Source organism: Acinetobacter tibetensis, assembly GCF_023824315.1.
Classification (GTDB): domain Bacteria; phylum Pseudomonadota; class Gammaproteobacteria; order Pseudomonadales; family Moraxellaceae; genus Acinetobacter; species Acinetobacter tibetensis.
In genome coordinates, this window is sequence record NZ_CP098732.1 from 519,044 (window position 1) to 634,386 (window position 115,343).

At 41.2% G+C, this 115,343-nt stretch carries 105 protein-coding genes, 2 tRNA genes, 3 rRNA genes and 2 pseudogenes (2 of these 112 running past the window's edge); 81 read left to right on the forward strand and 31 right to left on the reverse strand.

Translation table 11 applies throughout. The features are described 5' to 3' along the window. A protein-coding gene (locus tag M5E07_RS02500) for an SdrD B-like domain-containing protein (protein ID WP_252221552.1) crosses the window boundary here: on the forward strand, window positions 1–2,682 show its final stretch. 3,336 nt of this gene lie to the left of the window's left edge; the window shows 2,682 of its 6,018 coding nt (coding positions 3,337–6,018); the start codon falls outside the window, past its left edge; its stop codon occupies window positions 2,680–2,682. Next, window positions 2,679–3,341 (forward strand): hypothetical protein, encoded by a 663-nt coding sequence (locus M5E07_RS02505; RefSeq protein ID WP_252221556.1) that lies wholly within the window; start codon window positions 2,679–2,681, stop codon window positions 3,339–3,341. Before M5E07_RS02500 ends, M5E07_RS02505 begins: the two co-directional genes overlap by 4 nt. An 83-nt stretch (window positions 3,342–3,424) precedes the next feature. On the opposite strand, the pseudogene M5E07_RS02510 reads toward M5E07_RS02505, so the two are convergent. Further along, window positions 3,425–3,520: pseudogene (locus M5E07_RS02510) on the reverse strand (L(+)-tartrate dehydratase subunit beta); the annotation flags it as partial. Between M5E07_RS02510 and M5E07_RS02515 the strand changes: the two are divergent. Further along, a complete protein-coding gene (locus tag M5E07_RS02515) occupies window positions 3,490–3,669 on the forward strand; it encodes a hypothetical protein (protein ID WP_252221559.1) in 180 nt (59 codons plus the stop codon). The pseudogene M5E07_RS02510 and the gene M5E07_RS02515 sit on opposite strands and share 31 nt — an antisense overlap. Before the next feature lie 113 nt (window positions 3,670–3,782). Here M5E07_RS02515 and M5E07_RS02520 read toward each other — a convergent pair whose 3' ends face one another. Beyond that, window positions 3,783–4,997, reverse strand: coding sequence for an amino acid aminotransferase (locus M5E07_RS02520; RefSeq protein ID WP_252221563.1), 1,215 nt, complete (start codon window positions 4,995–4,997; stop codon window positions 3,783–3,785). A 166-nt stretch (window positions 4,998–5,163) separates the two neighbouring features. Further along, a complete protein-coding gene (locus M5E07_RS02525; RefSeq protein ID WP_252221566.1) occupies window positions 5,164–6,561 on the reverse strand; it encodes an amino acid permease in 1,398 nt (465 codons plus the stop codon). A gap of 492 nt (window positions 6,562–7,053) precedes the next feature. On the opposite strand from M5E07_RS02525, the gene fahA reads away from it, so the two are divergent. From fahA to M5E07_RS02545, 4 genes are all read left to right on the forward strand, one after another. Beyond that, window positions 7,054–8,361 carry a fumarylacetoacetase gene (gene fahA / locus M5E07_RS02530; protein ID WP_252221569.1) on the forward strand — a complete coding sequence of 436 codons (1,308 nt, stop codon included), beginning with the start codon at window positions 7,054–7,056 and terminating at the stop codon, window positions 8,359–8,361. Then, on the forward strand, window positions 8,348–8,986 hold the full coding sequence (maiA, locus tag M5E07_RS02535) for a maleylacetoacetate isomerase (RefSeq protein ID WP_252221572.1): 639 nt from the start codon (window positions 8,348–8,350) through the stop codon (window positions 8,984–8,986). Before fahA ends, maiA begins: the two co-directional genes overlap by 14 nt. 21 nt (window positions 8,987–9,007) lie before the next feature. Next, window positions 9,008–9,556 carry a VOC family protein gene (locus M5E07_RS02540; protein ID WP_044739012.1) on the forward strand — a complete coding sequence of 183 codons (549 nt, stop codon included), beginning with the start codon at window positions 9,008–9,010 and terminating at the stop codon, window positions 9,554–9,556. A gap of 226 nt (window positions 9,557–9,782) precedes the next feature. Next, window positions 9,783–10,562 carry an IclR family transcriptional regulator gene (locus tag M5E07_RS02545; protein ID WP_116760405.1) on the forward strand — a complete coding sequence of 260 codons (780 nt, stop codon included), beginning with the start codon at window positions 9,783–9,785 and terminating at the stop codon, window positions 10,560–10,562. Window positions 10,563–10,681: 119 nt separating this feature from the next. On the opposite strand, the gene hppD is transcribed toward M5E07_RS02545, so the two are convergent. Next, entirely contained in the window at window positions 10,682–11,734 is a 1,053-nt protein-coding gene (gene hppD, locus M5E07_RS02550) for a 4-hydroxyphenylpyruvate dioxygenase (RefSeq protein WP_116760403.1), read from the reverse strand. 893 nt (window positions 11,735–12,627) lie between these two features. Between hppD and M5E07_RS02555 the strand changes: the two genes are divergently transcribed. The 10 genes from M5E07_RS02555 to M5E07_RS02600 all read left to right on the forward strand — a co-directional run bounded on the left by M5E07_RS02555 (window position 12,628) and on the right by M5E07_RS02600 (window position 24,562). Beyond that, window positions 12,628–13,269 carry a YitT family protein gene (locus tag M5E07_RS02555; protein ID WP_252221575.1) on the forward strand — a complete coding sequence of 214 codons (642 nt, stop codon included), beginning with the start codon at window positions 12,628–12,630 and terminating at the stop codon, window positions 13,267–13,269. Window positions 13,270–13,394: 125 nt separating this feature from the next. Further along, on the forward strand, window positions 13,395–13,886 hold the full coding sequence (locus M5E07_RS02560; protein WP_116760399.1) for an Lrp/AsnC family transcriptional regulator: 492 nt from the start codon (window positions 13,395–13,397) through the stop codon (window positions 13,884–13,886). A 168-nt stretch (window positions 13,887–14,054) separates the two neighbouring features. After that, a complete protein-coding gene (locus tag M5E07_RS02565) occupies window positions 14,055–15,644 on the forward strand; it encodes a peptide chain release factor 3 (protein ID WP_252221578.1) in 1,590 nt (529 codons plus the stop codon). A 96-nt stretch (window positions 15,645–15,740) separates the two neighbouring features. After that, window positions 15,741–16,565 carry a hypothetical protein gene (locus tag M5E07_RS02570; RefSeq protein ID WP_252223657.1) on the forward strand — a complete coding sequence of 275 codons (825 nt, stop codon included), beginning with the start codon at window positions 15,741–15,743 and terminating at the stop codon, window positions 16,563–16,565. Window positions 16,566–16,632: 67 nt separating this feature from the next. Next, on the forward strand, window positions 16,633–17,589 hold the full coding sequence (locus M5E07_RS02575; RefSeq protein WP_252221581.1) for an RsiV family protein: 957 nt from the start codon (window positions 16,633–16,635) through the stop codon (window positions 17,587–17,589). Window positions 17,590–17,600: 11 nt separating this feature from the next. After that, a complete protein-coding gene (locus M5E07_RS02580) occupies window positions 17,601–18,416 on the forward strand; it encodes a TatD family hydrolase (protein WP_252221584.1) in 816 nt (271 codons plus the stop codon). A 118-nt stretch (window positions 18,417–18,534) separates the two neighbouring features. Next, window positions 18,535–21,291, forward strand: a complete 2,757-nt coding sequence (gene acnA, locus M5E07_RS02585) for an aconitate hydratase AcnA (RefSeq protein WP_252221587.1) — start codon at window positions 18,535–18,537, stop codon at window positions 21,289–21,291. A 91-nt stretch (window positions 21,292–21,382) separates the two neighbouring features. Continuing rightward, window positions 21,383–22,186, forward strand: a complete 804-nt coding sequence (locus M5E07_RS02590; protein ID WP_252221592.1) for a hypothetical protein — start codon at window positions 21,383–21,385, stop codon at window positions 22,184–22,186. A 63-nt stretch (window positions 22,187–22,249) separates the two neighbouring features. Beyond that, window positions 22,250–23,026: a tRNA threonylcarbamoyladenosine dehydratase gene (locus M5E07_RS02595; protein WP_252221595.1), complete on the forward strand. Its 777-nt coding sequence runs from the start codon at window positions 22,250–22,252 to the stop codon at window positions 23,024–23,026. 645 nt (window positions 23,027–23,671) lie between these two features. Further along, window positions 23,672–24,562: a LysR substrate-binding domain-containing protein gene (locus M5E07_RS02600; protein WP_252221600.1), complete on the forward strand. Its 891-nt coding sequence runs from the start codon at window positions 23,672–23,674 to the stop codon at window positions 24,560–24,562. A gap of 75 nt (window positions 24,563–24,637) precedes the next feature. Here M5E07_RS02600 and dusA read toward each other — a convergent pair whose 3' ends face one another. After that, window positions 24,638–25,654, reverse strand: a complete 1,017-nt coding sequence (gene dusA, locus M5E07_RS02605) for a tRNA dihydrouridine(20/20a) synthase DusA (protein ID WP_434087792.1) — start codon at window positions 25,652–25,654, stop codon at window positions 24,638–24,640. A 118-nt stretch (window positions 25,655–25,772) separates the two neighbouring features. On the opposite strand from dusA, the pseudogene M5E07_RS16380 reads away from it, so the two are divergent. From M5E07_RS16380 to M5E07_RS02620, 3 genes and pseudogenes are all read left to right on the forward strand, one after another. Continuing rightward, a pseudogene (locus M5E07_RS16380) lies at window positions 25,773–26,451 on the forward strand (integrase); the annotation flags it as partial. Continuing rightward, window positions 26,431–26,619 carry a zf-HC2 domain-containing protein gene (locus M5E07_RS02615; protein WP_252223661.1) on the forward strand — a complete coding sequence of 63 codons (189 nt, stop codon included), beginning with the start codon at window positions 26,431–26,433 and terminating at the stop codon, window positions 26,617–26,619. The pseudogene M5E07_RS16380 and the gene M5E07_RS02615, both read left to right, overlap by 21 nt. Before the next feature lie 217 nt (window positions 26,620–26,836). Further along, window positions 26,837–27,064 (forward strand): hypothetical protein, encoded by a 228-nt coding sequence (locus M5E07_RS02620; protein ID WP_252221606.1) that lies wholly within the window; start codon window positions 26,837–26,839, stop codon window positions 27,062–27,064. Window positions 27,065–27,452: 388 nt separating this feature from the next. Here M5E07_RS02620 and M5E07_RS02625 read toward each other — a convergent pair whose 3' ends face one another. After that, entirely contained in the window at window positions 27,453–28,421 is a 969-nt protein-coding gene (locus M5E07_RS02625; RefSeq protein WP_252221609.1) for a GlxA family transcriptional regulator, read from the reverse strand. A gap of 132 nt (window positions 28,422–28,553) precedes the next feature. Between M5E07_RS02625 and M5E07_RS02630 the strand changes: the two genes are divergently transcribed. The 10 genes from M5E07_RS02630 (at window position 28,554) to M5E07_RS02675 (ending at window position 36,221) form a co-directional block, all read left to right on the forward strand. Continuing rightward, window positions 28,554–29,438, forward strand: coding sequence for an MBL fold metallo-hydrolase (locus tag M5E07_RS02630; RefSeq protein WP_252221612.1), 885 nt, complete (start codon window positions 28,554–28,556; stop codon window positions 29,436–29,438). 105 nt (window positions 29,439–29,543) lie between these two features. After that, entirely contained in the window at window positions 29,544–29,969 is a 426-nt protein-coding gene (locus tag M5E07_RS02635) for an ester cyclase (protein ID WP_252221628.1), read from the forward strand. Between the two features lie 83 nt (window positions 29,970–30,052). Beyond that, window positions 30,053–30,595 (forward strand): cysteine hydrolase family protein, encoded by a 543-nt coding sequence (locus tag M5E07_RS02640; protein WP_252221631.1) that lies wholly within the window; start codon window positions 30,053–30,055, stop codon window positions 30,593–30,595. Between the two features lie 198 nt (window positions 30,596–30,793). After that, window positions 30,794–31,228, forward strand: a complete 435-nt coding sequence (gene arsC, locus M5E07_RS02645; RefSeq protein ID WP_252221634.1) for an arsenate reductase (glutaredoxin) — start codon at window positions 30,794–30,796, stop codon at window positions 31,226–31,228. Between the two features lie 57 nt (window positions 31,229–31,285). Continuing rightward, window positions 31,286–31,606, forward strand: a complete 321-nt coding sequence (locus M5E07_RS02650; protein ID WP_252221639.1) for a metalloregulator ArsR/SmtB family transcription factor — start codon at window positions 31,286–31,288, stop codon at window positions 31,604–31,606. 6 nt (window positions 31,607–31,612) lie between these two features. After that, complete coding sequence (locus M5E07_RS02655) at window positions 31,613–32,086, forward strand: arsenate reductase ArsC (protein WP_047428623.1); 474 nt, start codon at window positions 31,613–31,615, stop codon at window positions 32,084–32,086. 7 nt (window positions 32,087–32,093) lie between these two features. After that, the gene (arsB, locus tag M5E07_RS02660; RefSeq protein WP_116761318.1) at window positions 32,094–33,137 is read left to right on the forward strand and encodes an ACR3 family arsenite efflux transporter; all 1,044 of its coding nucleotides are present in this window, start codon (window positions 32,094–32,096) and stop codon (window positions 33,135–33,137) included. A 5-nt stretch (window positions 33,138–33,142) separates the two neighbouring features. Next, window positions 33,143–33,847 (forward strand): arsenical resistance protein ArsH, encoded by a 705-nt coding sequence (arsH, locus tag M5E07_RS02665; RefSeq protein WP_252221655.1) that lies wholly within the window; start codon window positions 33,143–33,145, stop codon window positions 33,845–33,847. 156 nt (window positions 33,848–34,003) lie between these two features. Beyond that, window positions 34,004–35,071, forward strand: coding sequence for an ArsO family NAD(P)H-dependent flavin-containing monooxygenase (locus M5E07_RS02670; RefSeq protein ID WP_252221658.1), 1,068 nt, complete (start codon window positions 34,004–34,006; stop codon window positions 35,069–35,071). Window positions 35,072–35,576: 505 nt separating this feature from the next. After that, window positions 35,577–36,221 (forward strand): HEPN domain-containing protein, encoded by a 645-nt coding sequence (locus tag M5E07_RS02675; protein WP_116761322.1) that lies wholly within the window; start codon window positions 35,577–35,579, stop codon window positions 36,219–36,221. A 61-nt stretch (window positions 36,222–36,282) separates the two neighbouring features. Here the strand turns inward: M5E07_RS02675 and M5E07_RS02680 are convergent, their stop codons facing one another. Continuing rightward, on the reverse strand, window positions 36,283–37,491 hold the full coding sequence (locus tag M5E07_RS02680; protein WP_116761324.1) for an MFS transporter: 1,209 nt from the start codon (window positions 37,489–37,491) through the stop codon (window positions 36,283–36,285). A gap of 21 nt (window positions 37,492–37,512) precedes the next feature. Continuing rightward, a complete protein-coding gene (locus tag M5E07_RS02685) occupies window positions 37,513–37,935 on the reverse strand; it encodes a RidA family protein (protein ID WP_252221661.1) in 423 nt (140 codons plus the stop codon). Between the two features lie 68 nt (window positions 37,936–38,003). On the opposite strand from M5E07_RS02685, the gene soxR reads away from it, so the two are divergent. Further along, window positions 38,004–38,531, forward strand: coding sequence for a redox-sensitive transcriptional activator SoxR (gene soxR / locus M5E07_RS02690; RefSeq protein WP_228157537.1), 528 nt, complete (start codon window positions 38,004–38,006; stop codon window positions 38,529–38,531). 32 nt (window positions 38,532–38,563) lie between these two features. Here soxR and M5E07_RS02695 read toward each other — a convergent pair whose 3' ends face one another. Continuing rightward, a complete protein-coding gene (locus M5E07_RS02695; RefSeq protein ID WP_252221664.1) occupies window positions 38,564–39,490 on the reverse strand; it encodes a DMT family transporter in 927 nt (308 codons plus the stop codon). 930 nt (window positions 39,491–40,420) lie between these two features. Between M5E07_RS02695 and M5E07_RS02700 the strand changes: the two genes are divergently transcribed. The 6 genes from M5E07_RS02700 (at window position 40,421) to M5E07_RS02725 (ending at window position 46,169) form a co-directional block, all read left to right on the forward strand. Further along, window positions 40,421–41,548, forward strand: coding sequence for a Re/Si-specific NAD(P)(+) transhydrogenase subunit alpha (locus M5E07_RS02700; RefSeq protein ID WP_116761330.1), 1,128 nt, complete (start codon window positions 40,421–40,423; stop codon window positions 41,546–41,548). Between the two features lie 11 nt (window positions 41,549–41,559). Next, window positions 41,560–41,883, forward strand: a complete 324-nt coding sequence (locus M5E07_RS02705) for a proton-translocating transhydrogenase family protein (RefSeq protein WP_116761332.1) — start codon at window positions 41,560–41,562, stop codon at window positions 41,881–41,883. A 3-nt stretch (window positions 41,884–41,886) separates the two neighbouring features. Beyond that, on the forward strand, window positions 41,887–43,341 hold the full coding sequence (locus M5E07_RS02710) for an NAD(P)(+) transhydrogenase (Re/Si-specific) subunit beta (protein ID WP_252221668.1): 1,455 nt from the start codon (window positions 41,887–41,889) through the stop codon (window positions 43,339–43,341). Between the two features lie 306 nt (window positions 43,342–43,647). Next, window positions 43,648–43,941 (forward strand): DUF3303 domain-containing protein, encoded by a 294-nt coding sequence (locus M5E07_RS02715; RefSeq protein ID WP_116761336.1) that lies wholly within the window; start codon window positions 43,648–43,650, stop codon window positions 43,939–43,941. 266 nt (window positions 43,942–44,207) lie between these two features. Continuing rightward, window positions 44,208–45,548 carry an ammonium transporter gene (locus M5E07_RS02720; protein WP_252221672.1) on the forward strand — a complete coding sequence of 447 codons (1,341 nt, stop codon included), beginning with the start codon at window positions 44,208–44,210 and terminating at the stop codon, window positions 45,546–45,548. A 12-nt stretch (window positions 45,549–45,560) separates the two neighbouring features. Beyond that, a complete protein-coding gene (locus tag M5E07_RS02725; protein WP_252221676.1) occupies window positions 45,561–46,169 on the forward strand; it encodes a hypothetical protein in 609 nt (202 codons plus the stop codon). A gap of 83 nt (window positions 46,170–46,252) precedes the next feature. Here M5E07_RS02725 and rsfS read toward each other — a convergent pair whose 3' ends face one another. The 5 genes from rsfS to M5E07_RS02750 form a co-directional block, all read right to left on the reverse strand. Further along, entirely contained in the window at window positions 46,253–46,654 is a 402-nt protein-coding gene (gene rsfS, locus M5E07_RS02730) for a ribosome silencing factor (protein ID WP_116761343.1), read from the reverse strand. A 75-nt stretch (window positions 46,655–46,729) separates the two neighbouring features. After that, on the reverse strand, window positions 46,730–47,524 hold the full coding sequence (locus M5E07_RS02735) for a hydroxypyruvate isomerase family protein (RefSeq protein WP_252221679.1): 795 nt from the start codon (window positions 47,522–47,524) through the stop codon (window positions 46,730–46,732). 18 nt (window positions 47,525–47,542) lie between these two features. After that, window positions 47,543–48,412 (reverse strand): NAD(P)-dependent oxidoreductase, encoded by an 870-nt coding sequence (locus M5E07_RS02740; RefSeq protein WP_252221682.1) that lies wholly within the window; start codon window positions 48,410–48,412, stop codon window positions 47,543–47,545. Between the two features lie 37 nt (window positions 48,413–48,449). Further along, window positions 48,450–49,238 carry a crotonase/enoyl-CoA hydratase family protein gene (locus M5E07_RS02745; protein ID WP_252221685.1) on the reverse strand — a complete coding sequence of 263 codons (789 nt, stop codon included), beginning with the start codon at window positions 49,236–49,238 and terminating at the stop codon, window positions 48,450–48,452. 90 nt (window positions 49,239–49,328) lie between these two features. After that, window positions 49,329–52,139 (reverse strand): GacS-like sensor histidine kinase, encoded by a 2,811-nt coding sequence (locus M5E07_RS02750; RefSeq protein WP_252221689.1) that lies wholly within the window; start codon window positions 52,137–52,139, stop codon window positions 49,329–49,331. Window positions 52,140–52,292: 153 nt separating this feature from the next. Between M5E07_RS02750 and cysM the strand changes: the two genes are divergently transcribed. From cysM to yjgA, 13 genes are all read left to right on the forward strand, one after another. Then, window positions 52,293–53,222 carry a cysteine synthase CysM gene (gene cysM, locus M5E07_RS02755; protein ID WP_252221693.1) on the forward strand — a complete coding sequence of 310 codons (930 nt, stop codon included), beginning with the start codon at window positions 52,293–52,295 and terminating at the stop codon, window positions 53,220–53,222. A gap of 26 nt (window positions 53,223–53,248) precedes the next feature. After that, complete coding sequence (locus M5E07_RS02760; protein ID WP_116761355.1) at window positions 53,249–54,067, forward strand: 3'-5' exonuclease; 819 nt, start codon at window positions 53,249–53,251, stop codon at window positions 54,065–54,067. 6 nt (window positions 54,068–54,073) lie between these two features. Beyond that, complete coding sequence (gene rlmD / locus M5E07_RS02765; RefSeq protein WP_252221708.1) at window positions 54,074–55,465, forward strand: 23S rRNA (uracil(1939)-C(5))-methyltransferase RlmD; 1,392 nt, start codon at window positions 54,074–54,076, stop codon at window positions 55,463–55,465. 29 nt (window positions 55,466–55,494) lie between these two features. After that, entirely contained in the window at window positions 55,495–57,801 is a 2,307-nt protein-coding gene (locus tag M5E07_RS02770) for a RelA/SpoT family protein (RefSeq protein ID WP_252221711.1), read from the forward strand. 76 nt (window positions 57,802–57,877) lie between these two features. Continuing rightward, complete coding sequence (mazG, locus tag M5E07_RS02775) at window positions 57,878–58,633, forward strand: nucleoside triphosphate pyrophosphohydrolase (RefSeq protein WP_252221715.1); 756 nt, start codon at window positions 57,878–57,880, stop codon at window positions 58,631–58,633. A 24-nt stretch (window positions 58,634–58,657) separates the two neighbouring features. Continuing rightward, window positions 58,658–59,062 carry a ComEA family DNA-binding protein gene (locus M5E07_RS02780; RefSeq protein ID WP_116761363.1) on the forward strand — a complete coding sequence of 135 codons (405 nt, stop codon included), beginning with the start codon at window positions 58,658–58,660 and terminating at the stop codon, window positions 59,060–59,062. A gap of 133 nt (window positions 59,063–59,195) precedes the next feature. Then, window positions 59,196–60,644: a polynucleotide adenylyltransferase PcnB gene (gene pcnB, locus M5E07_RS02785; RefSeq protein WP_252221718.1), complete on the forward strand. Its 1,449-nt coding sequence runs from the start codon at window positions 59,196–59,198 to the stop codon at window positions 60,642–60,644. After that, window positions 60,641–61,129, forward strand: a complete 489-nt coding sequence (gene folK, locus M5E07_RS02790) for a 2-amino-4-hydroxy-6-hydroxymethyldihydropteridine diphosphokinase (RefSeq protein WP_252221721.1) — start codon at window positions 60,641–60,643, stop codon at window positions 61,127–61,129. The genes pcnB and folK overlap by 4 nt, the downstream gene beginning before the upstream one ends. A gap of 42 nt (window positions 61,130–61,171) precedes the next feature. Then, window positions 61,172–61,981 (forward strand): 3-methyl-2-oxobutanoate hydroxymethyltransferase, encoded by an 810-nt coding sequence (gene panB / locus M5E07_RS02795; protein ID WP_252221724.1) that lies wholly within the window; start codon window positions 61,172–61,174, stop codon window positions 61,979–61,981. Window position 61,982: 1 nt separating this feature from the next. Continuing rightward, the gene (gene panC, locus M5E07_RS02800) at window positions 61,983–62,831 is read left to right on the forward strand and encodes a pantoate--beta-alanine ligase (protein ID WP_116761371.1); all 849 of its coding nucleotides are present in this window, start codon (window positions 61,983–61,985) and stop codon (window positions 62,829–62,831) included. A gap of 21 nt (window positions 62,832–62,852) precedes the next feature. Further along, window positions 62,853–63,704, forward strand: coding sequence for an RNase adapter RapZ (gene rapZ / locus M5E07_RS02805; RefSeq protein ID WP_116761373.1), 852 nt, complete (start codon window positions 62,853–62,855; stop codon window positions 63,702–63,704). Continuing rightward, complete coding sequence (locus M5E07_RS02810; protein WP_116761375.1) at window positions 63,701–63,970, forward strand: HPr family phosphocarrier protein; 270 nt, start codon at window positions 63,701–63,703, stop codon at window positions 63,968–63,970. Before rapZ ends, M5E07_RS02810 begins: the two co-directional genes overlap by 4 nt. Window positions 63,971–63,972: 2 nt before the next feature. Beyond that, entirely contained in the window at window positions 63,973–64,506 is a 534-nt protein-coding gene (yjgA, locus tag M5E07_RS02815; RefSeq protein ID WP_116761377.1) for a ribosome biogenesis factor YjgA, read from the forward strand. A 78-nt stretch (window positions 64,507–64,584) separates the two neighbouring features. Here yjgA and M5E07_RS02820 read toward each other — a convergent pair whose 3' ends face one another. Continuing rightward, window positions 64,585–66,228: an acyl-CoA synthetase gene (locus tag M5E07_RS02820; RefSeq protein ID WP_252221727.1), complete on the reverse strand. Its 1,644-nt coding sequence runs from the start codon at window positions 66,226–66,228 to the stop codon at window positions 64,585–64,587. A 489-nt stretch (window positions 66,229–66,717) separates the two neighbouring features. Between M5E07_RS02820 and thrS the strand changes: the two genes are divergently transcribed. Both thrS and infC read left to right on the forward strand, forming a co-directional pair. Next, complete coding sequence (gene thrS, locus M5E07_RS02825) at window positions 66,718–68,640, forward strand: threonine--tRNA ligase (RefSeq protein WP_116761381.1); 1,923 nt, start codon at window positions 66,718–66,720, stop codon at window positions 68,638–68,640. Window positions 68,641–68,645: 5 nt separating this feature from the next. After that, window positions 68,646–69,197, forward strand: a complete 552-nt coding sequence (infC, locus tag M5E07_RS02830) for a translation initiation factor IF-3 (protein WP_116761383.1) — start codon at window positions 68,646–68,648, stop codon at window positions 69,195–69,197. Between the two features lie 69 nt (window positions 69,198–69,266). On the opposite strand, the gene M5E07_RS02835 is transcribed toward infC, so the two are convergent. Continuing rightward, window positions 69,267–69,926, reverse strand: a complete 660-nt coding sequence (locus tag M5E07_RS02835) for a class I SAM-dependent methyltransferase (RefSeq protein WP_252221731.1) — start codon at window positions 69,924–69,926, stop codon at window positions 69,267–69,269. 119 nt (window positions 69,927–70,045) lie between these two features. Here M5E07_RS02835 and M5E07_RS02840 point away from each other — a divergent pair, with 119 nt between their 5' ends. The 3 genes from M5E07_RS02840 to M5E07_RS02850 all read left to right on the forward strand — a co-directional run bounded on the left by M5E07_RS02840 (window position 70,046) and on the right by M5E07_RS02850 (window position 72,000). Further along, window positions 70,046–70,663: a glutathione S-transferase N-terminal domain-containing protein gene (locus tag M5E07_RS02840; RefSeq protein WP_016166130.1), complete on the forward strand. Its 618-nt coding sequence runs from the start codon at window positions 70,046–70,048 to the stop codon at window positions 70,661–70,663. A gap of 610 nt (window positions 70,664–71,273) precedes the next feature. Next, window positions 71,274–71,567: a hypothetical protein gene (locus M5E07_RS02845; protein WP_252221734.1), complete on the forward strand. Its 294-nt coding sequence runs from the start codon at window positions 71,274–71,276 to the stop codon at window positions 71,565–71,567. A gap of 4 nt (window positions 71,568–71,571) precedes the next feature. Then, window positions 71,572–72,000, forward strand: a complete 429-nt coding sequence (locus M5E07_RS02850; protein WP_252221737.1) for a YqaA family protein — start codon at window positions 71,572–71,574, stop codon at window positions 71,998–72,000. A 55-nt stretch (window positions 72,001–72,055) separates the two neighbouring features. Here the strand turns inward: M5E07_RS02850 and M5E07_RS02855 are convergent, their stop codons facing one another. Together M5E07_RS02855 and M5E07_RS02860 are read right to left on the reverse strand one after the other, a co-directional pair. Further along, a complete protein-coding gene (locus tag M5E07_RS02855) occupies window positions 72,056–72,793 on the reverse strand; it encodes a TonB family protein (RefSeq protein ID WP_252221740.1) in 738 nt (245 codons plus the stop codon). Between the two features lie 105 nt (window positions 72,794–72,898). Further along, window positions 72,899–74,101 carry an MFS transporter gene (locus M5E07_RS02860; RefSeq protein WP_252223663.1) on the reverse strand — a complete coding sequence of 401 codons (1,203 nt, stop codon included), beginning with the start codon at window positions 74,099–74,101 and terminating at the stop codon, window positions 72,899–72,901. A gap of 221 nt (window positions 74,102–74,322) precedes the next feature. Here M5E07_RS02860 and rpmI point away from each other — a divergent pair, with 221 nt between their 5' ends. The 3 genes from rpmI to M5E07_RS02875 all read left to right on the forward strand — a co-directional run bounded on the left by rpmI (window position 74,323) and on the right by M5E07_RS02875 (window position 75,253). Further along, complete coding sequence (rpmI, locus tag M5E07_RS02865) at window positions 74,323–74,517, forward strand: 50S ribosomal protein L35 (RefSeq protein ID WP_004278281.1); 195 nt, start codon at window positions 74,323–74,325, stop codon at window positions 74,515–74,517. A gap of 11 nt (window positions 74,518–74,528) precedes the next feature. Further along, window positions 74,529–74,888: a 50S ribosomal protein L20 gene (rplT, locus tag M5E07_RS02870; protein WP_004675688.1), complete on the forward strand. Its 360-nt coding sequence runs from the start codon at window positions 74,529–74,531 to the stop codon at window positions 74,886–74,888. Window positions 74,889–75,040: 152 nt separating this feature from the next. Further along, window positions 75,041–75,253 carry a hypothetical protein gene (locus M5E07_RS02875; protein WP_116761395.1) on the forward strand — a complete coding sequence of 71 codons (213 nt, stop codon included), beginning with the start codon at window positions 75,041–75,043 and terminating at the stop codon, window positions 75,251–75,253. Window positions 75,254–75,370: 117 nt separating this feature from the next. Here the strand turns inward: M5E07_RS02875 and M5E07_RS02880 are convergent, their stop codons facing one another. Further along, entirely contained in the window at window positions 75,371–76,393 is a 1,023-nt protein-coding gene (locus tag M5E07_RS02880; protein ID WP_252221743.1) for a hypothetical protein, read from the reverse strand. Between the two features lie 155 nt (window positions 76,394–76,548). Between M5E07_RS02880 and pheS the strand changes: the two genes are divergently transcribed. The 3 genes from pheS to M5E07_RS02895 all read left to right on the forward strand — a co-directional run bounded on the left by pheS (window position 76,549) and on the right by M5E07_RS02895 (window position 80,341). Next, window positions 76,549–77,529, forward strand: coding sequence for a phenylalanine--tRNA ligase subunit alpha (gene pheS / locus M5E07_RS02885; RefSeq protein WP_100242091.1), 981 nt, complete (start codon window positions 76,549–76,551; stop codon window positions 77,527–77,529). Window positions 77,530–77,666: 137 nt separating this feature from the next. Beyond that, window positions 77,667–80,048, forward strand: a complete 2,382-nt coding sequence (gene pheT, locus M5E07_RS02890; protein ID WP_252221746.1) for a phenylalanine--tRNA ligase subunit beta — start codon at window positions 77,667–77,669, stop codon at window positions 80,046–80,048. Next, window positions 80,045–80,341: an integration host factor subunit alpha gene (locus M5E07_RS02895; protein WP_016166119.1), complete on the forward strand. Its 297-nt coding sequence runs from the start codon at window positions 80,045–80,047 to the stop codon at window positions 80,339–80,341. The genes pheT and M5E07_RS02895 overlap by 4 nt, the downstream gene beginning before the upstream one ends. Before the next feature lie 135 nt (window positions 80,342–80,476). On the opposite strand, the gene M5E07_RS02900 is transcribed toward M5E07_RS02895, so the two are convergent. From M5E07_RS02900 to trxA, 3 genes are all read right to left on the reverse strand, one after another. Beyond that, window positions 80,477–80,731, reverse strand: coding sequence for a hypothetical protein (locus tag M5E07_RS02900; protein WP_116761403.1), 255 nt, complete (start codon window positions 80,729–80,731; stop codon window positions 80,477–80,479). Window positions 80,732–81,140: 409 nt separating this feature from the next. Further along, complete coding sequence (rho, locus tag M5E07_RS02905) at window positions 81,141–82,409, reverse strand: transcription termination factor Rho (RefSeq protein WP_116761404.1); 1,269 nt, start codon at window positions 82,407–82,409, stop codon at window positions 81,141–81,143. A gap of 323 nt (window positions 82,410–82,732) precedes the next feature. After that, window positions 82,733–83,059 carry a thioredoxin gene (trxA, locus tag M5E07_RS02910; RefSeq protein WP_016166116.1) on the reverse strand — a complete coding sequence of 109 codons (327 nt, stop codon included), beginning with the start codon at window positions 83,057–83,059 and terminating at the stop codon, window positions 82,733–82,735. Between the two features lie 265 nt (window positions 83,060–83,324). Here trxA and ppx point away from each other — a divergent pair, with 265 nt between their 5' ends. The 5 genes from ppx to M5E07_RS02935 are packed head-to-tail and all read left to right on the forward strand — an operon-like array spanning window position 83,325 to window position 88,448. Beyond that, complete coding sequence (gene ppx / locus M5E07_RS02915) at window positions 83,325–84,845, forward strand: exopolyphosphatase (protein ID WP_116761408.1); 1,521 nt, start codon at window positions 83,325–83,327, stop codon at window positions 84,843–84,845. A gap of 35 nt (window positions 84,846–84,880) precedes the next feature. Further along, complete coding sequence (locus M5E07_RS02920) at window positions 84,881–85,705, forward strand: acetyl-CoA carboxylase carboxyltransferase subunit alpha (RefSeq protein WP_116761410.1); 825 nt, start codon at window positions 84,881–84,883, stop codon at window positions 85,703–85,705. Continuing rightward, a complete protein-coding gene (gene tilS, locus M5E07_RS02925; protein ID WP_252221750.1) occupies window positions 85,642–86,997 on the forward strand; it encodes a tRNA lysidine(34) synthetase TilS in 1,356 nt (451 codons plus the stop codon). Before M5E07_RS02920 ends, tilS begins: the two co-directional genes overlap by 64 nt. Before the next feature lie 24 nt (window positions 86,998–87,021). Further along, the gene (gene proC / locus M5E07_RS02930) at window positions 87,022–87,852 is read left to right on the forward strand and encodes a pyrroline-5-carboxylate reductase (protein ID WP_252221753.1); all 831 of its coding nucleotides are present in this window, start codon (window positions 87,022–87,024) and stop codon (window positions 87,850–87,852) included. A 26-nt stretch (window positions 87,853–87,878) separates the two neighbouring features. Beyond that, window positions 87,879–88,448: a YggT family protein gene (locus M5E07_RS02935; protein WP_116761416.1), complete on the forward strand. Its 570-nt coding sequence runs from the start codon at window positions 87,879–87,881 to the stop codon at window positions 88,446–88,448. Between the two features lie 72 nt (window positions 88,449–88,520). On the opposite strand, the gene polA is transcribed toward M5E07_RS02935, so the two are convergent. Then, entirely contained in the window at window positions 88,521–91,283 is a 2,763-nt protein-coding gene (polA, locus tag M5E07_RS02940) for a DNA polymerase I (protein WP_252221756.1), read from the reverse strand. 202 nt (window positions 91,284–91,485) lie between these two features. On the opposite strand from polA, the gene M5E07_RS02945 reads away from it, so the two are divergent. Next, window positions 91,486–94,323 carry a DUF2339 domain-containing protein gene (locus tag M5E07_RS02945; protein WP_252221759.1) on the forward strand — a complete coding sequence of 946 codons (2,838 nt, stop codon included), beginning with the start codon at window positions 91,486–91,488 and terminating at the stop codon, window positions 94,321–94,323. Window position 94,324: 1 nt separating this feature from the next. Here the strand turns inward: M5E07_RS02945 and M5E07_RS02950 are convergent, their stop codons facing one another. Next, on the reverse strand, window positions 94,325–95,242 hold the full coding sequence (locus tag M5E07_RS02950; protein ID WP_252221762.1) for a mechanosensitive ion channel family protein: 918 nt from the start codon (window positions 95,240–95,242) through the stop codon (window positions 94,325–94,327). 9 nt (window positions 95,243–95,251) lie between these two features. Continuing rightward, entirely contained in the window at window positions 95,252–96,076 is an 825-nt protein-coding gene (locus M5E07_RS02955; protein WP_252221766.1) for a DUF432 domain-containing protein, read from the reverse strand. 101 nt (window positions 96,077–96,177) lie between these two features. Here M5E07_RS02955 and gspE point away from each other — a divergent pair, with 101 nt between their 5' ends. Beyond that, window positions 96,178–97,668 carry a type II secretion system ATPase GspE gene (gene gspE / locus M5E07_RS02960; RefSeq protein ID WP_252221769.1) on the forward strand — a complete coding sequence of 497 codons (1,491 nt, stop codon included), beginning with the start codon at window positions 96,178–96,180 and terminating at the stop codon, window positions 97,666–97,668. 227 nt (window positions 97,669–97,895) lie between these two features. Next, on the forward strand, window positions 97,896–98,468 hold the full coding sequence (locus tag M5E07_RS02965) for a hypothetical protein (protein ID WP_252221773.1): 573 nt from the start codon (window positions 97,896–97,898) through the stop codon (window positions 98,466–98,468). 43 nt (window positions 98,469–98,511) lie between these two features. Here M5E07_RS02965 and M5E07_RS02970 read toward each other — a convergent pair whose 3' ends face one another. The 5 genes from M5E07_RS02970 to M5E07_RS02990 form a co-directional block, all read right to left on the reverse strand. Continuing rightward, window positions 98,512–98,937 (reverse strand): organic hydroperoxide resistance protein, encoded by a 426-nt coding sequence (locus tag M5E07_RS02970; protein ID WP_252221776.1) that lies wholly within the window; start codon window positions 98,935–98,937, stop codon window positions 98,512–98,514. A gap of 278 nt (window positions 98,938–99,215) precedes the next feature. Beyond that, entirely contained in the window at window positions 99,216–100,043 is an 828-nt protein-coding gene (locus M5E07_RS02975) for a carbon-nitrogen hydrolase family protein (RefSeq protein WP_116761429.1), read from the reverse strand. A gap of 24 nt (window positions 100,044–100,067) precedes the next feature. After that, on the reverse strand, window positions 100,068–100,589 hold the full coding sequence (gene gigB / locus M5E07_RS02980) for an anti-anti-sigma factor GigB (RefSeq protein WP_044738938.1): 522 nt from the start codon (window positions 100,587–100,589) through the stop codon (window positions 100,068–100,070). Between the two features lie 113 nt (window positions 100,590–100,702). Continuing rightward, window positions 100,703–101,671 (reverse strand): RsbU family protein phosphatase GigA, encoded by a 969-nt coding sequence (gene gigA / locus M5E07_RS02985; RefSeq protein ID WP_252221779.1) that lies wholly within the window; start codon window positions 101,669–101,671, stop codon window positions 100,703–100,705. Between the two features lie 104 nt (window positions 101,672–101,775). Continuing rightward, the gene (locus tag M5E07_RS02990; protein WP_252221782.1) at window positions 101,776–102,699 is read right to left on the reverse strand and encodes an MlaA family lipoprotein; all 924 of its coding nucleotides are present in this window, start codon (window positions 102,697–102,699) and stop codon (window positions 101,776–101,778) included. Between the two features lie 560 nt (window positions 102,700–103,259). Here M5E07_RS02990 and M5E07_RS02995 point away from each other — a divergent pair. The 5 genes from M5E07_RS02995 to rrf all read left to right on the forward strand — a co-directional run bounded on the left by M5E07_RS02995 (window position 103,260) and on the right by rrf (window position 108,625). Then, window positions 103,260–104,796: ribosomal RNA gene (locus tag M5E07_RS02995) — 16S ribosomal RNA — on the forward strand. Window positions 104,797–104,857: 61 nt separating this feature from the next. Next, window positions 104,858–104,934: transfer RNA gene (locus tag M5E07_RS03000), tRNA-Ile, on the forward strand. 71 nt (window positions 104,935–105,005) lie between these two features. Continuing rightward, window positions 105,006–105,081: transfer RNA gene (locus M5E07_RS03005), tRNA-Ala, on the forward strand. Window positions 105,082–105,445: 364 nt separating this feature from the next. After that, window positions 105,446–108,339, forward strand: a 23S ribosomal RNA gene (locus M5E07_RS03010). Between the two features lie 171 nt (window positions 108,340–108,510). Continuing rightward, a 5S ribosomal RNA gene (rrf, locus tag M5E07_RS03015) occupies window positions 108,511–108,625 on the forward strand. The 16S, 23S and 5S rRNA genes sit together here with 2 tRNA genes alongside, the layout of an rRNA operon. A gap of 646 nt (window positions 108,626–109,271) precedes the next feature. On the opposite strand, the gene M5E07_RS16350 is transcribed toward rrf, so the two are convergent. Next, window positions 109,272–109,655, reverse strand: a complete 384-nt coding sequence (locus tag M5E07_RS16350) for a transposase family protein (protein ID WP_350464059.1) — start codon at window positions 109,653–109,655, stop codon at window positions 109,272–109,274. Window positions 109,656–110,074: 419 nt separating this feature from the next. Between M5E07_RS16350 and M5E07_RS03020 the strand changes: the two genes are divergently transcribed. From M5E07_RS03020 to hisD, 7 genes are all read left to right on the forward strand, one after another. Further along, window positions 110,075–111,526 carry an RNA polymerase factor sigma-54 gene (locus tag M5E07_RS03020; RefSeq protein ID WP_252221785.1) on the forward strand — a complete coding sequence of 484 codons (1,452 nt, stop codon included), beginning with the start codon at window positions 110,075–110,077 and terminating at the stop codon, window positions 111,524–111,526. A 168-nt stretch (window positions 111,527–111,694) separates the two neighbouring features. Further along, entirely contained in the window at window positions 111,695–112,027 is a 333-nt protein-coding gene (gene hpf / locus M5E07_RS03025; RefSeq protein ID WP_252221788.1) for a ribosome hibernation-promoting factor, HPF/YfiA family, read from the forward strand. A gap of 139 nt (window positions 112,028–112,166) precedes the next feature. Beyond that, complete coding sequence (ibaG, locus tag M5E07_RS03030; RefSeq protein WP_016167324.1) at window positions 112,167–112,418, forward strand: BolA family iron metabolism protein IbaG; 252 nt, start codon at window positions 112,167–112,169, stop codon at window positions 112,416–112,418. 6 nt (window positions 112,419–112,424) lie between these two features. After that, complete coding sequence (murA, locus tag M5E07_RS03035; RefSeq protein WP_116762820.1) at window positions 112,425–113,684, forward strand: UDP-N-acetylglucosamine 1-carboxyvinyltransferase; 1,260 nt, start codon at window positions 112,425–112,427, stop codon at window positions 113,682–113,684. Continuing rightward, the gene (hisG, locus tag M5E07_RS03040; protein WP_116762818.1) at window positions 113,681–114,382 is read left to right on the forward strand and encodes an ATP phosphoribosyltransferase; all 702 of its coding nucleotides are present in this window, start codon (window positions 113,681–113,683) and stop codon (window positions 114,380–114,382) included. Before murA ends, hisG begins: the two co-directional genes overlap by 4 nt. A gap of 138 nt (window positions 114,383–114,520) precedes the next feature. Then, on the forward strand, window positions 114,521–115,183 hold the full coding sequence (locus M5E07_RS03045) for a DUF4272 domain-containing protein (RefSeq protein ID WP_252221791.1): 663 nt from the start codon (window positions 114,521–114,523) through the stop codon (window positions 115,181–115,183). 118 nt (window positions 115,184–115,301) lie between these two features. Then, window positions 115,302–115,343, forward strand: partial view of a histidinol dehydrogenase gene (hisD, locus tag M5E07_RS03050; RefSeq protein WP_165495574.1) — the 5' portion only. It continues 1,260 nt past the right edge of the window; the window shows 42 of its 1,302 coding nt (coding positions 1–42); its start codon is at window positions 115,302–115,304; its stop codon lies off the right edge, out of view.

Genomic DNA, 115,343 nt, shown 5'->3' on the forward strand with positions numbered 1-115,343 from the left:
TTTGCAGAAGGTGGGTCCTTGGTGGTGCCCGTATTGGCACCTTTGGAAGCTGGATCGGGTGTATTACGTGTCCGTAGTGGCATATACGAACAGACTGTGCCTGTGCGCTTTTTGGCAGAACTTCGCCCAATGTTGGTTGCGGGGATTATTGAAGGTTCTTTTGCACTAAATAAGTTTGATCCTAAAAATTTATCGCAAAGCTCGACTCAAGATGGTTTTGAAGAAGAACTGAATGATTTGTCCAGTTCAGCCGATGGTGAAACCGCCATTCGTGGTCGTGCGGCTTTATTTTTAAAAGGCAAAGTGCGTGGCGATTATTTACTGACTTTGGCATATGACTCAAGCAAAGAAAATAATCAGCGTCTATTCCGTGATATTCGTCCAGATGAATATTACCCAGTGTATGGCGATGCCTCTGCCAAAGGTTTTGACGCACAGTCCACCAGTAAACTTTATGTACGTGTCGATAAAGGTCGTTCTTATGCCATGTATGGTGACTACGTTACACGCACCGAAAATGATGAAGGACTTTCTTTAGGTCAGTATAGCCGTTCGTTAACGGGTTTAAAATCGGTGGTTGAAGGGGATCGCTTTCAAGTCGCGAGCTTTGCTGCACGCACCAATACCACGCAAGTGGTGAATGAACTCCGTGCAATGGGGGGTTCAGGTCCTTATGCCTTGGGCATGGACAGCAATGACATGCTTCAAAATAGTGAAAAAGTTGAAGTGATTGTGCGTGACCGTAACAACCCTGGTTTAATTATTTCACAACGCACTTTAACTCGGTTTAGCGACTATGAAATTGATACCTATACCAACAGTATTTATTTAACTTCACCGTTAAGTAGCATTGATGAAAATCTAAACCCAGTCTATTTAAGAATCACTATTGAAACCGATCAAGGTGGCAAAGAATATACCGTGGCAGGGGTCAATGGTCGTTATAAATTGAATGATAAAGTAACCGTCGGCGGTTCTTATATTCAAAATGATGATCCGATTGATCAGGAAAAAATTGCCAGTGCCAATACGGTGATTCGCTGGAATGATCAAACCAAACTGATTGCAGAATATGCTTATTCTGATCATGATTTAATGACTTTGGATCAGCTAACCGATGTGAATGCCTCGACGGCTGCAAATACCTCAGGGGATGGTTCCGCAGCACGTGTAGAACTGGACTATAAAAAAGGTGATGTCGATGTGCGTGCTTATCATCAGCAGGCGGATGTTGGCTTCCGCAATGCAGCATCTTCGATCAGTTCAGGCCGTAAAGAAACGGCTGTAAAACTGAATGCACGTTTAGATGAATTGGGTATATTACGTATTGAAGCCGTGCGTACAGAAGATATTGCCAATGCAGGGGTACGTAACGGGATCAGTGCTTCAATTGAAAAAGCCATTAACCGTATTGTGAGCTTGGAACTGGGTGTTCGTTATTATAATGAGTCACTGAATGCTGCCAGTAAATCTACGCAAAGCGTTGAAACACCCTATGATGGCACCACGGTTCGTGCCAAATTGAAAACAGCATTACCATTTGATGGTTCAAGTGCGTTTATTGAATATGAACAAGATGTTGCTGATAGTGATCGCCGTGTCTTTGCAATCGGCGGTGATGCCCAAGTTTATAAAAATATTCATGCTTATGCACGGCATGAATTTATCTCAAGTATTGGCGGTTTATACGAACTGAATGACACGCAAAAACGCAACACCACGGTATTTGGCTTAGACAGTCAATATATGCGCGATGGTTCGGTATTCAGTGAATATCGTGTGCGCGATGGTTTGAGCGCACGTGAAGCAGAAGCGGCGATGGGTGTACGTAATCGTTGGCAATTAAAAGAAGGTTTATTCTTTAATACCAGCTTTGAGAAAGTGAAGGTTTTTGAAGGTGAAAACAAAGATTCATTAGAATCTACCGCAGCGACTTTAGGCTTTGAGCATTTATCTAACCCACGTTGGAAGAATGTAGCGCGTATTGAAGGGCGTTGGTCAAATCAAAGTGATAGCTATTTAAATACGTTAGGAACGGCTTATAAGTATTCTGATGAAGTCACTTTCTTGGCAAAAAACGTTTTAAATTTAACGGATAATAAATCTGCCGATTCAGGCGATCGTTTAATTAACCGATTCCAGATTGGTGCAGCTTATCGTGATTTAGAAACCAACAAATTTGATTCACTCAGTAAAATTGAGTATCGCTACGAAAAGAATGAGACCACTTTAAGTGATCCGTACGAGCGTAATGCTTACATTATGTCGCATCATTTAAATTATCATCCAACGCGCGATGTGCATGTGTCGGGTCAGTATGCTGTGAAATATTTAGAAGAAACCTACGACCTATTGCAAAGCAGTGGTATGACGCAAATGCTGAATACGCGTTTCATGTATGACATTAATGAACGTTGGGATGCTGGGGTAAATGCTGGCGTCATGTGGAACAGCGTTTCAGATGGCACCAAACTGATGGCAGGGGTTGAAGTGGGTTATCTTTTGGCGGCCAACCTTTGGGTTTCTGGTGGATATAACTTTGTTGGTTATGAAGATAAAGATTTAACCGATGGCGATACCACAATGGACGGTGCTTATTTCCGTTTCCGCTTTAAATTTGATGAGAACCTTTTTAATCAAAATAAGGCAAGCGTGAATAAAGCGTTGGAGCCTAAATCATGAAATTTTTAGGATTAAAAGCATTGCTGTTGGCTGGGTTGTTTAGCCCAGTACTTTATGCCAACACAGAGACCCATCAATTCGCATATATCTCATCGCATCAACAGATTCAGTCGAAAATACGTGAGGCACTTGGGCAAAGCACCGATGTAAAAGAAAAATACCAACTGGAAAAAGCGCAAACATGGCTCAGTTATGCAGACCAGTTATATAGTGAAAAGAGTAAGCCAAAAAACTTAGAAATGGTTTATCAGCAGGTGCTGAAGATCACCAATACCGACAACAGAGTACAGCTTGCGATTCAAACGCCAATTTTAGCTTTTGCTCAGGTTATGCGCCGAGATTTGTGGGCTCGTATAGAAAGTATTAAAGCTCATGCAGGTTTTCAGTGTGCTTATAAAGAGCTTGCTCAGGCAGAGGTTAAATTGGTTTGGGCCGCAGCCGAATATTGTCAATTAGGCTGGCATCATTCGCGCGATATTTTTGCTTCGGCAGAGCGTTTGGTTGATCAGGCGGTGTATTTGGCACAACATTGTGAAAATGACCGCTATCTCGATCAGGCTTTTAGTCCCGTAAAAATTGCTACAGTGGAACAATTAAATGGTTCAACAGGCTGTCAGGGCGTCAATCTAGCGTATTGGCCTTTTACTCCGAATCAATAGTTTGAGTATCATTTGCTTTTATTCAGATTTTTAATAACCCTGAATGTGAATATTTCAGGGTTATTTTTATTGCTCATTTAAGTTTATTTAATAAAACTTAATTCTTTACTGATGCGATCCAACACAGGTTTTTTCTTGGCTTGAAACTGTGTTTTATTTTGCTGAATTAAATTGTTGCCGTGTTCTTAGTACCCCACCTGCGGATGTATATGCTGTGTATTTAGCCCGCTTGCAAGATTCGCCACGCGTTGCATATTTTTTAAATCACTTAAAAGAATATTTGGCGCAGCATGTCGATAATTTGGTACAACATCGAACCTTGCATTAAGCCATGCTAGTCCATGCTTTTACAGCAGGAAAATAGGCTTCAGTGTATTGATGCTCAGATATAAAAAAACCAAGACTGTTCATTTGAACAATCTTGGTTTTTGAAACTAAAGATTAAGCTTGAGCAGGTGCTTTTGCTAAAACTTCAGCCATTGCTTTGGCAACGATATAAACATTGTTCATGTTTAAGCCCGCAACACAAATACGACCACTACGGACCAAATAAATGGCATAGTCTTCACGTAAAGTATCGACTTGTTCGCCTGTTAAGCCTGTGTAGCTGAACATGCCTTTTTGTTCAACCAAGTAGTTGAAGTCACGGTCTGGAAGTGCTTTGGTTAATTCGTCTTTCAAAATACGACGCATTTTAATAATACGTTCACGCATTTCTTTAACTTCATTTTGCCACTGTTGATTTAACGCTTGGTCATTCAAGACTTGGTCAACCAACCATGCACCTGTTGTAGGAGGGCTAGAGTAGATACGACGTACTGTTGCTTTCAATTGACCGAAGGTGCATTGAGCAGTCGCAGCATCGTCACACACGAATGTCAAACCACCCACACGCTCACCGTAGAGTGAGAAAATCTTAGAGAATGAATTGCTGACAATAAAGTTTAAGCCCGCTTGGTCAAGTGCGCGAATCGCATAAGCATCTTGTTCCATGCCTTCACCAAAACCTTGGTATGCAATGTCCAAGAATGGAATAAGTTGACCTGCTTTTAGTACGGCAATGACTTGATCCCATTGCGCAGGAGTTAAATCTGCACCTGTCGGGTTGTGGCAGCAAGGGTGAAGCAATACCACACTTTGTTCTGGTAGTTGTTTTAAGCAAGACAACATACCATCAAAGTCTACACCACGCGTTTCTGCATCGAAATATGGGTAGAAATGGGTTTTTAAGCCCGCGCCATTAAAGATGGCAACGTGGTTGTCCCACGTTGGTTGGCTCACCCAAACTTCAGAGTTCGGGAAGTAATTTTTTAAGAAGTCAGCACCGACTTTCAGCGCACCAGAACCACCTAAAGTTTGAATCGTTACGGCACGACCACTTTGCACTGCTGGGCTGTTTTCACCAAATAACAACGCTTGAATTGCATCGCGGTAAGGTTTGAAACCTTCCATTGGCAAATACAATTTGGTTTTGCTTTGCTGTGGCTCAAGACGCTTTTGCGCTTCCATGATTGTTTCAAGCTGAGGCACAATACTGTCTTCGTTATAGTAAAGACCAATACTTAAATTGACTTTACCTTCACGAGGGTCGGTATTGAACTGTTCCATAAGCGACAAAATTGGGTCGCCCGCATAAGGAGGGATATGTTGAAACATTAAAAAATCCTTGTTTGTTGCAGCTAGGGTCAAACTGTTCGCGCTTCGCATCGTCCAGTTAAAGTTGGTGATAACTTAAGCCGATTCGCATGAGTTTTGCAAGACCAGTTTTATGCGATGCGATTCTGGTCTTACATGGGGGAGGAACAGCGTTTATTCAATAGACTTATTTAAAAGAACGATCCGGGTTTAATATTAAGGTTGTCTCTGCAAGTTTGCTTTTACGTTGTTTCATCCAATAAGCCACACTTAAACAGCCGATCCAAGCTGGAATCATATATACCGCGATACGCATATCAGGGGTTAGGCTCATAATCACTAAAATACCCAACATAAATACAATGCACAGATAATTGGTGAATGGATAAGCCAAACTTGGGAACAACGAGGTTTTTTGCTGTTGTTGTAGGCTTTGACGGAATTTTAAATGCGTGATTGAAATGACCACCCAATTAATCACAATAGCAGCCACGACTAACATCATCAGCAAACCAAAGGCTTTTTCCGGGAAGATGTAATTCAGTAAAACGCAGAGTGCAGTCACTAATGCAGAAATGAGAACTGCATTGACAGGAATCCCACGAGAATTAATTTTTTTAAAGAATTCTGGTGCATTGCCTTGTTCTGCCAAACCAAGCAACATGCGGCTACTACAATAACTGGTGCCGTTATAGACAGAAACCGCAGCAGTTAAAATCACGAAGTTTAATGCGGTGGCAACGCCTTGGCTGTCGAGCGACGCAAATACCATAACAAATGGGCTGCCGCCTTGTGCCATTTGGTTCCAAGGGAACAAGGCTAAAAGTACAATCAAAGTTAAGATATAGAAAATCAAAATGCGGTAGATAATCTGATTGACCGCTTTAGGTAAGATTTTTTGCGGATCGTGCGCTTCTGCCGCGGTAATACCGAACAGTTCAATACCCCCAAAGGCAAAAATAATTGCTGCCATAGCCATGACTAAACCGCTGACACCATTCGGGAAGAAACCACCGAGTGCCCAAAGGTTGCTGATAGCAGCTTGTGAGCCTGCGCTACCAGTTGCCAGCAAGTAAGAGCCAAAACCAATCATAGCGACAATGGCGAGAATTTTGATAATCGAAAACCAGAACTCCATTTCGCCGAACAGTTTCACGTGGAGCAAGTTAATGACATTAATTAAAATAAAAAAGCCAAGTGCCGACATCCAGGTTGGAATTTCTGGCCACCAGTATTGGACATACAGTCCCACTGCACTCAGTTCTGCCATACAGACCAGAACATTCAGCACCCAATAGTTCCAGCCCGACATGAAGCCTGCAAAACGGCCCCAATATTTATTGGCAAAATAGCTGAAAGAGCCACTCACAGGCTCTTGTACCACCATTTCACCCAGTTGTCGCATCATAAAAAATGCAATGAGTCCAGCAATGGCATAACCCAGAATAACGGAAGGGCCTGCAAGTTTAATAGATTGAGAAATTCCAAGGAATAGACCTGTACCGATTGCACCGCCTAGGGCAATCAGTTGGATATGACGGTTGGATAAACCGTGCTTGAGCTGACCGTGATCATTGTGTGACATATGATTATTCTCATCCTTGTCGTGTAATTATTTCCTAATAAATTACGTATATCATAAATTGATTAAAAAATAATATACAAGTGAAACACCTAATTATTTTTATTTCTCTTAAAAATAAGAAACTTAGGTGCCTATTCCTATCTGATGATCCCTATAAAGCATCCTTGTTTTTATAGTAATGCACCAAATATGGGCATTTATTGTAGCGAGTTCATCGGGGTTTTCTAGCCAAAAGTGTTGTTTAAAACAGCAGTTGAATGCGGTGTTTAAGTGAACGAGAGACAACAAGAAATAATGAAATTATGAATAAAGTAATTAAATTATATATTGCGTAATTTTATAAATTCAGTATGATGAAATGAAATTGATACAATTGTCGTAATGAATTGGAATTTTGCTTTTATTTAAACAATTGATTTTTATATAAGTAATAAAATTTCATCAGTGCGGCCAAGTGAAGAGTGTAGAGAAAACAACAAGGATGACATCATCATGAACTCACAATTGAGCTGTTTTATTCCTGTTCCAGCCCATTCAGATTTCACCATTCATAATTTGCCTTATGGCATTTTTAGTCGTTGCAAGGAAGGCGAACGACGTGTTGGTGTTGCGATTGGCGAATGGATTTTAGATTTAGCTGCGTTGGAGCAGGCAGGCATTCTGCGTCTGAGTGAACATGAGTGCTATTTTAATCAGCCAAATTTGAATAAATTTATCGAATCAGGTTCAAGCAACTGGCATAAAGTACGACGTGAATTACAGGCTTTATTGGCTCTGGATAATCCACGCTTACAGCATGATGCAGCATTGCAGCAACAGGTACTCTATAAACAGCAAGATGCCATCATGCATTTGCCTGTACAAATTTCGGGTTATACCGATTTTTATTCTTCTAAAGAACATGCCACCAATGTGGGCTGTATGTTCCGCGATCCTAAAAATGCCTTATTACCAAACTGGAGTGAATTACCTGTTGGTTATAACGGACGTGCCAGTTCGGTGGTGGTCAGTGGAACAGAGATTGTTCGTCCATCGGGGCAAATCAAATTACCTGAACAAGAGCGTCCAGTTTTTTCAGCGACACGTAAGCTAGATTTTGAATTAGAAACGGCTTTTATTGTGGGTAAACCGAGTCGTTTAGGTCAACCCATTCACATTGAAGATGCTGAAGCCCATATCTTTGGTATGGTGCTCCTCAATGACTGGTCGGCACGAGATATCCAACAATGGGAGTATGTCCCTTTAGGTCCGTTTAATGCCAAGACCTTTGCCAGTGCTATCTCGCCGTGGGTTGTGACCATGCAAGCTTTACAGCCCTTTAAAATGCAGGGGCCTGTACAAGAACCACGTCCATTGGCCTATTTACAAGAAAATGTCGAAAGCAGTTATGACATTCAGCTTTCGGTAGAAATTCAAACACCTCAAAGTGACAGTGCGGATGTAATTTGCCAAACCAACTTTAAATATATGTACTGGTCAATGGCTCAGCAGTTAACGCATCACACCATTTCTGGTTGTAATGTCAATGTCGGCGATTTGATGGGCTCGGGCACGATTTCGGGTTCAACCAAAGACTCATACGGCAGTTTGTTGGAACTGACCTGGAACTCAACCACACCCTTAAATTTAGCCAATGGCGAACAACGTAGTTTTTTACAGGATGGCGATACGGTCATCATGAAAGGTCATGCAGAAAAAGATGGCATACGCGTGGGCTTTGGTGAAGTGCGAAATACCATTTTACCTGCTTTAAGTTTTGACTTTGCTGAAGCAGTGCAGGTACAGCATGAAACTGTATAGCTATTTTCGCAGCTCAGCAGCGTTTCGTGTGCGGATTGCCTTAAATTTAAAAGGCTTGAGTTATGACACACAAGCGGTGCATTTGCTGAAACAGGGTGGCGAACAACACTCGGCAGAGTACGTGGCAATCAATCCGAGTGAGTTGGTGCCGACGTTATTGGATCAGCAGTATGTATTGACGCAATCACTGAGCATTCTTGAGTATCTGGAAGAAGCCTATCCAAAGACGGCTTTGCTGCCTCAGAATTTACAACAGCGCGCGCAGATTCGTGCTTTTGCCCAGCACATTGCTTGTGAAATTCATCCCCTGAATAACTTAAGAGTGTTGCAGTGCTTAGAGCAGACGCTTGCAGTGAGTAATACTGAAAAGACTGCATGGTATCAACACTGGATTAAGCTCGGTTTTCATAGCCTAGAGCAACAATTACAGCAATCGAATGGTCAGTACTGTTTTGGTGAACAGGCGAGTTTTGCAGATTGTTGCCTAATTCCACAAGTCTATAACGCCAAACGTTTTCAAATTGATTTAACGGAATATCCAAAAATCCAGTCGATTTATACGCATTGTATGCAGTTGGCAGCTTTTCATCAGGCTGCACCAGAACAACAAGCCGATTGGGAATAAAACAGAAAAAGGAGTTTGATTATGAGTTTTGCAATTAAAAAAATTCACCACGTTGCTTACCGTTGTAAAGATGCTAAAGAAACGGTGCAGTGGTACAAGACCATGTTGAACATGGACTTTATTTTAGCCTTTGCTGAAGACCATGTGCCGTCCACCAAAGCGTTTGATCCATATATGCATTTGTTTTTAGATGCAGGTCAAGGCAATGTGTTGGCATTCTTTGAATTACCGACTCAGCCCGAGATGGGACGTGATGAAAACACCCCAGCTTGGGTGCAGCACATTGCCTTTGAAGTTGAAGACTTAAATGCATTATTGGCAGCCAAAGAACATTTAGAACAACAGGGTGTGAAAGTGCTTGGCATTACCAACCACGGTATTTTCCATTCGATTTATTTCTTCGATCCAAATGGTCATCGTTTAGAGCTGACCTATAACGATGTACATGCTGATGAGAAAATCGCGCGGATCACTGAAGAAATGAAACTGGAAATGCTGGATGAATGGAGCAAGACGAAACGCGCACCGCATCATACCCACTTCTTACATGAAGAAGAATTAGGTGCTTAAACCAAGCTTTTGATTTTTTAGTTTTACCCTTGACTGCATTTTTGACCGAATGCAGTTTTTTTTGCTGTGAGTGATCGTCTGACGGGCTGTGAGATTCAATGTCATTCAAAAAGATGATTTCAGTTTTTTGTAAATCTCAGGCATGATGTCACGGACCAATGTGTCCTTGTGTAGTCACACAAAACTAAATAAATGATTGAAAAAATGACCTTTAAAGAGCGCGTCAATGGTTGAAGAAAAGTTATCGGGTGGAGTGCAATCGCTTGAAGTGGGTTTGGCCGTGTTAAATGCACTGGTCGAGCATAATCAACCGATTATTCTCAAAGATCTATCGCACAAGCTGAGTATGCATCCAGCCAAAGCTCACCGCTATTTGGTGAGTTTGATCCGCATGAATTACGCCAAACAACTGGACGATGGTCAATACGCACTGGGTGATCAGGCTTGGCGTTTGGGTTTGAACTGTATTCAACATACTGATGCCTTACAACAAGTCCAATCGATGATTTATGCCTTACAGGCCAAGATTGGTTGTAGCATTCAAATTAGCAAATGGTCACCACGAGGTCCTTTGGTGGTGCAGTCGATAGAGTCGAATCATCCGATTGCGATTGTAACCAAAGTTGGCTCAATTATGCCATTGGTTAACTCGGCATCGGGGCGGGTCTTTGCTTCGTATTTGCCAGAAAGTGTTATTCGTCCTTTGATGCAGGAAGAATGGGACAAAGCGGCCGCTTTAGGCCTAGCACTCAAACCTGCCAATTGGGATGAATTTAACCAATTAAAACAGCAGATTTGCACCGAACAGATGGCTTTGGCGAAAGGAGATTTACTGGTCGGCATTAATGCGGTGGGTTTACCTGTATTTAATGCACAAGGCCAGATTGAATTTTCTGTGGTGGCAATAGACAGTGAAACATTCCTACCGTTGCACATAGGCAGTGAAAAAGTTCAGTTATTGCAGCAAGAAGTGGCTGCGATTAATCGGTTTATTCAAGCCCGTTAAGATGGCTTATGCTACATGCCAAAAAAGGCGATTGAATTCAGTCGCCTTTTTTGTGAGCGAAACATGCTTAAATGGGTTCGCATGTTTCGCCCGCTTGTATTGGGGTTTAAATACGTTACTTAAACTTGGAGTACCCCACGACGGATTTGATCACGTTCAATCGATTCAAATAGCGCTTTAAAGTTCCCTTCACCAAAACCATCATCGGCTTTACGTTGAATAAACTCGAAGAATACAGGCCCAAGCATATTTTCTGAGAAAATTTGCAAGAGCAGTTTCTTCTCGCCATTTTGAGTTGAGCCATCCAATAAAATACCGCGTTGCTGTAGCTCATCTGTTGGTTCGCCATGATTTGGCAAACGCTCTGGCAGCATTTCATAATAAGTATTTGGTGGAGGGGTCATGAATTTCATGCCGAGGGCTTTCAGTTTGTCCCAAGTACCAATCAAATCATCAGTAATAAAGGCAATGTGTTGAATGCCTTCACCATTAAAGTCGGCAAGGAACTCAGCAATTTGACCATTGCCTTTATCTGAATCTTCATTCAATGGAATACGAATTTTGCCATCAGGAGCGGTGAGTGCTTTCGAGGTTAAACCTGTGTATTCACCTTTAATGTCGAAGTAGCGAATTTCTTGAAAATTGAAAATCTTTTCATAAAAGTTTGCCCAATATTCCATGCGACCTTTGTAGACGTTATGGGTTAAATGATCAATTTCATTGAGACCTGTACCCACTGGGTGCGGGTTAACACCTTCAATAAACTCAAAATCATTTTCATAAATGTCACGGTCAATCAGGAAAATGGGCATACCACCAATGCCTTTGATGGCTGGAATGTTGAGTTCCATTGGACCTGCTTGGCTATAAATAGGTTCTGCACCTAATTCCAATGCTTTTTGAAAGGCTTTGGCGGCATCGCGTGTTTTAAACCCCATGGCACATGCTGAAGGACCATGCTCTTTATAAAAATAAGAAGCATAAGATTCAGGTTGATAGTTCAAAATAATATTGATATTTCCTTGACGCCATAAGTACGCATTTTTGGATTTATGCTTTGCGACTTTGCTAAAACCAATGGTTTCAAAAATTGGATCGAGATCATTTTCCTTTGATACAAATTCAATAAATGCAAATCCACATAATTCTAATGGGTTTTCTAAAATATCCATCTTATTTCCCTCTTGTCATGCAAGGACGAGTCCAATGTTCAGGCTGTTTGGGATGTGAGGAACGACATAGAAAAACCTGTAGGTTTCTCAATCTTCAGCAGGGTACATGCTGTGGCATGACCAAGTTCAAACGTTCAATGACACATCCTATGTGACTTTTATGATGGTGCTGTGGAATACCGCATCGTCATTCACTGTAGGGCTATTTTAGTTTTACAGTGGTTTTCTCTGATGGTTGTGATATTCCGTTCACCGATCATCTGTTTAACTGTGCTATTTGTGCATCAAAAAGGTGCACATTGGCTACTTTATGTTGAGAACAGCTTACTAAATCCAATTTAATTATGCAATACATAATTAAATTATGTTATTTGTAATTTTATCATGCGGTATCTACGCTAAGCTCTTGCAGCACTCTAGATTTGGAAAAAACCTTTTATTACACATAACAACAATTGAATTTGAATAAAATTTTTAAAAATCAAAAAACTACAAATTCATCTTTGCGATAAGCTACTCAAAAAGATGGTTGGCTCATTGGGCTTCTTTTCAAATCTTGAGTATTAAAGCCACAATTTCACTACTTCATTAAAGCATGCTTATAGGATCTGTATAATCCATAATCATTAAAAAATGCAACAAAATTGTGCATAAATAGATTAAATGCACCACAATGTGTATTAAAAATTAAATAACGCATGATTTGTGCTTATTGTATTTTGCTCAAAACGTGCGAATTTAATGCTAAATTTTAAAAAAATGTTTCAACCTGCGTATGTAAATCGTTGGATTTAATGAAATAAAAAATCTTATAAAGTTGAAATGTGCATATTTATTTTATTTTGGTACATAATTTGCATTAATTTTGCATATTGTATGTCTTGGATTTTCTTATGGACAACCAACCTTTATCAAATTCTGCCGTTTTGGCACCTCTCCCAGCAGCCATGACACATTCAAAAATAGAAGATGTCGTGGCACTCTTTATTGGCACCTTCCTGTTGTCTTTTGCGATTAATATCATCCAACAGGGTGGCATTATGACAGGCGGTACAGCAGGTTTAGCCTTGTTGCTACATTACATCTTTAATGTGTCTTTCGGGACCTTGTTCTTCTGTATTAATATTCCATTTTTTTATTTAGCCTATCAAAAAATGGGACTGCAAGTGGTGCTTAGAACCATGGCGGCCATTGGCTTGGTTTCATGCTTTGCAGAAATTAATCCGAGTTTTTTTAGTCTAGAGAACATCAATCCGATCTATGCTTCCTTAATTGCCAACATTATTTTGGGTGTTAGTTTCCTCATTTTATTCCGCCATAAGTCGAGTATGGGAGGCATCAATTTATTGGCAATGTTCCTGAACGAGAAATACAATATTTCTATGGGTAAATTCCAAATGTTTGTGGATATCAGTATTTTGATTGCATCGGCATTTTTTGTTGATTTTACTTTACTCATAATTTCGATTATGGGGGCGGTAGTCTTGAATTTGATCATTGCAATGAACCATCGTAAAGATCGTTATGTTGCTTAATTAAAGTACTTAACAGGGGGAGTAGAGCAAATCGAATTTGTTTTTCTCGCCCTGTTTCTATAAAGTAGTTTGCAGACAAAAACGCGCTTTTTCAGCAGTTTGATAACAAAATTCTAGGATAGATGATGGGCGATGAACTGGACGATTACGATCGTAAAATTATTCAGCAATTACAGCAAAATGGTCGTTTAACCAATCAAGAGCTGGCAGAGTTGATTGGTCTTTCAGCGTCACAATGTTCGCGTCGTCGTGCCACATTGGAACAAAAAAAGATTATCACAGGCTACTATGCACAAATTGCGCTGAAAGCAGACCCATCACCGATTACAGGCATGATCGAGGTCAGTATTCGGAATCATTATGATGATGGTTTTGAAAAGTTTTTGGAATTTATTTTGGACGAGCCGCGCATCCGTGATGCCTATAAGCTCACAGGTACATCAGACTTTTTACTTAAAGTGGCAGTGAAGAATCTGGATGAAATGTCGCAATTGATCAGTAAAATTTCTTCACATCAATTCCAGATCAATGATATTACGACTTCTATTGTGTTGGAAAAACTCAAAGAAAACTCGATTGTTTTATCTAATCCTGCATCCAATACCGAAGCGCTTTAAATAACTGGCAGGGTTTTGTCTGTTGAACGGCAAAACCTTTCAGCATGAAATGAATAGAAGAAAAACGATTCTTACGCTACAATTGAGCCTATTTTTGTCTCACCTGACAGTGGTATGCGGCGCGTAATTTGCGTGGGCATCGCTGTGTACAAATTGCAGATTTCCCTAATGTTCAAAGATCAATTATTGAAAGAAGTTCAGGCACGCCGAACCTTCGCGATTATTTCCCACCCCGATGCGGGTAAAACCACCATGACAGAAAAACTGCTGTTATGGGGTAAGGCCATTCAGGTGGCGGGTATGGTAAAAAGCCGTAAATCGGACCGTGCTGCGACCTCGGACTGGATGGAAATGGAAAAAGAACGTGGTATTTCGATTACCACGTCGGTGATGCAGTTCCCCTATAAAGATAAGATGATCAATCTTCTGGATACTCCAGGACATGAAGATTTCTCGGAAGATACTTATCGTACTTTGACAGCGGTTGACTCAGCACTCATGGTGATTGACGGTGCAAAAGGGGTTGAGGACCGAACCATCAAATTGATGGAAGTCTGTCGTATGCGTGACACACCGATCATTTCATTTGTGAACAAAATGGACCGCGAAATCCGTGAGCCTTTAGAGTTGTTAGATGAAATTGAAAATGTTTTAAAAATTAAATGTGTTCCAATTACATGGCCACTGGGCACAGGTCGTGACTTCGCTGGGGTATTTAACCTGATCGAAGAAAAATTTTATGTGTATAAAGCGGGTTTTGGTTCAACTATTACCGAGATTGAAATCCGAGATGGCTATGACTATGCAGACCTCCGTGAAAAAGTAGGGGAGCTGGCTTGGGCCGCATTTGAAGAGTCTTTAGAACTGGTTCAAATGGCGAATGAACCATTGGACCGTGAAGCGTTTTTGGCAGGCCGTCAAACCCCTGTGTTGTTTGGTACGGCACTGGGTAACTTTGGTGTAGACCATGTGTTAGATGCATTTAGCAACTATGCGCCTGAACCGAAAGCACACCCGACTCAAGACCGTAAAGTTGAAGCGACTGAAGAAGGTTTCACTGGTTTTGTCTTTAAAATTCAGGCCAATATGGATCCGAAACACCGTGACCGTATTGCTTTTATGCGTATTTGTTCAGGCAAATATGAAAAAGGCTTGAAAATGAAGCATGTACGTTTAGATAAAGATGTGCGTATTAGCGATGCTTTGACCTTCTTGGCAGGGGATCGTCAGCACCTAGAAGAAGCGTGGCCAGGGGACATTATTGGTTTACATAACCATGGCACCATTCAAATTGGCGATACCTTTACTTCGGGTGAAAAACTGCAATTTACCGGTATTCCACACTTTGCACCTGAAATGTTCCGCCGTGTGCGTTTGAAAGATCCTTTAAAGTCGAAGCAACTCCAAAAAGGCTTAAAAGAACTTTCAGAAGAAGGTGCAACACAAGTCTTCATGCCACAAAACAGCAATGACTTGATTGTAGGGGCTGTAGGGGTGCTTCAGTTTGAAGTGGTTGCATACCGTTTGAAAGAAGAATACAAAGTTGATTGCGTTTATGAGCCTGTAAGTATTAATACGGTTCGTTGGGTGTCATGTGATGATGACAAAAAATTCAATGAATTTAAGAAAAAGGCACATGATCAACTCTCTGTTGATGGAGGCGGGCATTTAACGTATTTAGCACCAAGTCGTGTCAATTTACAGTTAATGCAAGAGCGTTATCCAGACATTGTGTTCCGTAATACACGCGAACACTAAACTAAACAAAACAGCCTCTTTTCGGAGGCTGTTTTTATATGGTATTTCTTTTTTATTGGTGAAGTTGCCGTTGAGGTAGCCTAGCGTATGGTCGAAATGAAGAACAACAACATCATTCAAATTGCTCTTTTGCTATGTACAGGACTTTCTTTGTCCGCGTGTGATTCATCGAAACAGCCACAAGATGAACAACAAAAATCAGCAGCCTCCATTTTGAAGCAGGATCAAGCAGAAGTCCTGCCTTATCTGCATATTAAACAGCAGCCTGCTAAAATTGCGTTGCCCTTCTGTGAAACTAAAAATTGCATTGATATTGATATTCAAACCCTTGAAACCCAAGACCAATGGTTGAATAGTTGGATGGCGAAAACCCAAGCCATGGTGATTCAAGATCAAATAGGCTTAAAGCAAAACATGAGTTTGCAACAAGCCATCAATGCTTATGTGAAAAAATCGGATGATTGGCAGGCGAAATACTCGAAGAATCCAGCTTATCAATTGGCACTGTATACCCGTATTGCCTATCAACGAAATGAATATGTGTTGTTACAAGTGGGTGTGAATAGTAAACAAGAAGACGTCAAGGTTGATGAGCGTTACTACTTTGCTGTTGCAGATCGAAAATTACAGAAAGGTCTGTCCTTACTTGACATTGTTGAACCAAAGCAGCAAGTTTATATGAACGAGATTGTGCAAAAAGCCTATCAGGATTGGTTAAAACAACAAACTGCCGAAGCAAGACAGAAGGCGCCAAAAAAATTGTATTGGGGGCAAGCGGATTGGTTCTTTGACAGTGAAGGTATTGGCGTACATTACCGTAGCCAGCAAATTGCCCAAGAGGGTAAGCAATTGGACATTTACTTAAGCAAAGCACAAACGCAACAGGTTTTAAAAGCGGATCTTTATCGGAATATGTTTTAGACGGCGGGATTGAAGCCTAGATAGGTGTGATATGTCGAGTGAGAAAATGAAAATAGGGTTGAGTCAAATGACAACAAAGAAAGTGATTTGGGCGGCAAGTGTATTGACGACAGCCATACTGATGACAGCGTGTCAGCCTAAAAAAGTTGAATCGGAACAACCAGAGACTGCGGCATCATCGACATTGGCGCAAGAACAAGCGAGTCAATTGATTGGCGATTCGGAAAAACTACAACTCAATTTACCTGCATGTGACGACAATAATTGCCCAGAAATGACCATTGAGCGACTCAATAGTAATCAGCCATTTATAGATGCGTATATTGATGCTGAAATTCTGAAACAGGTCGAGCAGATTTTGGCAGTTTCTCCTGAGTTCGCTGTAGATGAATCGGCATCGACTGCGAAAGCATCGGAAGTGGCAGCATCACAAGCTGTGGTTCAGGCAGCAACAGTGAAACAACAGCTCGAACAGCAATTACAGCCGTATACCCAAGCTTTTTTAAAATTAGATCAAGAGATTAAAGCGCTAAGTTCAAGTCATAAAATTAGTGTGATGATTAAGCCGACCATTCTCAATGCCAAAGGTCCATTGGTTACGGTGGTCTTAAACAGCAGTAGTTACTTGGGGGGGGCGCATGGTTCATCTTCACAACAATATTATAATTTTGATTTAGAACAGAAAAAACTGGTCAAGCTGAATGAAATCTTGGCACCTAATCAGTTGGCAGCATTAGAAAATCAAGCGCATGAAGCTTTTAAAACTTGGGTGATTGAGTCGAAACTGGCCAATAATGTCTCTGAATATGAACAGGCATGGAAGTTTAAACTGAGTGATAATTATTATTTGAGTAAGCAAGGTTTAATTTTACAGTATGGTGAATATGAAATTGGACCGTATGTGGTCGGTTTGCCGCGCTTAACCATACCCTATGAGCAATTGCAGACGATTCTAAAAAAACCATACCTACCTGAGTTTGCCACTGAAGCAGTTGCGCGTGCTGCCAGCGAGCCAAGCAAGTAATAGGTTTGAATATGCCGCTGCGTTTATTTGATACCCATACTCATTTTGATGTTCCTGATTTTGATCCAGATCGGGAACATCTGGCATCTCAAGCCAAAGTGGCAGGGGTGGAGGCTTTGGTCTTAATCGGTTTTGTCGCTTCACGATTTCCTGATTTGCTAAAAACTCAACAGTTTATAAATCATTTGTCAGAAGCACCGAAGGCTTATTTAGCACCGGGTTTACACCCTTTTTATATTCAACAACATCGACTTGAGCATTTACAGCAACTCGAATTACTCTTACAACAGCGTGATTGTATTGCCGTTGGGGAAATTGGGTTAGATACTTTTTTAGCCGAGCATAAGCAGCCCGAATTATTTGCCAAACAACAGGATTATTTTCAACAGCAATTAGAACTGGCGCTGTATTACCAAAAGCCAGTGTTGTTACATATTCGTAAAGCCCATGCAGAAAGTCTGGCGTTGTTAAAAAAGCAAAAATTTCAATTCGGTGGTATTGCCCATGCCTTTAGTGGTGGGGTCGAAGAAGCCAAAGCCTTCATTAAAATGGGGTTTAAAATTGGCATCACAGGGCAAATTACCAATCCGAACGCGAAAAAACTGCATCGGGTGGTACAGGAAATTGGGGCCGAACATTTGGTGTTGGAAACCGATTGCCCTGATATGACGCCGCTGTGTTGTCAAGTTTCAACCCAACAACGAACGCGCAATACTCCTGCCAATTTACCTTATGTATTAAAGGGTTTAGCGCAGACTTTGCAGTGCGATGAAACCGACTTGGCAGAGCAGCTTTGGCAAAATACGCAGCAGTGTTTGCGGTTGTAAAATTCAAATAAAGTGGGTGGGAAATTACTAATCCACAACATTAAAACCAACGATTTGACCTACATTATAAAAAGAACAATGGAATAAAAAACAACCATGCACGCCGGAGGATCCACCTATGGCAAAGTATAGTCAAATCAATAGTTTTAATGCATTACAATCCTTTACAGTCGGTTCCAAAACTTATCAGATTTTTAGTTTGGCACAAGCCCAGCCACAACTGGGAGAACTGTCTAAACTACCCAAATCACTTAAAGTCTTATTAGAAAATTTATTGCGCTTTGAAGATGGTGTAACGGTCAAAGCAGATGATATTTTGGCGATTGTGGAATGGCAGCAAACCCGAAGCTCGGAACAAGAAATTCAGTATCGCCCTGCGCGAGTCCTCATGCAGGATTTTACAGGTGTACCTGCGGTGGTCGATTTAGCCGCCATGCGCGCAGCAGTCGCACAAGCTGGACGAGATCCGAATATAATTAATCCTTTATCTCCAGTTGATTTGATCATTGACCACTCGGTGATGGTTGATCATTTTGCCAGTAATCGTGCCTTTGCTGAAAATGTTGAAATTGAAATGCAGCGTAATGGTGAGCGTTATCAGTTCCTGCGTTGGGGACAATCGGCATTCAATAACTTTAGTGTGGTTCCGCCGGGAACGGGGATTTGCCATCAGGTGAATCTGGAATATTTAGCGCAAGCGGTATGGCTAGGTGAATCAGACGGGCAAACCTATGCCTTCCCAGATACCTTGGTGGGTACAGATTCACATACCACGATGATTAATGGTTTGGGGGTCTTAGGTTGGGGTGTGGGCGGAATTGAAGCCGAAGCCGCCATGTTAGGACAACCCATTTCCATGCTCATTCCTGAAGTGATTGGTTTTAAACTCACGGGGAAATTGCGCGAGGGCATAACGGCAACGGATTTGGTTCTTACCATCACGCAAATGCTGCGTCAAAAAGGCGTGGTGGGTAAATTTGTTGAATTTTATGGTGATGGACTGGCGGATTTGCCTTTGGCTGACCGTGCCACCATTGCCAATATGGCACCTGAATATGGGGCAACCTGTGGCTTTTTCCCAGTTGATGAAGTGACGCTGGCCTATATGCGCTTAACAGGACGTAGTGATGAACGCATCGCTTTGGTCGAAGCGTATTGTAAAGAACAGGGCTTATGGCGAAATGCAGGAGATGAACCTGTGTTTACCGATACTTTAAGCCTTGATATGTCGACGGTTGCTGCGAGTGTTGCGGGTCCTAAACGTCCACAAGATCGGGTTTTACTGGCAGATGTACCACAAACTTTTGATGCTTTAATGGAGCTGAGTTTAAAACCTGCCAAAGAAGATAAAGCACGTTTAGAAAATGAAGGGGGCGGTGGTACAGCGGTCGATGCGCAAAAATCCAATATCACGCATGAAAGTGCATTCTGTGAAATCGATGGTAAGCAGTATCCATTGGTACATGGCGATGTGGTGATTTCAGCCATTACCTCCTGTACCAATACGTCTAATCCAAGTGTGATGTTGGCGGCAGGTCTGCTTGCAAAAAAAGCCATTGAAAAAGGTCTACAACGCAAACCTTGGGTGAAAAGCTCCTTGGCTCCCGGTTCTAAAGTGGTAACGGACTATCTGAATGCCGCAGGTTTAACGCCTTATCTCGATCAGTTGGGTTATAACTTGGTTGGTTACGGTTGTACCACCTGTATTGGTAATTCGGGGCCTTTACCTGAAGCAATTGAAGAAGCCATCAATTGTTATGATTTAAATGTCGCTTCAGTATTATCGGGCAATCGTAATTTTGAAGGGCGAGTACATCCTTTGGTGAAAACCAATTGGTTGGCTTCACCGCCTTTGGTGATTGCTTTTGGTTTGGCAGGGAATATTCGTGTAGATTTAACCACCCAACCGATTGGATTGGATATACATGGCGAAGCGGTCTATTTAAAAGACATTTGGCCAAGTCAGGCAGAAATAGACGAAGTGTTGCAGAACGTGAATACCGACATGTTCCATAAAGAATATGCCGCGGTATTTGAAGGCGATGCCAGTTGGAAGGCGATTCAAATTCCACAAAGTCAGACTTATGCATGGGACGAGCATTCTACCTATATCCGACATCCGCCATTTTTTGCAGATATTGGGCAACCCTTGAATTCATTACATAATATTGAGCATGCGCGAATACTGGCAGTGCTTGGAGATTCGGTCACCACTGACCATATTTCCCCCGCAGGCAATATTAAAAAAGACAGTCCTGCTGGCCGCTATCTGCAAGAGCATGGCGTAGAGCCGAATGATTTTAACTCCTATGGTTCACGTCGCGGTAATCATGAAGTTATGATGCGCGGCACATTCGCCAATATTCGCATTAAAAATGAAATGTTAGGTGGAGAAGAGGGCGGCAATACGTTGCATATTCCAAGCGGTGAAAAACTGGCAATTTATGATGCTGCCATGCTGTATCAACAGCAAGGCACGCCGTTGGTGATTATTGCAGGTAAAGAATATGGCACAGGCTCTTCCCGTGATTGGGCTGCGAAGGGCACCAATTTGCTCGGTGTGAAAGCTGTTATTGCTGAAAGTTTTGAGCGGATTCACCGTTCAAATCTGGTTGGTATGGGCGTATTACCTTTGCAGTTTATGTCTGATCAGAACCGACACAGTTTAAATCTGACAGGGCATGAAAGTATTTCGATTTTAGGCTTATCGGATGATTTGGCGCCGCATCAGACCTTTGAAGTGGAAGTGACTCGAACCGATGGCTCTCGTGATTCGTTCCCTGTGTTATGCCGTATTGATACCCTCAACGAAGTTGAATATTTCAAAGCAGGTGGGATTCTGCATTATGTATTGCGACATTTAATTGCGAGTTGATATAGCCAACGCGATCCCTTACAAGGAGCCTTATGATGCGAAGTCTAAGGCTCCTTTTGTATAGATTAAACGACGGAACAAGATTGAATTTATGTTGAAATTTTTATTGGCAGGATGTGTATGCCTATTTCCAGTTTGGGGCCATGCAAAACCGCAAGCCCAGATATTAAAACCACAAAAAATTACCCAAGCACAGCGAGAAAGTATTTGTTCTCAGCTCAAGATTTCCTGTGAGACTGCTGCCACATGGCAACTTTATCAGGTTCCGAATCAGCCTAAACATCATTATGTGATTGCCAAATTGAAACTCTTTGAGCTAGAAAAAAATGCACAAAGTTATCAATTACGCAATCATTGGGATTTTTCAGATTACCGACCACTGACGCAGAATCCACATTGGACTGTGGATGGCCCTGTCGCACCAGAAGATTTACTGGATGAGCAAGGTCATTTTGTGCGAGCCGATGCTTTACATCTTTATCCAGTGTTATTTCCAGTCAATGATGCCGATTACAGCATTGCCCTGATTCAGCGTTGGGATGAAATGTACTCAGGTGGGGGCATGACGGAAGAAGTGGCGGACTTTCTACAGCTCAATCCTCAGGGCAAATACCAACAGATTTTTCAGAATATTCCATTTTCTGTCTCAAGAATGATTCGAGCCTGTTTCTCGGAACAAGATTATGCCCAGTCAGGGGAACATTGTCATGACCTCGAAAAATTGGTACTGAATATTGAATATCTACAAGCGAATACGTGGCGTATGAAATATCACTATATTCGCACTTTGTCGCCATCTTCAGATCAACTGCCCATGAATCAACGTAAGACTTATGTATTGAATGCAAATAAAGCTGATGCAATCCAGTTCCCAAGTGCTTGGACTGAATATTAATCCGCAACTTTTAAATTGGATTTGATAAAATGCTCGCGATAATTTTTCTGATTTGATCTCCCTATGACTGATTTACTCCTAGATGATGAATATGAGCGCCGTTTTGCAGGTGTAGCCAAAATTTATGGTGAGGATACATTTAGTCATTATGAGAAAAGCCATGTCATGGTGATTGGAATTGGCGGTGTTGGTTCTTGGGCGGTGGAAGCTTTGGCGCGTACTGGTGTAGGAGAGCTGACTTTGGTCGATATGGATGTGGTTGCTGCATCAAATATTAATCGTCAATTACCTGCAATGACCTCAACATTGGGCTGTGAAAAAATTGAAGTCATGGCAGAACGCTGTCGTTCAATTAATCCGAAAATTAAAATTAACCTGATCGATGATTATTTAACCCCAGATAATGTCAAAGAATTATTAAGCAATGCCCCTGATTTAATTCTGGACTGCATTGATGATGTCAAAGCCAAGTTGGCACTGATGTTACATTGCCGTTTTAATAAAATTCCGTTAATTGTTTCGGGAGGAGCAGGCGGTAAGCTTGATCCACTGAAAATTCGGGTCGCAGATTTATCTAAAACGGAACAAGACCCAATGTTGGCAAAATTACGCACACAACTTCGTTCTAAAGGCATTTGTAAAAAACCAAAAGAAAAGTTTGGGATTACCTGTGTGTATTCGATTGATAATCCATTTTCCAGCGCCGATGTGTGCCCAAGTGCTGGTTTGCGCTGTGGGGGCTATGGTTCGGCGGTCGTAGTGACGTCTAGTTTTGCCATGATTGCAGTTGCAGAAGTACTGAAAAAATTAGATCACATCAAAGCGAAGCAAAAAGACTAATTTTAGGTTTAATTGGGCGACATCAATCAATTTATTTATGTCGCCCATAGATGATAAAAAATTTAAATGAATAGAAAAAAGAATTTTTTTAAATTATCTGATTCTTAAAAATAAAAACGCCTGTCAATGAATTGAAAAACGTGGTGCAAGAGAACATCTTTTTAAAAAAGATGCTGTTTTGAGATACAACATTACAAGGAAATGTATTGAGTATCTTGATGATTTTAACTCAGAAAAACCTCATGTCGCACCAATATAGAAAAGCATACTTTAGTGAAATCTGGCATACGCCTAGAATCAAATTTTTTTGCACAATTATAGATGGTCATGGGTTTGCTAGAGATCGTAAACAGTCGAGACTTTTTCTATGCCAAGCCAAATGAATATAGCTGAAGCCTCGATATCATCAGTCTTGTAAAGAAATTAATTCAAGTGGCTGCGTACTTTTTCCGGTTCGTTTCGCAATAAAACCATCATAAAGATGGAGTAAAACCAAAGCGCTGATAATGCAAACTAACACCAGTATTTGTTTGGATAAACTCATGTTTTTTCTCTTATCGAAGTCTCTTTAAGTCAAGTGTAGTTAAATTAATTGATCTCATCTAATATAGAAAAAATAAGGTTTAATCTAATTTTGAGATGATAATGGCAACACTTAAGCAATTTAATTATCTGATTAGCATTGTCGAGGAGGGCGGCTTTATCGCGGCTTCTGAAAAGTTATTCATTGCCCAATCTGCTTTGAGCCGACAGATCAAGCTTTTGGAAGAAGAAGTTGGATTTGAAATTTTTGATCGGGCTGATAAAAAAATAAAACTCACTAAAGCGGGGCAATTTTTTTATGCTCAGCTTAAAAATAATGTATTGAACTTAGAACATATTATTGAAAATTCTAAAGATATCGCAAATGGGAAAAATCGACTCATTAAAATTGCACACTCAAGTACCATTACAATGAGCTTGGAAAAAGTCAAAGTGTTTGACCAAGCTTCAAAGGATCTCGAGGTTCATTTTGAACTCAATACTTTATCCTCAGAAGATCAGGTTCTAGCGCTCAAGACGGGTCATATTGATGTCGGTTTTATTCGCCCACCTGTTTTAAATCACCTTGATGAGTTACATATGGTAAAGCTCTACCATGAGCCATTATATGTCGCGTTACATCTAAACCATATGTTAGCCATAGAAAAAAGCATCAAAATTCAGCAGTTAAGGCATGAAAATTTTGTCTCGACACCGCATGCTGAACGGGGTGGACTGAGTTATTTAGTCTCAAACCTTTGTCTCAGTGCAGGTTTTACCCCAAAGAAAGCGCCCATTCAATCCCGTAAAGTGTCCCAACTTCAATTGGTTGCTGCTGAAATTGGAGTTTGTATTGTTCCTGAAGAATTTACAGAGATTTTGCCAGAACAGGTGAAGCTCATTCCTTTGCAGGCTGCAAATAGCTTGTCCGATGTGGTGATGGTATGGAGTCAAAATGCAGATGAGGTGATACAGAAAAGTACTGAGTATTTGCTGCATCATTTACAACGATGATCTCGACAGATCATCGTTGTATTCAAAAGATTGGCATAATGCAGAATTTTTGATGGGTTAAATATTTAATGGCGATTAAACCGACTGTTCTTTTAAGTAATCCTCAGTGCGTTGCATTGCTTCTTTGATGTTGATAATTGCATTTTCTACATCTGCAAAAGTCTTGGCATTACCTCCACTTAAAGCTTGACGCCACTTTCGAGCACCCGGAAGGTTTTGAAATAATCCCAGAATATGACGGGTGATAATCGATAAAGGAGCACCCTCAGCCATACGCTGAGCAATATAAGGCAGCATTTGATCGATGATATCAAAACGATTAGGCAGGTCTAAATTCCACAATTGACCCAGTTCTGCCAAAAGGTACGGATTGTGATAGGCCTCACGACCAATCATCACACCATCCACATGTTTGAGATGTTCTTGTGTTTCAGCAAAGGTTTTGATCCCGCCGTTAATTTCAATCAGTAGATTTGGGCGTTCTTGTTTGAGTCGATAGACATCTTCATAACGCAGCGGTGGAACTTCACGGTTTTCTTTTGGAGATAAACCCTGCAATAACGCAATACGCGCATGTACGATAAAATTATCACAACCTGTTTTGGCCACTGTATCGACAAAATGCAGCATTTCTTCATAAGAGTGCATATCATCAATGCCGATACGATGTTTCACGGTGACAGGAATATTTACTGCATTGCGCATTTCAGCGATACATTCTGCAACGAGGTCAGGTTCTGCCATGAGGCAGGCACCAATTTTATTGTTTTGTACACGGTCACTTGGGCAGCCAACGTTTAAATTGACCTCATCATAGCCCCAGTCTTGTGCCATCTTTGTGCAAGTGGCTAAGTCTTTAGGATTGGAGCCGCCGAGTTGTAAAACGATTGGATGTTCTTGATTGTTAAAATCTAAATGGCGTTTGGCATCGCCAAAAAGAATGGCACCAGTAGTGACCATTTCGGTATATAAAATCACATTTGGATTAAATAAACGGGCAAAGAATCGATAGTCCTTGGTGGTCCAATCCATCATCGGGGCAACACTGATTCGCGGAGATTGAGTGTTTTCAATGTTTTTGTTAATAGTCATTAAAAATCATACCTTTAATCTATATTTCGCAACCTGCGCGAATCTGTTTAAACCTGTGTTTAGGTGGGTTAATCGGTTTGCATTTACACCATAATCAAAACAATCTGTGGTGTAAATTATGGGGTTAATGACAGCAAAGAAAGGTGCAGAGGGTAAAGTGAATTATCGTACTGCGATTCGAATCAATCGAAAGGGCTTTCCTACTTTTTCTGAAAGTAAAGTATTTCATTCAAAAACATTGGTTGAAAACTGGGTTAAGAAACGAGAAGTCGAAATCCAATAAAATCCTGATATTTTGCTTGGCAAAGAAAAGCTGATTGATCTGACCTTATCAGATGCCATAGATAAATATTTGGATGAAGTCGGGAGCGAGTACGGAAGGACGAAACGCTATTCTCTGCTCTTAATTAAGAAGCTACCAATCGCGCGCAATATTACCACAAAAATAAAATCAGTACATTTGGCCGAGCATGTTGCTTTAAGGAAGGGGGGAGATCCCTGATCTCGAACTTGAACTGATCGCGACTAGTACGCAGCAACATGAGCTTTTACATATCCGTGGGGTGCTTTCTCATGCTGCTGTTATGTGGGAAATGGATATTGATTTAAATGGGTTCGATAAGGCTACGGCTCAGTTAAGAAAAACACGCCAAATATCTTCCAGTCAAAAAAGAGACCGACTTCCTTCAACGGATGAGCTGATTGGATTGACGAAGTATTTTACAGAGCGATGGAAGCTAAACCGTTATGGTTCTAAGTTGATTATGTGGTTTGCTATTTTCTCATGCAGACGTGAAGTCACCCCATTATTATCTGAAAGATTAGACAGACCACTTCTGTTTCGAGAGCAGACTAATTTACAACTTCATTTGTTGGCATGCCGTTCATGTCGTCATTATGGAAAACACGTCAAAACACTCAGTCAGCTTTCCAAAGCGTTTAAAAAGTTTGATGATGGTAAGTAGGTCATGACTGCTGTTTCAAAATAACAATACCTCAGGCCAAGTTAATATGATTAATGTAAAAAAACCATTACTTCGAGTTTGAGATTTTGTACGTGAATGATGATGTTTGTTTTATAAAATCTCTATGTTTTTTAAAGAAAAATATTTTATATCGGTTTTTTTCTTTGTGATTATTTTGTATATTTAATGATCAAATTAACATTGTGAAGAGGGTGGTATGTATAACTTTTCGGTAAGTGATCTAGACCAAATCATTGAAAATACGCTGAATGAAAATAAAAAGATCAGTAAAATGTTGATGGGATATAAGCTATTTCATGCGTTAATGAATGATCCTAAGTTTCATGCAGAAGTGACCAATTCAGCTTTAAGTGCGACGAAAAGAAAATATAAGAATCTAAAAATCAAAATCACGACGGATGAATACCAGCTACACTTTGAGTAAAATCATGTGCTTGAATAAAGAATCGTGGACTCAAACTGCAACATTAAAATTATGAGTGCCTACTTTTCTACTGTGAAAAAATTCGATAAGATAACAATCCATTATTTTTTTGTGCTCTATATGCGCCCCCGAATACGAAAGTTCTTACATTCCTTTTATTCAACACCAAATTCAAAAGTTCTCGAAATGAAATATAACTTAAGCAGTTATAGTGATTTGGACTTACTCAAAAAAATTCAAAAATCTAGCTGCCAGAATCTTAGAACAGCCATTTGCAGCATCTTATCTGAGCGTGGTTATACCCCCGCTGAAATCTCGCTGTTAACCGTCGAATCGCCTTAATGTAAAAGCCCTCCATGCTGAACTGTTAAAATTACAAATATTTTACTTAGAGCTGATGATCTTCACTCGTGATCCCAAAAGCTTTTCTCCATGCCTGAGGGCTAATGCCATATTTTTCACGAAAATTTTTTCGAAATGACACGGTATTATTAAACCCTGAAAGCTCGGTTATCTTTTCGATAGACAAATTTGTACTTTCTAAGAGTTCACAGCTTAATCTGATTCTTTCAGTATTGAGCCAATCAACTAAGGTCATGCCCGTAGCTTTCTTAAAATGTCGTGTGAACGTCCTACGTGTCATATTTGCCCGTTCAGCTAGGCCTTCAATATTATGTTGAATAGCTAAATTCTTTCTTAAAAAATCAAGTAAGAGATTAATTTGTGCATTCTGGCTCGACTTTGCCACAGGCTGTTCAATAAATTGAGCTTGTCCACCTTCACGATGAGGTGGGATCACCATTACTCTAGATACTTTATTTGCAATTTGTGCATTATAGATTTCACGTACCAAGTACAAACAGCAGTCTAATGCTGCACCTGTTCCAGCAGAGGTTACGACTCTTTGGTCTTCTACATACAGAGCATCACGATCAAGCTGAACCTGTGGAAATCGCTCACTAAAATCTTGTTCAGCCATCCAGTGCGTAGCTGCTTTTTTATGGTCAAGTAAACCAGCATATGCCAATGCATAAGTTCCATAGCATAACCCTACGATTCTAATTCCATTCTGATATGCCCAATTGAGGCTATCAATCAGTATTGGTTCAGGTTTGTGATTAAAATCATCCCACCCCGGAATAATAATAAGATCCGACTCTTTAATGAGTTCGATCCCACCATCAGGAATAATCATCATAGATTGTTCTGTTTTTACAGGCTGACCATCTATAGAAAAAATTTTAAGATCAAATAAGGGTTTATCTTCAATTTTGATATTGAAGATAATGTGGGGGATAGAGAAGTGAAATGGATTTATATTGGGATAAACGAACAATCCAATCACTGGTATAGCCATTCAACCGACCTCTCTAAAATAATGAATATAGCATATTGTCCCAATAGTTTCGATGATTGTCCTTAAGGACAATTTTTTTGTTTGATGATTTCTATCATGATTCAAGTATGACTCAATGATTGGATCTAGAACATGAATAAAATTTTAAGTCGCTCTGTTATTGCACTCTCTCTGGCAATGGCTTCAGTTCATTTATATGCGAATGATAAGGTGGTTCAGCGAGATACCTCTAAAGTGACGCATATACAAGAAATTCGCAATGCAACGATTAAAGTCACCTATGCCGATACGACTTTTTTAATTGACCCAATGTTTGCGCAAAAAGGCTTCTATGAAGGTTTTCCTGATACTCATCGTAGCTATTTACGCAATCCATTGGTCGATTTACCTGTCAAGCCTGAAACGATTTTAGAAGGTGTAGATGCGGTAATCGTGACCCATACACATTTAGATCATTGGGATGATGCAGCGCAAGCCACGATTCCGAAAAATATGCCTGTTTTTGTACAAAACAAACAAGATCAAAAAACCATTCAATCACAGGGTTTTAAAGATGTTCGTATTCTGACTCAAACAACGTTTGAAGGCATTAAGCTGACTAAAATTGGTGGTCAACATGGTACGGATAAAATGTATAGCAATCCTGAGCTAAAAGCTCTTTTAGGTGAAGCAATGGGTATGGTATTTGAAGCGACAGGACATGAAACGGTTTATGTGGCGGGTGATACCATTTGGCGTCCTGAAGTTGATCAAGCAATTCAATCCTTTAAACCAGATGTAATTGTATTAAATACAGGTAACGCTTTGGTTAATGGCTTTAACGAGTCCATTATTATGGGCAAAGAAGATACTTATCGCGCAACTCAGAAAGCACCAAATGCCAAAGTGGTTGCTGTTCACATGGATGCCATTAATCACATGTCGGTAACACGTGCTCAGCTTGCAGAATATGTAAAAAATAAAGGTATTCAAGACAAAGTTTTAATTCCACTAGATGGTGAAACGCTTTCTTTTTAATTCAACACATCCAACTTCACTTTTAAGGCAGCATAGTATTCATTTCCCTAAAATAAAAATGGTGAATGAATTCTATGTTGGCTAAGATATTTGAATGAGCAAATAATGAATACTGAAATCATTACCAATAAAGAGTTGGCCCAACAATTTTACGAACATTTACAAAATGAAGACTATGAAAGTGCAGCACAATTATGCCATGAAGATTTCATATTCTATTTACAACTAGATACCCCTATTCATGGTACAGATGGTTTTATTGTGTCTGAAAAAGCGAATTTTGATGCCTTCAAGGGATTTAAATTTACTGTTGAGAAGATATTCGCAGAAGATAATTACGTTGCTGTATTTATGATTTTTGATGGATATCATTCAGAAAAGCTTATGGATATTGAACCAACAGGGAATCGTGTTCGACTTTCTCTAATGATGCTACTTCAAATCAAAGATGGAAAGATTCTTGAAAAAAGAGCTCATTTTGATAAGGCGGATGTTTTAAGACAATTAACGACTCCTCCAATGGTTAGTTAATCTATGGCGTAAAAAACGCTTCTTTCTAATTCTGTTTTAAACAATCAGAACAAAATAAATGTTAGTTAAATAAAGGAAAAGATATGTCAAAATCAGCTTTATTAGTGATCGACTTACAAAATGAGTATCTACCTACAGGTAAATTACCATTGGTAAATATTGAACAAGCTGCTGCTAATGCAGTGAAAGTAATTGCGAAAGCCCGTCAAGATGGTACTCAAGTGATTCATGTCCAGCATATTGCGAATGCTGAATCGCCTATATTTCAACCTGACTCAAACGGTATTGAATTTCAGGACACAGTTAAGCCACAAGCAGATGAAACTGTGGTCATTAAAAATCACATCAATGCATTCTTAAACACGAATCTCAAAGAAATTTTAGATAGCAATCAAGTGACGGAGCTAGTCGTGATTGGTGCTATGAGCCATATGTGTGTTGATGCTGCTGTACGTGCTGCTTCTGACTTTGGTTATAAGGTAAGGGTTATTCATGATGCTTGTACAACGCTAGACCTAGAATTTAATGGCGTTAAAGTACCTGCTGGGCATGTTCATGCAACATTAATGGTCGCTTTTGAATTTGCATATGCTCAAGTGATATCAACTGAAGATTATGTTAGCTAAAGATTAAGATTTTCTAAAATTAACTTTATGCTAAATCTAAAATTAGACCATAAAAAGCCTGATTATTTATCAGGCTTTTTATATTGTTTGCTCATTGTACTAGACAAAATGGTAATGCTTTAAAAATAAAATATGGAATTGCATATATATGTTTATTCGTATATAAATATATTCAAAGATTCGATTGAGTTTGAGTAAATGACTGCTACTCCAAAAGTTAAGATTTATCACAACCCTGAATGTGGTACATCACGCAATACACTGGCGTTAATCCGTAATGCCAATATTGAACCTGAAGTGATTGAGTACCTTGTAACACCTCCATCTAAAAATGAACTGATTCAAATGATTGCGGATGCGGGTTTAACCGTGCGAGAGGCAATTCGTAAGAATGTTGCCCCTTATTCTGATCTAGAGTTGGACCGTGAGGATTGGAGCGATGAGCAACTGCTTAACTTTATGCTTCAGTATCCAATTTTAATTAACCGTCCATTCGTGGTGACTGAACGAGGCACTCGTTTAAGTCGTCCGTCAGAACTGGTTTTAGAAATTCTGCCCCTCCCACAAAAGGGTGCTTTCACTAAAGAAGACGGTGAACAAGTGCTGGATGCAAATGGGCAGCGATTGAAATAAAAATTTCATGGATATATGTGAATATTGATATATCCATATGTCAGAGTGAGTGAAAGTATGGATCAAATCAATTTCTTTAAATGTTTGGCTGATGAAACGCGATTCAACATTGTCATGTTGGTTCTTGGAAATAATGAACAGTGTGTTTGTGATTTGACTGAAAAACTACAACTCAGCCAACCCAAGATTTCGCGGCACTTAGCCTTACTGCGTTCTTCGGGGCTTTTACAAGATCGACGTCAAGGGCAATGGGTGTATTACAGTCTCAATCCCAATTTACCTACTTGGTGCTTAGACGTACTTAATACCCTTAAAAATGCCGATTTACAGCCAAAAGTTGCACTATCCTTTCAGCAAATCAATAGTTATTGCGAGTAGAACAAGATGAAATTCCTTTTTTTATGTACTGGAAATAGTTGCCGTAGCATTTTATCTGAAGTGCTTTTTAACAGTCGTGCGCCTGAAGGTTGGAAGGCATACAGTGCTGGTAGTAAGCCGTCAGGACAAGTGCATCCGTTGACCATAGAAACTTTAGAAAATCTTGGTCTTTCAACTGATGGCTTGTGGAGTAAAACCATTGATGACTGTGAACAATATCAACCTGATGTGGTGATTACGGTTTGTGATTCAGCCGCTCAGGAAGCATGTCCGCTCTATTTAGGTGGTGCAATCAAAGCACATTGGGGTTTAGCAGATCCATCACACTTGGATTTACCGAAAGAAGAAAAACTCAAAGCATTCCAAGTCACCGTTGATCATATCAACCGTCGCTTAGATGCATTATTGGCACTCGATACAGCGCATATGTCTCGTCCTGAGTTGATAGCCGCGATCAATCAAATTTCGCATATTGAATGAGATCATCATGGCTCAACAAAGATTATCCTTTCTAGATCGTAACCTCACGCTATGGATTTTTATTGCTATGGCGTTGGGGATTGCAATCGGTGTGTTCTTTCCGCAAGCCTCAGTGGCTTTGGATAAAATGAGTGTGGATTCAGTCAATATTCCGATTGCGATCGGTTTGATTTTGATGATGTATCCACCTTTAGCAAAAGTGGACTATGCCGCGTTGCCACAGGTGTTTAAAGATAAGAAAACGCTGACACTCTCCTTAGTACAAAACTGGCTTATTGCACCTGTTTTGATGTTTGCCTTAGCCATCATTTTTTTACATAGCTATCCTGAATATATGACCGGCTTGATCTTGATTGGTTTAGCACGCTGTATTGCCATGGTTTTGGTTTGGAATGGTTTAGCCTGTGGGGATAACCAATATGTTGCGGCATTGGTCGCCTTTAATAGTATCTTCCAGATTTTATTCTTCAGTACCTATGCTTGGCTCTTCTTGACCTTTTTACCGCCTTATTTTGGTGTTGCAGGACAAGTGATCAATGTTGATTTCTGGACCATTACCCATGCGGTATTGGTGTATTTAGGGATTCCATTTTTTCTTGGCTTTATGACCCGATTCATTTTGGTTCGTACTAAAGGTTTGGCTTGGTATCTAAATACCTTTTTACCCAAGATTAGCCCACTGAGTTTGCTGGCTTTATTGTTTACGATTGTGGCGATGTTTAGCCTTAAAGGGAACGACGTGGTGAGCTTGCCGATGGATGTCTTGCGTATTGCGATTCCATTGACCATTTACTTTATCGTAATGTTCTTCATCAGCTTCTTCATGAGCAAATGGATGGGCAATGACTATGCTAAAACCACCGCCATTTCTTTTACCGCTGCGGGAAATAACTTTGAACTGGCTTTAGCTGTCGCGATTGCAACTTTTGGTTTGGCTTCGCCTGTGGCTTTTACCACGGTGATCGGCCCACTGGTTGAAGTACCCGTATTGATTGCTTTAGTCAGTGTGTCCTTGTGGCTCAGAAAAAAGTTTTTTAAAGCAGAGGTGTAATTTCTATGACTCTCCCAAATGTAGATATGAATCTTTTGGATCAACCGACTTTAGAAAAAGTACAAGCTAAAGAGTTGGATCATCCACCCCGTATTTTGCTGCTGTATGGTTCTAACCGTGAGCGTTCATATAGCCGACTGGCGGTGATGGAAGCAGGACGTATTTTGGAGCAGTTTGGTGCCGAAGTAAAAATCTTTCATCCTAAAGGTTTACCTTTACCTGAAGATGCAGATATGGAACATCCAAAAGCCAAAGAACTACATGAACTTTTGGCATGGTCAGAGGGCATGGTGTGGTGTTCGCCTGAACGTCATGGCTCAATGAGTTCAATCTTTAAATCGCAGATTGATTGGATTCCATTGGCTGGCGGTGCGATTCGCGCAACCCAAGGCAAGACGTTGGCCTTGATGCAGGTGAGTGGTGGTTCGCAATCTTTTAATAGTGTTAATCAAATGCGTATTTTAGGCCGTTGGATGCGCATGATCACCATTCCAAATCAATCCTCTATTCCTAAAGCTTTTTTAGAGTTTGAAGAAGATGGCAGGATGAAACCTTCAGCCTTTTATGATCGAATTGTTGATGTCATGGAGGAACTGTATAAATTCACTTTGCTGACGCGTGGGCAGAGTCAGTACCTCACAAATCGTTATTCAGAGCGGAAAGAATCTGCTGAAGAATTATCTAAGCGTGTCAATCAACGGAGTTTATAAATTTTTAGATGATCAAAGATGTTGAAAAGTATCTTGATCAATTGAGCATTTGAAAAGCTCATTTAAACGCTTGAAAATTGTATGAAATAAGCCCAGTCTGTTGAGCAGGCTGGGTTTTTAATTTTGCTTATGACATTAAAGAATGGGAGAGGTGCTTTGACTCAATTACAAGCAGAAGTCGATGTGGTCATTATTGGTGGTGGTCAGGCAGCCCTTGCTACAGCTTATTTCCTCAAACGTAAGAAAATTCCATTTGTTATTTTGGATGACCAAGCTCAGGCGGGCGGTGCATGGTCACATGCTTGGCAGTCGCTTCGTCTTTTTTCTCCTAATACTTGGAGTTCGTTGTCGGGTTGGATGATGCCAACAACAGAGCAAACCTACCCAACACGAAATGAAGTGATCGACTACTTATCTGCATACGAGCAACGCTATCAATTTCCGATCATTCGTCCTGTACATGTGGATCATATTGAACAAAAAGATGGCTATTTAGATGTGTATGCAGGTGATCAATATTGGCGAGCAAAAGCGGTGGTCAGTTCTACAGGAACATGGAGTCAGCCTTATATTCCACACTATGACGGACATGAGCGATTTGAAGGCTTACAAACGCATTCAGCTCATTATGTAAATCCAGAGCCTTTTATCAATAAAAAAGTGATCGTGGTTGGGGGCGGCAACTCTGGTGCACAAATTCTTGCTGAAGTCTCAAAAGTTGCAGATACCACGTGGGTCACAGTAACACCACCTCAATTTTTATCAGATGATGTTGATGGGCGTGTTTTATTTCTTCGGGCAACGGAACGATTAAAAGCGCAGCAGGAAGGTAAAGTGATCAATCAGCCTGTTGGTGGTCTGGGTGATATTGTCATGATTGACAGTGTCAAAGAGGCCCGTGAACGTGGCGTACTACATAGCCGAGAACCCTTTACCGCATTTGAGGAGCATTCCGTTGTTTGGGCGGATGGTACAACACAAGCTGTAGATGCTGTGATTTGGTGTACAGGATTCAAGGCTTCACTCAATCATTTAAGAAGTCTGGATGTTGTGGAACCTGATCAGACAGTTGCTGTGAATGATGGACGCTGTATAAAAGTAAATAACCTTTGGTTGGTTGGCTATGGTGAATGGACTGGTATGGCATCCGCGACACTCATTGGGGTTTCTAGAACAGCAAGAGCAACGGTAGATGAAATAGCTGCCTATTTGGCTAATAATTAGGGTTATTTTATTTAATCTATCCAAGCCATTATCGGGGCAACAGATATACGTGGACGCTGAGCTATATCAGCATTCGGTTTTAAATCAGACATGAAAGAACCTATCGAATTGTCACCTACACGTTTAAGAACAAAGTGAGAACAAGCAAAACAGAATTTAACTATATGAAGGGTCACTATATATAGTGTAAAAATAGCCTAAAAAAGGCAAGACATAGCCGCCAAGGTTTTGTTAACTGCCTCATAATTCTATTCTTTGCTTATCTATCCACCTGTGCAACAAGCCACAACGCTTGATTTTAGTAAATTGGTTTAAAATTTACTGTCCGCTAAAAGGCATCATGCATGATCAAGGCAGTCCTGTTTTCTGGGCTGCTTTTCTTATTGCGACTGCATCATTTTTAATCCATGTGTATTGAACGCATCCATCCTCGTTTTTTGATTGAGCGTTGTCTGCAAATTGGTTATGGTAAATAGAAGACAACAATAAAGAAATGGAGACGGATATGTTAGTACTCGAAGAAGTATTTAAAAATCAAAAAGCAGAGCATTCCGAAGCCTTTAATTTGCGACTGCATCGAGGGATGAGTTGGTTTAAAAAAGCGATGCTGCTTGATGAAGATCTGGATTTAAAATTTATCAGTTTATGGATTTCATTTAATGCCATTTATGCCCGTGAAGGCATAGTTCTACAACCACAACAAGGTGTGAAGCAATTTTTAACCGCGCTGAGTCAGTTGGATCATGAACACAAGGTGGAATATGTGCTTGAGCATAAAGGTAAGCAAAGCATTCATTTAATTTTAGATAATCCTTATATTTATCAAGGATTCTGGGATTATCAGAACAATAAAATCAGTCAAGCATCTTGGAAAACTGAATTTGAAGCTGAGCAGCGCGTGGTACATCAAGCTTTACAGAGTAGAAAAACGGCGGAAATCTTAACCTTTCTGTTTGCTCGCCTAAATACCTTGCGTAATCAAATTTTACAGGGTGGGGTCAGTTATAATAGTGTGGTGAATCGACGTTATATTGCCGATGGTTGCAATATTCTATCGATGCTTATTCCAATTTTTATGTTTATTCTACTGGAAAATGCCGAGCAACTAGATACGGAAAAACCATTCTATCCGGTTATGCAGGTATCTTAACAAGTTTACATTGCATGAGTCGATGCGATGGTAAAGATGCGTTCGGCTCATGCAAATCTGTTTAAGGCTGAAAAGTTTCACGTGGATTGAGCGGTTTGTTATAGCTGAGAAAATCGATTAAGGCGAAGACAATCGCAGCCACAACCAACAAGATGCCCATCAGACAACTCATGCTCCAACCACCATGATGCCAAGCATAAACGCCTAATGCTGAACCACAGGCTCCACCAATAAAATACATGGTCATATAAATGGAGTTAATGCGAGATTTGGCATCTGGGCGAATGCGGAAAATAATATTCTGATTGCTACTATGCACCACCGCCAAGCCTAAATTAATTAAGCCATAGCCTAAAATATAACTGATGAGGCTATGTCCACCTAAATATAGAAAGTACCAACTGACGGCCATAACGGCACAACCTGACCAAGTGAGCACAGTGGTATAGCCCTGATCCGCTAATTTTCCGACATATTGTGTAGACAGTGCTCCAAATACGCCAATCAGTGGAATCACCCCGACCAGTACATCAGGGAGTTGATAGGTTTTAGACGTGAGCAACAGTGCGATGGTTGAAAATAAAATGCTCATGGCCGCAAAGACAAAGCCACCAATTAAAGAACGTAATATAAGACGACGTTCTTGCTGCAACAATACTCCCATGGACTTAAAGACTTGGGGATAGCTCATTTTAAATGACATCACATAAGGTAAACGTGATTTCAGTAAAAAAGCCAAGATGAGAGTAAAGACACCGCTTAGCGCATAAATTAGTTTCCAGTGAAAAAGGTTGGACACGAGCCCCGCCAAACTGGTCGAAAGTAATAAGCCGACCAGCAAACCACTCATAAGGAAACCAATCACTTCACCTGTTTTTTCAGGTTTTACCGCCATGGTTGCTAATGGAATCAGTACTTGGGCTGCGACGGAAAATAATCCGACGATACTGGTGCCTAACCACAGCATAGGCAGGTTGATGGCAAAGGCACAAATAAATAAACCGATTGCAGCGAAGAACATGAGCAACGGAATAAATTTGGTTTTATTGACCATGTCTCCAATTGGAACAATCAGCAATAACCCCAGCGCATAAGACACTTGGGCAAAAGTAACGGTTAAGGCCACTTGTGACTCAGGCACATTAAAATATTGTTGAATTGAATGAATAAGAGGTTGGCAATAATAGTTTGCACCGGCACAAAGACCACAAGCAACTGCCATGAGCCACAGTAGCGGTTTGTCTTGGCTAATATCACGTGGAGAATTCATAAAGTTCCTTGGCTTGTTCGGTTAATTGCAATAAGCGGTTGCTTCAATTTCAATCAGCATTCCTGGTATGGCAAGACACGGAACAGGAATCAGTGTGCAGGCAGGAAAGTCATGTTGTTTCCAGCGCTTGTGTATTTCCTGAATTAAAAACTGATGTTTCTTGGGACTATGGTCAACCACTAGAATTCTTAAAACAGCAATATCTAAAAATGAAGCATCGGCATGTACAAGTGCATGCTCTAAATTGGTCATGGCTTGACACAATTGCTCTGCAAAATCTTGAGATAAATGTCCTCGTTGGTTTTCACCACCTTGTCCTGAAATGTGAAGTATACGTGAAAAGTGTCTAACTTCAGCCATGTGACTATAGGCAAAAGGGCGCGGATTATAAAGTGTTTTTGGATTCATCAACTCAAATGGAACATGAGATACGCCGTGTTGCATAAAAAATTCTGCCTGTGATTGATTTTTTGTTAGTATCAAAGCTCAAGTTAACTTGAGGTCAAGCTTTTATGGAAGAAAATCAGCAAATAATGTCATCGGCACAGCAGTGGTTGAGTATTGGTGATTTGGCAAAACGCAGTGATGTCAGTGTTGCTGCTGTGCGCTTTTATGAAGAAAAAGAACTGATTTGGAGTGCGCGAACTTCGGGCAATCAACGCCGTTATCAGCGTTCTATGCTAAGACGTATTGCCATTATTAAAGCCGCACAGCAAGTCGGGATTTCATTGCAACAAGTGAAGGTTGCCTTTTCAGCATTACCGAAACAAGGAAATGCCACCAAGCAAGATTGGCAGCAAATGTCACAGCAATGGCAAACCCAGTTAGATCAGCAGATTGTGCATTTATTACAACTGCGACAACAACTGGATTGGTGTATTGGTTGTGGTTGCTTATCCCTAGAGCAATGCCCACTGCGTAACCCAAATGATGTATTGGCTGAAACCTCCGCTGGGGCACATTTTCACGAGCTATTATTGAAGATGAATAGTGAAAATACTGAATGCTCCCTTTCTCCAAAGGATGATGCTTTTCAGTGAAAACCTTTCACAATTATTGGTGCTAGTAGGTATTAGTTAGCAAGCTTTTTCTTTGATAAGGTGATCATCATAATTCCGACAATATTGAGTAAACAACCGATCCATTGCCAAAAATTCAAATGTTCATTTAAAAAAGCGACCGCCAATAAAATGGTTAGGATAGGACCAATCGATGCAATCATGGCAGATTGAGCCGCTCCAAGCCGTGCAATACTTTGCATCAGTAATACGGTAGGAACGACGGTGACAAAAAAGCCCAGTGCCAAGCCATACCACAGTACACCAACAGGGAGCTGTTGTAGCAATAAAATCGGATGGGGAGTGACCCAAAAAAATTGTACCAGTGTGCCAAGACAAGCGGTTGTTAAAGCCAGACCGGTAAAATTCCATGATCCAAATTTTTGAATCAACGTGGGCGTTAGCAATAGATAAGCTGCGAAGGCGATCGCACTGGCAAAAACCAGACTGGCTCCGAGCCAGAAATGTTCTTGAACAGGCGCATGCTGTTGTTCCTGAAGCATGACCAAAACGGTCCCTCCGTAACTGAGCACAATGGCGAGCATACTTTTGACCGAAAGTTTTTGCCGATACAGCACACAAGATGCCAATACCGTTAAAGTAGGGTAGAGGAATAAAATAATGCGTTCTAAAGATGCACTAATATACATTAAGCCTAAAAAATCCAACCAACTGGCAAAGTAGTACCCCATCAGGCCTGCAACCATGAGCAGTCCCCAATCTTTTGCTTGTAAACCTTTGCTCTTTTCCCGATTGAACCAGCAGATGAGTAAAAAGAACGGTAAGGCACAGGCCATACGAATCGCCATCAAGAGCGTGGCATCCACCAGTGGAGATAGGGCATAAGCTTGTTTGATAAAAATCGCTTTGCTACTAAATAAAAAAGCCGCACCAATAGCAAACAAACTGCCGAGTTGGCTGCGAGATAAAGAGAGATTCATGAAAATATAACTTTTTAAAAGATAGGATTGCGACCGATATGCAGTATAGGCTTTTGGTCAGGAAGAGAAAAATGCAAAAAAATGATTAATTATCATACTTTTTTGAATGAAATAAATAAAAATACATATACCAAAGTTATATGAATGCTAGGTGATTTTCTTTAAGTCTTTAAAAATATTTAAGTCTTTGTTTATTTGGTGGGGACTTTCTACAGATTCATTGCAATGATGACTGGACTGAAAGATGACGGTCATGTGATGTGAATAATAAACGACCTAAAATAGTGCAAAACATGTCGAATGAAACATATTGCATCATCAGATTAAATGATTTGAAAAGTTTTTTTTAATTAGATTTTCTGCATTATCCGACTTTGGTCATATTTCATGATTATGCTGAAAATAGTTGTTGATTTAAATAAAGCGAGATTGAGTTGAATTTTGACTTGAGATATTTCTGGAAGAAGTTTCGAATTGAATTCATCGCATTTGGGCGAATGGAAGACGAAATAAATGGTCATCTTGGTCAACTTCGCAGCTAAAAACTAAAAAAATGCCTGAACTTTGTATAGCCTCAGGACTATTTTCTTCACACGGGATTCAAGGGGAATTTTGTCAGAAAAACCAATCCGTTTGATTAAATCACGATGGTTTTAAAAAAAGCAACGAGATTCTGACCCATAAAATAAAACACTTACCAATTGAATAGCGATTCAACACCGCAATGTTCTAGGCAAAACCGGTGAATGATATATCGAACAATTCTTTTTATGAATCATCAGTTCAAAATGAGGGTATTTATTAAATAAATATTGGGTGGTAATTTAAAAAAGTTCAATTAGAATCCAAAATTCAACAAGAACACATCCAGAGGGAACATCGTTTCTAACGGTGTTTGCTAGATAGAGAAAATTAGCTTGAGGAACGCTCATGCAGATCGGAATCCCTACCGAAACTGTCGTCGGTGAAAATCGTGTAGCTGCTACGCCAGAGACAGTAAAGAAATTGATCAACGCTGGTCATAGTGTGGTCATTCAACGTGGCGCTGGTGTAAAGGCTGCTTATATTGACAGTGCTTATGAACAAGTCGGTGCTAAAATTACAGAAGATGCCTATATTGGCAGTCAGATGATTTTGAAAGTTCGCGCCCCTAAGGGTGAGGAAATTCAAAAGTTAGAGCCAAACACCACTGTTGTGGCAATGTTTGACCCTTACCGCAATACCGAATTAGATCAATTTGCATCACAAAACGTGTCTGCATTTGCATTGGAATTATTGCCTCGTACTTTATCTCGTGCGCAAAACATGGATGTATTGTCTTCTCAAGCCAACCTTGCAGGTTATAAATCTGTGCTTTTGGCAGCCGCAGAATATCAACGTATGTTCCCAATGTTAATGACCGCTGCAGGTACTGTTAAACCAGCTCGTATCGTGATTATGGGTGTGGGTGTTGCTGGTTTACAGGCCATTGCGACTGCAAAACGCTTAGGTGCTATTGTGGAAGCAACAGATTTACGTCCAACTGCAAAAGACCAAGTAGAATCTTTGGGGGGCAAGTGGTTAGACGTCCCTATGTCTGATGAAGAAAAGCAAAAAGCTGCCGATGCTGCCAAGAATGGTTATGGCTGGATGCCTGGTGAACAGTACATTAAAGATCAAGCTGCGATTGTGGATAAGGCGGTATCGAATGCAGATATCGTGATTACCACTGCATTATTGCCAGGTCGTGATGCACCTCGTCTTATCCGTGCTGAAACGGTAGCTAAAATGAAACCAGGTTCGGTCATTTTAGATATGGCAGTTGAAACTGGCGGTAACGTTGAAGGTTCTAAAGAAGGCGAAACCGTGATGACTGAAAATGGTGTGAAAATTTTGGGTGTTCCAAATATTCCATCTACAGTGTCGACGGAAGCTTCAGCACTTTATGCACGTAACGTTTTCAATTTTGTCGAAACATTGTTTGATAAAGATAAAAACTTTGTCCTAAATCAAGAAGATGAAATTCAAAAAGCCCTATTGGTCACTCATGGCAGCCAAGTGCTGTTGAAGCGTGCGTAAGGAGATTTCTCATGGTTGAAACAATTACTATTTTTGTCCTTGCCATCTTCGTAGGTTATTACGTGGTGTGGGGCGTTACGCCAGCATTACATACACCACTTATGGCAGTAACCAATGCGTTGTCGTCCATTATTGTGGTGGGTGCAATGATTCAAACTGTAGGGATTCCTGCAATTGGTGTGGATGCGAATGTTGCATTCCAAAGTGTGAATGTGGTGAGCATCTTGGGTGCAGTTGCCGTGTTCTTAGCAAGTATCAATATTTTCGGTGGCTTTGCTGTAACCGCACGTATGCTTGAAATGTTTAAGCCAAAGCAAAAGAAAAAAGAGGGCTAATATATGGAATTCATTCGAGACTATGCGGATTGGTTCTACCTGATTGGTGCTGTCCTCTTTATCTTAACTTTACGTGGTTTGTCTGGTCCAAAAACTGCGATTCAAGGTAACCGTTATGGCATGATCGCAATGGCGATTGCTGTTGTGACCACCTTCTTCGTGGCAGATCATCCTGTGATTTGGATGATTGGCGGTGCGATGGTACTCGGTGCAGTCGTAGGTATTGCTCGTGCACGGACTGTCCCAATGACACAAATGCCTGAAACAGTGGCATTGATGCACTCATTGGTGGGCTTGGCTGCGGTATTAATTGCGATTGCGGCAATCCTGCATAACAACCAACTCACCGCTTTATTTGCACAAAATGAAGCTGCTTTAACTGCTGCGGGTGTACAACATGCCCACATGAGCAAAGTTCATTTATTTGAATTGTTCGTGGGGTGTTTTGTGGGTGCAATCACCTTTACTGCATCTGTATTTGCTTATGGTAAATTGGCTGCAAAGAAATGGGCAAAAACCATTTCGGGTGCATGGGTTAAACCTGTACAAGCGTTGATTTTCCTTGCAATGTTGGCGTGTGGTGTGTACTTCTTCACGACAGGCAACATGACTGCATTCTGGGCAATGACGGCACTTGCACTTGCATTTGGCTGGGTGTGGATTGCACCAGTGGGTGGCGGTGATATGCCAGTTGTGGTCTCACTGTTGAACTCTTTCTCTGGTTGGGCAGCAGCAGGTATTGGTTTCACACTTGAAAACAATATGTTGATCGTTGCGGGTTCATTGGTGGGTTCTTCTGGTGCGATTCTGTCTTACATTATGTGTAAAGCGATGAACCGTTCAATCATCAATGTATTGTTCGGTGGTGCAATGGGCGGTGCAGCAGTTGCATCGGCAGATAAAGGTGAACAAGTTCAACGTAACCACCGTTCTGGTTCGGCAGATGATGCAGGCTTCCTGATGTCAAATGCAGACAGCGTTGTGATTGTACCGGGTTATGGTATGGCGCAAGGTCGTGCACAGAATGCAGTGAAAGAGTTATGTGAAATCTTGAAAGAACAGGGTGTAAAAGTTCGCTTCGCAATTCACCCAGTTGCAGGTCGTATGCCGGGTCACATGAACGTCCTTTTGGCTGAAGCAGACGTGGCTTATGAAGACATCTTAGAGATGGATGAGATTAACTCAGACTTCCCAGCAACGGATGTGGTGCTTGTGATTGGTGCGAACGACGTGGTAAACCCTGCGGCGAAAGACGATCCAACATCTCCAATCTATGGCATGCCAATCTTGGAAGCACATAAAGCGCGTACCATTATGGTGATCAAGCGTTCTATGGCAACGGGTTATGCAGGCTTAGACAACGATTTGTTCTACAATGAAAAAACCATGATGGTCTTTGGTGATGCGAAGAAAGTTGTGGAAGATATGACCAAAGCCATTAATGGTGGCGGACACTAAATGAGACTCTCAAGTCCCTCTTTTATAAAAGGGATTTAGGGAGATTCAAAACCACCCTTCGGGGTGGTTTTTATTTTTGAAGTTGATTAAGTATCCAAAAATAAAAAAAATTTATGAATTATTTAAAATTTGATCCAAAGTCACAAAGTTTAAAGTATTACATTTGTCAAAATATCATCAAAAATGAGTGGAAACTGTCAAAATATTTGTATGGCATGACTGATATATGTGGTTGGGTGTGATGATTTATCGAACTCTCTCATAGTTATAAATCAGGTATGCAAAATCAGTTGGTGGAGGTGGCGTATGTTATTTATTGCTACGTATACTGTTCGCTCAGAAAATCGTAATGCTGCAATGGAGCGTTTTCTTCAGAGCGGAGGAAAAGTACCTGTAGGTATAAAAATGCTCGGAAGATGGCACACTGTTGCACAGTTATCAGGCTTTGCAGTCATTGAAGCGGATGATGCAGAATTGATACAACAGTGGGTTATGGAGTGGAATGATATTCTTTCTATGGAATTGTTCCCTGCTTTAACAGATGAACAAGTTGGACCACTTATGTTTGCTGCACTTGCGAAGAAAGAGGTTGTAGGGTAATACAGTTATCGATATGTATTGAATTTGCCTTACAGTATTACAGCTTACTAAGATCTCCAAAAAATTGGAAACCACCCTTCGGGGTGGTTTTTTTTATGTCTGTTTCCAGCATTGGCGTGAACAGCAATCAAAATATAGGATAAAACCTGTACACAGCTAAATAAAAGCACAGTCATATAGCAGGGCTAGTTCAGCACTTCATAAAAAATATGTGTTGTGCTTGGCACTGATTTTGCATTTTGTGAACAGACTTCGGGGGAATGTTCATGAAAAAAATAATTTATTTACTTTTACTAGGTTTATGGGGTGTTACTACTACAGGCTTTACTGCTGATGCGGTAACCACGCAAGCACAAAATATCCAAGAAATTCGACTTTCACTCGACAGTGTTTGGGTGGTGATGGGCGGGATTTTAGTGTTTTTTATGCAAGCTGGTTTTGCTTTGGTTGAAAGTGGCTCTGTACGCGGGAAAAACACGGTTAATGTCCTGATGAAAAACTACATGGATGCCTGTTTGGGCGGCTTAGTGTTTTGGTTAATTGGTTTTGGTTTGATGTTTGGCATTAATACCACAGGATGGTTTGGCGCAAGTCATTTTGCCCCCAATCATTTGGATGATTGGCATTGGAACTTATTGTTCTTCCAAATGATGTTTGCGGCAACTGCAACCACCATTGCCAGCGGTGCTATGGCAGAACGAATTCACTTTGTTGCCTACGTGGTGAGTGCAGCATTTGTGAGTGGGTTAATTTACCCTGTGTTTGGAAGTTGGGCATGGGGCAGTCTGTTTGAAGGTGAGGGCTGGTTAAAGTCATTGGGTTTTATTGATTTTGCAGGTTCAACTGTTGTGCATTCCATTGGGGGATGGGTCGCGTTGGCAGGGATTGTGGTCTTAGGTCCTCGCTTAGGGCGCTTCGGTCGTAATGGGCAGTCGCACTATTTGGCGGGACATAATGTACCGCTGGTGGCATTGGGTGGTTTTATTTTATGGCTAGCATGGTTTGGCTTTAATGCAGCTTCGACGGTCAATGCGACGGTGAGTATTGGGCGTATTGCCTTGAATACGCACCTTGCTGCTTGTGCAGCAGCAGTGGCCTACATGTTTTATGCACTACTACGTGGAAAAGCGATTCTGATCCGCACCACCATTAATGCATCTTTAGGAGGCTTAGTTGCGATTACCGCAGGTTGCGCAACAATGACGCCATTGTTTGCAATTGTGACGGGATTGGCGGCAGGCTTGGTGGTAAGTGTTATGCCAGTTTTGATTGAAAAGTTGAAGTTGGATGATGTCGTGGATGCTGTGACAGTACATGGTTTTTGTGGAGCATGGGGAACAATTGCAGCCGGATTGTTTTATGAAGCGAGTCCATTTAATTCACAAATTATTTCAATTCAATTTTTAGGTGTCATTGCTGGTTTTGTTTGGGGTTTTGGGGTGGCCTTTGTGGTGTTTAAAGTACTTGAAAAAGTATTGGGTAGCTTACGTGTCAGTAAGCAACATGAGCAGCGCGGACTTGACTATACCGAACATGCAGAATTGTCTTATCCGGAGTTTCAACGTGATGTAACTTTTGAAACTGATGGAATGACTAAACGTCATTAAGGAGTGTTGAGCATGCCAAATGAATTACTCACCATAGGACAAAAAAGAACAGCGATTGAGCGTGGTTTAAGCCAGTATTTGAAGGGAATCGCTTTAGAGCGAGTTCTGAGCTATTGGGAGCAAGAATATGGAGATAAGCCTTCTTTTGTACTCAATCGCTTTTTAAGCGAAGTGTGTAATACGGACGAACTTCGTTTTTACCGTAAAGATATGCTACGCCAAGTTTTATTCGAAATTGCTGAAGTCGAAAAACAGGTCTTACTTCAAGTCAAACCTCAGGAAAAACAAGAGGCTTTGGTGTCAGGACAACTGAGTGATGCCTTTGCGCAATTTGTAGGATGTGTGGTGAAAGCTGTGGCTCAGACAGATTTTTCGGACTTTGATCAGGATGTGAAAGTACGATTGACGGATCTGGGGTATGCGGTAGTAGAACAAGCTGCAATACATGACGTTGAGTTTATTAGTGATTTGCCGATTATGAGTTATTCTCAGGTGATTACAGCAATTTACGAAGTTTATTGTGAATTTTATGGGCCGACCAAAGCAGACTTCGTTTTTGCACGTGCAAAAGAACAAACTAAACAACAATTTATGGATGTTGATTTGCATCAACTGATTTAAACTGTCGACTTAAATTTGGCTAACAAAAAAGCCAGTTAATTTCAAGATTAACTGGCTTTTGTAGACCATGTTGGTCATTTTTCTTATGCTACAGATTCTGGAGCTGTACGCCATAAGCTTTCTAGGTCGTAAAATTTACGCGCAGTCGGCAACATGACATGAACCACGATGAGTCCAAGGTCAACAAGGATCCATTCTGCATCACGTTCACCTTCGACACCGATTGGGCGGAAGCCAGCTTTACGCGCTTCTTCAGCCACATTGTCGGCAAGTGCTTTCACGTGACGAGTTGATGTACCACTTGCAATCACAATCGCATCTGCGACATTGCTAATGCTGCTAACATCAAGTTCGATAATATCTTTTGCTTTTACATCTAATAGAGCTTCATGTACAACTTTTAAGCAAGCTTGCACATCTTGAGCTTGAGAATTCATTGCGAGATCGAGAGAATTAGAAGCGCTGGGCGATGGTTCTAAATTCATAAAGGGTCATAATTCCTGACAATAACTCATGCTCTAATATAGCGGTTTTATCACCAAATTTCAATTGTCTGTTTTTTAACTTTGTGGATGCTCAGCAAAGTACTTGTTTTTCCATGCAAATGAATGGTTCGAGTGGGCCTGTGGGCGATATTCGGCAGCAATAAAACCCGTGTAATCACTGTGGCTTAACCAATCAAAAATTTCTTTAAAGTGAATTTGTGCGGTATCGGGTTCATGTCGCCCTGGACAATCTGCAAATTGAATATGTCCAATTTCTAAAATATTTTCTTTCAATTCTTCTAGTACATTTTCACCCATCATTGCCATGTGGTAGCAATCGTATTGCATTTTTAGTGCGGGATGTTGAACTGCTTCTAGAATCTCTTGAGCTTGTGCAACATTTTGAATGAGGAAGCGCGGCATATCTGTGCCATTAATCATTTCAAACACAGGTTGAATATGATGTTCTGCCAGCATAAAGCAAGCGAGCTTTAAGTTTTTGGCTAAAGTATTTAGGCAAGGCAATAAGTCACAGTCGAGTGGTTGTTTACCCGCTAAAATGTTAACGTTCGGTACTTTTAACGCAACGGCATATTGAATTGCTAATTCTAGAGCTTGGTGAAATTCTAGTTCTCGTCCAGGAATACCTGCCAAACCATTGCCACCTTGCATGAGGTCTCCAACAGGCACATTAATCAGGCATAAACTTAAATCGTGCTGGATCAGTTGGTTTTGAATTTCAGCAATACTAAGTTCATAAGGGAATTGAATTTCAATATGCTTAAAGCCATGAGCATAAGCCAGTGCAAAACGTTCGATGAGTGGCACTTCAGTAAAGATCATGGAAAGATTCACTGCGAGTTTAGTCATGAGCTTGCTCCTGCATTATTATTCTGTTTCAACATGTTGAATTACAGTGGCTAAATCTGATTCAGCATAGCCTTTATTCTGGTGTGCCTGCAATTCCGATAATGCTTTTTTTGCAACTGGAATATCTAATTGAAATTTTTTAGCCAACTGCACAGCATTATTTAAATCTTTTGATAAAGTCTGCACCTTCCATTGTACAGGTTCAAACTGATGATTGGCCATTCTTGGTGTTAAAATTTGAAACGGCTTTGAATCAGCAAATCCACCTGCCAATGCTGGAGCAAGTAGGGTGGTATCGACACCTGCTTGACGCGCTAAGGCAACTGCTTCTGCTATTAAGGTGCTACTTGCTGCGACAATTAATTGGTTGCAAATTTTGGTGGCTTGTCCTGTCCCTGTTTCTCCCATGCGTGTAACACGTTGCGAAAGTACATTATAAATCAGACTTAAGCTTTGAATGATTTCGGCATTGCCCCCTGCAAAAATCACCAATGTGCCTTGTTCCGCACCCGCTGTTCCGCCAGAAACAGGGGAGTCAATCCAATGCACATTATCTTGTTGTACTAATAATGCCAGTGTCTTGGTTTTATCCACAGATAAGCTTGAGAAATCCACAACTACTTGATTCGCAGTCCAGAATGGCTGAATTTTTTCAATCACCTGTTGTGCAGCAGAATCATCTGAAAGACAGATTAGGATGACGGGATAGTCTGCAATGTTTTCCAGTTTTAGCGCAGTTGCACCTAAATCAATGAGCACATCACAGGCAGTTGCGGTTCTGTTCCATACGGCCACTTCAAATCCAGCTTGAAGCAATCGGGTGGCCATACGGCTGCCCATGAGTCCCATACCTAGAAATGCAATTTTTGTATTACGATCAAAACTCATTGGAATCTCTCTATCGCTTATGTATGTTGCCTAAACTTTATTGAAACTGACGTGGAACAAATTGAACTTCAGGTTGTTTATCTTTTTTACGCGCCAGTTGACTGTTTTTACCTAATAAAAGTTTCAGTTGCCAGATTTTTTCTAAACGTAAAGATTTACGTGGTTGATGTTCCATTGCATCCAGTACTTGCTTGGCTGCTGCTAAGGCATCTGGGGAGCGTTGCAGCATTTCTTCTGCAAGGGCTTGTGCTTGTTGTAATGGCGTCTCAGATAAATGTGTGACTAAACCAATGGTTTTGGCATAGTTGGCATCGAAAATACGGGCGGTCAGGGTTAACTCTTTGGCTAAATCAAGACCAATCACTCCTTTAAGCGAGCGGCTTAAACCCATGTCTGGCACAAGTCCCCAACGACTTTCCATAATTGACATTTGGGTATCAGGATGGGCAATACGAATATCTGCCGCCAAAGCCAATTGCATGCCTGCGCCAAAACAAAAACCTTCTAGTGCTGCAATGACAGGCACAGGCAGTTCTTGCCAAATAAGGAAGGCTTTTTGGAACAGGCTTTGTCCGGGTTTGACCAGTTCCCATGCTGCATAAGCACGGTTTTTGGGATTATTTAAATCGGCAAGATCAATGCCTGCACTAAATACATGAGCTTCACCCGTTAAAATGACACAACGAACGCTGCGGTCTTTTTTCAGTTGATTGGCGACTTTGACCAGTTCATTGAGTAAGGCAAAGCTCATGGCATTGCGCTTCTCTGGGCGGTTTAAACTGACTGTCGCGATTCCGTTTTGTTTTTCTACACGTAATAAAGCCATGTTGGATACTCTAATTTTGCTTTGCATCGGAGCATAGCATGCACATGACACGCTTGCATGACAGCTCAGTCACATCTTTTTTCCCTGAAATTATTGCATGTGTTTATTTAAAATTGACTGAGCTGCTTGTTTCACTTGTTGCATGATGAGCTTGAGATCATCAAAGCGTTGTATCGCTTCTTGAATAAACTGTTCGTCGGCACGACGCTTTTCTTTACGTAGCGTCGAAATAAATTGTTCAAATGACCCTGAAGATTCTTGTAGATTAGGCGTGCCCACGTAGCGTGTGGCGCCGTACAAGCGATGTAAGGCATGTTCAAGCTGAGGGAAATCTTCTAATTCAATCAGTTGTTGCATTTCATCGAGTTCGGTATGGAAACTGTCGACTAACATTTTTAAAAGATCAATCGCCAGATCTTCTTTGTTGGCTGCCAGTTGTAAGCTTTGTTGCCAGTTCAGAATTTGTGGATCAAGTGCTTCAATGACGATGTTTTTTTCTACAATGGCGGCTTTATCAAAACTTTTACTGGTCCAATGCGTCAAGATTTGAATGATTTGCTCCATTTGAATTGGTTTGGTCACATAGTCATCCATGCCGACTTTTAAAAGTTTTTGTTTCTCATCTGCCAAAGCATGTGCAGTCAGCGCAATGATGGGCAGGTGCGTTTCTTCTTCTAAGGTGGATTCTAGTGCGCGAATGGCTCGTGTGGTATCAATACCAGACATAACTGGCATTTGAATATCCATAAACACCAAGTCAAAAGGTTTTAGTTTTTGTTCCAGACGCGACTGAATAATATCAATGGCTTCCTGACCGCTTTGCGCCTTGGTGGTGGTCACATTCAGTTCGGCCAGTAGGGCTTCCAGAACAATCAAGTTGGGTAAATGGTCATCGACGGCTAAAATATGTAAGCCTTGACCATCAAAGTTTTCATGTTGTTCAGATTGGAACATGGATTGATTGCTGAGCAGTTGAATCAGTGCGTTACGGCTCAGAGGTTGATACAGTGGGCGTGCACGATATTCATTCAGCATATTGGGATCGAGTGCCATTTGGTAGCCATAAACCGCAAGACTACCCGTATAGCGACTACGAATTTCTTTCAGCATGGCTTGGGTATCGCCGCTGTGATCCACAATCAACCACGTATTTTCTTGCTGCGATTGAATTTGGTTTAGGCGACTAAATAAATCCAGAATGGATGCGGATTCGATATGCTCGACTTGATAGTTTTCGAGATAGTGACGCAGTACATGTGCAGCCGCAGGATGTGCCAAATAAGACACCACTTTCATGTGTTCGAACTGTGGATGAACAATTTCATATTCTTCATCGACAGCAAACATGGCGGTAAACCAGAAGGTCGAACCTTTTTCGGTGGGTGCACGTTCTTGGTTGTCTTCAAAACCAATTTGACCCTGCATCAAATGCACCAATTGTTTGGAAATCGCAAGCCCTAATCCAGTGCCACCAAATTGACGTGTGACCGAAGCATCACCTTGCGAGAAGGATTCAAATAAGCGTTTGCGATCTGTCCCACTTAAGCCAATACCACTGTCTTGGACACTAAAGTGCAGTAAGCATTGTCCAATATCATCATGCTTCATGCGTACTCGAACAATGATTTCACCATCGGGGGTGAATTTGATGGCATTGGAAATCAGGTTGGTCAAAATTTGCTTAAAGCGGAGTGTGTCACCAATGACTTGTTTGGGGACGTCATCGCCATAGTAGAACGCCATATCAATATGCTTTTGTGCCGCCAGTGGCGATAACATGTCCATCACATCAAAAATGGCTTCTTCCAGATCAAAGGGGGCAGTTTCTAATTCTAGTTTGCCCGCATCAATTTTAGAAAAATCTAAAACATCATTAATCAATGCCAATAAATGGGCAGAAGATTTACGAATGGTCTGTAAATATAAATTTTGCTCGTTGCTTAAATTGCCCTGACGAAGGAGTAAATGAATAAAGCCATCAATACTGTTTAAAGGCGTTCTTAATTCATGGCTGATATTGGCAAGAAATACCGATTTTGCCTGATTGGAAGAAATCGCTTGGTCACGCGCTTGGCGGTAAGTAATGTTTTGTACTTCTAGAGTATCCAGCGTACGTCTTAAATCATCTTCAGTTTGTTCTGTATGTTCTTTTAACTCTAGAAAGCTAAAATGAAGTCGTTTTACTACATTGGCAATATCGCGTTGTAACAGTCGAAGCTCGCCCGTACTGTTAATGATCATGTGTTGATCGAGTGTGTCGGCATTCAGACGTTGTAATTGCATACGAATCTCGTACATGGGGGCAATCCAACGACGTGAATAGAAGTTTAAACACAACAGCAAGAGTAATAAGGTTAAAAGCCCCGTTGCCACCAACACAATCAGGACGCGATAGCGTGCAATTTGTAAGGGTTGATTGTCCAGTTCAATCAGCAACCAACCTTTTTGATGAGGTGATTCATTAATCTGCATGCCATAGACATGATTGCCATTGAGTTTTAATGGTCCAAAAAAATTCTTGTCTTTCGGGTATTTTGGCCAAGCTGAATATGCGTCTCCACCAATATTCAGGCGTTCAGCACCAGTATGGTCAATAATGGTGGCATGATTTAAGAGCTTTTCATTGAACATATACTGCATGGCATTTTGCGCTTGGTCATAGTGCCATGGATAGCGATTGAGCAAGTCGAGTGCCGATTCGGCCGTACTTTGGTAGCGAGTTAAAATCGCAATGGCCATTTGGCGCTGTTGCGCTTTTGCTGCATTCGATGTTTCAGATAAAACCAATGCCGTGCCTACACAAGCCAAAATCATAATAGGCACAAAAATCATGGCAATCAGTTGCCCATACGCATGATTTAAGTGTAAGCGTTTAAATAACTTTTTATTGATATTCGGCATGGCAAATGTAGTAAATTCCCTATGCTCAGCATATTAGCATGCTTTATTTGAAACTGACCGCGCTTTAATCACTTTCATGAAAAACCCTGCGAAATGGGTGCAGGACACCCTATTTTTTCATACAATACCCGCACCTCGATCAAGGTACACATAATGAGTAACACAATCCCCGATTTTCAAGCCGATGAATTTTTGTTAGACCACTATGTAGGAAAAACACCGCTAGTGCGTTTACAGCGTCTAGCAAATCACACGCAAGCTACGGTTTTAGCAAAATTAGAAGGCAATAACCCAGCGGGTTCAGTCAAAGACCGTCCAGCCTATAACATGATTATGCAGGCAGAAAAGCGTGGGAAAATTCGACCGGGGGATACCTTGATTGAAGCGACTAGTGGCAATACGGGTATTGCACTTGCCATGGTTGCGGCGATGCGAGGCTATCATATGAAATTGATTATGCCTAACAACATGAGCCAAGAACGTAAAGATGCCATGCGTGCCTATGGTGCAGAGTTAATTGAAGTGACTCAGCAGCAAGGGATGGAAGGTGCGCGCGATTTGGCGTTGCAAATGCAAGCTGAAGGGAAAGGTTTGGTGCTGAATCAGTTTGGTAATCCTGACAACGTCGAAGCGCATTACCTGACCACGGGGCCAGAAATCTGGCAACAAACGGGTGGGAAAATCACCCATTTTGTCAGCTCAATGGGCACCACAGGCACCATTATGGGCGTGTCGAAATACCTAAAAGAACAAAATCCTGAGATTCAAATTGTGGGTTTACAGCCAGAAGATGGTTCGAGCATTGCGGGAATTCGTCGTTGGCCACAGGAATATTTGCCGACTATTTTTGATCGTAGCCGGGTTGATCGTATTATGGATATTCCGCAAATTGAAGCGGAAAAAACCATGCGTAAACTGGCACAAAAAGAAGGCATTAGTGCGGGGACATCTTCAGGTGGTGCGGTGTGGGCATCTTTACGTATTGCAGAAGAAAATCCAGATGCGGTCATTGTCTGCATTATTTGTGACCGTGGTGACCGTTATTTATCGACAGGTTTGTTTTCGGTACAAGATCCTGAATAATTTAAGCTCCATTATAGAGACTGAAGATGCGTTTACCTGTTCTAGTTTTTGATATTGAAACCATGACGGACTTAAAGTCTGGGTCGCATCTTTACGGTCTAGATTTACCTGAGCCAGATTTAGAGCAAGCATTGATCAAGTTGCGTCGTCAAGAGTCTGGCATGGATTTTCAGCGCTTGCCCTTGCATGAAATTGTCTGTATTTCGGGGTTATGGGTCGATGAATTAGGGGCGATGAAACTGTTTTCATTTAGTCGAGAGCAGTATTCAGAAGCTGAAATTTTAAAGAAGTTTCTCTCCATTTTTGATAAGAAGCATCCGACGCTGGTTAGTTGGAATGGTTCACAGTTTGATCTTCCTGTGATTTTGTTCCGTGCTATGTATCATGGATTATCTGCATCGAGTTTGTTCGATCAGGGTGAGATTGATCATCAGAAGAAGTATAATAACTACCAGAACCGTTACCATCATCGTCATGTTGATTTAATGGATGTAATGGCCATGTTTAATTTGCGTCATTTCCAGAAATTGGATGATGCCGCTCATTTATTGGGTTTTCCTGGTAAGCGTGGTGACGGAAGTTATCATGTCCCCGAATATGTTCGGTTACAACAATGGCAGGATTTAACTGGCTATTGTGAAGGTGATGTATTAAATACATGGCTGATCTATTTACGCTGGTTGTTATTAAAAGGTCAGTTGCAACTAGAAGAGCATCGCGCTTGGATACAGGCCAGCATTCAGTTGCTACAGATTCACCCACAACATACTGATTTTCTAGAAATTTGGCGTAAAACGTCACAACAGACAGAATTTACAACATCCGATTTTCACCATTTAAACTAGGTTTTCATGAAGCATCGTAAGCATACCCGTCCAAGTCAGCAACCGATTTATACTTTTCAGGTTGAGACACTTTCGCATGAGGGACGAGGGATTGCCCATTATGGTACGGATGCCGCACACCCTGTAGAAAAACACGGCAAAAAAGTTTTTATTGCTCAGGCATTACCTGGTGAAACGGTTCGTGCCAGAATTACACACAGCAATAAGCGTTTAGAAGAAGCAGATTGTGTTGAAGTCTTGGGCACATCATCTACACTAAGGGTGAAGCCAGCTTGTCCGCATTTTAATGTCTGTGGTGGTTGTAGCTTGCAGCATATTGAGAAAGATGAGCAGATTCGTTTTAAACAGGATGTGCTGAAATCACATTTACAGCATTTTGCAGGCTTACAGCCAGAACAATGGTTGGCGCCCATTCGCTCTTTACGAGAAGATTACCGCCGTAAAGCCCGTATTGGCGTACGTTATTTCCCACAGCGTGATCAACTTGTGGTGGGATTTCGTGAAAAGCAAAGTAATAAATTGACTTCAATTGATCGTTGTTTAGTGCTTGATCAGGCTTTTGGTTCGATTACGCGTTTAAAACAGTTACTCCAAAGTCTAACAGCCAAAGCCACGATTGGGCATATAGAATTAGCAATGGGAGATCAGGATATTGCCTTACTGATTCGCCATACAGAAAAATTATCGGACCATGATGTCAACCAATTAAAACAGTTTACGTTACAGAAACAATGGCAATTGTATTTACAGCCCGCAGGTCCAGACAGTGTACAGCGTGTGGATCAGGCACAGGCTGAAATGCGTTTACATTATGCTTTAACTGACTTTGATGTGAATTTTAGCTTTAGTCCACTGGATTTTACTCAAGTGAACTCAACTGTAAATCCGCAAATGGTCAAGCTGGCATGTGAATTGCTTCAACTGCAACAAGGTGATCGTGTTTTAGATCTCTTTTGTGGACTTGGCAACTTTTCTTTACCCCTTGCACGTTGTGTAGGATCAACAGGACAGGTGATTGCGGTCGAAGGAAGTGATGAAATGGTACAACGAGGTCAGGACAATGCACGTCGCAATGCCGTGACCAATATTGAATTCTTTTCACAAGATTTAACAAAAGATTTTTCGCATCATTCTTGGGCAAAACAGGGATTTGATGCATTATTGATAGACCCTCCACGTTCAGGCGCGGAAGAGGTAATGCATTATGTTCCTAAATTTAATGCAAAAAAAATCGTTTATGTATCATGTAATCCAGCAACATTGGCAAGGGATGCAGGTGTTTTGGCACAATATGGCTATCGATTAAAAAAGGCGGGTGTGATGGATATGTTTACGCATACTGAACATGTCGAATCAATTGCCTTATTTGAGCAAGAAAAAGAGATAAACGATTTATAATATGAATGATCATTTCGTAGGAGAAGGGTATGGTCACAGTACGTGAGCAATTGCCTGGACGACTCAATGAGTTGTCTGAGGAAGCGACTGTAGAGCATGCCGAACAAGCTCAACTCGATTTAGCCGAATGGTTAGATCGAGTACGCAGCATTTTAGACGGGGCAGCGCTCAAGCAACTCGAAGAAGTTGCAAAAGAGACTCTGCAAAAAGAGTTAGAATCCACCATAAATCATCGATCGAGCACCTTTTATACAGGGATCGAGATGGCCGATATTTTGGCGCATTTACACGTCGATGAAGATACCTTATCTGCCGCAATGTTGTACCGCAGTGTCCGTGAAGGACTCATGAGCATTGATTTTGTCCGTCAGCATTTTGGTGAGCAGGTGTTTAGCTTGGTAAAAGGAACCCTGTCTATGGGTAAACTTTCCGAGTTGATTGAACAAAATAAACGCTTAGAAGATCATTTTAATAATGATCAGCGTGAACATTTGACGGGCATCTATAAGATGCTGATTTCAGTCACGGAAGATGTTCGGGTTGTACTCATCAAGCTGGCAGAACGTACCTATGCCTTACGTGAATTGGCAAAATCATCACGTGAGCGTCAGGAACGTGTCGCACGAGAAATTCTGACCATCTATTCTCCATTGGCACATCGCTTGGGAATTGCACAATTAAAGTGGGAACTGGAAGATTTAGCTTTCCGTTATTTGGCGCCAGAACGTTATAAAGAAATTGCGTCATTACTGAATGAAAAGCGTCTAGAACGAGAACACTATATTCAGTTTGTGATTGATAAGCTCAAGAATGAGTTAGCCGATCATGGTATTGAAGCTGAAATTAATGGGCGGGTGAAACACATCTATTCGATTTATCGGAAGATGAAAAGTAAAAACCTAAGCTTTGATCAACTTTATGATATTCGTGCCGTGCGGGTATTGGTGAAGTCGGTTCCTGAATGCTATCACTCATTGGGGATCGTGCATCAAATTTGGCGTCATATTCCACATCAATTTGATGACTATATTACCAATCCGAAAGCCAATGGCTATCGTTCTTTACACACAGCGGTGATTGCCGAAAACAAATCACTGGAAGTACAAATCCGTACCCGCGACATGCATGAAGAAGCAGAGTTGGGCGTGTGTTCGCACTTTAACTATAAAGAAGGCGCGAAAACCACTGATCGCTCTTTCAATCATCGTTTGCATTCATTGCGCGCCGTGTTAGAACACTTCCAAGAGCGTAATGATGCCAGTGCGCATAAAGAAGATGAAGATTCTGAAAACTTTGAACAGATTCAAGAGTTTGAAGACTTTGAAAAAATCTATGTGTTCAGTCGTGATGGGGATATTAAGGAGTTGCCACGCGGTTCGACGGTGCTGGATTTTGCGTACCATGTCCATACCGAAGTGGGCAACAAGTGCTATGCTGCACGTGTGAACCAACGTTATGTGCCACTGACCTACACCTTGAAAACAGGTGAGCAAGTTGAGATTTTAACCAAAAAAGATCGTGAACCGAATCGTGACTGGTTGGTGAATTCTTTAGGTTATATCCGAACAGCACGTGCCCGCGATAAATTACGTCATTGGTTCCGTCAGCAAGATCGCAGTAAAAACCTAGAAATTGGTCGTGACATTCTCAACAAAGAATTATCACGTCTGGCGATTCATCCCAAAAGTATCGATTTAAGTGACTACTGTAATCACTTTAATGTGAAAACAGGGGATGACATTCTGATCAACTTGGTGAGTGGGGATATTAGTCTACATGCCTTGATGAATCAGGTGAATCGTCATATGCATCTGGATCAGGATGAACCTGAACTGGTGCTTAAACCGGCTCTGAATCCACGTGCCAGTCATACGCTGTCAGCGCATGGGATTTTGATCGATGGCTTGGATAATGTGGAATTGCATGTTGCACAATGCTGTCAACCTGTCCATGGTGAGTTGATTGGCGGGTATATCACCTTAAATCGTGGGGTCAGTATTCATAAGGTCGCGTGTCCTGACTATGTGCGTATGATTGGTCAAGAACCTGAACGGGCTGTAGAAGCCGACTGGGAAATGCAACCTACACGTGGTCAAAGTGTACAGATTGTGGTGGAAGCCTATGACCGCCGTGGTTTGTTGAAAGATTTAACTCAAGTGATCTTCTCGGACCAAATCAATATTCGTCAGGTAAACACCATTTCTGAAGCAGATGGTATTGCCAATATGAAATTGTTGATTGAGGTGAAAGGTTTGGCACAATTGTCGCGTTTGTTGGCACGATTGGAGCAGCAACCCGGCATCATTAGTGCGCGCCGCTTAATTCAAGGCAATTAAGCGAATTAAAAAGCCTGCCTAGAGCAGGCTTTTTTATATACGTGGTTTATAAGAAAGATTGAAGAGAGAGTAAGCAATGGAACAACTATTGGCGGTCATGCAAGAATTACGTGAAAAATGTCCGTGGGATCAAAAGCAAACGCCCAATAGTTTAACGTCTTATGCGATTGAAGAAGCTTATGAAGTTGAGGCTGCAATTCGTTCTGGTGATATTCAACATATTAAAGAAGAACTGGGTGATTTGTTGCTCCAAGTGGTTTTTCAATCCCAAATGTACAGCGAGCAAGATGCTTTTAATTTTCAGGATGTGGTGCAAGGGATTACTGAAAAACTGATTCGCCGTCATCCACATGTTTTTCAGGCTGAACAGTTTAATCAGTTGACCGCAGAAGAAGTGTCAACTCTGTGGAAGCAAATTAAACAGCAAGAAAAACAAGGCAAACCACAATCCCGTTTAGACCAAATTAAGCATGGTCCAACTTTACAACAAGCAGAGCAGATCCAAAAAAATGCGGCGCATATTGGTTTCGATTTTGCCAATGTGGCAGATGCTTATGCCAAATTAGAAGAAGAACTTGCTGAATTACAGCAAGCAATCAAGCAACAAAACTCAGACGAAATAGAAGCTGAATTGGGAGATTGTTTATTCTCTTTGGTCAATGTTGGACGTAAACTAGGCGTCAATAATGAAATCGCCCTGTTAGGAACGATTGATAAATTTAGAACACGCTTTGCTTACATTGAAAATCAAGCCCAATTGCAAAACAAAACCGTAGAGCAATTATCCTTGATGGAAATGGACCAATTGTGGGAGCAGGCGAAAAACATATGACTTTATAATAAATACAGGCAACTTATGCAGCTGAATTTTAACGCTATTCGATTATTGCGAATATTGACACTTTTCACGTTCCTGATTTTTGGACTAGATCGTGTAAATGCGCAAAACTTTGATCAACAGTACTTGAATTGGAAAGCACAACAACAAGCCCAAGATGCTCGACTGGGTTCATCACGTACCGATGCAAACTATTATTTGTCAAAACCCAGTTTAAATACGGTATCGGGCAATAAAATACGCTTGAATAGTGCAACATCAGAACAATTGCAGCAGCTTTCAGGTATCGGTGAGAAAAAAGCCGAAGCGATTTTGCAGTATCGGCAACAGCACGGAAAGTTCAAAACTATTGATGAGTTACAGCAGATTAAAGGTATTGGACCTAAGCTCTTGCAAAAAAATAAAGACCGCTTAGCACTCTAGACTTGGGTTTTGCAGGATTGATATGCAATATTCGGTCATGCGTAGAGATAATCAAATTGCCCTTTGATTGTGTTAGAGATATGATTAGCACCATCTTAGATATTTTACGTTCAGGCGTAGGAGACAGCGTCTTTTGCAAACTTTGCGCGCGTCAAAATGTGGTTTATCCACCGCTCAACTACCTGCTTCAATTCTTGATGTAATTGATGCCCTAACCAAAGCGGGCTACGAGGCTTATATCGTAGGGGGCGGTGTTCGCGATTTAATGCTAGGCCTTAATCCGAAGGATTATGATGCCGTGACCAATGCCACACCCTCACAAATTAAAGAAGTGTTCGGCCGTCGTTGCCGTATTATCGGTCGTCGTTTTGAGTTGGCTCATGTCTATTCTGGGCGTGAACTGATTGAAGTGGCGACGTTCCGAGCACCACCAAAAAAAGCAGTGACTTCCGCTGCGGGCATGATCCTGCGTGATAATAATTGGGGCTCGATAGAGCAAGACTTTTCTCGTCGTGATTTTTCTATCAATGCACTTTATTATCAACCCCGTAAAGCTATTGTGCTCGACTTTTGTAATGCAGTAGAAGACGTTCAAAGTCGTACTTTGCGTTTACTGGGTGATCCTCAATTGCGTTTTGAGGAAGACCCAGTGCGAATGCTGCGTGCGTTGCGTTTTTCTGCCAAATTAAAATTTAGTATTGATCCAAAAATTTTAGAAATTTTTACACCTGAGCGTACACAGCTTTTGCGTGATGTCTCACCGCATCGTCTTTATGATGAATCACAAAAATTATTTACCATGGGGCATTTGTACCAAGTGCTCCCAATGTTGATTGATTTTGGCATTTGGCATCAGCTTTTTGCAGAGATTCGCCCTGAAATCACACCATTTATTGAGCGTGCTGCGAAAAATACCGATCAGCGAATTCAAATTGGTAAAACCATTAATCCTGCATTTTTCTATGCAGTGTTGCTATGGAAACCTTTTTTAGAGCGTTGTGATTTTTACTTGCAAAAAGGTGTGGTGGCTGCAGAAGCACGCGCTCAAGCGGGACTGGACGTATTAAAGCGTCAAGCAACACGTACTGTGATTCCGCGTTTTGCTGAAACCTTTATTCGTGAAGTATGGGAAATGCAAACCCGATTGTTGAACCCGAAACCTCAACAAATTGAAGCATTGTCTAACCATGCGCGCTTCCGTGCAGGCTTTGACTTTTTATTGTTGCGTGAAAAAGCAGGCGATAATACCACGCAATCTATGGGCAGTTGGTGGGATGCTTATCAACTGATGTCTACGGACGAAAAAGAGCGTGCGATCGGTCAATATAACCGGCAACGTGCCAAAACACGTCGTAAGGTTGCTCAAGAAGAACCAGCGGAAACCAAGATTGCAGTTGATATTGAACCTTTGGTGCAAGAGCAAGAGCCACGTAGTCGTCGAAGCCGAAAAGCCAAAACTACAGAAACTGCTTCTCGAACGACAACTCATAACACCTCTGAATTGAATCACGATCATCCTATTTTAAAGAGAAAACGGGTAAAACGTGATTTAAACCAAGTCGTTTTTGGGCCAACCCAATGAAGATTGTGAGCTATATCGGCTTGGGGAGTAATTTGGGCGATTCGCGCCAAATTTTGACTGAAGCCATTCAGAAGTTAGCAACATTGGGTGCTGTGAGTACATCTAAATTGTATCAAAGTCCACCCATGGGGCCTCAAGATCAACCGCATTACTTTAATGCGGTAGCACGTTTGGAAACGGACTTGGCTGCTTTGACATTGTTGGATCAATTACAACAATTTGAGCAGGATGCAGGGCGGGTTCGTCTGCGTCGTTGGGGAGAGCGTACTTTAGATCTAGATTTGTTGCTGTATGGTGATGAACAGATTCAACATGAGCGTTTGACCGTTCCACATGTTGGAATTTTAGAACGTGATTTTGTGGTTATTCCATTATTGGACTTAGACCCAAATTTACACATTCAGGGACACCGATTAGATCGCCTTGATTTATTACAGCACACCACATTAACTGAAGTGGCTGATCAGCATTGGGCCAATATTTAATAACAAAGGTATGTTCTAGGAACTTCTAGAGAGGAACATCTCATGATTAGTCTGAGTGACTTAAGACAATTTAAACAAGATGGACGTAAGTTTTCATGCCTCACTTGCTACGATGCGAGCATGGCAAAAGCAATGGAGCTTGCTGAAGTCGATACGATTTTAATTGGTGACTCTTTAGGGATGGCGATTCAAGGTCGTGATTCAACTTTACCTGTAACCGTTGAAGACATGGCTTATCACACTGCGGCTGTGCGCCGTGGTAATCAACATGCGTTGATTATGACTGACTTACCATTTATGTCTTATGCAACGCTGAATGATGCATTGGTGAATGCGAAAACCGTGATGCAAGCGGGCGCGCAGATGGTCAAAGTTGAAGGCGGTGCTTGGTTAAATGAAACTGTAGAAGTATTGACCCGTAATGGTATTCCAGTCTGTGTGCATTTGGGTTTAACCCCGCAATCTGTCCATGTTTTAGGTGGTTATAAGCTGCAAGCGCGTTCACGTGAAGCCGCAGATAAATTGCTGGCAGATTGCCAAGCTGTGGTTGATGCAGGAGCTGCGGTATTGTTACTCGAATGTGTGCCTGCACAATTGGGTCAAGAAGTGACGGCTCGCTTTCCGCACATTCCTGTGATTGGTATTGGTGCAGGTGTTGAAACAGATGGACAAGTTTTAGTTGTACAAGATATGCTCGGTTTAACATTTGGACGCGTAGCCAAATTCGTGCGTAATTTTATGAAAGAGCAAGCCGGGGAAACTGCAATTTTAGATGCATTTAAGGCATATCATGCCGCTGTGCTCGATCAATCATTCCCAGCAAAAGAACATACTTTTCAAGTAGAGCTGTAATATGAAAACTGAAACGACGATACAAGGCTTAGCAGGATCACTGCAACCAGCTCGTACTGCGCGAAAAATTATCGGCTTTGTTCCGACTATGGGGAATTTACATCAAGGACATTTGAACCTTGTACGTGAAGCACGCAAACTTTGTGATGTGGTTGTGGTCAGTATCTTTGTGAATCCGATTCAATTTGGACCCAATGAAGATTTTGATAATTACCCACGGACATTAGATCAAGACAGTCAGCTTTTGGCAGATGTTGGTTGTGACATTATTTTTGCACCATCGGTCGAGCAAATGTATGGTAAGCAGCCACGTTTAACCAATATTAGTGTCTCAGAAATTACCAATGATTTGTGTGGTAAACAACGTCCTGGTCATTTTGATGGCGTGGCCGTTGTTGTGACCAAGTTATTTAATATTGTACAACCGAATTATGCCTTCTTTGGTCAGAAAGACTTTCAACAGTTGGCGGTGATTCGTCAATTGGTGCGTGATTTAAATATTCCATTGGAAGTGATTGGTGTACCAATTGCACGTGCAGAAGATGGTTTGGCTTTAAGCTCGCGTAATGGTTATTTAACTGAAGAGCAACGTAAAATTGCGCCAAGCATTTTTCAAAATTTGAAACATGCAGCAGCAGAATTGCAGCAAGGCACTGATTTAACAGAAGTGTTAGCGAATATTAAAACGTCGTTGACAGAAGCAGGTCTAGTTGTGGACTATGTAGAAGCGCGTACACCACAATTACAAGGTATTGATCAATTTAATCAGGATCTTGTTTTGTTTGTTGCGGCAAAATTGGGCACAACCCGACTCATCGATAATTTGCAGGTTAAGCATACTGCATCATAAAAGCCAAGGAATAGCTTTGCCATGAAGCGCATTTTGATTGTGACAGGACAATCTGGTTCAGGTAAGTCATCTGCATTGCAGGTACTGGAAGATTTAGGTTATTACTGCATTGATAATTTGCCTTTGGCATTGCTGCCAGAGATTGTGGCGAAACTGGATCGTGAAAATAATCTCGAACAATTGGCCTTAGGGGTGGATGTTCGGAGTACTCGTGCAGATTTGCAGGAGTTTGATCATGTTTTTGAACAATTATTAAGACATGGGGCGGTCGATATTATTTATTTGACCACGCGGGATCAGGAGTTAATTGCACGATTTAGTGCTTCACGTCGCCCGCATCCATTGTCGAATCGTTTTAAAAGTTTGAATGAGTGTATTCAGGAAGAAAAAACATTATTACTTCCGATACAATTACGCTCTACAGTACATATTGATACAACTGATAAAAGTGTGCATGATTTGAAGCATACTTTATTGTCTAAACTTGGACAGTCCGATAACTTAATTGTAATTTTGCAGTCATTTGGCTATAAACATGGCATTCCTTTAGATGCTGACTATGTCTTTGATGTGCGTCATTTACCGAATCCGCATTGGGATTTGGAGTTGCGGAAATATTCTGGTTTAGATGTACCAGTACAAAAATTTTTGGAACAAAGCCCGCAGTCCAATGAAATGTTTAAAGACATTTATCATTTTTTGGACAAGTGGTTACCTGCATTTGCCGAGGGGCATCGTCACTATATGACGGTCTCCATCGGCTGTACAGGTGGACAGCATCGTTCTGTTTATATTGTGGATAGACTCAAAAAAGCACTTGAAGCGAATTGGTCTATTCAGGTCCTACATCGAGAAATGAAGCATTGGTCATGATTGACACAACTGTTGACGTAATTAATAAACTAGGGTTACATGCGCGTGCATCTGGCAAACTCATTGAAGTAACCACCAAATTCAAATCATCTATTCAGATTGGAAAAGGTGATAAATTAGTCGATGCGAAAAACATTATGTCTTTACTGATGCTTGGCGCAGGTAAAGGCACCACTTTACGTTTAGTGATTGAAGGCGCAGATCAGGAAAAAGCCCTATCTGAAGTTCAAGCACTATTTGCAGCAAAATTTTACGAGGCAGATTAATCGTGGCACGTCGACCGAACCGTTTTACTGACGAAGACTTTGAATCTTTAGAAGGACGTGCAAGTAAAACTGAACAGAAAAAAGCCGTACAACGTATGGCATCTTTAGGTTCTCAACTTGCAGAGTTGAACACTAAACAAATTCAAAACTTACCTGTTGAAGAGCGTTTGATTGAAGCACTTTTGGATGTGAAACTGATTACATCAAATGAAGCTCGTCGTCGCCAATTTTTACGCATTGGTAAGTTGTTGCGTAATGAAGATGAAACTGTGATTTTATCTTATTTGACACCGCAACAAGGCGCGAAAAAAACTGCTCAATTGCAGCGTTGGGTCGATCGTATGATCAAAGATGGTGATGTGGTCATTAATGAGTTTTCAAAAACGTATAATGCCGCGGAACGTCATACCATTCGTCAGCACATATTGCGTATCCACCGTGATATGAAACAGCAGGCTGATGAGGAGCAACTTAAAGCTTCGCGTTTGAAGTTGTTTAACTACGTTCAGCAAGTGGCTTTAATTTCAGATAATTAAGTCATTTAGACATAAAAAAGCGACCGTTAAGGTCGCTTTTTTATGTGAGGACATTTGTCCGTGCGGTCTACTGAGTGCTTAACTAAACTCGCCCGTTGTACGCTCTTTGGCCCAGTCGCGCAGGACAAATTTTTGTAGCTTGCCTGTCGAAGTTTTTGGAATTTCCGTAATCACCACATCTTTAGGGACTTTAAAGCGTGCCAGATGTTGCTTACAGAATTCAATGATTTCCTCTGGGGTAGTTTCTTTGCCTGCTTTGAGCTCGATAAAGGCGCAAGGGACTTCTTGCCAACGCGGATCAGGTTTGGCAACCACCGCGGCCGTTAAAATGGCGGGATGTCGATACAAGACTTCTTCCACTTCTAAAGAAGAGATATTTTCGCCGCCTGAAATAATGACATCTTTGGAGCGGTCGGTAATTTTGGCATAACCATCAGGTTGGCAAACTGCCAAATCACCTGTATGGAACCAACCACCCTTAAAGGCTTCTGTGGTTGCTTCAGGGTTTTTCAGATAACCTTTCATGACAATGTTACCACGGAACATAATTTCGCCCATTGTTGTTCCATCTTTAGGCACAGGTTCTAAGGTTTCTGGATCAAGCACTTTCATACCATCTTGCAGCGGATAAGGAACACCTTGACGCGAATGCAGTTGCGCTTGTTCTTGAATACTTAATTCACTCCAGCCTGCTTGAGACGCACAAAGGGCAGAAGGCCCATAAGTTTCCGTGAGACCGTAGACATGTGTGACATTAATGCCAATATTACGCATCCCTTCAATAATCGCAGCAGGGGGCGCTGCACCTGCCACCATGACTTCGACGCGATGTTCAAACTTAATTTGTTTCTGTTCTGGAGTATTAATTAACATCGATAACACAATCGGTGCGCCACAGAAATAATCCACTTTATGCACTGCAATTAAGTTAAAGATCAATTCAGGGTCAACTTTACGTAAGCAAATGTTAGTACCGCCATTGGCAGCCATGGTCCAAGCAAAACACCAACCATTGCAATGGAACAGCGGTAAAGTCCATAGGTAGGTGGCACGTGGTGTCATACCGCAAGCGATGATATTACTGGCCGCATTAATGTATGCTCCGCGATGGTGATAAACCACGCCTTTAGGGTTGCCTGTCGTACCCGAAGTATAGTTCAGGCTAATGGCATCCCATTCATCACTGGGTAAATGCCATTCAAACTCAGCATCGCCTTCTGCGAGCCAGTCTTCATATTCAATTTGACCAATCGGAGTGGAAAAACATTGTTCGTATTCTTCATCATCCACATCAATCACGTAAATTGGCTGTGAAACTAAACTTAAAGCTTCTTTGGCAAGTGGTGCGAATTCAGGGTCAACTAAAAGTACTTTGGTTTCAGCGTGTTCTAGCATAAATGCGATAGTTTTAGCATCTAAGCGTGTATTCAGGGTATTTAATACGGCACCAATCATCGGCACTGCGAAGTGGGCTTCAAGCATGGCTGGAATATTGGGTAACAGTACTGAAACTGTATCATTTTTACCGATGCCTAATTTTTGTAACTGCTGTGCAAATTGGCGGCAACGATTGTAGGTTTCACGCCAACTGATACGTCGCTTACCGTGAATGATTGCATCTTGATTCGGGTAAATATAAGCGGCGCGTTCTAAATAACGCAGGGGTGAAAGTGCAACAAAATTCGCTGGGGTGCGCGGTAGTTCATCGTAGGCAGCAACCATCTAACAACTCCATGTATATTTATTATCATCGATGCTTTAAAGATAAGCATTTCAAGTTGGACTTGCATTTATGCTTTAGTCGAGGGGTTACTTTTTTATAAAGTAATGAATTTTATGTAAAAATATTCAATAGTTGGTGTTTTTTGAATCTTTGTTCATAAATGTGATTAAATTCAAATATATATGAAAAAGTAGAAGGTGTGTTTGTTTTTTAATCTCATTTGTCAATGCAGAAAACTATAGCGAATAAAAATATATGCATGACATCAAGATTGAAAATCATTCTAAAAGGTTCAAATGCATAAAAAATGACAATTTTTTGATTGGGATAAGATTTATCGAGTTAAAAGGTTTTATCCAACCCTGAACCCGTGTAAAATTCTTAGCAGTTTTTATCCACCGTTTTTATCTTTTGAGGTTTTACCTCGATCATAATCTCGCGGTGACATGCTCCATGGTACGGGGCATCACTCCTTAAGGATTTTTTTTATGCCAATTATCACTTTGCCAAATGGCGATCAAAAACAATTTGATCAAGCCGTATCTGTGATGGACGTTGCACTGAGCATCGGTCCGGGTCTTGCTAAAAATACAGTTGCAGGAAAAGTCGATGGTCGCTTAGTCGACGCATCTGACCTAATTACCACGGATGCAAGCCTTCAAATTATTACGCCTAAAGACGAAGAAGGTGTCGAAATTATTCGTCACTCTTGCGCTCACTTGGTGGGACATGCAGTTAAGCAATTGTTCCCTGAAGCGAAAATGGTGATTGGTCCAGTCATTGAAGATGGCTTCTATTACGATATTTTCAGTGCAAAGCCATTTACGCCAGAAGACATGGCTGCCATCGAAGAGCGTATGAAAAAGCTCATCGACCAAGATTATGATGTCATTAAAAAAATGACCCCACGCGATGAGGTGATTGCAGAATTCACAGCGCGTGGTGAAGATTATAAATTACGCTTGATTGCAGACATGCCAAATGAAACTCAAATGGGCTTGTACTACCATCAAGACTATTTGGACATGTGTCGCGGTCCACACGTACCAAATACTAAATTTTTAAAAGCATTCAAGCTGACTAAAATGTCAGGCGCTTATTGGCGTGGGGATGCAAAGAATGAACAGTTACAACGTATTTATGGTACGGCGTGGGCGGATAAGAAACAGCTTGCGGCTTATATCAAGCGTATTGAAGAAGCTGAAAAGCGTGACCACCGTAAAATTGGTAAAGCTTTAGACTTGTTCCATATGCAAGAAGAAGCACCGGGTATGGTGTTCTGGCATCCAAATGGTTGGACCATTTACCAAGTGCTTGAACAATACATGCGTAAAGTTCAGCAAGACAATGGTTATCTCGAAATTAAAACGCCACAAATCGTAGACTTTACGTTGTGGGAAAAATCAGGTCATGCGGCAAACTACGCAGACAACATGTTTACGACCCATTCTGAAAGTCGTAACTATGCTGTGAAGCCAATGAACTGCCCATGTCACGTGCAAGTGTTTAACCAAGGTTTGAAGTCTTACCGTGATTTGCCAATTCGTTTAGCAGAGTTTGGTTCGTGTCATCGTAATGAGCCATCAGGTTCATTGCACGGTATTATGCGTGTACGTGGCTTTACCCAAGATGATGCACACATCTTCTGTACCAAAGAACAAATTGGTAAAGAGGTTGCTGACTTTATTAAACTGACTTTAGATGTTTATAAAGACTTTGGTTTCGAAGACGTGCAAATGAAATTGTCTACACGTCCAGAAAAACGCGTGGGTGATGATGCACTTTGGGATATGGCGGAAAAATCTTTAGCAGATGCTTTGGATGCTGCTGGTCTTGCTTGGGAGTTACAACCAGGTGAAGGGGCATTCTACGGTCCGAAAATTGAATTCTCGTTGAAAGACTGCTTAGGTCGAGTATGGCAATGTGGTACAATCCAATGTGACTTCAATTTACCAGAACGTTTAGATGCGTCATATGTCACTGAAGATAATGACCGTGATCAACCTGTAATGTTGCATCGTGCAATTCTTGGTAGTTTTGAACGTTTTATTGGTATACTTATTGAACACTATGCGGGCTTTATGCCACCTTGGTTAACACCAATCCAAGCATGTGTGATGAACATTACCGATTCGCAAGCAGAAGCTTGTGAGTCTGTCGTTGCGAAACTTAAAGAAAACGGTCTCCGTGCGATTTCAGACTTGAGAAATGAGAAAATCGGCTTTAAGATTCGTGAACGTACATTAGAGCGTATTCCTTACTTATTGGTCCTTGGAGACCGTGAAGTAGAGGAAGGTACTGTAAACGTCCGTACCCGCTCTGGAAAAAATTTGGGTACTATGTCAATCGACGCTTTCGTTGACTTAGTAAAAGCAGCCGTTGCCGAACGCGGCCGGTACATTGTGGAGTAACAGCGATTAAACAGCCTGACCGTAATCAACAGGGCGGTAACAAATCAAACCGTCCTGCTTTGAATGATGAAATTCGTGCGAAAGAAGTTCGTCTTGTAGACGAAAATGGTGAGCAAAAAGGTATTGTAAGCTTGGCAGATGCATTGCGCGCTGCTGAAAGTGTTGAGCTTGATCTGGTTGAGATCGTAGCAAACGCTGAACCGCCTGTTTGTAAAATCATGGACTTCAACAAGCATTTGTTTGATCTAAAGCAAAAGCAGAAAGAAGCGAAGAAAAAACAGCATCAAGTACAGGTGAAAGAAATCAAACTCCGCCCTGGTACTGATGTTGGTGATTACAACGTAAAATTACGTGCAATTATCAAGTTCCTTGAAGAAGGCAATAAGGTAAAAATCACATTACGCTTCCGTGGTCGTGAAATGGCTCACCAACAGTTAGGTTTGGCTCAATTACAGAAAATTGAAACAGATGTGGCTGAATTTGGTATTGTAGAGCAAGCACCAAAGATGGAAGGTCGTCAAATGGGTATGTTACTTGGTCCTAAAAAGAAAAAGTAATGATCCATTGATCTTAAAAAAGCACTGCCTATGCAGTGCTTTTTTTATTGCAACATGAAGAGAAGATTGCTAACCAATTTGATTATGACCTGATAAAGTTGCTTGCAAAGCGCATAAGCCTTCTATCTCAAGTCCAATCTGAATATTCCTAAAGTTAGCATTACTTAAGCTTTGTATATGTTCATCTTTGGTCATATACAGTTCGAGATTCTTCATATTTCCATCAGGTTGAGCCAAGTGATCTGTAATGAAGTAAGAGCCATTGGGTTGGATGACTTGTTGTGCAATACTTTTATGAAAATCACAGGCGTATGCTTTATGGCGAAGTTCATGTAAAGCTTGATGAATCACGATATAGTCAAAGCGTTGACCATTGAGTACTGTATACCAATCCTGTTGTTTAAAGTCAGCTAGGATGAAATCTACGGACTTATGGGGAATAGCCGCTAAGCGTTGTTTGGCTAAGTTATGCATAGCTGCTGAAAAATCGACGGCTGTATAATTAATACTAGGTCGTCTACTTAAGAGCTCATATGCAAAGAAACCAGGGCCAGAGCCTAATTCTAAAATACGAATATCTTGTTTAAGGTCGGCTAAAATTTGAGATACATAATAAGCAAAAAACTGTTGTCGATAAGGTCGCTTAAAGTTGGCTTCATTTGCCCACTGTATTGCATGAAGTGAGTCTTGTAAGTTGATTGGGCTAGGAATATCTATGATTTTATGCATTTGTGTAGCGTGTTTTTATATGAATAAGTGCTAAACAGTTTATAAAATTACATCAAAATAATCATGTTTAATTATGCTATGGTGTATCCCAAAGAAGTGAATAAACAAAGGAAATAACAATGATCGACTTGTATTATTGGGGCACACCCAACGGTCATAAAATTACGATTGCTTTAGAAGAAATGGGTTTGGAATATCAAATTTTCCCAGTCAATATTTCAGAGAATGATCAATTCCAGCCTGATTTTTTACGGATCTCGCCAAACAATAAAATTCCTGCCATCGTTGATCAAGATGGACCGAAGGGTGAACCGATATCGGTATTTGAATCAGGCGCGATCTTGCAATATTTAGGTCGAAAAACAGGCTTGTATTATCCAACAGATGAACAAGAGCGCGTTGAAGTGGAGCAGTGGTTAATGTGGCAGATGGGCGGTTTAGGGCCAATGTTAGGGCAAAACCATCATTTTAGTCGTTTTGCACCTGAACGAATTCCATATGCAACAGAACGTTATGTGAATGAAACTAAACGTTTATACGGTGTATTGAATAAGCAGTTGATCGGTCAAAAATATGTGGCTGGAGAATATTCGATTGCAGACATGGCAATATTACCGTGGATTTTGCGCTACGAGTGGCAGCAGATTCAATTAGAAGATTATCCTTATGTGAAAGAATATGTCGAGCGTTTGACCGCACGTCCAGCCGTCCAGAAAGCTTTAGCAATTAAAGTTTAAAGTTTAAAGTTTGGGGTAGATGGTTTAAAAGCGATCTACCTCCACAAAATTTATATTCCTAACAGGCTTAAATTTATATATTTTGGATTTATGTTTCTCAGTTAAACCCTCTTTTGAACAATAAAGTAAATCGCCATTTAGAGTGATGAACCAGTTATAAAATAGTTCACACATGTTTGTCTTGGATGTGTGATTTCCGTAAGATTGCCATGAATTAAGCCCTTAATTTTTGATTTTAATTAACTTCCCTAAAGCTTATGCGTGGCATCAACGATGTTTTGAGAGTGATTCTCCTGTGAGGGAATAAATCTATCAACAAAGTCTTTTGTATATTTTGATTTTCTTAAGAAAGAGTATTTTTCTATTTAAAATACAGCTACGGTAATTAAAGCTGTTCCACCTGCTGTTTGAGGATACAAATTGGGTTAAAAGCTTCAGGCGAATTTTATTTCCTCCGAATCGTTGTTCCATTTATCCACGTGTTCTTCCTTTATTTTTGTTCGTATCATTGATGGGGGATATCCTTTCTTAGGCTGAGAGCATCAGTATGTTAATATCTGCTCCTTACCCAGCATTTTTTATGATTTTCAAACCTGAAAATCAGTAGGTTGTGATGAAAGCATTTTTTTTAAATTTAACTCGAATTATCGAAGCAAACCCTAGAATTTATATCAGTATTATTGTGGGAATTGTAGGATGTTGTATTTTATTCGTCGCAGAAGCCGTGCATGTTCAAAAAATTGTTGAGTTACTGAATACTAAGGATCAAGCACTATTGCGAGCTGCTATTGAGCCGATTGCAGATAAATACACTGTGGCGCGTAGTTTATTATTGGTGTTTTCATTTATTTGGTCAGGTTATGAATATTTTTTGACAAAGAAAAAGTTAGGTTTGTCTTCATAACCTCATGTGGACTTTAGGGCTTTTATTCCTTTCAGCATTTGGTGCAGCCACTTTACTGCCTTTGCAATCTGAAGCGGTGTTATTGGGATTGTTGGCAAATGGAAGTTATTCTGCTGGATTGCTGATAACAGTAGCCAGTATCGGTAATATTTTAGGCTCATGCGTCAATTGGTATTTAGGCTTTAAGATTGAACACTACAAGCATAAAAAATGGTTTCCTGTTTCAGAACAGAAAATGCTGCAAGCACAGCGAATTTATCAAAAATATGGTTTTTGGTCGTTATTGTTGAGCTGGGTGCCTATTATTGGAGATCCCATTACCTTGATTGCAGGATTGCTCAAAGAAAATTTTCTGCGTTTTTTGTTGATGGTGTGCATAGCGAAAACTGGGCGTTATCTCGCACTTTATCTTATTTTTCTAGGGTGGTTCTAATTGGAAAAGCTGTTCAGTGAAGAATAGGGAGGTAAAAATCCTCCCTAGAACCTTCTTATGAGCATTGGTTGAGTTTGAATTGAATTTCATCTTTAAAGCTAGATTTTTTATAAAGCCATAAAGTGCTTGCGGTGCGCTTCACTGTAATTTGGCTCTTGGAAATGGCTTGTACAATATTTTGGTCGAGTGCATAAATGCCAGAGCCTTGATTTATTTTTACTTTTTTGACCGCACCGTGTTTATCTACTTTAAAGCTAAACTTGATCTTACGATCATGTTGATTTAAATCATCACGATTGAGTTCAAGTTGGGGTTGGGTCTTATAGGAAAATTTAACTTTTTGTTGCTGCTGCTGTGCCATCCAGTTTTTAGAATTAAAGCTATAATTACACTCAGATGGGTCCTGTTCCAGATTTAAACTAAAGGTTTGATAGCCAATAATGGGAAGCGTAGTATCTTCGACTTTATAAGGCTGAACATGAGCTTGACGTACAGCTTGAAGTAAAACTTCATCTAAGTTTTTTAAGCCCGTACTTTCTTGAACACTGGCTTGAGTGATTTTTCCTGTTTCATCAGCATAAATACGCAAGATTGCCGCACGATTCTGTCCTTTTAAATCATCATGGTTATATTGCGGCTGAGGGAAGGTCGTCCATTGAATACGTGTGGTTAAATGGGCGGGCAGTGCAGTGCTTTTTTGTACCGCCAATTGTGAGGTGCTGGCTTTTTCCGCACTGTAGCTATGTACAAAAGGAAAACTAAGAATCAAGGAAAAACAAATCAGTTGTTTCATAAGATCAGAGATGACATTCGTTCAAGAATGCTCATGCATAATGGTGGCTGAATTATCGCCCAGTATTTCCTGATTTGAAAATACTGGCAAGTCTAAATTCATGTTTTATTGGTCTTTTTCTTGAGTAATATCGACGCCAAATAAATCAGAAGTTTTTAACCAACTCAGTCTGACCACAAGCATGGTCATACAGCCGCCAAACACGGTTGCCATAATGGTGCCCATATATTTGGCTGCAAGCCCAGATTCAAAAGCACCTAATTCATTGCTACTGGATACAAACATACCGTTTACTGCTGCAACGCGCCCACGCATATTTTCAGGTGGATAAATTTGTAAGATGGTTTGACGTATCACGACTGAAATACTGTCACAAGCACCTGTTATGGCTAAAGCTAATAGTGACAGCCAGACATGACTGGAAAAAGCAAAGACGAAGGTGAAAAACCCAAATCCAGCCACAGCGAGTAACATGTTGCGCCAAGCATTGCGTGTAGGTGGAAATCGGGTGAGGGCAATCATGGTAATCAATGCACCAATTGATGGAGCTGTGCGTAAATAGCCTAAACCTTCAGGGCCTGTTTTTAAGATGTCTTCGGCAAAAATAGGAAGGAGGGCAATGACACCACCAAATAAAACAGAAACCAAATCAAGTGAAATCGCCCATAAGACAATTTTGGTGTCGCAAATAAAACGAAATCCATCGCCTAAGCTTGCCCATAAGTTCTCTATTTCAATACTTGGGAAGCTGCGTTTCTGTAATAAGTTAATCAGAATAAAGCAGAGGCTCAGCAATACGGCAACACTGAGTAAACTGGTTTCTCGTCCCAGAAATACAAGCATAAACCCACCCAACATTGGACCTAAGATAACGCCACTTTGCCAGCCAATCGTGGTCCATGTGGCCCCATTGACATATAGCTCACGTGGAATGAAAAAGGGTTTTAATGAGGTGGCTGAAGGATTGTAAAATCCACGAATTGTACCTAAAGCAAAAATCACGGCATAAATGCCCCAAGATAAGCCTGTTACGCCAAGATGCCCTAAGCCAAAAGCATGAAATAAGCTCCATAAAACGAGGGGGAGTGGTACTGCAAAGCATAGGCAAATTTTCATAATGCTTTGTTTGTTAAAGCGATCGGAAAAATAACTACCCCATAGTGAAAGGGTTATAAATGGAATGGCTTCGGCAAGTCCAATGAAACCGAGAGTGAGCGGATCTTTGGTAATCTTATACAGTGAATATGCCGCAATAATTTCTTGAATGAGAATGGCAAGAGTAAGGCAAAATTGATTGAGTGTAACTATAGAGAAGTCTCGGTATCGGAGTGCGGCATTATACGACTTGGGTTAAGTCTAGGTGATAAAATCATCGCTTAAATCTTAGTAGGAAATAGACTAAGCTTCCTTTTTTTGCTCATTATTTGCTTTTGTTTTAGGCAAAGTTCGATTAGAATACTGGCTCCCTTACCTGCAGGTCGTCTTGCAATGGTGCAAACGTTCCGAACAGGTGTTCAAAAGAGGTTGTTATGCCTAAGATGAAAACTCGCCGTGGTGCAGCTAAACGCTTTAAAGCGACTGCTAACGGTTTCAAGCGTAAACAAGCGTTCAAACGCCACATTTTGACCAAAAAATCTGCTAAGCGTATTCGTCAATTGCGCGGCTGTGTAATGGTTCACGTGAGTGACGTTGCTTCAGTTCGTCGTATGTGCCCATACATCTAAGGAGATTATAAATGGCTCGTGTAAAACGTGGTGTACAGGCTCATCGCCGTCATAAAAAAATTCTTGCTCGTGCTAAAGGTTACTACGGCGCTCGTTCACGCGTATATCGCGTAGCGTTCCAAGCAGTAATCAAAGCGGGTCAATACGCTTACCGTGACCGTCGTCAGAAGAAACGTCAATTCCGTGCTCTATGGATTGCGCGTATCAATGCTGGTGCTCGTCTAAACGGTTTGTCTTACAGCCGCATGATCGATGGCTTGAAAAAAGCTCAAGTAATCATCGACCGTCGCGTACTTGCTGACATCGCTATGCATGACGCAGTTGCATTTGCTGCTTTGGCTGAAAAAGCTAAAGGCGCATTAGCTGCTTAATCATCTTTCGATGATTTAAAAAAGACCGCTTTATGCGGTCTTTTTTATTGCATAATTTTTATGGAAAAGACTGGTGTTACATAATTTATCTTTAAATGAACAGGACTTAGTTGCCTAATAAAAACAAGTCATTATAAAAAAGGAATAGGACGATGCTTGCAGAAATTGTGGGTGTGAATCAGGCGCGGATCACTGTAAAGCTAGAAATGATTCCAAGAATTGGTGAATCTGTCAAAATTATGTATGGACCCGATGCACAATTAGAAGGAGAGGTTGTTGCTGTGCAGCATTATATCAATCAGCATGCCGATGAGCATAAAGTGCGCATTGAGATACGCCCCTTTAATTTGTTGATAACCTCTTGATCTAATTTGTTTTAACTATACTTTAATAAATCTTTAGAAAAGAAGGTTTCTGATTCAATTGATTTAATTATTTATGATGAATTAAAAAAAGGCCACATGATGTGGCCTTTTATGTTTTTATAAACCAAAATAATAAGCCACAACACAAATAATGACGGTAATCAGGATGAGCTTGAATACGGCAGAAGAGCCAATTTTATGAGGGTGATGTGTAGTGGATGGAGTAGAAGCTGCAGTTGTAACGGGGGCACCTTCTAATGGATTGTTGACTGCGATTGAAGTTAGTTGCGCTGTTTGATAGTGGTTGGCAACTTTCACAATAAATTTGGCTTGAAGATCTTCGAGTTTTTGCGAAAAGTGGCGTAGGTTGAGTTGTTCATCGGCACTGAGAAGCGAGCCATCTTCATGTTGAGGATGTTGTAATTTATTGTGGATATAATGATTTAAGGCTTCGAGTCTGTAGAGGGATTTATGCGCAAAATCAGCAGGATAATCCGTCGGTATTAAAGCAAGCTTTTGTGGATTTAATTCATTTTCAGTATTTGTTTTTGCAACATAGCCAAAATACGGTAAGTTGGACTGTGTAGGCTCGACAAAACCTTGTATTAAGGGACTATTGAATAATTCGGTTTGTGTGTAGCTTTGAATATCATCCCAATTTGGCTGTTGCAAATCTGCATCAATGCGTTTGGCGAGTTTGGAATTGAGTTCAAAACGCCAGAAGGTTTCGTGACGTAAGGGGTTTTGCTGTGCAGTTGGGACTTCAAAATCATTATCTGCGTTATACCATTCCGCCAATTCTTTACCAAAAATCCAGGCTATTTTTTTATTGGCTTCATGGCTGACAATAAAATGTGCGAAAGGCAGCAGTTCGACGTTGGCATTTGGATTCTGTTCGTCATTTAACAGACTTGAACTGTGTAAACTTAGGCGTTTTGTGCCCTGTTTTTTGAGTCCTTCAAGCCAAATTTGAAAGTGTTGTGCCAATAAATGCTGCGAGATAAGATCTCGAAATACAAAGAGATATTGATCAAAAATAGGATGTTGTTTCCAACGATTAAAACTCAGCTCTTTGTTGAGGAATTCATTGCCATAGGTAACGAGGGTGAGCTGTTGTTTCCAAATTTGATCGAGGGCCATAGATATTGATCTCTTTGCAAGTGGGTTTATCTTATACTTTTTCTAATTTCGGATGTTAATCAAATTTTCCTTAATTGGAAACGCATCAATCTTATTAAAAACTGATAGAATATCGGGTTTTATCTTATTATTAAACTGTTGCTTTGAGAGTTACTATGTCACTGGAAGCCCTGACCACCGAAGCGCTTGCTGCCATTGCAGCAGCTCAAGACCTTGCTGCACTCGATTTGGTTCGTGTGCAATTTACAGGGAAAAAGAGCCAGCTTGCAGAACAATCCAAAGCCTTGGGTAAAATGGACCCTGAGGAGCGTAAAGTTCAGGGTGCTGCAATTCATGCTGTGCGTGAAGCAATCAATGCAGCATTGACTGAACGTCAAGCGCAATTACAAAAAGCAGCGTTAGAACAACAACTCGCAAGTGAAACGATTGATATTACTTTGCCAGGGCGTGGACAAACGATTGGAAGTATTCATCCAGTTACCCAAGTGCAGGAACGTATCTGTCAATTCTTTACCAAAGCAGGCTTTACGGTAGCGACAGGCCCAGAAGTTGAAGATGACTATCATAACTTTGAAGCACTCAACATTCCGGGGCATCACCCAGCGCGTGCAATGCACGATACGTTCTATTTTGATGCCAATCATTTGTTGCGTACACATACCTCAGGCGTGCAAATCCGGACTATGGAAACCTCACAACCACCAATTCGTATTGTGTGCCCTGGTCGTGTATATCGCTGTGACTCAGATCAAACGCATTCGCCAATGTTCCATCAAATTGAAGGTTTATACGTTGCTGAAAATACCAGTTTTGCTGAACTGAAAGGTCTATTGGTGAACTTGTTGAACGAATTCTTCGAGAAAGATTTGAAAGTTCGTTTCCGTCCATCTTATTTCCCGTTCACGGAGCCAAGTGCAGAAGTGGATATTATGGATGAGCGTGGCAAATGGTTAGAGGTTTTGGGTTGCGGTATGGTGCACCCAAATGTCTTGCAAGCTGCGGGTATTGATCCTGAAAAATATAAAGGCTTTGCATTTGGTCTAGGGGTAGAGCGTTTTGCAATGTTGCGCTATGGCATTAATGACTTGCGTATGTTCTATCAAAACGATGTGCGTTTCTTACGCCAATTTGCTTAATAGTTTAAACAGTTATTTGAGATTTATTGAAATCCCCCTAAATCCCCCTTTATAAAGGGGGACTAGTCTACCTAAAACGGTAGTGTGTTTTTCCCTCTTTTAAAAGAGGGTTAGGGGAGATTAAGGACATTGAATTTATGAAAATTAGCGAAAATTGGTTGCGCACATGGGTGAACCCAGCCATTGATAGCGAAACTTTATCTGACCAACTGACCATGTTAGGTCTCGAAGTTGATGATTTATCTCCTGCGGCAAAACCATTTACGGGTGTTGTGGTAGGTGAAGTGCTTACCGTAGAACAACATCCTGATGCAGACCGTTTACGTGTCACTACTGTAAATATTGGTTCGGATGAGCCATTACAAATTGTATGTGGCGCACCGAATGTTCGTGTGGGCATGAAAGCTCCTGTAGCGACGATTGGTGCTGTGCTTCCAGGTGATTTTAAAATTAAAAAAGGCAAGTTGCGTGGTATTGAATCACAAGGCATGTTATGTGGTGCTTCGGAAATTGATTTAGAAGACAAAATTGATGGTCTTTTAGAGTTACCTGCAGATGCACCTGTGGGCGTGAATGTCCGTGAATATCTAAACTTAGATGATCATGTGATTGACATCAGCATTACCCCAAACCGTGGTGACTGCTTTAGTATTCGTGGTATTGCGCGTGAAATTGCGGTGATTAACCAAATGACGGCAGTGGCACCTGAAATTAAAGAAGTTGCTGCAACAATCCTCGACGAGAAAAAAGTGATTGTAACCACTGAAGGTTGCCCTCGTTATTTAGGTCGTGTGATTAAAAATGTCAATACTAAAGCACCAACACCAGAATGGATGGAGCGTGCACTTGCGCGTTCAGGTATGCGTCAACACAGTATTTTGGTTGATATTACCAACTATGTGTTAATGGAGTTGGGTCAACCATTACATGCTTTTGATGGTGGGAAAGTTCAGGGTGCAGTACATGTGCGTCAAGCAACAGCAGCCGAAAAACTGGTGCTGTTAAATGAACAAGCTGTTGAACTGAATGAAAAAGTGATGGTGATTGCGGATGATGAAAAAGCATTGGCAATTGCAGGCATCATGGGTGGTTTATCTTCTTCAGTCACTGATGAAACCACTGAAATTTTCTTAGAGTCTGCATTCTTCGCGCCGTTACATATTGCTGGTCGTGCGCGTAGTTTTGGTCTGCATACCGATGCTTCGCAACGTTATGAACGTGGCGTAGATTTTGAATTACCAATGCTGGCAATGCACCGTGCATCACAATTGATTGCTGAGCTGGCGGGTGGTGAATTTGGTCCGATTACTGTTGCTGAACAAGCTGATGTTTTGCCTAAGCGCGAAGCGATTGGACTTAAACAGACACAAGTCGATCAATTACTGGGTTATCGTGTAGACGGTGAATTTATTGCTGATGCTCTAACACGTTTAGGTTGTGCTGTGACAGTTAAAGCCGAAGGTCAGTGGTCTATCGTTCCTCCTTCACACCGTTATGACATGGTAATTTATCAAGATTTAATTGAAGAAGTTGCCCGTATTCACGGTTATGACCATATTCAAATCAGTCTCCCTGTGATTGATGCAAAACTTGCCAAGTATCAAGATCAATTTGAAATGGCGCAATTACGTCAGACCTTGGTGACATTGGGTTATCAAGAAGCGATTAGCTTTAGTTTTGCAGATCTGAAGCTTGAAAAGCAGCTCAATCCAATGGTAAATCCATTGGCATTGGCTAATCCAATTTCAAGTGATTTGGCGGTCATGCGTTCGACCTTACTTTCAAGCTTAATTCCTTGCGTGCAATATAATATTAACCGCCAACAAAGTCGTGTGCGCTTCTTTGAGTTGGGCTTACGTTTTGATTATCAAGATGCCAATAACATCCATGATTTAAAACAGATTCCAACATTGGCCATGATTGCTGTAGGTGCGAAGCAAGCAGAATCTTGGCATGCCAAACCGCAAGCAATGGATTTCTTTGACTTTAAAGGTGAAGTGGAAGAGTTATTGGCGGCAGGACGTGTCAAAGTGGAATATGCTCGTTCAGAGCGAGTATGGTTGCATCCTGGTCAGTCCGCAGAGATTATGGTGGATGGTCAATCAATCGGTTATTTAGGTCGTTTGCACCCAACACTGGAAGCAGAGTTGGATTTAGGTACGACTTGGGTGGCTGAACTCGATCAAAAGGCAGTTTTGCAAACTTATGTATCTAATTTTACAGAATTATCACGTTTTCCATCAGTAAGACGTGATATTGCGCTTTTAATTAGTGATAAGATTAATATTGGTGAAATTCAGCAACTTATCACTAAAACTGGTGGGGAGCTGTTAAACTCGAATTGGCTCTTCGATGTGTACACAGGACAAGGGGTCGAAGCAGGTAAGCGCTCATTGGCATTTGCACTGTTATGGCAACATCCATCTCGTACCTTGGAAGATGCTGAAATTAAATCGGGTATGGATACAATCATTGAAGTGTTGCAAAACACTTATCAGGCGACATTGAGGGCTTCATGACAGCATTAACTAAAGCAGAAATGGCTGATCATTTAAGTGAGCTCACGAGTTTAAACCGTCGTGAAGCAAAACAAATGGTCGAATTATTCTTTGATGAAATAAGCCAAGCGCTTATTTCTGGAGAACAGGTTAAACTTTCGGGTTTCGGGAACTTCGAGTTGCGTGATAAGCGTCAACGACCAGGTAGAAATCCTAAAACGGGTGAAGAGATTCCGATTTCTGCCCGCCGTGTAGTTACATTCCGCGCAGGTCAGAAATTTAGACAGCGTGTTGGGAAAGAGCAGATCGATTGATCTGCTTTTTTTTATTATTTTGAGCTTGATGTAATTTCTTAAAATTATTGATATTTCGATGTAAATAGTAAATTTCAGGCATAAAAAAAGAGAGAACGTAAGTTCTCTCTTTTTTTTGCTACGTAATCGTAAAGATTAGTGAGCAGCAGAAGCAGCAGCGTCAGCAGCAGAAGCAGCAACGTCAGCAGCAGAAGCAGCAACGTCAGCAGCAGAAGCAGCAACGTCAGCAGCAGAAGCAGCTTCAACAGCAGCAGCGTCTACAGCAGCAGAAGCTTCAGATGCAGCAGAAGCAGCAGCTTCAGTAGCAGGAGCTTCGTCTTTTTTAGCACAGCCAACGAAAGCTAAAGTAGTAGCAACTGCAGCAGCAATAGCGATTTTTTTGAATAACATGGCATCACTCTCTAAAATATGAGATTAAAAAAAACCAAGGTCAGCTGTTATGTGCTTTTATTCTTCCTAAATTTGTTAGGTAGTAACAATGCAGGAGCAGCTTAACTGGTCTGCGAATATGCTATCACTGCCCATTTTTAATTACTACTAGTTTGTGTGAAAAAAAACCAAAAAATGAGCAAATAAATGCTTTTTTTAACAGAAAATAACAATTAAAGATGTGCTTTATATTGGAGAAATACTAATTAAGTTTATAAAATTAAAGAGGTTTTTAAAATCATTCATTTAACAATCAAATATTTGCAACTATTGTTACATAGTTCAAGGCGAAATGTGTATTTGTGTTAACAAAGTCAACCAAATAAAAAGGCCACTATAAAAGTGACCTGTTTATTTTTCATGAATCAAATTAATTGGTTGCTTTACGCTTCATTTGATCAAAGAAATCATCATTGGTTTTGGTTTCTTTCATGCGATCCAATAAAAATTCCATTGCTGCCAATTCATCTTGAGTATGAAGTAACTTGCGTAGAATCCATACTTTACGTAGATTATCTTCAGACATTAAGCGCTCTTCACGACGTGTGCCTGACTTTTTAATGTTCATGGCAGGGAATACACGTTTTTCAGCAATACGACGATCCAGAGTGATCTCTTGGTTACCTGTACCTTTGAATTCTTCATAGATCACTTCATCCATCTTACTACCAGTTTCAATCAGGGCAGTCGAGATAATGGTCAGTGAGCCACCTTCTTCAATATTACGTGCGGCACCAAAGAAACGCTTCGGACGCTCAAGTGCATGGGCATCCACACCACCTGTTAATACCTTGCCAGATGAAGGCACAACAGTGTTGTAAGCACGAGCCAAACGTGTAATCGAGTCAAGCAGAATTACGACATCTTTCTTGTGTTCAACCAGACGTTTTGCTTTTTCAATCACCATCTCAGCAACCTGTACGTGGCGCGCTGGAGATTCATCAAAAGTAGAAGCAATAACTTCACCACGTACTGTCCGTTCCATTTCAGTTACTTCTTCAGGACGTTCATCAATCAGAAGAACGATAAGGAAGCACTCTGGATTGTTACGTACAATCGATTGAGCGATGTTTTGCAACAACATGGTTTTACCCGCTTTAGGCGGGGCAACAATAATAGAACGTTGGCCTTTACCAATTGGAGCAACTAAATCGACCACACGTGCAGTTAAATCTTCTGTGGTACCGTTACCTAATTCCATGACCAACTGTTCAGTTGGGAATAATGGCGTTAAGTTTTCGAATAAAATTTTATTGCGCGAGTTTTCAGGTGTGTCGTAGTTAATTTGATTCACTTTTAAGAGAGCAAAATAACGTTCACCTTCTTTCGGTGGGCGAATCGTTCCTGTGATGGTGTCACCCGTGCGCAAGTTAAAACGACGAATTTGTGAAGGGCTAACATAAATGTCATCTGGTCCAGCAAGATAAGAGCCTGCTGCAGAGCGTAAAAAACCAAAACCATCTGACAGAATTTCGAGAACGCCATCACCAAAGATCTCTTCGCCATTCATCGCATGACGCTTTAAGATGGCAAAGATAATATCTTGCTTACGGTTACGTGCCATTCCTTCTAGGCCCATAAACTCTGCAATTTTGATGAGTTCGCCAATTGGTTTTTTCTTGAGTTCGGTTAAATTCATATGTGGTCAGATAGAATCAAAAATTCTAGAAACAGGTTGGAAAGGGAGCAACATTCGGTCGCATACAGCAATAAAATGACGGCATTGTCTTAATACAATAACAACGCGGTGGTCTGATAAATTGTTGCGAAGAGAAAATGTATGAAACAATTTCTGTTGCCGAACGGCGATCTTATGTGTTGTGTCTTGTAAGAAAAAGATGGAGTTGAAATCCTTTCTTTCTTGAACATGAAATATAAGAGAGATTCTTAACTTTGTCAATTTATAGACGAAAAAAATGCGCTATTGGGCATAACGCATTTGGTCTAATTGCAAAGTTTGAATTAGATATGGTCTTCAATGAAGGCTGTTAATTTAGATTTTGGTGCTGCGCCAACTTGTTGAGCAACGACTTCGCCATTTTTAAACATTAATAATGCTGGAATGTTGCGAATGTTGTAATTAACTGCTGTTGCTTCGCAAGAAGTAACGTCAACTTTTACAATTTTTACTTTGCCTTCGTATTCGTTAGCAAGAACTTCCAATACAGGTGCAATCGCTTTACATGGTGCACACCAACCTGCCCAGAAATCAACAAGAACGGGAGTATCTGAATTTAAAACATCTGCTTCAAAGTTTGCATCTGTAGTGTTGATGATATTGCCTGACATGGAATATGCTCCAAAAATTTTATTAAAAGATAGCTAATAGCTCTAAGTATTACATAGCCATCTTTAACAATGTAGTGTTAGATGCAAATTTTCGACCTTTACAGCAGATTTGTCTAATTGAAGCTCACGATGATGTTAATCGTGTAACACAATTGTCATATATGCTTAAAAATAAAAAGCTCAGCCTTTAAAAGACATAAATGGCTTTTAAATTGCATGTATGTGCATTACTCTAGGCTCAATTCTGTACAGGTTTATTTGAAGAATGTCTGATTTTTTGATTGATGAAGAATTACTTGCTGCCATCGATATGGGATCGAACAGCTTTCACCTTGCGATTGCGCGTGTAGACCATGGTGAAGTCAAAAAAGTTGCTTCAATGTCAGAAAAAGTTCAGTTAGCCGCTGGACTTGATGAAAATAAAAACTTAACTGAAGCAGCACAACAACGTGGTTTGGCATGTCTAGCACGTTTTGTTGGGCGTTTAAGTTCAGTGCAGCCAAATCGTTTAAGAATTGTGGCAACCAATGCTTTACGCCAAGCCAAGAACGGACATGAATTTATTCAGAAAGCTGCAGAAATATTGCCAAAACCGATTGAAATTATTGCAGGACGTGAAGAAGCACGTCTGATTTATTTGGGTGTATCGCATACCATGGCCAATAGTGGTCGTCGTTTGGTGATTGATATTGGTGGGGGATCAACCGAACTGATTATCGGGGAAGAATTTGAACCAATCCACACCGAATCTTTACAAATGGGGTGTGTCGCGTTCACCAAGTTATATTTTGCCGATGGTGAAATTAATCAAAAAAGTTTTGATAAAGCTGTGGTTGCAGCGCGTAAAGAGTTATCCGCAATTGCCAATACCTATAAAGAGGCAGGTTGGGATACTGTTGTTGGATCGAGTGGCACCATTAAAGCCTGTCGCCAAATTGCGGTCAATATGGGGTGGAGTAATGAGCAGGAAAATCTGACTCGTGAAGGGCTAGAAAAACTGAAAGAAAAACTTCTTAAATACAAACATATTTCGGAAATGGATTTTGATGGTCTCAAGGAAGACCGTCGAGCAGTTTTGCCAGCTGGAATTGCAATTTTGTCTGCAGTATTCGAGTTATTAGAAATTGAAGTCTTGGTTTATTCGGATGGAGCATTACGCGAAGGCGTCATGTATGACTTGCTTGGTCGTTTCCAACATGAGGATATTCGTGACCGTAGTGTGCAAGCGTTAATGGGGCGCTATGGTGCAGATCCGAAGCAGGCTGAGCGCGTCGTTAAAACTGTACAGCATTTATTTGATGGGGTAGCAAAACCACTGAATTTAACCAGTGATGACAGTGACTTACTGCGTCGCGCGGCATATTTGCATGAAATTGGATTGGCGATTAGTCATGGTGGTTATCATCGTCATGGTGCTTATTTATTACAACATTCGGACATTGCAGGCTTCTCGCAGATTGACCAAAACCAGATTTCACACTTGGTTGCACATCATCGTCGCAAGTTACGTGGTGATGCAAAAATTGACGTGATGAAGGTTGGTGGTAGCAAACTTGTGCATCTATGTCTATTGCTTCGATTAGCAGTTTTACTGAATCATAGTCGTAGCGATGCGATGCTTCCTGCCATTGAATTAACCATTGGCAATGCGCAACAATGGCAACTCTGTGTTTCTGGCGATGCCAAACAATGGCCTTTGCTTGTTGCAGATTTGCATGATGAACAAATGCAATTCAGGCATTGGGATATTGAATTGAATATTCAGTCGGAACAATTTATCGATTAACACTGTTTGGTTAATTTAGGGATAATGGTTGACCTATGAAAAATAAAGCTGCTCAATCTAAAGCATGGGCAACAGTCCAAATTGCACGTCATCCAGACCGTCCGCAATTTTTGGACTATGTTGGTGAAATCTTCACTGAATTCGATGCTTTACATGGAGATCGTTTGTTTGGTGATGATGGTGCGATGGTCGGTGGCTTAGCACGTTTTGATGGCAAACCCGTGATGATCGTCGGTCAGCACCGTGGTCGTAGCACTCGTGAAAAATTAAAGCATAACTTTGGGATGTCTAACCCAGAAGGTTATCGTAAAGCACAACGTTTGCTTGATATGGCAGAGCGTTTCAATTTACCTGTATTCACTTTTATTGATACTATGGGCGCTTACCCAGGTGTCGGTGCTGAAGAACGTGGTCAAGCGGAAGCGATTGCGACTAGCCTTGCACAACTTTCAAATTTGAAAGTTCCTGTTATTGCAACAGTATTGGGTGAAGGGGGTTCAGGTGGTGCTTTAGGTATTGGTGTTGCTGACCGTGTGATTATGTTGTCACACAGTATTTATTCAGTGATTTCACCTGAAGGCTGCGCATCTATTCTGTGGAAAACTGCTGAAAAAGCAGAGCAGGCCAGTGAAGCATTGGCGTTAACGGCAGACCGTTTAAAACAGATAGGTATTGTTGAATACGTGGTTGATGAAGGTCAAGGTGCGCATTTAAATCCTGAACAAGTGATGGAAAGTTTAAAGGCCGTACTCAAACAAGCATTGGATGAGTTACAGCCAATGGATGCCCAAGAACGATGCGAAGCACGTTACCAACGTTTAATGAAGTTTGGCAGCGACAATTTAGGTCTAACGTCTTAATACAGGCGCAGACCTTTACAGAACAAAGTTCTTATCTCATAGGATGTAGTGGCGGTGTGGATTCCATGCTGTTGCTGCATCTTATGTCGTTTTTATTCCCGCAAAAAGTTCGTGCAATTTATGTAGATCATCAGCTGCAATGTATGAGTTCGGCTTGGGGCGAATTTGTCTTGAATGCCTGTCAGCAATTGCAGGTGCCCTGTAGCATTGTTCCTGTTCGTGTGGCTGAAGGTAATCTAGAAAACCAAGCACGCAATGCCCGCTATCAAGCCTTTGCAGAATATTTACAGGACAATGAAGTTCTAGTTTTAGCCCATCATCAGCAAGATCAGGCTGAAACTTTGATGTTACGACTGCTTTCAGGGGCTGGTGTACAAGGTTTATCTGCCATGTCTGTGGTCGATGTACGAGCGAAAATGACGCTTTGGCGACCTATGTTAGAATTGTCACGTGAGCAGATTTGCCAATGGGCAGCTCAGTTGGATATGCAAAATGTTGAAGATCCGACCAATGCTGATCCAGATTATGATCGCGCTTGGTGCCGTCAAATTTTATGGCCTATTTTAGAGCAACGCTTCCCTAAAATGCAGCAAGCGCTGGGTCGAACCAGTATTTTAATGCAAGATGCAGATGAAATATTGGCGGAAGTATTAGCCTCTGATTTGGAGAAATGCGGAAACCAATCTTTTCTGAATATTGAACCATTACAGACGTTGTCGATAGCCAGACAACGCCAACTCCTTTCGTATTGGATGCAAGGAGAAGCCACGTATCGTCCCAATTTTGCCATGGTGCAACGCTTAATCACTGAAGTGCTTGAGGCAAAGCAGGATGCACAAGCGGCGTTACATTGGCAGGGCTATTATTATGTCCGTTATCAACAGCAAATCTTTCGCTTAAATGCGGACACCTATTTAGCCGAACAGCGGTTTCCTATTTTGCCAACACAAATGCAAATTTTCGATCTTGAAGAGGCTGTGTCTGTGCTTTCTGGACGGTATTTGATTCAAGCACAAGCACTTGGGTTGTCAAAAGAACTATTGGGTAGACAACTGATTTTGTCTACCCGAGCCGGTGGCGAAAAGATCCATCTTTATGGACGTGTTGGCACTTGGCCGCTGAAAAAAGCACTACAACAAGCACAAATTTTTCCGTGGTTGCGTCATACAATTCAAATATTAAGCATAGATAATGTTATGCTAGGGGTTTTTACACCCAAAGGTTTTTGGTTGGCACAGTCTGAATATCTAGTTGTGGATGGATGGCAGCCGAAATTAGTTTCAGAGCAATAGAATACTCAATATCGAGCGTAAATCATGAGTGCAGTTTTAAATTGTAATATTAGTTTTATCGGTGGCGGCAATATGGCGCAAGCCCTCATTGGCGGCTTAATTGCGCGAGGCATGCCCACTACTCGTATTACAGTTGCTGATCCCTTTGAAAATGTACGTCAACTTTTGCAAGAAAAAGATGTGCATGTGACGGATGATAATATTGCTGCTATTCAACATGCAGATATTGTTGTATTGGCAGTCAAGCCTCAGGTGCTGACCAATGTACTTAAACAATTACATGGTTTACTTGATGGTAAGTTGATTATTTCAATTGTTGCAGGCGCAGAAATTGAAACGATGGCAACTTTATCAGGTACAGACCGTATTGTTCGAGTGATGCCAAATACGCCAGCATTGGTACAAACTGGGGCACATGGTTTATATGCGACGGATGTTGTCGATGCCAAAGACCGAGAGTTGGCCAGTCAAGTTTTGGCCGCAACGGGATTAACCATCTGGGTCAATTCTGAAGCACAAATTGATGCGGTGACCGCAGTTTCAGGTTCGGGGCCTGCGTATTTCTTCTATATGATGGAAAGCATGATTCGTGCTGGTAAAAACATGGGGCTAGATGAAAAAGTTGCCACTGCATTAACTTTACAAACCGCTTTAGGCGCTGCACAAATGGCAATTACCAGTGCAAACTCACCAGCAGAGTTACGTAAAAATGTGACTTCTCCGAATGGTACAACTCAAGCTGCTTTAGAAGTGTTTGATCGTGCTCAAATTTCACAAAATATTCAATCAGCCTTGGCTGCTGCAAAAAAACGTAGCCAAGAATTGGCTCAAGAATTAAGTGAAAATAGTAAATAATTGATTTTAATTAGGAAAATTTAAATATGGGTGCAAACTCTGCGCTAATTTTTGGCATTATTATTAACGTAGCGATTTTGCTCGTATTCTTCCGCTTTTTAATGCAATTGGCTGCGGTTAGTCCGTACAATCCTGTGGTGCTGTCTACGGTCAAAGCCACTAAGATTGTGGATATTTTCAGTCGTATTTTCCCGACACTGGGTAAAGGGCGAGTGAACTCTGCCGCTTTGGCATTGGTCGTGGTACTTTATTTGCTCAAAATATTTGGCATTATGTATTTATCGGGGGCAATGCCGAACAGTCCAATTCATTTGGTGATTCTGACTTTTGTGACCATGATTCAGGACTTGATTCGTTTCTGTCGTTACCTGATTTTTGCAACGATTATTTTAAGTTGGGTGGTGATGTTTACCCAGTCACGTTCACCTTATATTGAAGTGATTCAAGAGTTGGCTGAGCCTTTATTGGCACCATTCCGTCGTTTGTTACCGAATATGGGCATGATTGATTTATCACCCATTGTGGCTTTCTTGGCTTTATATATCGCTGAGATTATTATGAATGAAGTCGCAATTGCACTGTTGACTGGCTTATAAAATTCACTGTATAAAGCAAAAAAAAGGACTCAAATTTGAGTCCTTTTTTATTGTTTTTCGACTGTTCACACTTTAGTGTGCTTCATCCCAGTTCTGACCTTTACCGACTTCAACCAGTAGCGGAACAGAAATTTCCAGTACCGATTGCATTACTTTAGCCAGTTTTGGTGCCAATTCATCTGCAATTTCGGCATCCACTTCAAAGACCAATTCATCGTGTACTTGTAAGAGCATTTTGGCTTGATCTTTCGGTAGAATTTTATCCACTTCAATCATTGCGATTTTAATAATGTCCGCAGCACTGCCTTGCAGTGGGGCATTAATTGCCGCGCGTTCAGCTGCTTTACGGATCATCATGTTGCGCGCATCAATCTCTGGCGTATATAAACGACGGCCTAAAATGGTTTCGACAAAGCCTTGTTCCAAAGCAACTTGACGTGTGCGTTGCATGTACTCGTAAATGCCTGGATAGCGATGGAAATATTGTTTGATATAGTTCTGTGATTCTTCACGGCTAAAGCCCAATTGACGAGTCAAGCCAAATTCCGACATACCATATAACAGACCAAAGTTGACGGCTTTAGCTTGACGACGCTGATCGTTAGTCACCTGATCTAATGGAATGTTCAATACTTCCGAAGCTGTGCGGCGATGTACGTCTTGACCATGACGGAAGGCATCTAACAGGGCATCATCCTGAGAGAAATGTGCCATTAAACGCAGTTCAATTTGTGAATAGTCGGCTGCCAGTAACACTCGACCTTCAGGCGCAATAAATGCCTTACGAATCTGACGCCCAATTTCTTCACGGACAGGAATATTCTGTAAATTTGGATCGGTCGAAGATAAACGTCCTGTCGCAGTCAACGCTTGGTGATAACTGGTATGTACGCGGTGGGTATCATTGTTGGCTTGTTTCAATAAACCATCGGTATAGGTGCTTTTAAGTTTAGATAAGCCGCGATAATCCAAAATCAGAGCACTAATGGGATGGTCTAATTTTTCTAAAATACTTTCGCTGGTGCTGTATTGTCCTGTGGCAGTTTTTTTGCCGCCTTTTAACCCCAGTTTATCAAACAGGATTTCACCGACTTGTTTCGGAGAGCTGACATTAAATGGTTGACCTGCCAATTCGGTAATCTGATTTTCCAAATCTTGCATGGTTTTGGAAAAATCTTCACCCAATTGATCTAAAAATTGAAGATCAAGCTGAATACCATTTTCTTCCATTGACGTTAATACACGTGCTACAGGTACTTCAATATTATGCAAAATATTGATTAGTTCTGGATGTACTTTAAGTTTTTTATCCAGCACCTCATACAGACGGAAGGTGACATGGGCATCTTCGGCTGCATAGTGTGCGGCAGTCTCAATTTCAATTTGATTGAAGGTCTTTTGTTTCGCCCCTTTACCTGCGACTTCTTCATAGGTGGTGGTAAGGTGGCTTAAATACAGGCGAGCCACATCATCCATTCCATGACGAGTAGCGACAGAATTCAGCACATACGATGCCAGCATGGTGTCAAAATACCAACCTTGCAGTTCAATCCCATGATTGGCAAAAATATGTGCATCATATTTCAGGTGATGACCAATTTTTTTAATCTCAGGATTTTCTAAAATTGGTTTAATTTGTGCAAGCACGCTTTCACGCTCTAATTGTTCAGGTGCACCTTCATAATCATGCGCGAGAGGGATGTAGTAAGCATCTTGTGCATCAAAAGCAATAGAAAAGCCCACCATTTCAGCAATACGATAATCCAGACTGGTGGTTTCAGTATCAATTGCGAACTTGCTCGCACTTTGCATACGTTGTAATAATTTTGCCCAAACCTCTGCGGACAACACCGTATGATAGTTGGCTTGCCCGAGTTGATCATCAACACTGGTTAAAGTCGCTTGATCTTCAGTTTCAATTGGAGCTGCTACAGGAGCCTGCTGAAGGCTGGCATTACTTTGTTTGTTGTTCGTATGGTTTGGATTGTTGGGGTGATCCAAGGATTGTAATTGATTACGGAATTCTAGTTCGGTGTATAGACGACGTAATTCATTCACATTTGGGTCTTGGATGGCTAGATCTTCGTAGCAAACGCTAATTTCTAAATCACAGACAATACTGGCCAGTTGATGGTCGATCGCGATGCCTTCAACATTGTCTTTAATGTTTTGACCAACTTTGCCTTTAATCTGGTCGACATTTTCTAAAATACCACCAATTGAACCATATTCGGTCAGCAGTTTGGCTGCGGTTTTAGCACCGACTCCTGGTACGCCCATAATGCCGTCAGATGCATCGCCCATTAAAGTCAGATAGTCGATTATTTGGTTTGGCCAGACCCCAAACTTTTCAAAAACGCCATTGATGTCCATAGGCTTTTCTTTAAAGCTGTCTTCAAGCGTGACTTTTTCGGTGACCAGTTGCGCCATGTCTTTATCGCCAGTCGAAATCAGGACTTGCTGTCCTTTGGCTTCAGCGCGTTTGGCTAATGTCCCGATAATATCGTCAGCCTCTGCACCAGGCAGCATATGCACTGGAATACCCAAAGCACGGATTAAGGCGTGTAAATATGGAATTTGTTGTGCCAATTCCTCTGGCATGCTTGGTCGATCACCTTTATAAATGGGTGAAAGTTCATGGCGGAAAGTCGGTTCTGGGGTATCAAAAATGACTGCCATGTGCGTCGGTTGAGTACGACGCATCAGTTTCTGAATTGCAGAAATTGCGCCACGTACAGCATTGGTGTGCAACCCCGTAGAAGTTGTCAGAGGTGGGACCGCATGGAAAGCGCGAAATAAAAAATATGACCCATCGACCAATACAAATGGTGACATTCTACAAATCCTGATTATGAACTAGGGCTTATATTACGTGAAAAAGGCAAAGCTGTCTTATGTGTAATGTCACTATGCGCTAAGTAACATTATAGTGATTCGCTTCAAGTGTATAAATTTGCAGTATTTTGTATGCGAAACTGCTTGCATGAATGGTGATCAAGTAAGATAAACAGATTGAAGCTGTGTAATGCATAAACCCATGTATAAAAAAGACAAACAGGGAATGGTTCTACTCTTAATCGCATTAACCGTATTGTTAGTAATTGCGATAGTGATGCAATGGCAATCGACAGTAGTCGCTGCTGCCCTTGGGTTAACCGTCGTGATGGTGCAGTCAATCTCGAATATCCATCAGCGTTTAGTGCAATTAGAACACATATCATCACAACCCTTTATTCAAGCAGCAGGAATTGGGACACAAAAGATTCTGATTTATGGGGCTGCCTTGGTGGCATTGTGGGCCTATGCCAATACATGGATGTGGATGGTCGGTGGGGCATTGCTGGTTTTACTGCTGTGTTTGATTCAATTGATCAGTGCATTTCAGCGGCGATTGGCTCTATTAGAGCAACCGCAGCAACAACCTTCGGGGTTTATCACTAGAACTTCCACATTACCGATGTCAGAGCAGCCGCTTCCTCCTGCAATGCCAATGTCGGGACAGTTGACGATGACGCAACAACAGGATGCAACTGTTCAACAACCGCAGCAAACCTCAGTTGACTTAAATACAGCGTCATCAGGGTCTTCACCCGCATGGTGGCAACCTGCTGTGGATTGGATGCAGCATGGCAATCCAATTTTAAGAGTTGCCGTTGCTCTACTTATGGTCGGTGTCGTGTTGTTGCTGCGTTTTGCCAGTGAACATTGGCAATTAAGTTTAGCGGTGAAACTGGGATTTATTGCGCTTGCAGGTGGAGCGACCACATTCGCGGGTTATTTGCTGCAACGTAAAAATGCATTGTTTGCCATCGCCCTTCAGGGCTTAGGTTTAGCAGTCATCTTTCTTACGCTGATTTTTGCTCATCATTTTGAAGTGCTGCAAAGTCTAATGACTGCCAGCGTTTTATTTGTGATTTTGTTGGGTATTACCGTGGTGCTGAGTCTGAAGCAGCAAGCACTGTATCTGGCTATTCTTGCTTTGAGTATGGCGTATCTAGCACCTTTACTCATTCCGCACACTCATCCCGATGTGGTGTTCTTATTTGGCTATTATTTTGTGATTAATTTGGCTGTGGTCGTGGTCAATTATTTGCAGCCATGGAAAATACTGCACCAGATCGCTTTTTTTGCCACGATGTTTATTGGCGGATCAGTGATTGGGATTTACGCGGAAAATTCGCAACTGAATACTCTCGATATCATTTTATGGTTGCATATTGCACTATTTATTTGGCTCAGTATCCGTTATAGCCAGTTGATGGTGGCAGAGCAACAGCAACAACGAGAATCAGAAACCCTCTCAAATAAGAAAAAGCTTCAACCGATTTTAGATGTGGGACTCATTTTTAGTGTCCCTGTACTGGGGTTTTCATTACATGCTTTTTTAATGCATGACTCTACTGTAGCGTTGACTTGGGGAGCTGCTGCATTGGCAGTAATTTATGGGCTATTGAATTTTTGGATTAAGCGTCAGCATCCGCAATTGTCTATCTTAGCCAAAAGCTTTTTTATTCTGGCTGTTGTATTTACTGCTTTGATCTTTCCGTTGGCAAAAGGGGCGCACTGGACCTCTACAGGTTGGGTGATTCAAGGTACTGCTTTAATTGTTTGGGGCATTACTGAACGCTATCGTTTAAGTCGGTATGTGGGTGTCGGATTGGTTCTGCTCAGTACTATCGCACTGATGTACCAGATTTGGTCGAATGATGATTTTCCTATTTTAACCACGGTCATTTATGCCATTGCGCAATTTATTTCGGCATTTTATTTATTACATTATCAGGACGTAGAAGAATATTTCAGCGCCCGTATCTTGAGTGGTATTTTCCTTGTTTCAGGCATGTATGCAGGCGCTATCGCAGGTGTAGAGCTGATGCACTGGCAGCCGTGGGCATTTAGTTGCTCAATAGCCATCGCTACGGTTTTACTGGCATGTTTTAGCGTAGTCGTCCAGTTTAAATCCAAATTGGAGTGGCAAAGTTTGCAACTCACTTTGCTGGGGAGTTTATTGCTGTTGCTTTATGGTCTGAGTGTATTTGAAGACGTGTTTACAACGCAGCGCTGGACCAGTCAAACCGTGCAGTTCAGTTTTGCCATCAGCGCAGTAGTGTTAAGTTTGATGTTGATATTCATGCAGCGTTTATCAGTACGCATTGCGAATCAACTGTGGGCTGCAATACTTTGCCTTGCACTTGCCAGTGCTGGTTTAGCGCTTTTCCCACAGATGCCAATTGCAACCTTAGGTGTTGTACCTCTCTTATATGCATTCTATGAGTTTTTCAAACTTAAACGTGATTTTGTTAATCAGACATCTGTATGGGGGCTTGGACTATTGTGGTTGCTGGTTTTAAATTTAGATTCATATTCTGCTCTCCATTACTATGCGGCGCCCTTATTGAATCTGACTGACGTATTGTCTTTGCTTATGTTTACAGGCTTATTGTGGATTATCTATCGACATGATTTTGAGGAGCAGTCCTCGCTAGAATGGAGCGTTAAAATTACCACCATTTTGATTGGGCTGTTGGTGTTTAGTAGTATTGTGGTTCGAGCCATGCATCATTATCTGGCAACGCCGTTATGGGGCAGTGCCATTTGGCATGATGGTTCGGTGCAGCTTAGTTTGACTTTGTTGTGGGTGATTTTAGCTTTTGTGTTAATGACTTTTTCAAGCCAGCGTCATATTCGTCAAATTTGGTTTGTTGGAGCAGCATTGCTTGCGATTGTGGTATTTAAATTATTGTTATTGGATCTATCACAAAGCGGTACGTTAACACGGGTAATTTCCTTTATTGGCTCAGGTGCGGTGATGTTGGTGATTGCCTATATTGCCCCATTACCGCCCAGTCTGGTCGAACAAAAAAAAGAGCGATAATTTATCGCTCTTTGGGTCCTCTTTTGAGTTCTTTCTCATAGGCATACTGGTCAATCTCATCACGAGTTTTGGGGCGAGGGCGGTCAATAATCCCCATTTTAGGGACTGGAATTTCAATATGATTTTTTAAGAAACCATTACGCACATGCTCTTGAAGTTCATCCCGTGCTTTTAGAAAAATTTCTTGTCGGCACCAAACAGCAAACAGAATTTCGATGGTTGATTCACGAAAGGCGGTTACTGTGACCTCAGGTTTAGGATCATCCAAGACCAAGGGATAGTTGGCAGCAACATCTAACAGTACTTCACGGACTTTAATGATGTCTTCCTGAAAGTTAATAGCGAGGGTAATTGGAATCCGCCGAATGGAGAATTTGGATAAATTTAGGACGGGAGCGCGAATCAATTGTTCGTTGGGCAGACGTACATAAATATTATCTAAAGTCAGTAATTTTACCGAGAGTAGATCAATAGAAATGACTTCTCCTTCAATGGTATGTCCACGAATCAAGGTAATTTGAATGGTATCTCCCACTTCAAAGGAACCTTCACCAATCAGGAATAGACCGCTAATTAAGTTACTGGCAGATGTTTGTGAGGCGAAACCAAGCGCGACGGTAAAAATACCTGCAGCGCCAATAAAGACACTGAGCTTAAAGCCTGCTTCTTTTAGACTTGCCATGATAAACAGGATGAAAATAAAATAAAAAATACCGCGACGCCAAACCATACTTTGATGAGCGTTAAAATTCTGTCCAACCGTTCGTATAAAGGTATTGGAAATCAGGCGCGCGAAGATGAAACCAATCAGACACAGTACCAGCGCGACTAAAATCTCACTGATTCTTTCGAAGTTAATATTGGTAAAAATTTCCTTCAAGCTGACAGCAACATCTTTAGGAATATTGGTCTCTGGCATATCAGTATCCTAAAAAAATGAGTCAAACATATTGAACAAGGCACCGCCTGGTGAGCGTGGTGCATGTACATAAGTGACTTCACCCGCCAAAGGTGGAGTGCGGTTTTCAATTTTAATGCGCGGTGGTCGGGTTAAATCTTCGTGAATGACTTTAATTTGTGACGTCCATAAACGATTGGTACTTTCACTGTAAAAAAGAGGTAGTGCCGAAACAGGGATATTCATTCGATCAAAGCGAAGTTGTTGACCACTGGTGTTGTGGAACTCAATCGGTGTGACTGCCCGAAATGGACTTGGTTTAAGTAAACTTAACTCCGTACGCCCATCCACTGCGGTGGCATAGCAGATCTCACCTGTACGGTGGTCGGGACCGAACCACGTATCTTTGGGTTGCATCATCGGAAGGTCAAATAACGGTTCACGTTGGCTTTCGACAAAACCAGCAATCCAGAGTGGCGTACTAATGTAGAGGGTTCCGCGTTGCCCAGCAGGAATATAAATGGGATCGACAGGTTTAATCACCACAGATCGATCTGCCAAGCGTGGCATCAAATGAAATGTTTCGTGCGTTTGACGAAACATATAACGCTCAATTTTTATGGGTTGCGGAAAGGCAAATTCAGGATCTTTGATGATATTCCATTGGCGCTCAGAATCTTTTTGATATTGTGGGCGATGATATTCTAGGCGCCATTCATTGATACTTCGCGCCAGACGAAACAATAAAGAGCCAAACTGCCATGTTTTAGCTTGATTTAATTCGAATTTTTGTTCGCCCCACCATTTGAGTGAGGGGTGTGCAGCTTGATGATGCTCGAAATCAGATGATGCCAAAATAAAAAAGTCCTCTAGTCAGTTCAGTCAAAAACAGACTTCACGCTGTCATAAGCTTAGAGTACACTCAAAAGCCTCTTTTTCATCATTATAATTTTGTGATGCAAATACTTAAACAAATACAAATTCCTTATAGTTTTGCCAAGCGACATGGCGTTTTACTTCGATATGATGGGGAACAGGTTTTTATTGTACGCCGTGAAAATACTGCATGGATTGCATTACAAGAAGCGCGCCGTTTACTTCATGTGCCTGCACACTATGAAATATTAGATGACCAACGTTTTAATGCCTTGCTCAGTTCTAGTTATGCTGGGGACACAGGCGAGTCACAGCAAGTGGCTGCTGGGCTGGAAGATCATCCCGATTTGCTCAGTTTGGCAGATCAAGTGCCAGAAGCTGAAGATCTCATGGATCAAGAAGATGATGCGCCGATTGTACGTTTAATTAACGCCTTACTTTCAGAAGCGATTCGTGTTGGTGCATCGGATATTCATATTGAAGCCTTTGAAAAGAAACTCTCGGTGCGTTTACGAGTGGATGGTCAACTGCGTGAAATTGTACAACCTCGCCGTGAATTGGCACCGCTTTTGGTGTCTCGGATTAAAGTCATGGCGAAATTGGATATTGCTGAAAAACGGATTCCTCAGGATGGACGTATTTCATTGCGCCTAGCAGGTCGTGAAGTCGATGTGCGTGTCTCGACTTTGCCCTCATCACATGGCGAGCGTGTCGTGATGCGTTTGTTAGATAAACAAGCAGGTCGTTTGAATATGACTCATTTGGGCTTGTTGAAACCCGACTATGAGCGTTTGACTCAATTGGTGCATCGTCCACACGGCATTATTTTGGTGACTGGGCCGACGGGTTCAGGTAAGACCACGACTTTATATGCGGCCTTATCCGACCTAAATGACAATACCCGCAATATTTTGACCGCTGAAGATCCAATTGAATATCAGTTGGAAGGGATTGGTCAGACACAGGTGAATACTAAGGTGGACATGACCTTTGCGCGGGCGCTTAAGGCCATGCTACGTCAAGACCCTGATGTGGTGATGGTGGGGGAAATCCGTGACTTAGAAACAGCCGAAATTGCGGTGCAAGCCTCTTTAACGGGACATTTAGTCTTATCGACCCTACACACCAACACGGCAATTGGTGCGGTGACTCGATTAAAAGATATGGGCATTGAACCTTTCTTATTGTCGAGTTCTCTTATTGGTGTGATTGCACAACGTTTGGTTCGTACACTTTGCCCACATTGCACTACGTGGCACGAGGCAGACCCATTTGAACAGCAGATTTTTAAGCCGATTATTTCTTCGGTTGAAGGGTTGAAATTGCCAGAGCCACAGGGGTGTGAGCAATGTTCACATATGGGTTTTAGTGGGCGAACTGCAATTTATGAAATTGTACCTGTGGATGAATCTATGCGCCGTTTAATACATGGCAACGCGGCTGAATTTGAATTAGAAAGTTATGCACGGCAGCATTCAGGCTCTATTCGGGATGATGGTTTGAGAAAAGTTTTGGCAGGTAAAACGACTTTGGAAGAAGTTTTACGTGTGACCAATGAAGCGGCTGAATAACTGAAAGTGATCAGGCTATTTCTTAATTTTCTCTTTCGCTTTAGAAGAAAGGACTGCGAAAGAGAAATAAATTAATTTTTTTAAATATTTTAAAAAGCATTGCTTTAAGGGTTGATTTGTCTAGTTGAAATATTAGCCTTTAGTAATTGATAGTAATGATTTTGTGTTGCTAAAAAAATGATGCAAGTCACTATGAAACTTAACGTAAGAACAAATAGATTTTAATAATGAATAAACTTTTAATTTCCTTTTTTTTAATAAGTGGGGCATTTATTGCCCAGCACGGTTTTGCTGATACTGAATTGTTTAAGGTGTATAAGCAATGTCATGATGAGATGGAGTGGTCTTGTGATGTCATTAGAAACACCAATGGCAAGAAAGAAAAAGTTTATGCTGGTATGAAGTCACCACAGATTGAGCATCTAAATCAAAATTATTACCATGTTCAAATGTCATGTGGCAGCCCATGCCAGATCCATCATTTTCTAGCGAAAAATAGGCAAGCAGATGATATGACTCAAGAATTCATCGCGATAGATGCTCAGCGTAATTGCCTAATTGAAACTGATTCTGAACAGAATAAAATTACTGCACGTCAATTAAATTCGCAAAAAAGACAGACATTGATCAGTACTCAGCACTCTATTTTTCAAAATGTTCCTATTTTTGATATCGCTCAATATACCGTGTTTCAAGGTTCTTCTTATTTTGATCAAAATGGTAATTTAATTTTGGTGGCAGATGAAATCGATGATCAAAAGAAATTTAAAAAGATATTTCCAAATCCTTGTAAGTTATAAAGTCTCTATCCCGAAGTGATGACTTCGGGATAGAACGTGTGACTTAAACAATCACATTCAATGTCACGTCAATATTGCCGCGAGTGGCATTTGAATAAGGGCAAACAATATGTGCCGCATCTACTAATTTTTGTGCTTCAGCTTGCTCTAAGCCTTCCAAATGAATATTCAAAGTCACTTGAATACCAAAGCCTGTTGGAATTGGGCCAATACCTACCTCACCTTCGATATAAACGTCAGGCGTAATTTTTAAATGATCACGATTGGCAACGAATTTCATTGCACCAAGAAAACAGGCTGAATAACCTGCAGCGAATAATTGTTCAGGATTGGTACCACCACCTGCACCACCCATTTCTTTTGGAAGAGCAAGTTTGACATCTAAAATACCGTCAGATGAGATTGCACGACCATCACGGCCACCTGTAGCTTTGGCATGTGCGGTATAAACTACTTGTTCTAGAGACATTTTATTCACCTATATTTATGTCGAATGCAAATATATCGTACACGATTTAATTTACAGTGCAAGTATTAAACAATGAGATTTATATATAGCCACACTCAATTTTTTAGATCAATTGAGTTTTGTGAAGATTCGTTCACAACAAGGTCAGCATATAAATTGGGTAAATATCTTTAAGCCGAAACCAATAGCTTATTTCAGATGAAATCTCACAAAGCTGGATATTTAACTTTATTGAAAAAAGTAGTTTTACCCAAAAGAAATAAGGTGGGGTAGGCTTTTTAACCAAACTGAACCAATCGGCGATGTTGCATTAAAGGCATGGACTCACGAATTTGTTGTTGTTCTTGTAAGTCAAAAGGTACAGTAATGAGCTGTGCACCCTCAGTTGTAATAATATCGAGTACTTGCCCACGACTATTGGTCGCGGCAGTATGTCCCCATGTTTGGCGTTTTTCACCATGCCAGCCTTGTTGAGCAGCCCCGAGCACTTGGCATTGACTGTCCATGGCACGCGCTTGTAAAAGTAATTGCCAATGCATTTGACCAGTGGTGTAAGTAAAGGCAGAAGGAGCAGTTAAAATATTGGCACCACGAGCACGTAAATGTAAAGCCAGTTCAGGGAAACGAAGGTCATAGCAGACCATCATCCCAATGTTGCCAAAAGGAGTTTGTGCAACAACAATATCTGAGCCTGGTTCAAAAAACTTAGATTCTTGGTAGCCACCGACAGCATCACCGACTTGTACATCAAACAAGTGAATTTTGTCGTAACGCGCTTCTGTACGCTCAGGGCTAATACACAAACTGACTGTGCGCACACGACCATCTTCAATCACAGAACCATCAGGACGGAAGGGGCAAGGTAAAGTTCCTGCAATCAGCCAGATTTGATACTGGTGAGCTAAAGTTTCGAGTCGTTTTTGGATCGTTTCGAACTGTGCTGCTGTTTCACGTTGTTTGCCTGCGGCAAAGCACACGAAATTTTCAGGGAACACCACCAAAGAAGAACCCTGTGCTTTACTCTGTTGAATCAATGATTCGATGACCTTGAAGTTTTCTTCAATGTCATTTTGAGAATTCATTTGAGCAACAGAAAGTAAAGACATCAGTTTATCCTTGTAGCAAGTACATTAAGCGTTTTGTTGATGAGACGCTTGTTCCAAATTATCTTGTTCTTTTTGGAGTTGTTTGACCAGCGGTTCAAACATATTTTGATTATTTTCGTTCAATTTCATCAAGGTTTTGTGCGCATCAAGTACGGTTGTCAGCATACTTGAGTTGGTTACGTGTTCTTCCATTAACTCACGTGTACATACGCTTGGATCACCGCAGTAATTCAAGATGACGAAAACCTGACCTAAGCCCATGCTATTGGCTAAAGTCGTAATATCTGGATTGGTTGATAACATGACGGCCTGAATGTTGTGAGCTTGTTTTAGCTTCAAACCAAGTTTCGCTAAAATGCCTAGCACTGTGCTATCGATGAATGTAGTTTGGGTTAAATCTACGATTGCCCCAACGACATTCGACTGTTGTTCAATACGGTTTAAAAGTTTGTCTAGACTGATACAAGATTGGGCTCGCACTTCGCCGATAAGCTTAAAAATATGCGTTCCGTCCAAACTTGCATATTCAACATGACCTGTTGACATATAAATGCCATTTGCAGAGAAGGATTTTAAAATTATCACATAGGGCAACTGTAGACTCAAGTATTCTTGAGTCGTAGATACCTATTGAATTGTTTAAGTTGTTGAAAATTAATTTAATTCATTCTGCATAAACTTAAGATAGCAATATCATCTGCCACATGTTCAGGGGCTTGAAATGATTGATTTTGCAAATGGAAGACCAATTGTTCGAATTGTTCGTTCAATCCACCATCAAAAGGTTCAAGAGCACCATCCGAGCAAATAATGAAACGTGAATGCTTATTTAATAGACATTCGAATTCTTCTACTTCTAAATCTTCCGTTAAACCGAGTGGAAAACTACTGGTATTTAAAATTTTAGGTGGATGATTGGGTTCTAGCATAATTGCAGGAGGATAGTGTCCAGCGCTCGACCATTTTAAAACATGGGTTTCTAAATTCAATGTACCGGCAATCATGGTGATGTGCTTTTCAATATTTTCTTGTACCAACATCCCATTCAGTTTCTTAATCAATTCTCTTGGTGTTTTTGAGCGGCCATGAAACGCAGCCATCCAAGAAGTGAGTAAACTGCTGGTGACACCATGACCAGACACATCGGCCAAATAGAAAATAATTTCTTTGTCACTGAGCTTCCAATAGTCGTACCAATCGCCAGAAAGATAGGCCGAAGGTTGGAACAGTGTTTCTATACGATAATTGGTCAGTTCAATCGGGTTTGGGAGTAATCGTTTCTGAAGTTCAGCAGCAGACGGTAAATCACGACTGTCCTGATTACGCTTATATTGAGCATCAATTTTTAATAATGAATGTTCAGGATTGGCAGGTAAACGATTCCAAATCCAACCTGCAAGGGCGCCGAGCTCCCAAGCCTGAGCCAAAGCGGTCCCTTCGTTTTCAAAGGCCATAACAATTGTGGGCAAACTCCACTGATGGGTCAGATAATCTTGTACATCGGCAATCGCGATAATCGTAGGATCATACAAGTCAATATCATTAATTTGAATCATCTGCACACTTGGGAGTGTATTAAGCACCTGATCTAAATAAGGAATATTACGAGTTGGTTGAATGAAATACATATATATATTGTATGATCCTTTAGATTTACATCGTTAGATGTACTATATCAATCAAGTAATTGCTAGAAAAAATAATGCTTTTCAGTGCAAATAAGTTTTACAAATTATTCAGACGATGGTGAGTTATCTGAATCTTGCGTATCATCAATACCATCATCAGGTTCTTCGTCGACAAAGGAAATATTGTCAGCATCAAGCCCTTGCTTTTGCGCAATTTCAAAATTCTTACGTTGTAAATAGATATCTCGAATCGCTGCGTAACGGTCACCTTGTAATACATTTTCTACATCAAGGATTTGGGCGCGTGTATCAATACCACGGAGCAATTGATCTGACCAATATAAGCCATCGTTATCTGCAAAGATGTATTTTTGTGGGCGTGCTTGACCATCAACAGCAAAACCAAATCCATCACGGAAAGTACTTGGACCTATAATAGGTAAAACCAAATATGGACCAGAAGGGACACTATAATAACCAAGTGTTGTGCCAAAGCCTTCTTCTTCCATGTCTAGACCTAAACGTCGTGCAGGATCAGCAAAACCTAAAGTTGTCACAGTATTAATCGTAAAGCGACCTAAAGACTTTGCAGCACGTGATGGGCGCCCTTGCACCAATTGATTTACGGCATTCCAAGGTTCATTTAAGTTTTTACGAAATGCACGATAAGCACCACGGACACTGTCAGGAACTTTAGTTTTATATTGTACTGCTACTGGTCTAGCAAAATTTCGGTCTAAGAAATCATTGAAGGCAAAGGTTTCACGGTTTAATGCTTCTAAAGGGTCTTTGATGCTATCGGGCTGTGCAGCATTTGCATTCACTTTTAAATCATTTGCTTTTACATTTTTGAGTTCTTTTAATGACTCAAGTCTAGAAACCTGAGTAGTAGATGATGCATCAGGTGCAACTTCATTTACAGGAGTGTCGCTTGAAGCTGTAGCAGATAGATCATCATTTGCTTGAACAGTAGAAGCAAAACTAACAGCTAAAAGTGTCGCACATAAATAATAGTGAGTATGTTGCATAATAGATCCAAGACGGTTCTTAATGTCATAAGCAAAATAAGAAGTCTAAAATAAAGGGTATGGAGCGTATTGTAACAGTTGTTTTCTTCAGAGTATTAAAACAAATTTGATCAAAATATGTAATAAAACCGCGTAATAGGTTGTTAATTAATCATATGAACATTATTTTCGAATAAAATTTAAAAAGGGTATTGCAAGGGATGTGAAATGCTGTAGAATGCACATCCATCGGCGGTGATGTTGATTAAAACTTGTTGAGAAACAAGGATTTAGCCCAAGCGGTAGAATCTGGAAGTCTTGAAGAGGTTTAAAAATAATTAACAAAACCTGTTGACTTTAACTTAGATTAGAGTAACATAGCCGACCTAGCTTGATGATGACGAGTCATCAAGAAGATCATTAAGAGATTATGAAGAACAACTTGTGTGGATTTTTACTGATTGATTGATCGAAATTATTTTCATTGATTGATGGTAGAAATTACTCGAAGTTTATTTGAGAAATATTTGTCAGAAAATTGATGAGCCAAGATTGGTACCCTTATAGGTACTACTGATTTTAAACTGAAGAGTTTGATCATGGCTCAGATTGAACGCTGGCGGCAGGCTTAACACATGCAAGTCGAGCGGAGTGGTTGTGCTTGCACAATCACTTAGCGGCGGACGGGTGAGTAATGCTTAGGAATCTGCCTATTAGTGGGGGACAACATTCCGAAAGGAATGCTAATACCGCATACGCCCTACGGGGGAAAGCAGGGGATCTTCGGACCTTGCGCTAATAGATGAGCCTAAGTCGGATTAGCTAGTTGGTGGGGTAAAGGCCTACCAAGGCGACGATCTGTAGCGGGTCTGAGAGGATGATCCGCCACACTGGGACTGAGACACGGCCCAGACTCCTACGGGAGGCAGCAGTGGGGAATATTGGACAATGGGGGGAACCCTGATCCAGCCATGCCGCGTGTGTGAAGAAGGCCTTTTGGTTGTAAAGCACTTTAAGCGAGGAGGAGGCTACTAGTACTAATACTACTGGATAGTGGACGTTACTCGCAGAATAAGCACCGGCTAACTCTGTGCCAGCAGCCGCGGTAATACAGAGGGTGCGAGCGTTAATCGGATTTACTGGGCGTAAAGCGTGCGTAGGCGGCTGATTAAGTCGGATGTGAAATCCCTGAGCTTAACTTAGGAATTGCATTCGATACTGGTCAGCTAGAGTATGGGAGAGGATGGTAGAATTCCAGGTGTAGCGGTGAAATGCGTAGAGATCTGGAGGAATACCGATGGCGAAGGCAGCCATCTGGCCTAATACTGACGCTGAGGTACGAAAGCATGGGGAGCAAACAGGATTAGATACCCTGGTAGTCCATGCCGTAAACGATGTCTACTAGCCGTTGGGGCCTTTGAGGCTTTAGTGGCGCAGCTAACGCGATAAGTAGACCGCCTGGGGAGTACGGTCGCAAGACTAAAACTCAAATGAATTGACGGGGGCCCGCACAAGCGGTGGAGCATGTGGTTTAATTCGATGCAACGCGAAGAACCTTACCTGGTCTTGACATAGTAAGAACTTTCCAGAGATGGATTGGTGCCTTCGGGAACTTACATACAGGTGCTGCATGGCTGTCGTCAGCTCGTGTCGTGAGATGTTGGGTTAAGTCCCGCAACGAGCGCAACCCTTTTCCTTATTTGCCAGCACTTCGGGTGGGAACTTTAAGGATACTGCCAGTGACAAACTGGAGGAAGGCGGGGACGACGTCAAGTCATCATGGCCCTTACGACCAGGGCTACACACGTGCTACAATGGTCGGTACAAAGGGTTGCTACCTAGCGATAGGATGCTAATCTCAAAAAGCCGATCGTAGTCCGGATTGGAGTCTGCAACTCGACTCCATGAAGTCGGAATCGCTAGTAATCGCGGATCAGAATGCCGCGGTGAATACGTTCCCGGGCCTTGTACACACCGCCCGTCACACCATGGGAGTTTGTTGCACCAGAAGTAGGTAGTCTAACCGTAAGGAGGACGCTTACCACGGTGTGGCCGATGACTGGGGTGAAGTCGTAACAAGGTAGCCGTAGGGGAACCTGCGGCTGGATCACCTCCTTAACGAAAGATTGACGATTGGTAAGAATCCACAACAAGTTGTTCTTCATGACGATGTATCTGAGGGTCTGTAGCTCAGTTGGTTAGAGCACACGCTTGATAAGCGTGGGGTCACAAGTTCAAGTCTTGTCAGACCCACCAAATCTGACTAACGAAGCATTTGAAGAAATGCTGAATACAGAAAAACAGAGACATTAACTTATTGATAAGCTGGGGACTTAGCTTAGTTGGTAGAGCGCCTGCTTTGCACGCAGGAGGTCAGGAGTTCGACTCTCCTAGTCTCCACCATATATTGAATATCAATATATAAGCTAAGTAGTTAGATTATAGAAATTAGTGAATAGAGATTGGAAGATCTTGTTTTATTAACTTCTGTGATTTATCACAGTTTCCTGACCTGACGAAGGCTGGAAAAATCATTAACAGAATATATTTGAGTTGAAATAATTTGTTCATACTCGTTGAAAACGACATAGGCAACTATGAAGTGATTAAATGAGTTACTAGCGAAATTAACTGAATCAAGCGTTTTGGTATGTGAATTGAATTGAAGCTGTACCGTGTTTAAGTACACAGAACAACAAACTGTATGATCGAGCAATCGATCTGTCCTAGTACTACTTGTAGGTGCTACGACTGTTTGGGGTTGTATAGTCAAGTAATTAAGTGCATGTGGTGGATGCCTTGGCAGTCAGAGGCGATGAAAGACGTAATAGCCTGCGATAAGCTCCGGGGAGGCGGCAAATATCCTGTGATCCGGAGATTTCTGAATGGGGAAACCCACCTACTATAAGGTAGGTATTGCAACATGAATACATAGTGTTGCAAGGCGAACGAGGGGAAGTGAAACATCTCAGTACCCTTAGGAAAAGAAATCAATTGAGATTCCCTTAGTAGCGGCGAGCGAACGGGGAAAAGCCCATTAAGTCATATCAGTTTTAGTGGAATGCTCTGGGAAGTGCAACCATAGTGGGTGATAGTCCTGTACACGAAAGGGCTGATATGATGATGTCGAGTAGGGCGAGGCACGTGAAACCTTGTCTGAATATGGGGGGACCATCCTCCAAGGCTAAATACTCCTGACTGACCGATAGTGAACCAGTACCGTGAGGGAAAGGCGAAAAGAACCCCTGTGAGGGGAGTGAAATAGATCCTGAAACCGCATGCATACAAGCAGTGGGAGCCGACTAGTTCGGTGACTGCGTACCTTTTGTATAATGGGTCAGCGACTTACATTCAGTAGCAAGGTTAACCGAATAGGGGAGCCGTAGAGAAATCGAGTCTTAATAGGGCGTTTAGTTGCTGGGTGTAGACCCGAAACCAGGCGATCTATCCATGAGCAGGTTGAAGGTTGGGTAACACTAACTGGAGGACCGAACCCACTGTCGTTGAAAAGCCAGGGGATGACTTGTGGATAGGGGTGAAAGGCTAATCAAGCCTGGTGATAGCTGGTTCTCCCCGAAAGCTATTTAGGTAGCGCCTCGGACGAATACCATAGGGGGTAGAGCACTGTTTCGGCTAGGGGGTCATCCCGACTTACCAAACCGATGCAAACTCCGAATACCTATGAGTACTATCCGGGAGACAGACTGCGGGTGCTAACGTCCGTAGTCAAGAGGAAAACAATCCAGACCGCCAGCTAAGGCCCCAAAATTATAGTTAAGTGGGAAACGATGTGGGAAGGCATAGACAGCTAGGAGGTTGGCTTAGAAGCAGCCACCCTTTAAAGAAAGCGTAATAGCTCACTAGTCGAGTCGGCCTGCGCGGAAGATGTAACGGGGCTAAAACTATATGCCGAAGCTGCGGATTTGCAATTTATTGCAAGTGGTAGGGGAGCGTTCTGTAAGCCGATGAAGGTGTATTGAGAAGTATGCTGGAGGTATCAGAAGTGCGAATGCTGACGTGAGTAACGACAATGCGAGTGAAAAACTCGCACGCTGAAAGACCAAGGGTTCCAGTCCAACGTTAATCGGGGCTGGGTGAGTCGACCCCTAAGGCGAGGCCGAGAGGCGTAGTCGATGGGAAATTGGTTAATATTCCAATACTTCTGTGTAATGCGATGAGAGGACGGAGAAGGTTAAGTCAGCCTGGCGTTGGTTGTCCAGGTGAAAGGTTGTAGGCATGTATCTTAGGCAAATCCGGGGTACTCTATGCTGAGAACTGATAGCAAGCTGTACTTGTACAGTGAAGTGGCTGATACCATGCTTCCAGGAAAAGTCTCTAAGCTTCAGTTACACAGGAATCGTACCCGAAACCGACACAGGTGGTCAGGTCGAGTAGACCAAAGCGCTTGAGAGAACTCTGCTGAAGGAACTAGGCAAAATGGTACCGTAACTTCGGGAGAAGGTACGCTGCTGACGGTGATTCCCCTCGCGGGATGAGCTATTGGCAGCCACAGAAACCAGGCCCCTGCAACTGTTTATTAAAAACATAGCACTCTGCAAACACGAAAGTGGACGTATAGGGTGTGATGCCTGCCCGGTGCTGGAAGGTTAATTGATGGGGTTAGCGTAAGCGAAGCTCTTGATCGAAGCCCCAGTAAACGGCGGCCGTAACTATAACGGTCCTAAGGTAGCGAAATTCCTTGTCGGGTAAGTTCCGACCTGCACGAATGGCATAATGATGGGGGCGCTGTCTCCAGCAGAGACTCAGTGAAATCGAATTCGCCGTGAAGATGCGGTGTACCCGCGGCTAGACGGAAAGACCCCGTGAACCTTTACTGCAGCTTGACATTGAACTTTGATCTTACTTGTGTAGGATAGGTGGGAGGCTTTGAAGTTGGAACGCTAGTTCCAATGGAGCCGTCCTTGAAATACCACCCTGGTAATATTGAGGTTCTAACTCTGTCCCGTTATCCGGGACGAGGACCATGTCTGGTGGGTAGTTTGACTGGGGCGGTCTCCTCCTAAAGAGTAACGGAGGAGTACGAAGGTGCGCTCAGCGTGGTCGGAAATCACGCGTAGAGTATAAAGGCAAAAGCGCGCTTAACTGCGAGACCCACAAGTCGAGCAGGTACGAAAGTAGGTCTTAGTGATCCGGTGGTTCTGTATGGAAGGGCCATCGCTCAACGGATAAAAGGTACTCTGGGGATAACAGGCTGATACCGCCCAAGAGTTCATATCGACGGCGGTGTTTGGCACCTCGATGTCGGCTCATCTCATCCTGGGGCTGAAGCAGGTCCCAAGGGTATGGCTGTTCGCCATTTAAAGAGGTACGCGAGCTGGGTTTAGAACGTCGTGAGACAGTTCGGTCCCTATCTACCGTGGGCGCTGGAAATTTGAGAGGATCTGCTCCTAGTACGAGAGGACCAGAGTGGACGAACCTCTGGTGTACCGGTTGTGACGCCAGTCGCATCGCCGGGTAGCTATGTTCGGAAGGGATAACCGCTGAAAGCATCTAAGCGGGAAGCCTACCTCAAGATAAGATTTCCCTAGGACTTTATGTCCTCTAAAGAGCCGTTGAAGACTACGACGTTGATAGGTTGGATGTGGAAGCATAGTGATATGTGAAGCTGACCAATACTAATTGCTCGTGAGGCTTGACTATACAACACCCAAACAGTTGGTGTTGTGGTTCAAATCACTGCAAATAACTTGATTTAGTTATAAAGCTAGATACAATATCCAACTCAAATATACCTGTTAATAACTCATTTGACGAAAGTTAGGCATACACGCTGTGTAAATAAGACCATAACGAATAGTCATAAACAGTTGTGCTGGCGACAATAGCAAGAGTGAACCACCTGATCCCTTCCCGAACTCAGAAGTGAAACCTCTTAGCGCTGATGGTAGTGTGGGGTTACCCATGTGAGAGTAAGTCATCGCCAGCTCATTTATTCAAACACCCCCTAACCAACGTTAGGGGGTGTTTTTTATTATAAGATCAAATTTTATTTATATCTATTCTATGATAAACCTGTGAAATGATAAGAACTATAAGTTGAGCTTGATCATGTTGAATACCATATTGCAACTGTCTGGTGGGATTGGCTTATTTCTTTTGGGAATGAGTTTAATGACTGATAGCCTTAAATAAAACTTAATATTAGGGATCACGTGCTAAAGCTGACCAAAAATCTAACTTCAAAAGATTTTAACGCCAGTTCAATTCTACGGATTTTAGTAAGGTGAGCTTAGATTTTTAATCAATTTCTTTGTTATTGGTGCAGCAATCTAAAGGTTGAGAGTGGAAATTGGCCTTGTTATAGAAATTTTTAAAATATTCTTAATGAAAATCAATCTATTGTACTGTATGAAAGATGAGGGAGTGATTTTAAAAACATATAATAGACTTCTTTCATAAATCATATTTTACTCAGCTCGCAATTGTAAATATTTGCTCAATGCCTATTCTTCTTGTATTAATTTCTCGATTATATCTAATACACATCGTTTTTTAGCCTTGGTGGGTAATAGGCTATTGGAATATAGAGCATAAATCCCTTGATACCCTTTATCTGCAAGGATAAATGAATTTTAGGGGTTTAAATGCAGATCGCATTTAAACAGTTTAAAGTTATGTACTGCGCTTTTGCTCATGTATAAACTTAGTATTTGCTGAGTTTTATAGTACATGAGCACTTGTACCTTAAATGTTTGAGCCTTTTTCTTACCACTATAGCTTTTCTTCTGTTTTTTAGGTCTTTGAATTGAAATTTCAGTCGCATCTACGATTATAACATTCCAGTCTATCCCTTCACCTTCAGGAATATCTTTGGACAAATTATACAAATCTGACTGAATTAAAGTATCTTTAACTTGACGAACAATTCTAGAAGCTGTTGGTTCTGAAACCCCGTAACTCGTTGCAACGTGAAATAAAGTTCGGTATTCCCACCAATAGCTCAGGCAGAGAAAAATTTATATTCCACACTTAACTTCGGTGGTTTGCCTTGAGTTGCAACATGCTTCTTTAATTGCTCAACCATTATATCGCTTAAATTGTGTTTCAGAAAGCTTCTTTAAATCGATGTATTTCATCCGCAGATTTTGCACGAATGCCAAAAAATCTACGGTACAAATATAAATCAAAAAGATGATCACTTTTTGATTTATAAAAGAGATCTAATCATGTTAGGCCATTATTTTTATCACATCAGTTACTTGAGGTGATATTTGTACGAGCAAATGATTTGTGATTTAAGTTTGAGATGATAGAAAATTATCGGGGAACTTAAGCGCAGCAAAATTTTGTATGGTTTTTACTAAAACTATGCTATAAAAATATAAATCGGCATAAAAATTGCTTGTATTTAATAATTAGTAATGAGTAGGATTATATGAAGTTATCGGTTGGACTTAAAGTTGCGAACTCATTGTCGTTGACTCCTCAGTTGCAACAAGCCATTCGTTTGCTTCAATTGTCTAGTTTAGAGTTGGAACAAGAGATTCAAATTCAACTCGACAGTAACCCATTATTAGAAAAAGTAGAAGAACAAAATAGTGTCGAAAGTTTATCAAGCTTAGAAAAAGAGCATGAGAATAGTGATTTAACCAATGAATTAAATGCAGATCATCTACCTGATGATTTACCCGTGGATACGGATTGGGATGATGTTTATACCCACCAATCTACCAGTTTGGGCAGTCCTGAATTTGAGGAACGAGAGGATAACCGCCAAGGTCATATAGGCTTAAAAGAGCATATGCTTGAGCAAATTAATTTGCTTCATTTTTCTCAGATTGATCGTTTGATTGCCTACTGCATTATCGACTCATTGGATGATAAGGGGTTTTTGGATGTCGAAATTTCAGAGATTACGGCATCAGTCCAACACCTTTTAGCATCTATGGATTATGATGAAGTTATAGAAGATGACGAAGTCATTGTGGTTTTAAAACATATCCAACGTCTTGATCCAATTGGAATTGGTGCTAGAAATCTGGCTGAATGTTTAATGGTTCAACTGGAAAGTTTACCTGCTCAAACGACTTATCGTCATGAAGCGATGATTTTGCTTAAACATTATGAGTTGTTGATTTCTAACGAACTTGCAAAGTTACTCAAACAGACAGGGCTAAATACAGATCAACTCAAATCTGCGGTGAATTTATTAAAAACATTGAAAGCACATCCGGGACTTGAGTTTGAAGACAAAGATTCTGATTACCAAATTCCTGATGTTGTGGTCATGAAGCGCAATCATCATTGGCAAGTTCAATTGAATCCTGATGTGATGCCTAAATTAAGAGTAAATTCATTTTATGCCAGCATGATCCGTCGAGCAGATCAAAGTGATGAAAATCAATATTTGCGTAATCAAATGTTGGAAGCCAAGAATTTTATTAAAAGTGTAGATGAACGGCATAAAACCTTATTGAAAGTGGCCTCTTGTATTGTCGAACATCAAAAAACATTTCTTGAGATTGGTGCTGAAGGGATGAAGCCTTTGGTGCTGCGTGATATTGCAGAAGAGGTTGAGTTACATGAGTCAACTGTTTCGCGGGTGACAACCAATAAGTATATGTTGACACCACGTGGGCTATTCGAATTGAAATATTTTTTCTCAAGTCATGTGGGTACAACGTCGGGTGGGGAAGCATCTTCCACAGCAATTCGTGCGAAAATCAAGAAAATGATTGCAGAAGAAAATGCGCGTAAGCCTTTGTCTGATAATGCGATTGCCAATATGTTGAAGGATGAGGGAATTGATGTGGCACGACGTACGGTCGCAAAGTATCGTGAGTCGTTACACATTCCATCTTCTTCTGAGCGAAAAGTCTTGATCTAAAATTTAAAGTATGAGTATTCTAGAGATTCATTATTACGAAATAATGAATCTCTTTTTATTTTAAAGGACGGTTGAAATGATTTGATCAGATTGTGCAGATTCTTTTCTGGCTGTGAAACATTTCGGCTGTACCTTTGCTAATCCTAAAAGAAGGTGAGGGATAGAATTATGCAAATAACAATTCGTGGTCATCATTTAACTATCACCCCTGCAATTGAAGAGAATATTCGTGAAAAATTTGCCGAAATGACGAAGCATTTAGATCAAGTCAATAGTATGCAGGTGAAGCTGTCCAAGGATCATCAAATTGATAAACATTCAAAAAAAGGTAGTGCGAACCATATAGCTGAAGCGATTATTCGTTTACCTGGAATTGAATTGTTTGCACAGGCCACGGCAGATGATATGTACACTTCGATTAAAAAATTAACAGAAAAATTAAAACGACAATTACACAAATATCGAGAATTGCAGATGGAGCATACTCCACTTTTAGCTTGATCTAGATTTTAATCGAGGGAGGTTTGTGATAAACCTCCTTTTTTTATATATAAAAATTGTGCGATGAATGCATTATTTTTCCTGATTTATAGTAAAATGGCGGGTTTTACACCATTGGTCCTGTATAGAGGTCTTTGTCATGAATAGTGAACAGCTCACTGAAATTTTAAAAACTGCTTTTCCTGAAGCTGAAGTTGCAGTTAGTGGGCAAGCGGGCAAGTTTGACCTCCGAATTGTTGATGATCAGTTTGAGGGAAAACGTCCTGTTGCACGTCAACAGACTGTTTATGCTCCACTGAACTCTTACATCGCAAGTGGTGAAGTCCATGCTGTGACCATTCGCGCAATGACAAAAGAAGAATGGCGCAAAGCTAGCCTTTTTGGAGCTTAAAAATTAATGGATAAATTTTTGATTCAAGGTGGCGTTAAGCTCGAAGGTGAAGTCCGAATTTCGGGTGCAAAAAATGCAGCATTGCCGTTGCTTGCAGCCATGATCTTGGCGGATTCACCAATCAAATTGACCAATGTACCGCATTTAAAAGATGTAAATACCTTAGTAAAATTGATTGCTGGTTTAGGCATTCAAATGAACTATGAAGGTGATACGGTTACTGCAGATACTTCAACTTTAGACAACCAATTTGCCCCTTATGAATTGGTTAGAACCATGCGCGCTTCAATTTTAGTGCTTGGTCCGTTGGTTGCTCGCTATGGTAGTGCTAAAGTTTCTTTACCGGGCGGTTGTGCAATTGGTTCACGCCCAGTAGACCAACACTTAAAAGCACTTGAAGCATTAGGTGCTGAGATTGAAGTTGAAAATGGTTATGTGCATGCCAAAGTCGATGGTCGCCTAAAAGGTGGAGAAGTCGTTTTTGACATGGTGACTGTGGGTGGAACAGAAAATATTTTAATGGCAGCTGCGCTCGCGGAAGGTGTAACGACTATTCGTAATGCTGCACGTGAACCTGAAATTACCGATCTTGCGAAAATGTTGATCAAGATGGGGGCAAAAATTGAAGGTTTGGATACAGATACGCTTGTTGTAACGGGTGTAGAAAGTCTACATGGTTGTGAATATGCCGTTGTCGCCGATCGTATTGAAACAGGTTCATATTTAGCCGCTGCTGCGATTACAGGTGGCCGTGTCAAGACCACGCATACTGATCCAAGTTTAATGGAGTCGGTACTGGAAAAATTCGAAGAAATGGGCGCGGAAGTGACTCGTGGCGACGATTGGATTGAATTGGATATGTTGGGTAAACGTCCAAAAGCCGTGAGCTTCCGTACACTGCCACATCCTGAGTTTCCAACTGATATGCAAGCTCAGCTTATGGCCGTAAACGTGATTGGTCGTGGTTTTGCGACCATTTCAGAAACGATTTTTGAAAACCGTTTTATGCATGTGCCTGAGTTGTCTCGTATGGGGGCAAATATTGAAGTTGAAGGAAATGATGCAATCGTAACAGGTGTTGAGAAGCTTTCTGCGGCACCCGTGATGGCAACAGATTTACGTGCATCATTCTCTTTGGTCTTGGCCGCATTGGCTGCTGAAGGTGAAACGTTGATTGACCGTATTTATCATATTGATCGCGGTTATGAAGATGTTGAAGCAAAATTACAAGGTTTAGGTGCTCAAATTAAGCGAGTAAGTGCATGAGTGACATGAGAAACGATGATCCTAATTTCAATGTAATGGGCAATTTTGATCATGGTTTAACATTGGCATTAAGTAAGGGGCGTATTCTCAAGGAAACTTTACCCTTACTTGAAACAGCGGGTATCAATTTACTCGAAGATCCAGACAAATCCCGTAAATTGATTTTTCCAACTACACATAAGCAAGTCCGTATTTTAATTTTACGCGCTTCAGATGTGCCGACCTATGTGGAAAATGGTGCAGCAGATTTAGGTGTTGCGGGTAAAGATGTCCTTATGGAACATGGCGCGCAAAATGTCTATGAACCATTGGATCTTAAAATTGCCAACTGTAAATTGATGACCGCAGGCAAGGTTGGCATGGAGCGTCCAAAAGGTCGTCTGAAAATTGCGACCAAGTATGTCAATTTAACGCGTCAATACTATGCCAGCTTAGGTGAGCAAGTCGATGTGATTAAGCTTTATGGATCTATGGAGCTGGCACCTTTAGTTGGTTTAGGTGATTACATTGTCGATGTAGTGGACACAGGTAATACGTTACGTGCCAATGGTTTAGAACCTTTAGACGAAATCTGTAAAGTGTCTTCTCGTTTGATCGTAAACAAAGCCAGTTTTAAGCGTAAACAAGCCTTGTTAAATCCGATTCTTGCACAGTTAGAAATCGCAGTTGAAGAACGTCAAAAAGCAAAACAAGCTTAATTTAATCGATATTCTAAAACCGCCCTTCGGGGCGGTTTTTTATTTTTTAAGAGAAGGAAATAAGGTTGTATAAATGACTGACTTAACGATATATGAATGGTTTAATGCGCTAGCACTTTTTGAATAATGAAGAGTCATATGAAAACACCAGAACAAAGAAAGCAAGCATCCATTTTAAAATTACAATCACAATCTGTGCCTTATATTGACTGGTTACCTTATATTGAAGCTGCGGATGAGATTGAACCAAGGTCAGCAGAACAAATTGCAAAACGCGCGATCGCATGTCTATTGGTGATTCAGGCTGCCTGTGATCTTAACCATGATCAGTTTGATGATGAAACTCAAGCTTTTATCATAGATCTAATACAGAAATTTGATGTTTGGTCTGAATTGACGCCAAAAGAACTGGCGATCATCCATCGTGAGGGCACGACACAAGATGTGATTAATATGATCTGGAAATATGAAGCCTATTGGACGTTACTTTGGGCACTGGGTGTGGTCGATGAGCTAAATTATCCTGCCGACATTGCAGATTGTGATTTTGCGATTCAGGCAGTTTCTTCATGTGACTCGTTTGATGGATTTATGGCACAAGTAAAACTGAGAGATATTGAAGCATTATTAGATGAAGCGGATTTGATCTTTCGTTATGACTGGGCATGTGTCGATGCTAGACTTAAAGATCAGCAAGCACCAGCGGGTTTAAATGCATCGGTTGTATTAGAGCGGCATGGTGCTTTAAATTGGTTAATACAGCGCGATGGTGATTGGGATCATCCTGATGTGAACACCTAATCCAGCATTTTTATATTGATGAAAGTCATTTCCGATGAGACTAAGTTGAAATGCTGATGTTATCTTACCCACAACTTCATGGAAACAAGGTAAACTAACGCTTTCCAATTCAAACCTTGTGGGTAAATTGATGCGACGTTTATCGACTCAAGATCAAAAC

Coding starts and splice junctions, on each gene's coding strand:
- M5E07_RS02640 (WP_252221631.1), top strand. CDS start 30,053: ATGTCAAAATCAGCTTTATTAGTGATCGACTTACAAAATGAGTATCTA.
- M5E07_RS02590 (WP_252221592.1), top strand. CDS start 21,383: ATGTTGAAATTTTTATTGGCAGGATGTGTATGCCTATTTCCAGTTTGG.
- M5E07_RS02990 (WP_252221782.1), bottom strand. CDS start 102,699: ATGCAACATACTCACTATTATTTATGTGCGACACTTTTAGCTGTTAGT.
- M5E07_RS02850 (WP_252221737.1), top strand. CDS start 71,572: ATGTGGACTTTAGGGCTTTTATTCCTTTCAGCATTTGGTGCAGCCACT.
- gigA (WP_252221779.1), bottom strand. CDS start 101,671: ATGTATTTCATTCAACCAACTCGTAATATTCCTTATTTAGATCAGGTG.
- M5E07_RS02975 (WP_116761429.1), bottom strand. CDS start 100,043: ATGTCTTTACTTTCTGTTGCTCAAATGAATTCTCAAAATGACATTGAA.
- M5E07_RS02570 (WP_252223657.1), top strand. CDS start 15,741: ATGAAGAACAACAACATCATTCAAATTGCTCTTTTGCTATGTACAGGA.
- M5E07_RS02950 (WP_252221762.1), bottom strand. CDS start 95,242: ATGCCAGAGACCAATATTCCTAAAGATGTTGCTGTCAGCTTGAAGGAA.
- gspE (WP_252221769.1), top strand. CDS start 96,178: ATGCAAATACTTAAACAAATACAAATTCCTTATAGTTTTGCCAAGCGA.
- M5E07_RS02855 (WP_252221740.1), bottom strand. CDS start 72,793: ATGAAACAACTGATTTGTTTTTCCTTGATTCTTAGTTTTCCTTTTGTA.
- pheT (WP_252221746.1), top strand. CDS start 77,667: ATGAAAATTAGCGAAAATTGGTTGCGCACATGGGTGAACCCAGCCATT.
- dusA (WP_434087792.1), bottom strand. CDS start 25,654: ATGACTATTAACAAAAACATTGAAAACACTCAATCTCCGCGAATCAGT.
- M5E07_RS02810 (WP_116761375.1), top strand. CDS start 63,701: ATGATTGACACAACTGTTGACGTAATTAATAAACTAGGGTTACATGCG.
- gigB (WP_044738938.1), bottom strand. CDS start 100,589: ATGTCAACAGGTCATGTTGAATATGCAAGTTTGGACGGAACGCATATT.
- M5E07_RS02655 (WP_047428623.1), top strand. CDS start 31,613: ATGAAATTCCTTTTTTTATGTACTGGAAATAGTTGCCGTAGCATTTTA.
- M5E07_RS02705 (WP_116761332.1), top strand. CDS start 41,560: ATGGTTGAAACAATTACTATTTTTGTCCTTGCCATCTTCGTAGGTTAT.
- M5E07_RS02580 (WP_252221584.1), top strand. CDS start 17,601: ATGCCGCTGCGTTTATTTGATACCCATACTCATTTTGATGTTCCTGAT.
- soxR (WP_228157537.1), top strand. CDS start 38,004: ATGGAAGAAAATCAGCAAATAATGTCATCGGCACAGCAGTGGTTGAGT.
- M5E07_RS02725 (WP_252221676.1), top strand. CDS start 45,561: ATGCCAAATGAATTACTCACCATAGGACAAAAAAGAACAGCGATTGAG.
- M5E07_RS02555 (WP_252221575.1), top strand. CDS start 12,628: ATGGACAACCAACCTTTATCAAATTCTGCCGTTTTGGCACCTCTCCCA.
- hpf (WP_252221788.1), top strand. CDS start 111,695: ATGCAAATAACAATTCGTGGTCATCATTTAACTATCACCCCTGCAATT.
- M5E07_RS02635 (WP_252221628.1), top strand. CDS start 29,544: ATGAATACTGAAATCATTACCAATAAAGAGTTGGCCCAACAATTTTAC.
- rsfS (WP_116761343.1), bottom strand. CDS start 46,654: ATGAATTTAGAACCATCGCCCAGCGCTTCTAATTCTCTCGATCTCGCA.
- M5E07_RS02700 (WP_116761330.1), top strand. CDS start 40,421: ATGCAGATCGGAATCCCTACCGAAACTGTCGTCGGTGAAAATCGTGTA.
- M5E07_RS02875 (WP_116761395.1), top strand. CDS start 75,041: ATGCTTGCAGAAATTGTGGGTGTGAATCAGGCGCGGATCACTGTAAAG.
- proC (WP_252221753.1), top strand. CDS start 87,022: ATGAGTGCAGTTTTAAATTGTAATATTAGTTTTATCGGTGGCGGCAAT.
- M5E07_RS02595 (WP_252221595.1), top strand. CDS start 22,250: ATGACTGATTTACTCCTAGATGATGAATATGAGCGCCGTTTTGCAGGT.
- mazG (WP_252221715.1), top strand. CDS start 57,878: ATGGAACAACTATTGGCGGTCATGCAAGAATTACGTGAAAAATGTCCG.
- M5E07_RS02740 (WP_252221682.1), bottom strand. CDS start 48,412: ATGAGTTTTGATCGTAATACAAAAATTGCATTTCTAGGTATGGGACTC.
- M5E07_RS02680 (WP_116761324.1), bottom strand. CDS start 37,491: ATGAATTCTCCACGTGATATTAGCCAAGACAAACCGCTACTGTGGCTC.
- folK (WP_252221721.1), top strand. CDS start 60,641: ATGAAGATTGTGAGCTATATCGGCTTGGGGAGTAATTTGGGCGATTCG.
- tilS (WP_252221750.1), top strand. CDS start 85,642: ATGCGAAGCACGTTACCAACGTTTAATGAAGTTTGGCAGCGACAATTT.
- ppx (WP_116761408.1), top strand. CDS start 83,325: ATGTCTGATTTTTTGATTGATGAAGAATTACTTGCTGCCATCGATATG.
- M5E07_RS02945 (WP_252221759.1), top strand. CDS start 91,486: ATGTATAAAAAAGACAAACAGGGAATGGTTCTACTCTTAATCGCATTA.
- M5E07_RS02695 (WP_252221664.1), bottom strand. CDS start 39,490: ATGAATCTCTCTTTATCTCGCAGCCAACTCGGCAGTTTGTTTGCTATT.
- arsH (WP_252221655.1), top strand. CDS start 33,143: ATGACTCTCCCAAATGTAGATATGAATCTTTTGGATCAACCGACTTTA.
- cysM (WP_252221693.1), top strand. CDS start 52,293: ATGAGTAACACAATCCCCGATTTTCAAGCCGATGAATTTTTGTTAGAC.
- rplT (WP_004675688.1), top strand. CDS start 74,529: ATGGCTCGTGTAAAACGTGGTGTACAGGCTCATCGCCGTCATAAAAAA.
- M5E07_RS02540 (WP_044739012.1), top strand. CDS start 9,008: ATGAGTTTTGCAATTAAAAAAATTCACCACGTTGCTTACCGTTGTAAA.
- M5E07_RS02840 (WP_016166130.1), top strand. CDS start 70,046: ATGATCGACTTGTATTATTGGGGCACACCCAACGGTCATAAAATTACG.
- M5E07_RS02820 (WP_252221727.1), bottom strand. CDS start 66,228: ATGGTTGCTGCCTACGATGAACTACCGCGCACCCCAGCGAATTTTGTT.
- ibaG (WP_016167324.1), top strand. CDS start 112,167: ATGAATAGTGAACAGCTCACTGAAATTTTAAAAACTGCTTTTCCTGAA.
- pheS (WP_100242091.1), top strand. CDS start 76,549: ATGTCACTGGAAGCCCTGACCACCGAAGCGCTTGCTGCCATTGCAGCA.
- M5E07_RS02620 (WP_252221606.1), top strand. CDS start 26,837: ATGTATAACTTTTCGGTAAGTGATCTAGACCAAATCATTGAAAATACG.
- rapZ (WP_116761373.1), top strand. CDS start 62,853: ATGAAGCGCATTTTGATTGTGACAGGACAATCTGGTTCAGGTAAGTCA.
- M5E07_RS02965 (WP_252221773.1), top strand. CDS start 97,896: ATGAATAAACTTTTAATTTCCTTTTTTTTAATAAGTGGGGCATTTATT.
- M5E07_RS02970 (WP_252221776.1), bottom strand. CDS start 98,937: ATGTCTCTAGAACAAGTAGTTTATACCGCACATGCCAAAGCTACAGGT.
- M5E07_RS02505 (WP_252221556.1), top strand. CDS start 2,679: ATGAAATTTTTAGGATTAAAAGCATTGCTGTTGGCTGGGTTGTTTAGC.
- hppD (WP_116760403.1), bottom strand. CDS start 11,734: ATGGATATTTTAGAAAACCCATTAGAATTATGTGGATTTGCATTTATT.
- M5E07_RS02745 (WP_252221685.1), bottom strand. CDS start 49,238: ATGGCTTTATTACGTGTAGAAAAACAAAACGGAATCGCGACAGTCAGT.
- M5E07_RS02770 (WP_252221711.1), top strand. CDS start 55,495: ATGGTCACAGTACGTGAGCAATTGCCTGGACGACTCAATGAGTTGTCT.
- arsB (WP_116761318.1), top strand. CDS start 32,094: ATGGCTCAACAAAGATTATCCTTTCTAGATCGTAACCTCACGCTATGG.
- M5E07_RS02565 (WP_252221578.1), top strand. CDS start 14,055: ATGTTCAAAGATCAATTATTGAAAGAAGTTCAGGCACGCCGAACCTTC.
- hisG (WP_116762818.1), top strand. CDS start 113,681: ATGAGTGACATGAGAAACGATGATCCTAATTTCAATGTAATGGGCAAT.
- murA (WP_116762820.1), top strand. CDS start 112,425: ATGGATAAATTTTTGATTCAAGGTGGCGTTAAGCTCGAAGGTGAAGTC.
- M5E07_RS02575 (WP_252221581.1), top strand. CDS start 16,633: ATGACAACAAAGAAAGTGATTTGGGCGGCAAGTGTATTGACGACAGCC.
- M5E07_RS02900 (WP_116761403.1), bottom strand. CDS start 80,731: ATGTTATTCAAAAAAATCGCTATTGCTGCTGCAGTTGCTACTACTTTA.
- M5E07_RS02920 (WP_116761410.1), top strand. CDS start 84,881: ATGAAAAATAAAGCTGCTCAATCTAAAGCATGGGCAACAGTCCAAATT.
- M5E07_RS02675 (WP_116761322.1), top strand. CDS start 35,577: ATGTTAGTACTCGAAGAAGTATTTAAAAATCAAAAAGCAGAGCATTCC.
- panB (WP_252221724.1), top strand. CDS start 61,172: ATGATTAGTCTGAGTGACTTAAGACAATTTAAACAAGATGGACGTAAG.
- arsC (WP_252221634.1), top strand. CDS start 30,794: ATGACTGCTACTCCAAAAGTTAAGATTTATCACAACCCTGAATGTGGT.
- M5E07_RS02650 (WP_252221639.1), top strand. CDS start 31,286: ATGGATCAAATCAATTTCTTTAAATGTTTGGCTGATGAAACGCGATTC.
- M5E07_RS02525 (WP_252221566.1), bottom strand. CDS start 6,561: ATGTCACACAATGATCACGGTCAGCTCAAGCACGGTTTATCCAACCGT.
- M5E07_RS03045 (WP_252221791.1), top strand. CDS start 114,521: ATGAAAACACCAGAACAAAGAAAGCAAGCATCCATTTTAAAATTACAA.
- M5E07_RS02780 (WP_116761363.1), top strand. CDS start 58,658: ATGCAGCTGAATTTTAACGCTATTCGATTATTGCGAATATTGACACTT.
- M5E07_RS02630 (WP_252221612.1), top strand. CDS start 28,554: ATGAATAAAATTTTAAGTCGCTCTGTTATTGCACTCTCTCTGGCAATG.
- panC (WP_116761371.1), top strand. CDS start 61,983: ATGAAAACTGAAACGACGATACAAGGCTTAGCAGGATCACTGCAACCA.
- M5E07_RS02760 (WP_116761355.1), top strand. CDS start 53,249: ATGCGTTTACCTGTTCTAGTTTTTGATATTGAAACCATGACGGACTTA.
- M5E07_RS02625 (WP_252221609.1), bottom strand. CDS start 28,421: ATGGCTATACCAGTGATTGGATTGTTCGTTTATCCCAATATAAATCCA.
- M5E07_RS02710 (WP_252221668.1), top strand. CDS start 41,887: ATGGAATTCATTCGAGACTATGCGGATTGGTTCTACCTGATTGGTGCT.
- M5E07_RS02685 (WP_252221661.1), bottom strand. CDS start 37,935: ATGCAACACGGCGTATCTCATGTTCCATTTGAGTTGATGAATCCAAAA.
- trxA (WP_016166116.1), bottom strand. CDS start 83,059: ATGTCAGGCAATATCATCAACACTACAGATGCAAACTTTGAAGCAGAT.
- M5E07_RS02600 (WP_252221600.1), top strand. CDS start 23,672: ATGGCAACACTTAAGCAATTTAATTATCTGATTAGCATTGTCGAGGAG.
- M5E07_RS02720 (WP_252221672.1), top strand. CDS start 44,208: ATGAAAAAAATAATTTATTTACTTTTACTAGGTTTATGGGGTGTTACT.
- M5E07_RS02895 (WP_016166119.1), top strand. CDS start 80,045: ATGACAGCATTAACTAAAGCAGAAATGGCTGATCATTTAAGTGAGCTC.
- M5E07_RS02835 (WP_252221731.1), bottom strand. CDS start 69,926: ATGCATAAAATCATAGATATTCCTAGCCCAATCAACTTACAAGACTCA.
- rho (WP_116761404.1), bottom strand. CDS start 82,409: ATGAATTTAACCGAACTCAAGAAAAAACCAATTGGCGAACTCATCAAA.
- M5E07_RS02715 (WP_116761336.1), top strand. CDS start 43,648: ATGTTATTTATTGCTACGTATACTGTTCGCTCAGAAAATCGTAATGCT.
- M5E07_RS02735 (WP_252221679.1), bottom strand. CDS start 47,524: ATGACTAAACTCGCAGTGAATCTTTCCATGATCTTTACTGAAGTGCCA.
- M5E07_RS03020 (WP_252221785.1), top strand. CDS start 110,075: ATGAAGTTATCGGTTGGACTTAAAGTTGCGAACTCATTGTCGTTGACT.
- M5E07_RS02545 (WP_116760405.1), top strand. CDS start 9,783: ATGGTTGAAGAAAAGTTATCGGGTGGAGTGCAATCGCTTGAAGTGGGT.
- M5E07_RS02880 (WP_252221743.1), bottom strand. CDS start 76,393: ATGGCCCTCGATCAAATTTGGAAACAACAGCTCACCCTCGTTACCTAT.
- M5E07_RS02520 (WP_252221563.1), bottom strand. CDS start 4,997: ATGTTTCAACATATCCCTCCTTATGCGGGCGACCCAATTTTGTCGCTT.
- thrS (WP_116761381.1), top strand. CDS start 66,718: ATGCCAATTATCACTTTGCCAAATGGCGATCAAAAACAATTTGATCAA.
- polA (WP_252221756.1), bottom strand. CDS start 91,283: ATGTCACCATTTGTATTGGTCGATGGGTCATATTTTTTATTTCGCGCT.
- maiA (WP_252221572.1), top strand. CDS start 8,348: ATGAAACTGTATAGCTATTTTCGCAGCTCAGCAGCGTTTCGTGTGCGG.
- fahA (WP_252221569.1), top strand. CDS start 7,054: ATGAACTCACAATTGAGCTGTTTTATTCCTGTTCCAGCCCATTCAGAT.
- M5E07_RS02750 (WP_252221689.1), bottom strand. CDS start 52,139: ATGCCGAATATCAATAAAAAGTTATTTAAACGCTTACACTTAAATCAT.
- M5E07_RS02560 (WP_116760399.1), top strand. CDS start 13,395: ATGGGCGATGAACTGGACGATTACGATCGTAAAATTATTCAGCAATTA.
- acnA (WP_252221587.1), top strand. CDS start 18,535: ATGGCAAAGTATAGTCAAATCAATAGTTTTAATGCATTACAATCCTTT.
- M5E07_RS02935 (WP_116761416.1), top strand. CDS start 87,879: ATGGGTGCAAACTCTGCGCTAATTTTTGGCATTATTATTAACGTAGCG.
- rlmD (WP_252221708.1), top strand. CDS start 54,074: ATGAAGCATCGTAAGCATACCCGTCCAAGTCAGCAACCGATTTATACT.
- rpmI (WP_004278281.1), top strand. CDS start 74,323: ATGCCTAAGATGAAAACTCGCCGTGGTGCAGCTAAACGCTTTAAAGCG.